This is a genomic window from Bradyrhizobium sp. SZCCHNRI3043 (genome assembly GCF_032377735.1).
In the GTDB taxonomy this organism is placed as follows: domain Bacteria; phylum Pseudomonadota; class Alphaproteobacteria; order Rhizobiales; family Xanthobacteraceae; genus Bradyrhizobium.
This window is the reverse complement of sequence record NZ_JAUHID010000001.1, coordinates 750020-865362: the sequence shown is the minus strand read 5'-3', so window position 1 is coordinate 865362 and position 115343 is coordinate 750020. Positions and strand designations below refer to the sequence as shown.

The 115343-nt window shown below is 66.3% G+C and carries 105 protein-coding genes, 1 other RNA gene, 1 pseudogene and 1 riboswitch (2 of these 108 running past the window's edge); of the genes and pseudogenes, 46 read left to right on the top strand and 61 right to left on the bottom strand.

What is annotated here, in order from left to right; translation table 11 throughout:
• Positions 1-1833 carry the 3' portion of an EAL domain-containing protein gene (locus tag QX124_RS04015; RefSeq protein ID WP_315736919.1) on the top strand. The gene continues 936 nt to the left of window position 1, outside the view, so the window shows 1833 of its 2769 coding nt (coding positions 937-2769); its start codon lies off the left edge, out of view; the stop codon is at positions 1831-1833.
• 36 nt (positions 1834-1869) lie between these two features.
• Here QX124_RS04015 and QX124_RS04010 read toward each other — a convergent pair whose 3' ends face one another.
• From QX124_RS04010 to QX124_RS03990, 5 genes are all read right to left on the bottom strand, one after another.
• Complete coding sequence (locus tag QX124_RS04010; protein ID WP_315796381.1) at positions 1870-2796, bottom strand: polyphosphate kinase 2 family protein; 927 nt, start codon at positions 2794-2796, stop codon at positions 1870-1872.
• Entirely contained in the window at positions 2793-3509 is a 717-nt protein-coding gene (locus QX124_RS04005) for an NUDIX hydrolase (protein WP_315796379.1), read from the bottom strand. Before QX124_RS04005 ends, QX124_RS04010 begins: the two co-directional genes overlap by 4 nt.
• 3 nt (positions 3510-3512) lie before the next feature.
• Positions 3513-4526, bottom strand: a complete 1014-nt coding sequence (locus QX124_RS04000) for an ABC transporter substrate-binding protein (RefSeq protein WP_315796377.1) — start codon at positions 4524-4526, stop codon at positions 3513-3515.
• Between the two features lie 223 nt (positions 4527-4749).
• Positions 4750-5535, bottom strand: coding sequence for an ABC transporter permease (locus QX124_RS03995; RefSeq protein ID WP_315756344.1), 786 nt, complete (start codon positions 5533-5535; stop codon positions 4750-4752).
• 217 nt (positions 5536-5752) lie between these two features.
• Complete coding sequence (locus tag QX124_RS03990; protein WP_409997663.1) at positions 5753-6559, bottom strand: ABC transporter ATP-binding protein; 807 nt, start codon at positions 6557-6559, stop codon at positions 5753-5755.
• A 130-nt stretch (positions 6560-6689) separates the two neighbouring features.
• Between QX124_RS03990 and QX124_RS03985 the strand changes: the two genes are divergently transcribed.
• Together QX124_RS03985 and QX124_RS03980 are read left to right on the top strand one after the other, a co-directional pair.
• Entirely contained in the window at positions 6690-7484 is a 795-nt protein-coding gene (locus QX124_RS03985; protein ID WP_315771665.1) for an ATP-binding cassette domain-containing protein, read from the top strand.
• A complete protein-coding gene (locus tag QX124_RS03980; protein WP_315796375.1) occupies positions 7481-9037 on the top strand; it encodes a glycine betaine ABC transporter substrate-binding protein in 1557 nt (518 codons plus the stop codon). Before QX124_RS03985 ends, QX124_RS03980 begins: the two co-directional genes overlap by 4 nt.
• Before the next feature lie 143 nt (positions 9038-9180).
• On the opposite strand, the gene QX124_RS03975 is transcribed toward QX124_RS03980, so the two are convergent.
• Complete coding sequence (locus tag QX124_RS03975; RefSeq protein ID WP_315796374.1) at positions 9181-9576, bottom strand: rhodanese-like domain-containing protein; 396 nt, start codon at positions 9574-9576, stop codon at positions 9181-9183.
• A 183-nt stretch (positions 9577-9759) separates the two neighbouring features.
• Between QX124_RS03975 and QX124_RS03970 the strand changes: the two genes are divergently transcribed.
• The 4 genes from QX124_RS03970 to QX124_RS03955 all read left to right on the top strand — a co-directional run bounded on the left by QX124_RS03970 (position 9760) and on the right by QX124_RS03955 (position 14193).
• Positions 9760-10650 carry an IclR family transcriptional regulator gene (locus QX124_RS03970; RefSeq protein WP_315778662.1) on the top strand — a complete coding sequence of 297 codons (891 nt, stop codon included), beginning with the start codon at positions 9760-9762 and terminating at the stop codon, positions 10648-10650.
• Positions 10651-10667: 17 nt separating this feature from the next.
• Positions 10668-11864, top strand: coding sequence for a CoA transferase (locus QX124_RS03965; RefSeq protein ID WP_315796373.1), 1197 nt, complete (start codon positions 10668-10670; stop codon positions 11862-11864).
• A gap of 86 nt (positions 11865-11950) precedes the next feature.
• Positions 11951-12937 carry a tripartite tricarboxylate transporter substrate binding protein gene (locus tag QX124_RS03960; RefSeq protein WP_315796372.1) on the top strand — a complete coding sequence of 329 codons (987 nt, stop codon included), beginning with the start codon at positions 11951-11953 and terminating at the stop codon, positions 12935-12937.
• 32 nt (positions 12938-12969) lie between these two features.
• Entirely contained in the window at positions 12970-14193 is a 1224-nt protein-coding gene (locus tag QX124_RS03955; protein WP_315796370.1) for an ABC transporter substrate-binding protein, read from the top strand.
• 48 nt (positions 14194-14241) lie between these two features.
• Here the strand turns inward: QX124_RS03955 and QX124_RS03950 are convergent, their stop codons facing one another.
• Together QX124_RS03950 and QX124_RS03945 are read right to left on the bottom strand one after the other, a co-directional pair.
• Positions 14242-15951 (bottom strand): sulfatase-like hydrolase/transferase, encoded by a 1710-nt coding sequence (locus QX124_RS03950; RefSeq protein WP_315796368.1) that lies wholly within the window; start codon positions 15949-15951, stop codon positions 14242-14244.
• Between the two features lie 192 nt (positions 15952-16143).
• A complete protein-coding gene (locus QX124_RS03945; protein ID WP_315796366.1) occupies positions 16144-17076 on the bottom strand; it encodes a DUF2380 domain-containing protein in 933 nt (310 codons plus the stop codon).
• A gap of 174 nt (positions 17077-17250) precedes the next feature.
• Between QX124_RS03945 and QX124_RS03940 the strand changes: the two genes are divergently transcribed.
• On the top strand, positions 17251-18675 hold the full coding sequence (locus tag QX124_RS03940; RefSeq protein WP_315796364.1) for a HAMP domain-containing sensor histidine kinase: 1425 nt from the start codon (positions 17251-17253) through the stop codon (positions 18673-18675).
• Positions 18672-19313 (top strand): response regulator transcription factor, encoded by a 642-nt coding sequence (locus tag QX124_RS03935; protein ID WP_315736899.1) that lies wholly within the window; start codon positions 18672-18674, stop codon positions 19311-19313. The genes QX124_RS03940 and QX124_RS03935 overlap by 4 nt, the downstream gene beginning before the upstream one ends.
• 31 nt (positions 19314-19344) lie before the next feature.
• Here QX124_RS03935 and QX124_RS03930 read toward each other — a convergent pair whose 3' ends face one another.
• Together QX124_RS03930 and QX124_RS03925 are read right to left on the bottom strand one after the other, a co-directional pair.
• Positions 19345-19653, bottom strand: a complete 309-nt coding sequence (locus QX124_RS03930) for a hypothetical protein (protein ID WP_315796362.1) — start codon at positions 19651-19653, stop codon at positions 19345-19347.
• Complete coding sequence (locus QX124_RS03925; RefSeq protein WP_315796361.1) at positions 19653-20510, bottom strand: SDR family oxidoreductase; 858 nt, start codon at positions 20508-20510, stop codon at positions 19653-19655. The genes QX124_RS03930 and QX124_RS03925 overlap by 1 nt, the downstream gene beginning before the upstream one ends.
• A 536-nt stretch (positions 20511-21046) precedes the next feature.
• Here QX124_RS03925 and QX124_RS03920 point away from each other — a divergent pair.
• The 3 genes from QX124_RS03920 (at position 21047) to QX124_RS03910 (ending at position 25393) form a co-directional block, all read left to right on the top strand.
• Complete coding sequence (locus QX124_RS03920; protein WP_315796360.1) at positions 21047-22159, top strand: DUF2336 domain-containing protein; 1113 nt, start codon at positions 21047-21049, stop codon at positions 22157-22159.
• Between the two features lie 188 nt (positions 22160-22347).
• A riboswitch (cobalamin riboswitch) is annotated at positions 22348-22566 on the top strand.
• A 110-nt stretch (positions 22567-22676) separates the two neighbouring features.
• The gene (locus QX124_RS03915) at positions 22677-24743 is read left to right on the top strand and encodes a TonB-dependent receptor plug domain-containing protein (RefSeq protein WP_315796358.1); all 2067 of its coding nucleotides are present in this window, start codon (positions 22677-22679) and stop codon (positions 24741-24743) included.
• A 71-nt stretch (positions 24744-24814) separates the two neighbouring features.
• Entirely contained in the window at positions 24815-25393 is a 579-nt protein-coding gene (locus QX124_RS03910; protein WP_315796357.1) for a hypothetical protein, read from the top strand.
• Positions 25394-25475: 82 nt separating this feature from the next.
• Here QX124_RS03910 and ilvC read toward each other — a convergent pair whose 3' ends face one another.
• From ilvC to miaA, 9 genes are all read right to left on the bottom strand, one after another.
• Complete coding sequence (gene ilvC, locus QX124_RS03905; RefSeq protein WP_315736892.1) at positions 25476-26495, bottom strand: ketol-acid reductoisomerase; 1020 nt, start codon at positions 26493-26495, stop codon at positions 25476-25478.
• 150 nt (positions 26496-26645) lie between these two features.
• Positions 26646-27251: a LysE family translocator gene (locus QX124_RS03900; RefSeq protein ID WP_315796354.1), complete on the bottom strand. Its 606-nt coding sequence runs from the start codon at positions 27249-27251 to the stop codon at positions 26646-26648.
• Between the two features lie 229 nt (positions 27252-27480).
• Positions 27481-28170, bottom strand: a complete 690-nt coding sequence (locus QX124_RS03895; RefSeq protein WP_315796352.1) for a class I SAM-dependent methyltransferase — start codon at positions 28168-28170, stop codon at positions 27481-27483.
• Positions 28171-28173: 3 nt separating this feature from the next.
• A complete protein-coding gene (gene ilvN, locus QX124_RS03890; RefSeq protein WP_315756361.1) occupies positions 28174-28716 on the bottom strand; it encodes an acetolactate synthase small subunit in 543 nt (180 codons plus the stop codon).
• A 151-nt stretch (positions 28717-28867) separates the two neighbouring features.
• Complete coding sequence (locus QX124_RS03885; RefSeq protein ID WP_315796350.1) at positions 28868-29851, bottom strand: threonine dehydratase; 984 nt, start codon at positions 29849-29851, stop codon at positions 28868-28870.
• Between the two features lie 224 nt (positions 29852-30075).
• Positions 30076-31845: an acetolactate synthase 3 large subunit gene (locus QX124_RS03880; protein ID WP_315736887.1), complete on the bottom strand. Its 1770-nt coding sequence runs from the start codon at positions 31843-31845 to the stop codon at positions 30076-30078.
• Between the two features lie 392 nt (positions 31846-32237).
• Positions 32238-32663, bottom strand: a complete 426-nt coding sequence (locus tag QX124_RS03875) for a PIN domain-containing protein (RefSeq protein WP_315771689.1) — start codon at positions 32661-32663, stop codon at positions 32238-32240.
• Positions 32660-32917 carry a FitA-like ribbon-helix-helix domain-containing protein gene (locus QX124_RS03870; RefSeq protein WP_315771691.1) on the bottom strand — a complete coding sequence of 86 codons (258 nt, stop codon included), beginning with the start codon at positions 32915-32917 and terminating at the stop codon, positions 32660-32662. Before QX124_RS03870 ends, QX124_RS03875 begins: the two co-directional genes overlap by 4 nt.
• A gap of 30 nt (positions 32918-32947) precedes the next feature.
• On the bottom strand, positions 32948-33874 hold the full coding sequence (miaA, locus tag QX124_RS03865; protein ID WP_315796347.1) for a tRNA (adenosine(37)-N6)-dimethylallyltransferase MiaA: 927 nt from the start codon (positions 33872-33874) through the stop codon (positions 32948-32950).
• 3 nt (positions 33875-33877) lie between these two features.
• Between miaA and serB the strand changes: the two genes are divergently transcribed.
• The 3 genes from serB (at position 33878) to arsH (ending at position 36662) form a co-directional block, all read left to right on the top strand.
• The gene (gene serB / locus QX124_RS03860; RefSeq protein ID WP_315736884.1) at positions 33878-34768 is read left to right on the top strand and encodes a phosphoserine phosphatase SerB; all 891 of its coding nucleotides are present in this window, start codon (positions 33878-33880) and stop codon (positions 34766-34768) included.
• Positions 34769-35216: 448 nt separating this feature from the next.
• Positions 35217-35480, top strand: a complete 264-nt coding sequence (locus tag QX124_RS03855; RefSeq protein WP_315796345.1) for a hypothetical protein — start codon at positions 35217-35219, stop codon at positions 35478-35480.
• 480 nt (positions 35481-35960) lie between these two features.
• Complete coding sequence (arsH, locus tag QX124_RS03850) at positions 35961-36662, top strand: arsenical resistance protein ArsH (protein ID WP_315796614.1); 702 nt, start codon at positions 35961-35963, stop codon at positions 36660-36662.
• Positions 36663-37602: 940 nt separating this feature from the next.
• Here arsH and QX124_RS03845 read toward each other — a convergent pair.
• From QX124_RS03845 to QX124_RS03790, 12 genes and pseudogenes are all read right to left on the bottom strand, one after another.
• Positions 37603-39105 carry a Do family serine endopeptidase gene (locus QX124_RS03845; protein WP_315736881.1) on the bottom strand — a complete coding sequence of 501 codons (1503 nt, stop codon included), beginning with the start codon at positions 39103-39105 and terminating at the stop codon, positions 37603-37605.
• A 226-nt stretch (positions 39106-39331) separates the two neighbouring features.
• The gene (locus tag QX124_RS03840; protein ID WP_008960820.1) at positions 39332-39538 is read right to left on the bottom strand and encodes a DUF2065 domain-containing protein; all 207 of its coding nucleotides are present in this window, start codon (positions 39536-39538) and stop codon (positions 39332-39334) included.
• Between the two features lie 120 nt (positions 39539-39658).
• Positions 39659-40597, bottom strand: coding sequence for a protease modulator HflC (gene hflC / locus QX124_RS03835; protein WP_315736879.1), 939 nt, complete (start codon positions 40595-40597; stop codon positions 39659-39661).
• On the bottom strand, positions 40594-41721 hold the full coding sequence (gene hflK, locus QX124_RS03830; protein ID WP_315736878.1) for an FtsH protease activity modulator HflK: 1128 nt from the start codon (positions 41719-41721) through the stop codon (positions 40594-40596). Before hflK ends, hflC begins: the two co-directional genes overlap by 4 nt.
• 248 nt (positions 41722-41969) lie before the next feature.
• On the bottom strand, positions 41970-42482 hold the full coding sequence (locus QX124_RS03825) for a dihydrofolate reductase (protein ID WP_315736876.1): 513 nt from the start codon (positions 42480-42482) through the stop codon (positions 41970-41972).
• Positions 42479-42964, bottom strand: coding sequence for a GNAT family N-acetyltransferase (locus QX124_RS03820; protein WP_315736874.1), 486 nt, complete (start codon positions 42962-42964; stop codon positions 42479-42481). The genes QX124_RS03825 and QX124_RS03820 overlap by 4 nt, the downstream gene beginning before the upstream one ends.
• A 3-nt stretch (positions 42965-42967) precedes the next feature.
• Positions 42968-43762 carry a thymidylate synthase gene (locus QX124_RS03815; protein WP_315736873.1) on the bottom strand — a complete coding sequence of 265 codons (795 nt, stop codon included), beginning with the start codon at positions 43760-43762 and terminating at the stop codon, positions 42968-42970.
• Positions 43763-43951: 189 nt separating this feature from the next.
• Positions 43952-44130 (bottom strand): annotated as a pseudogene (locus QX124_RS03810) (tripartite tricarboxylate transporter substrate binding protein BugD); the annotation flags it as partial.
• 1 nt (position 44131) lies between these two features.
• Entirely contained in the window at positions 44132-45646 is a 1515-nt protein-coding gene (locus QX124_RS03805; protein ID WP_315755143.1) for a tripartite tricarboxylate transporter permease, read from the bottom strand.
• 7 nt (positions 45647-45653) lie between these two features.
• Positions 45654-46433, bottom strand: a complete 780-nt coding sequence (locus QX124_RS03800; RefSeq protein WP_315796341.1) for a tripartite tricarboxylate transporter TctB family protein — start codon at positions 46431-46433, stop codon at positions 45654-45656.
• Between the two features lie 97 nt (positions 46434-46530).
• Positions 46531-47064 carry a chromate transporter gene (locus tag QX124_RS03795; RefSeq protein WP_315713367.1) on the bottom strand — a complete coding sequence of 178 codons (534 nt, stop codon included), beginning with the start codon at positions 47062-47064 and terminating at the stop codon, positions 46531-46533.
• Positions 47061-47657, bottom strand: a complete 597-nt coding sequence (locus QX124_RS03790; RefSeq protein ID WP_315796339.1) for a chromate transporter — start codon at positions 47655-47657, stop codon at positions 47061-47063. The genes QX124_RS03795 and QX124_RS03790 overlap by 4 nt, the downstream gene beginning before the upstream one ends.
• Positions 47658-47752: 95 nt before the next feature.
• Here QX124_RS03790 and ssrA point away from each other — a divergent pair.
• The 7 genes from ssrA (at position 47753) to feoB (ending at position 53414) form a co-directional block, all read left to right on the top strand.
• Positions 47753-48107, top strand: a transfer-messenger RNA (tmRNA) gene (gene ssrA, locus QX124_RS03785).
• Positions 48108-48370: 263 nt separating this feature from the next.
• Complete coding sequence (locus QX124_RS03780; protein WP_315778714.1) at positions 48371-48901, top strand: SspB family protein; 531 nt, start codon at positions 48371-48373, stop codon at positions 48899-48901.
• 96 nt (positions 48902-48997) lie between these two features.
• The gene (gene fumC, locus QX124_RS03775; protein ID WP_315778716.1) at positions 48998-50422 is read left to right on the top strand and encodes a class II fumarate hydratase; all 1425 of its coding nucleotides are present in this window, start codon (positions 48998-49000) and stop codon (positions 50420-50422) included.
• 238 nt (positions 50423-50660) lie between these two features.
• Entirely contained in the window at positions 50661-50846 is a 186-nt protein-coding gene (locus tag QX124_RS03770) for a DUF4169 family protein (protein ID WP_315736863.1), read from the top strand.
• Positions 50846-51133: a ribbon-helix-helix domain-containing protein gene (locus QX124_RS03765; RefSeq protein WP_315755136.1), complete on the top strand. Its 288-nt coding sequence runs from the start codon at positions 50846-50848 to the stop codon at positions 51131-51133. The genes QX124_RS03770 and QX124_RS03765 overlap by 1 nt, the downstream gene beginning before the upstream one ends.
• A 107-nt stretch (positions 51134-51240) precedes the next feature.
• Complete coding sequence (locus QX124_RS03760; RefSeq protein ID WP_315713372.1) at positions 51241-51516, top strand: ferrous iron transport protein A; 276 nt, start codon at positions 51241-51243, stop codon at positions 51514-51516.
• A gap of 20 nt (positions 51517-51536) precedes the next feature.
• Entirely contained in the window at positions 51537-53414 is a 1878-nt protein-coding gene (gene feoB, locus QX124_RS03755) for a ferrous iron transport protein B (RefSeq protein ID WP_315736861.1), read from the top strand.
• Positions 53415-53430: 16 nt separating this feature from the next.
• Here feoB and QX124_RS03750 read toward each other — a convergent pair whose 3' ends face one another.
• Positions 53431-54219, bottom strand: a complete 789-nt coding sequence (locus QX124_RS03750; protein ID WP_315796337.1) for an NAD(P)H-dependent oxidoreductase — start codon at positions 54217-54219, stop codon at positions 53431-53433.
• A gap of 89 nt (positions 54220-54308) precedes the next feature.
• Between QX124_RS03750 and QX124_RS03745 the strand changes: the two genes are divergently transcribed.
• A complete protein-coding gene (locus QX124_RS03745; RefSeq protein WP_315796335.1) occupies positions 54309-55232 on the top strand; it encodes a LysR family transcriptional regulator in 924 nt (307 codons plus the stop codon).
• A 1-nt stretch (position 55233) separates the two neighbouring features.
• On the opposite strand, the gene QX124_RS03740 is transcribed toward QX124_RS03745, so the two are convergent.
• The 16 genes from QX124_RS03740 to QX124_RS03665 form a co-directional block, all read right to left on the bottom strand.
• Positions 55234-57105 (bottom strand): bifunctional sugar phosphate isomerase/epimerase/4-hydroxyphenylpyruvate dioxygenase family protein, encoded by a 1872-nt coding sequence (locus tag QX124_RS03740; protein ID WP_315778720.1) that lies wholly within the window; start codon positions 57103-57105, stop codon positions 55234-55236.
• Positions 57102-57839, bottom strand: a complete 738-nt coding sequence (locus QX124_RS03735) for an ABC transporter ATP-binding protein (protein ID WP_315778722.1) — start codon at positions 57837-57839, stop codon at positions 57102-57104. Before QX124_RS03735 ends, QX124_RS03740 begins: the two co-directional genes overlap by 4 nt.
• An 11-nt stretch (positions 57840-57850) precedes the next feature.
• On the bottom strand, positions 57851-58594 hold the full coding sequence (locus tag QX124_RS03730) for an ABC transporter ATP-binding protein (RefSeq protein WP_315736855.1): 744 nt from the start codon (positions 58592-58594) through the stop codon (positions 57851-57853).
• Positions 58591-59589, bottom strand: coding sequence for a branched-chain amino acid ABC transporter permease (locus QX124_RS03725; RefSeq protein ID WP_315796333.1), 999 nt, complete (start codon positions 59587-59589; stop codon positions 58591-58593). Before QX124_RS03725 ends, QX124_RS03730 begins: the two co-directional genes overlap by 4 nt.
• Positions 59586-60461: a branched-chain amino acid ABC transporter permease gene (locus QX124_RS03720; protein WP_315755128.1), complete on the bottom strand. Its 876-nt coding sequence runs from the start codon at positions 60459-60461 to the stop codon at positions 59586-59588. Before QX124_RS03720 ends, QX124_RS03725 begins: the two co-directional genes overlap by 4 nt.
• Before the next feature lie 71 nt (positions 60462-60532).
• A complete protein-coding gene (locus tag QX124_RS03715) occupies positions 60533-61672 on the bottom strand; it encodes an ABC transporter substrate-binding protein (protein ID WP_315736852.1) in 1140 nt (379 codons plus the stop codon).
• Between the two features lie 80 nt (positions 61673-61752).
• Entirely contained in the window at positions 61753-62634 is an 882-nt protein-coding gene (locus QX124_RS03710) for a shikimate dehydrogenase (protein WP_315796331.1), read from the bottom strand.
• Positions 62635-62755: 121 nt separating this feature from the next.
• Positions 62756-63697, bottom strand: coding sequence for a LysR family transcriptional regulator (locus QX124_RS03705; protein ID WP_315713383.1), 942 nt, complete (start codon positions 63695-63697; stop codon positions 62756-62758).
• Positions 63698-63728: 31 nt separating this feature from the next.
• Positions 63729-67496, bottom strand: coding sequence for an AsmA-like C-terminal region-containing protein (locus QX124_RS03700; protein WP_315796329.1), 3768 nt, complete (start codon positions 67494-67496; stop codon positions 63729-63731).
• Positions 67497-67665: 169 nt separating this feature from the next.
• A complete protein-coding gene (locus tag QX124_RS03695; RefSeq protein ID WP_315796327.1) occupies positions 67666-68898 on the bottom strand; it encodes a cytochrome P450 in 1233 nt (410 codons plus the stop codon).
• A gap of 70 nt (positions 68899-68968) precedes the next feature.
• The gene (locus QX124_RS03690) at positions 68969-70270 is read right to left on the bottom strand and encodes an MFS transporter (RefSeq protein ID WP_315796326.1); all 1302 of its coding nucleotides are present in this window, start codon (positions 70268-70270) and stop codon (positions 68969-68971) included.
• Between the two features lie 826 nt (positions 70271-71096).
• Positions 71097-71744 (bottom strand): Fic family protein, encoded by a 648-nt coding sequence (locus QX124_RS03685; RefSeq protein WP_315796324.1) that lies wholly within the window; start codon positions 71742-71744, stop codon positions 71097-71099.
• Positions 71745-71813: 69 nt separating this feature from the next.
• A complete protein-coding gene (locus QX124_RS03680; RefSeq protein WP_315796322.1) occupies positions 71814-72008 on the bottom strand; it encodes a hypothetical protein in 195 nt (64 codons plus the stop codon).
• A gap of 249 nt (positions 72009-72257) precedes the next feature.
• On the bottom strand, positions 72258-73058 hold the full coding sequence (locus QX124_RS03675) for a class III extradiol ring-cleavage dioxygenase (protein WP_315796320.1): 801 nt from the start codon (positions 73056-73058) through the stop codon (positions 72258-72260).
• A 214-nt stretch (positions 73059-73272) separates the two neighbouring features.
• Positions 73273-73707: a DoxX family protein gene (locus QX124_RS03670; protein ID WP_315796318.1), complete on the bottom strand. Its 435-nt coding sequence runs from the start codon at positions 73705-73707 to the stop codon at positions 73273-73275.
• Between the two features lie 232 nt (positions 73708-73939).
• A complete protein-coding gene (locus QX124_RS03665) occupies positions 73940-74638 on the bottom strand; it encodes an outer membrane protein (protein ID WP_315736843.1) in 699 nt (232 codons plus the stop codon).
• Positions 74639-74992: 354 nt separating this feature from the next.
• Here QX124_RS03665 and QX124_RS03660 point away from each other — a divergent pair, with 354 nt between their 5' ends.
• The 4 genes from QX124_RS03660 to QX124_RS03645 all read left to right on the top strand — a co-directional run bounded on the left by QX124_RS03660 (position 74993) and on the right by QX124_RS03645 (position 78626).
• Entirely contained in the window at positions 74993-75910 is a 918-nt protein-coding gene (locus QX124_RS03660) for a LysR family transcriptional regulator (protein WP_315796315.1), read from the top strand.
• A 42-nt stretch (positions 75911-75952) separates the two neighbouring features.
• On the top strand, positions 75953-77656 hold the full coding sequence (locus QX124_RS03655) for a SulP family inorganic anion transporter (RefSeq protein ID WP_315796313.1): 1704 nt from the start codon (positions 75953-75955) through the stop codon (positions 77654-77656).
• A 199-nt stretch (positions 77657-77855) separates the two neighbouring features.
• On the top strand, positions 77856-78086 hold the full coding sequence (locus QX124_RS03650; protein WP_315736839.1) for a hypothetical protein: 231 nt from the start codon (positions 77856-77858) through the stop codon (positions 78084-78086).
• Positions 78087-78353: 267 nt separating this feature from the next.
• Positions 78354-78626 (top strand): GCG_CRPN prefix-to-repeats domain-containing protein, encoded by a 273-nt coding sequence (locus tag QX124_RS03645; RefSeq protein WP_315736838.1) that lies wholly within the window; start codon positions 78354-78356, stop codon positions 78624-78626.
• 160 nt (positions 78627-78786) lie between these two features.
• Here QX124_RS03645 and QX124_RS03640 read toward each other — a convergent pair whose 3' ends face one another.
• Positions 78787-80208 (bottom strand): FAD-binding oxidoreductase, encoded by a 1422-nt coding sequence (locus QX124_RS03640; protein ID WP_315736837.1) that lies wholly within the window; start codon positions 80206-80208, stop codon positions 78787-78789.
• A 72-nt stretch (positions 80209-80280) separates the two neighbouring features.
• Here QX124_RS03640 and QX124_RS03635 point away from each other — a divergent pair, with 72 nt between their 5' ends.
• A complete protein-coding gene (locus QX124_RS03635) occupies positions 80281-80787 on the top strand; it encodes a thioesterase family protein (protein ID WP_315736836.1) in 507 nt (168 codons plus the stop codon).
• Positions 80788-80803: 16 nt separating this feature from the next.
• Here QX124_RS03635 and QX124_RS03630 read toward each other — a convergent pair whose 3' ends face one another.
• On the bottom strand, positions 80804-82342 hold the full coding sequence (locus QX124_RS03630; RefSeq protein WP_315796311.1) for a helix-turn-helix domain-containing protein: 1539 nt from the start codon (positions 82340-82342) through the stop codon (positions 80804-80806).
• A 159-nt stretch (positions 82343-82501) separates the two neighbouring features.
• On the opposite strand from QX124_RS03630, the gene QX124_RS03625 reads away from it, so the two are divergent.
• A complete protein-coding gene (locus tag QX124_RS03625; RefSeq protein WP_315736834.1) occupies positions 82502-83341 on the top strand; it encodes a class I SAM-dependent methyltransferase in 840 nt (279 codons plus the stop codon).
• Positions 83342-83346: 5 nt separating this feature from the next.
• Here QX124_RS03625 and QX124_RS03620 read toward each other — a convergent pair whose 3' ends face one another.
• Positions 83347-84846 (bottom strand): amidase, encoded by a 1500-nt coding sequence (locus tag QX124_RS03620; RefSeq protein ID WP_315796309.1) that lies wholly within the window; start codon positions 84844-84846, stop codon positions 83347-83349.
• A 262-nt stretch (positions 84847-85108) separates the two neighbouring features.
• On the opposite strand from QX124_RS03620, the gene QX124_RS03615 reads away from it, so the two are divergent.
• Genes QX124_RS03615 through QX124_RS03600 form a run of 4 tightly spaced genes read left to right on the top strand, consistent with a single transcriptional unit; the run spans position 85109 to position 88177 of the window.
• Positions 85109-85951, top strand: coding sequence for a roadblock/LC7 domain-containing protein (locus tag QX124_RS03615; RefSeq protein WP_315778750.1), 843 nt, complete (start codon positions 85109-85111; stop codon positions 85949-85951).
• Positions 85952-86011: 60 nt separating this feature from the next.
• Positions 86012-86773 (top strand): MBL fold metallo-hydrolase, encoded by a 762-nt coding sequence (locus QX124_RS03610; protein ID WP_315736828.1) that lies wholly within the window; start codon positions 86012-86014, stop codon positions 86771-86773.
• Between the two features lies 1 nt (position 86774).
• Positions 86775-87536 (top strand): OmpA family protein, encoded by a 762-nt coding sequence (locus QX124_RS03605; RefSeq protein WP_315796308.1) that lies wholly within the window; start codon positions 86775-86777, stop codon positions 87534-87536.
• Positions 87533-88177, top strand: a complete 645-nt coding sequence (locus QX124_RS03600) for a hypothetical protein (RefSeq protein ID WP_315736825.1) — start codon at positions 87533-87535, stop codon at positions 88175-88177. Before QX124_RS03605 ends, QX124_RS03600 begins: the two co-directional genes overlap by 4 nt.
• Positions 88178-88260: 83 nt before the next feature.
• Here the strand turns inward: QX124_RS03600 and QX124_RS03595 are convergent, their stop codons facing one another.
• Positions 88261-88434 carry a DUF1328 domain-containing protein gene (locus QX124_RS03595; RefSeq protein ID WP_006614063.1) on the bottom strand — a complete coding sequence of 58 codons (174 nt, stop codon included), beginning with the start codon at positions 88432-88434 and terminating at the stop codon, positions 88261-88263.
• A gap of 291 nt (positions 88435-88725) precedes the next feature.
• On the opposite strand from QX124_RS03595, the gene QX124_RS03590 reads away from it, so the two are divergent.
• From QX124_RS03590 to QX124_RS03565, 6 genes are all read left to right on the top strand, one after another.
• Entirely contained in the window at positions 88726-91296 is a 2571-nt protein-coding gene (locus tag QX124_RS03590; protein ID WP_315796307.1) for an ATP-dependent helicase, read from the top strand.
• A gap of 114 nt (positions 91297-91410) precedes the next feature.
• Positions 91411-91827: a hypothetical protein gene (locus QX124_RS03585; RefSeq protein ID WP_315736821.1), complete on the top strand. Its 417-nt coding sequence runs from the start codon at positions 91411-91413 to the stop codon at positions 91825-91827.
• A complete protein-coding gene (locus QX124_RS03580; protein WP_315796306.1) occupies positions 91827-92498 on the top strand; it encodes an OmpA family protein in 672 nt (223 codons plus the stop codon). The genes QX124_RS03585 and QX124_RS03580 overlap by 1 nt, the downstream gene beginning before the upstream one ends.
• A 244-nt stretch (positions 92499-92742) precedes the next feature.
• Complete coding sequence (locus QX124_RS03575; protein WP_315778758.1) at positions 92743-93294, top strand: Mpo1-like protein; 552 nt, start codon at positions 92743-92745, stop codon at positions 93292-93294.
• Positions 93295-94320 carry an NAD-dependent epimerase/dehydratase family protein gene (locus tag QX124_RS03570; protein ID WP_315796305.1) on the top strand — a complete coding sequence of 342 codons (1026 nt, stop codon included), beginning with the start codon at positions 93295-93297 and terminating at the stop codon, positions 94318-94320. It begins immediately after the preceding gene.
• 41 nt (positions 94321-94361) lie between these two features.
• Positions 94362-94985 (top strand): isoprenylcysteine carboxylmethyltransferase family protein, encoded by a 624-nt coding sequence (locus QX124_RS03565; protein WP_315796304.1) that lies wholly within the window; start codon positions 94362-94364, stop codon positions 94983-94985.
• 5 nt (positions 94986-94990) lie between these two features.
• On the opposite strand, the gene QX124_RS03560 is transcribed toward QX124_RS03565, so the two are convergent.
• Together QX124_RS03560 and QX124_RS03555 are read right to left on the bottom strand one after the other, a co-directional pair.
• Positions 94991-96037, bottom strand: coding sequence for an alpha/beta fold hydrolase (locus tag QX124_RS03560; RefSeq protein ID WP_315796302.1), 1047 nt, complete (start codon positions 96035-96037; stop codon positions 94991-94993).
• A gap of 121 nt (positions 96038-96158) precedes the next feature.
• Entirely contained in the window at positions 96159-96893 is a 735-nt protein-coding gene (locus QX124_RS03555; RefSeq protein ID WP_409997653.1) for a hypothetical protein, read from the bottom strand.
• A 290-nt stretch (positions 96894-97183) separates the two neighbouring features.
• Here QX124_RS03555 and QX124_RS03550 point away from each other — a divergent pair, with 290 nt between their 5' ends.
• Positions 97184-98104, top strand: coding sequence for an ABC transporter ATP-binding protein (locus tag QX124_RS03550; RefSeq protein ID WP_315736812.1), 921 nt, complete (start codon positions 97184-97186; stop codon positions 98102-98104).
• Positions 98101-98862, top strand: a complete 762-nt coding sequence (locus QX124_RS03545; RefSeq protein WP_315736810.1) for an ABC transporter permease — start codon at positions 98101-98103, stop codon at positions 98860-98862. The genes QX124_RS03550 and QX124_RS03545 overlap by 4 nt, the downstream gene beginning before the upstream one ends.
• Positions 98863-98888: 26 nt before the next feature.
• Here QX124_RS03545 and QX124_RS03540 read toward each other — a convergent pair whose 3' ends face one another.
• The gene (locus QX124_RS03540) at positions 98889-99239 is read right to left on the bottom strand and encodes a hypothetical protein (protein ID WP_315736808.1); all 351 of its coding nucleotides are present in this window, start codon (positions 99237-99239) and stop codon (positions 98889-98891) included.
• Positions 99240-99558: 319 nt separating this feature from the next.
• On the opposite strand from QX124_RS03540, the gene QX124_RS03535 reads away from it, so the two are divergent.
• Positions 99559-100347, top strand: coding sequence for a L,D-transpeptidase (locus QX124_RS03535; protein ID WP_315755100.1), 789 nt, complete (start codon positions 99559-99561; stop codon positions 100345-100347).
• A gap of 53 nt (positions 100348-100400) precedes the next feature.
• Here the strand turns inward: QX124_RS03535 and QX124_RS03530 are convergent, their stop codons facing one another.
• From QX124_RS03530 to QX124_RS03515, 4 genes are all read right to left on the bottom strand, one after another.
• A complete protein-coding gene (locus tag QX124_RS03530; protein ID WP_315755099.1) occupies positions 100401-101426 on the bottom strand; it encodes an ABC transporter permease in 1026 nt (341 codons plus the stop codon).
• Between the two features lie 12 nt (positions 101427-101438).
• Positions 101439-102941 carry a sugar ABC transporter ATP-binding protein gene (locus QX124_RS03525; protein ID WP_315771413.1) on the bottom strand — a complete coding sequence of 501 codons (1503 nt, stop codon included), beginning with the start codon at positions 102939-102941 and terminating at the stop codon, positions 101439-101441.
• Positions 102942-102954: 13 nt separating this feature from the next.
• Positions 102955-103908: a sugar-binding protein gene (locus tag QX124_RS03520; protein ID WP_316178606.1), complete on the bottom strand. Its 954-nt coding sequence runs from the start codon at positions 103906-103908 to the stop codon at positions 102955-102957.
• A gap of 497 nt (positions 103909-104405) precedes the next feature.
• On the bottom strand, positions 104406-106685 hold the full coding sequence (locus tag QX124_RS03515; protein ID WP_315796298.1) for a fused MFS/spermidine synthase: 2280 nt from the start codon (positions 106683-106685) through the stop codon (positions 104406-104408).
• Between the two features lie 200 nt (positions 106686-106885).
• On the opposite strand from QX124_RS03515, the gene QX124_RS03510 reads away from it, so the two are divergent.
• Entirely contained in the window at positions 106886-108487 is a 1602-nt protein-coding gene (locus tag QX124_RS03510; RefSeq protein ID WP_315796297.1) for an NAD(P)/FAD-dependent oxidoreductase, read from the top strand.
• Positions 108488-108676: 189 nt separating this feature from the next.
• Here the strand turns inward: QX124_RS03510 and QX124_RS03505 are convergent, their stop codons facing one another.
• Positions 108677-108841, bottom strand: coding sequence for a Flp family type IVb pilin (locus tag QX124_RS03505; RefSeq protein ID WP_315736801.1), 165 nt, complete (start codon positions 108839-108841; stop codon positions 108677-108679).
• Positions 108842-109109: 268 nt separating this feature from the next.
• On the opposite strand from QX124_RS03505, the gene QX124_RS03500 reads away from it, so the two are divergent.
• The 3 genes from QX124_RS03500 to QX124_RS03490 all read left to right on the top strand — a co-directional run bounded on the left by QX124_RS03500 (position 109110) and on the right by QX124_RS03490 (position 113706).
• Positions 109110-110006, top strand: coding sequence for a 50S ribosomal protein L11 methyltransferase (locus tag QX124_RS03500; protein ID WP_315796295.1), 897 nt, complete (start codon positions 109110-109112; stop codon positions 110004-110006).
• Positions 110007-110485: 479 nt separating this feature from the next.
• Positions 110486-112309: an aminopeptidase P family protein gene (locus tag QX124_RS03495; protein ID WP_315796293.1), complete on the top strand. Its 1824-nt coding sequence runs from the start codon at positions 110486-110488 to the stop codon at positions 112307-112309.
• Positions 112310-112428: 119 nt separating this feature from the next.
• Positions 112429-113706 carry a multidrug effflux MFS transporter gene (locus tag QX124_RS03490; RefSeq protein WP_315736796.1) on the top strand — a complete coding sequence of 426 codons (1278 nt, stop codon included), beginning with the start codon at positions 112429-112431 and terminating at the stop codon, positions 113704-113706.
• Between the two features lie 192 nt (positions 113707-113898).
• Here QX124_RS03490 and ligA read toward each other — a convergent pair whose 3' ends face one another.
• Positions 113899-115343, bottom strand: the 3' portion of a protein-coding gene (ligA, locus tag QX124_RS03485) for an NAD-dependent DNA ligase LigA (protein WP_315796291.1). Its footprint extends 703 nt past the window's final position; the window shows 1445 of its 2148 coding nt (coding positions 704-2148); its start codon lies off the right edge, out of view; its stop codon occupies positions 113899-113901.

The window sequence follows — 115343 nt, the reverse complement described above, 5'->3', positions numbered from 1 at the left end:
GAGGCCGCGGCGCTGCTGCTGCACGACCGCTATGCCCTGGTGCTCGACACCTCGCTGCTGCAGATCGCGCTGGTCGCCTATCTCGCGGCAACGGCCCTCGACGAGATCGGCTTCCGCGGCCTGCTACGGCACGTTGCCGAGAGCCGCTTCGAGCGAATCGCGATGTCGATCGGCGACGGGCTTGTCTGCACCGACCGGGACCGGCGGATCACGGTGTGGAATCCGGGCGCCGTCGCGATCTTCGGCTACGGTGCCGACGAGATCATCGGCCAGCCCTTCGCGCGCCTGCGCGCCGACGGCAGCGACACGCATGACCTGTTTCCGCAGCAGGAGGCGGCGCTGCCGGCGACGTTGATGCCCGGCGGATCCACGATCGAGTTCGACGGCCGCCGCAAGGACGGCGAGGTGTTTCCGGTCGAGGCGAGCTTCTCCGCCTGGCAGGGCGCCGACGGCCTGCAATACGGCGTGATCCTGCGCGACATTTCGGTGCGCAAGCGCGAGGCCGAGCGCATCCGCTACCTCGCCGAGCACGACACGCTGACCGCGCTGATCAACCGCAACACGCTGCAGAGCGAGCTCGCCGCCATGATCGAGACCGCGGATGCCGCGTCCGACCGCGTGGCGCTGCTGGTGATCGGGCTCGATGCGTTCCAGCGCATCAACGACATGCTCGGCCACGCCTTCGGCGACAGCGTCTTGCGCGCGGCGGCCGAGCGGCTCCGCACCGAGATCGGCAACATGGGCCGCGTCGCCCGGCTCAGCGGCGACGAGTTCGCCGTCGCCATTCCCTGCTCCGCCATCGGCGGTACCGTGGCCGAGCTCGCCGACCATCTGTCGCAGCTGTTCGAGGCGCCGCTGGACGCGGGCACGCGTCAGCAGCGCGTCAAGGTCACCCTCGGCGTCGCGGTGCATCCCGAGGGCGGGCACTCGGCAGACGAGTTGCTCAGCAACGCGCACCTCGCCCTCTGTCGCGCCAAGATGGACCGGCCGGGCAGCCATGTGCTCTTCGAGAGCGCCATCCGCCGCGAGCTCGAGCAGCGATTGACGCTGGAGGCCGAGCTTGCGCTCGCCGTCGAGCGGAACGAATTCGAGCTGTTCTACCAGCCGCAAGTGGAGCTGTTGAACGGCCGCGTGATCGGCGCCGAGGCGCTGATCCGTTGGCGTCATCCGACGCGCGGCCTCGTGCCTCCCGGTGATTTCATTCCGGTCGTCAACACCTCGCATCTGTCCGAGGCGGTTGCGACCTGGGTCATGGCCACCGCCTGCCGGCAGGCGCGGCAATGGCAGCTCGCCGGCCACGACATCCGCGTCGGCGTCAACCTGTCGCCGTCCCAGTTCCAGTCCGGCGACCTCGCCGCCTTCGTCAGCAAGCTGCTCACGTCGACCGGCCTGTCGCCGCGCCTGCTCGAGCTCGAAGTCACCGAGGACATCCTGCTGCACGACGAACCCGGCGTGCTGCAGACGTTCAACCGGCTGCAGGCGCTCGGCGTCAGCCTGGTGTTCGACGATTTCGGCACCGGCTATGCCAGCCTGAGCTACCTGAAGAAATTCCCGCTCGATGGCCTGAAGATCGACCGCTCCTTCGTGCGTGACGTGCTGACCCAGGCCGACGACGCGGCCATCGTCGGCTCGACGGTCAGCCTCAGCAAACAGCTCGGCCTGTCCGTGATCGCCGAGGGCATCGAGAACGAGGCGACGGCGGAGTTCCTGCTGCGGCTCGGCTGCGAGCAGGGACAGGGCTATCACTTCGGCAAGCCGATGCCGGCCACCGATTTCGAGCGTCGATTCCTGGTGGCGGGCGACGCCGACCGGCGGCAGGCCGGCGCGGCGTGAGGCAATGCCGGGTGATTGCGGCTTTGGCTTCGCGTCTCAGCCGCCGCCCTTCTTGCCGCCCTTGCCTTCGCTCTCCAGCGCCTTCCGCACCGCCTTGAACTCCTCGCGCGAGGCGGCATCGACGCGCGGAAAATGCAGATCCAGGCTTTCCAGCGCGGCGACGATGGTCGAGCCGATGACGACACGGGCGAACCATTTGTGGTCGGCCGGAACGACATGCCACGGCGCATAGGGCGTCGAGGTGTGGCGCACGATGTCCTGATAGACCGCCTGGTAGCGGGGCCACTTGGCGCGCTCGGTGATGTCCCCCATCGAGAACTTCCAGTTCTTCGCCGGCTCCTCCAGCCGGTCGAGAAAGCGCGCGCGCTGCTCCTCCTTGGAGATGTTGAGGAAGAACTTCAGGATCACGGTGCCGTTGCGCGACAAGTAACGCTCGAAAGCGGAGATGTCCTCGAAGCGCTCGCGCCAGATGTTCTTGGTGACGAGCCTCGGGGGCAGCTTCTCGGCCTTGAGGATCTCCGGATGCACGCGCGTGACCAGGCATTCCTCGTAGTAGGAACGGTTGAAGATGCCGATGCGGCCGCGCTCGGGGAGCGCGATGGCGCTGCGCCACATGAAATCGTGATCGAGCTCCTTCGAAGTCGGCTGCTTGAACGAGGTGACCTCGCAGCCCTGCGGATTGACGCCCTCGAAGATGCTCTTGATGGCGCTGTCCTTGCCCGATGCATCCATGCCCTGCAGCAGCACCAGCACCGACCAGCGGTCCTGTGCGTACAGTTTCTCCTGGAAATCGGAGAGGCGCTGGCGGTTCTGCTCGATGATCGCCTCGCCCTGCTCCTTATCGAGACCGCCTTTGACCTTGGTCTTGTGCGATTTGAGGTGAAATCTGTGCCCGCCATCGATCCGGAACGGCGAGATGAAACCATCGAGCTCATCGGCCAGCGTGCGCGGTTTCTTGCTCATGAGGACGGCTCTCCGGGGCTGAATTGCGTTTCGAGGAAGGCGGTCACGAAGCGCGGCATCGCCGCAGTCAGATCGCTCCTGCTTCGAACCAGCCGGATCGAGCAGAGTTCCGGCTCGTCCTGGGCCGCGAGATTGGCCTCGATGCGGCGCTGCAGAGCCTCGCCCATGTCGGAGGCGTCGAGCACGCGCATCAGCGCGATCGACGCGCCGGTCACGACACAGTCCCAATGCGCCGCGGCCTGATAGTCCGATGGCGCGAGCCCGGTCTCCTCCTCGACCTCCCGCGCGACGTTGGCGGCGAGATCGAGCACGCCGTTGTTGACGTCGGCGAGATCCGGCGTGCCGGCGGGAAAATACAGCCGGCCGGCATTGGCGGTATGCACGCCCATCTCGCCGAGCACGAAGGCGCCGTCGGCGGCACGCAGCGCGCCCATGCCGAAGCCGTTGAAGGCGGTGCGATCCGGAAAGCCCCAGTCGCGCCACGCCAGCAGGCTGGCGAAATCGGTCTCGAAATAGCTCGCTTCGAACAGGCCGTCCGCGAAGCGCGGGTTGCGCCCTAGCAGCACGCGGCCGTTCCACAGGCCCGGCTTGGCGCGCCGGCATTCGGCGAAATGCGCCGCGATGTCGTCGCGGCGCTGTTTCGCGAACGGCCACTCCCACGGCTCGACCTTGAGGTCGAGCGTGGTGACGCGGTGGATGACGACGTCCGTCATCCGCTATTTCGCCCCCTTCGCCTGTTCGACGAACTTGTTGGTGAAGGTCTTGCTGACGTCGACATTGGCCTTGGCAACGTCGGGCGAACCGGTGCTGAACACCGCGAGCACGGCGTCGGCGCCCTTCGGGTCCATCTTGCCGGTCTGCGAGTACATCGGGATGGTGTTCTTCAGCGCCGCGAGATAGAGCGCCTTGTCCTTGCCGACCAGCTCCTCCGGCATCTTCGCCATGATCTCCTCCGGCGTATGCGAATGGATCCAGCCCAGCGTCGCCACGATGGCGTTGGTCAGCGCCTGCGTCTCCTTGTCATGGCCGGCAATCCAGGCCGCCGTCGAGTACAGCGCGCCGCCGGGATATTCGCCGCCGAACACCTCCAGCGTATCGTGCTGGGTGCGGGTATCGCTGAGGATCTTGAGATACGGATGCTTGCCCTGCAGCACGGTGACCGAGGGATCGAGCATCACGGCCGCATCGATCTGGCCCTGCTCCATCGCGGCCACGGCGGTCGCGCCGAGACCGACGCCGATCACGGCCGTGCCCGACGGATCGAGGCCGTTCTTCTTCAGCATGTATTTCAGGAAGAAGTCGGTCGAGGAGCCCGGCGCGCTGACGCCGACCTTCTTGCCGGCGAGATCCTTGACCGAGCTGATCTCCTTGTTGTGCGACGGCGCCACCACCAGCACGAGGCCGGGATAGCGGTCGTAGACGACGAAGGACTGCATCTCCTGCTTCTTGGCCGCGAGATTGACGCAGTGATCGAAATAGCCGGAGACGACGTCGGCGCTGCCGCCGAGCACGGCCTTCAGCGCATCCGAGCCGCCCTTGAGGTCGACCAGCTCGACCTCGAGCCCGGCCTTCTCATATTCGCCGAGCTGCTTGGCCAGCACGGTCGGCAGATAGCACAGGCAGGCGCCGCCCCCGATTGCGATCGTGACCTTGGTGGCCGCCGCGGCCAGCCCCGTGCTCAGCGTCAGCGCGAGCAGCGCGCCGGTGACCTGGCCCAACATCTTTTTCATTGATTTCCTCCGTTCATGTTATCGGTCAGATTAGGCGTGTGTGCTGTGAATGAGAAGGCCGCCCCGAATTGCCGCTGTCGTCCCGGCGAACGCCGGGACCCATACCGCGTGATGTCGCGGTTGGAGAAGACTGGTCATCGCGCGTGCCACAAACGACGTCCTGTGGTTATGGGTCCCCGCATTCGCCGGGACGACAATGGTGGGTGGCGCGGCACCGCGCCCATCATCGCCCATCCGCCGCATCCGGGCGCCACACCAGCAGCCGACGCTCCACCAGCGTGACACAGATGTCGATCAGGATGACGAACGCCGACAGCACGAACATGCCGGCGAACACGCCGGCAACGTCGAAGATGCCCTCGGCCTGCTGGATCAGATAGCCGAGGCCGGCCGCGGAGCCGAGATATTCGCCGACGACAGCGCCGACGACGGCGAAGCCGACCGACGTGTGCAGCGACGAAAACATCCACGACAGCGCCGACGGCCAATAGACGTGGCGCATCAGCTGCCGCTCGCTCATGCCGAGCATGCGGGCATTGTCGCGCACGACGGTCGAGACCTCCTTGACGCCTTGGTAGACGTTGAAGAACACGATGAAGAACACCAGGGTCACGCCGAGCGCGACCTTGGACCAGATGCCGAGGCCGAGCCACAGCGTGAAGATCGGCGCCAACACGACACGCGGCAGCGCGTTGGCCATCTTGACGTAGGGGTCGAACACCGCGGCCACCAGCGGCTTGCGCGCGAACCAGAAGCCGACCAGCACGCCGCCGAGCGAGCCGATCGCGAACGCCAGGATCGACTCCCACAGCGTGATCGCGAGGTGCTTCCAGATCGCGCCGGTGGCGAACCATTTGACGACCTGCGCGAACACGTCGACCGGGTTGGAGAAGAAGAATGGCGGAAGCCAGATGCGTCCAAACACCGGCACGGTGGCGAGCAGTTGCCACAGCGCAATCGCGATGATCGCGACGAGCAATTGCAGCGCGAGCAGACCGAGACGCGACATCACGCTGCTCCATGCGGTGTGGTGGGTACGAAGGTGAAGCCTCTCACGCCGCTCTGCTCCCCTCCCCCTTGCGGGGAGGGGTTGGGGGTGGGGGTGCCACGAGCACCAATCTTTGCTGGGTACCCCCCACCCCAACCCTCCCCCGCAAGGGGGGAGGGAGCGCACCGCCGTGGCCGAGAAGGAAGCGCGCGACAACTCAAGCCCTGCAAACGCCCCGTCACACTGCCTCCGCCTGCTTGTAGGTCTTCTCGACCTCGGCCTTCAGCGTCTGCCAGATCTCGCGGTGCAGCTCGTGGAACTCGTGCTTCATGCGCACCTCGAAGATGTCGCGCGGGCGCGGCAGCGTGACGCGCCAGTCGCCGATGATGCGCGAGGCGGGGCCGGCCGACATGATGACGACGCGGTCGGCGAGCGCGATCGCCTCCTCCAGGTCATGGGTCACGAACAGCACCGCCTTGCGGTCGGCATTCCAGAGATCGAGCAGCAAATTGCCCATGATCTGCCGCGTCTGCGCGTCCAGCGGCCCGAACGGCTCGTCCATCAGGATGATACGCGGATTGCGGATCAGCACCTGGGCAAGGCCGACGCGCTTGCGCTGGCCGCCCGACAGCATGTGCGGATAGCGGTTGCCGAATGCGCCGAGGCCGACCGAGGTCAGCCATTGCTGCGCCTTGGCGGCCGCATCCTTCGACGGCGTGCCCGCGACCTCGAGCCCGATCGCGACGTTCTCCAGCGCGGTCTTCCATGGGAACAGCGCATCGGCCTGGAACAGGTAGCCGGCGTCGCGATTGAGGCCGGCCAGAGGCTGGCCGAAGATCCGCACGTGGCCGGCCGCCGGCTTCAGCAGGCCCGCCGCCACGTTGAGAAGGGTGGATTTGCCGCAGCCGGTCGGCCCGACGATGGCGACGAACTCGCCGTCGGCGACGCTGAGATCCGCCGTCTCGACGGCGGTGTAGGTGCGTCCGCCGGCGAGACGGAATGCCACCGTCGTTCGCTCCAGCGCGACCGCGGCGGCCGTGGGCATCGTCACGTCCAAGTTCCTCCCCCGAGAATGGCCGGGACGGCTTAGCCGCTCGCGGGGCGAAGTTCAACGCGGCGGCCGGACGTGCTAGGTGTTCTGCCTGAGCCCAAGGCCAACCGTTCCACAAGGCCGCATGCAGCGCACGCCGTTCATCGTCTATGCCAATGTCCGCAAGAGTTTCCCCGGCGCGGCAGGCGCCGTGACCGCGGTCGACGGCGTATCGCTGGAGATCGCCGAGGGTGAGTTCCTGGCAATCGTGGGCGGCTCCGGCTCGGGCAAGACCACGCTGCTGCGGCTGACCAACCGCCTGATCGAGCTGGACGGCGGCACAATCCGGATTGCCGGCGAGGATATCGCCGGCCTCGATCCTGTCAGCCTGCGTCGCCGGGTTGGCAATGTGTTCCAGAACGGGGCGCTGTTTCCGCACATGACGGTTGCCGCCAATATCGGCATCACCCCCAGGCTGCTGGGGACCCCGCCGGCCGAGATCGCCACGCGCGTCGACGAGCTGCTCGACCTCGTCCAGCTCGACCGCAAGGCGCATCGCGACCGGCTGCCGCACGCGCTATCCGGCGGCCAGCGCCAGCGTGTCGGCGTCGCCCGCGCGCTCGCGGCGCGGCCGCGCATCGTGCTGATGGACGAGCCGTTCGGCGCGCTCGATCCGCTGACGCGCGATGCGCTCGGCGGCGACTATCGCGCGCTGCACGACAAGCTCGCGCTGACCACGATCATGATCACGCATGACATCACCGAGGCGCTGCTGCTCGCCGACCGCATCGCGGTGATGCGCGGCGGACGCCTCGTCGAGGTCGGCACGCCGGCCGAGCTCGCGGCCAGCCGCGAACCCTACGTGACGGAGCTGATGACGACGCCGCGGCGGCAGGCGGCGCGGCTGGTGGCGCTGCTGCCCGACAGCGGGGCGGCATGAGCGTCCTGTCGGATCCACGCTTCGCCGAGGCGCTGTCGCATCTCGCCGACTATCTCGGCAGCCATCTGCGCGTCAGCATCGCGGCGCTCGCGCTCGGTCTCGCCATCAGCTTCCCGCTCGCGCTCGTCGCGCGCAATCGCCCTGCCCTGCGCAATCTGCTGCTCGGCGTCGCCAGCGTGGTGCAGACGGTGCCGGGACTGGCGCTGCTGGCGCTGTTCTATCCGCTGCTGCTGGCGCTGGCGGCACTGAGCTTGCGCTGGTTCGGCCTGTCGTTCTCGGCCTTCGGCTTCCTGCCGGCCATGCTGGCGCTGGCGCTGTATTCGATGTTGCCCGTGTTGCGCAACACCATCACCGGGCTGAACGGCGTCGACGCCAGCCTGATCGAGGCAGCCAAGGGCGTCGGCATGACCGAGCGCCAGGCGCTGACGATGGTGGAGCTGCCGCTGGCGCTGCCGGTCATCATGGCCGGCATCCGCACCGCGGCGGTGTGGGTGATCGGCACCGCGACCTTGTCGACGCCGATCGGCCAGACCTCGCTCGGCAACTACATCTTTGCCGGATTGCAGACCCAGAACTGGGTGCTGGTCGTGTTCGGCTGCGTCGCCGCCGCGGTGCTGGCGCTTGCGGTCGATCAGTTGCTAGCGCTGATCGAGCATGGCTTGCGCACGCGCAACCGCGCCCGCGTGGGCCTCGGCACCGCGACGATCGCGCTGATGGTCGGCGCCAGCCTGCTGCCCTCGCTCGCCGGCACGTCCGCGCGCTACGTGATCGGCGCCAAGACCTTCACCGAACAATATGTGCTGTCGGCGCTGCTCGGCGAGCGGCTGCAGGCGGCGGGCCTCACGGCCACATCCCGCGCCGGCCTCGGCTCCAGCGTCATCTATGGTGCGCTCAAGAGCGGCGATATCGATCTCTATGTCGAGTATTCCGGCACGCTGTGGGCGAACCAGTTCCACCACACGGAGCAGCTGCCGCGCGTCGCACTGCTCGATGCGTTGAAGCAGGATCTCGCCAAGGACAAGGTCACCCTGCTCGGCGAGCTCGGCTTCGAGAACGCCTATGCGCTGGTGATGCCGCGCAAGAAGGCGGAAGCCCTCGGCATCCGCTCGATCGCCGACCTCGCGCGACATGCCTCCGAGATGTCGATCGCCGGCGACTACGAGTTCTTCTCGCGCCCGGAATGGGCGGCCCTGCGCGACGCCTATGGTCTCGCCTTCCGCGCCCAGCGCCAGATGCAGCCGGACTTCATGTATGCGGCAGTCGCGTCCGGCGAGGTCGACGTCATCGCCGGCTACACCAGCGACGGGCTGATCGCGAAACACGACCTCGTCGTGCTCGACGATCCCAAGCAGGCGATCCCGCCTTACGACGCGATCCTGCTGCTGTCGCCGAAGCGCGCCGAGGACCACGCATTGCAGGATGCGTTACGGCCGCTGCTCGGCCGCATCGACATCGCGACCATGCAGCAGGCCAATCTGCGCGCTTCCGGTAGTGATGCACAGTCCTCGCCGCAGGCGGTGGCGCGCTGGCTGTGGAGCAAGATCGCGAAGTAAGCCCTGCCTTCGCAGCAGGTCATTGCGAGGCGCGTAGCGCCGAAGCAATCCAGAGTCCTTGCGTAGCCCTGGATTGCTTCGCTTCGCTCGCAATGACGGCGGTGGTTGGCGCTGCGACCGCCGCACCAATCAGCTGGGCACGCTCACATCCCCGGCTCGATCGGCTTCTCCACCCCGCCGCCATTCTCGGCCCAGTCCTTGAACGCGCCGACGTTGAACACCTTGTCGTAGCCGAGATCCTTCAGCGTCTTGCCCGACAGCGCCGAGCGGCCGCCCGAGGCGCAATACAGGATCACGCTCTTGTCCTTGGCGAAATTCTTGTCGTGATAGGGCGAGTCCGGATCGGCGCGGAATTCGAGCATGCCGCGCGAAACGTGCACGGCGCCGGCAATCTTGCCGCTCTTCTCGACCTCCGGCGCATCGCGCACGTCGACGATGAGGGTGTTGCCCTTGGCGATCATGGCCTGCGCCTCGGCCGGCGTGATCTTCGGAACCGCGGCGTTGGCGGCTTCCAGCATCTGCTTGACTGATGTCGACATCGATTGGCCTCCCGGACGTTGAGGCGGCACCGGTAGCGGGCCTCCACCCGCGTCACAAGCCACGATCGGGCGAGCATCGCGCGTGGCCACCGCACGTCCGACATTTGTCCACATAGTGGACGTGTAATCATTACATCTACAAATATATGGACTCTCCGAAATTCCTGGATCATTCTCCGCCGCATGCCCGCACCACCACGATCCGCCCTCGCCGTCCGCAATCGCGCCCTCGAAACGATGCTGGCCGACAGCGCCGGCGACGCCGCCTTTGCCACCACGCTGGCCAAGGGCCTCATCGTGCTGGAGGCGTTCGGGACGGAATCTCCCGTGCTCGGAAACATGGACATATCGGTGCGCACCGGAATTCCGCGGCCTACGGTCGCCCGGCTGACCCACACGCTCACCGAGCTCGGCTATCTCTCCTTCGACCAGGACCTCGCGAAATATCGCCTTGGTGTCCGCGCGCTGCGGATGGCGCATCCGCTGCTCGCCGACATGCCGTTCCGGCAGCTCGCACGGCCGTTGATGCAGGATTTTGCCGCCAGCGTGCGCGGCACCGTCTCGATCGGCCTGCTCGACGGCAACGCCGTGGTTTATGTCGAGACGGCGCGCTCCGGCGATGTCGGGCCGCACGTTCCCGACATCGGCATGCCGATCACCGTGGTCGCGACCGCGATGGGACGCGCGGCGGCCGCGATCCTGCCTCCAGCCGAAGCCGCGCGCTTCGACGCGCAGCTCGCCGCCGACGATGCCAAGCAATGGGCCAGCTTCCGCACGCTCTATTTCGACGGCATCACGCAATGTGCCGAGCGCGGCTTCTGCACCTGTGTCGGCGAATACATGCCCGCGATTCACGCCGTCGCTGCGCCGCTGCATTACGCGAACAGCTCCGGCCGCGCCTTCGCGATCAATTGCGGCATTCCCGCTTTCCGGCTGCAGCCGGGTCAGCTCGAGGCCGAGATCGGTCCGCGCATCACGGCGCTCGCCGCCAGCATCCGGGCGCTCATCAACGAAGCCGAGCCCGAGATCATCAGGCGCGCGCCGGAGCCGGCGCTTGCGGCCGAAGCCGGCTGAGACAGGTGCATCACGACATGGCCGGGCCACTCCAGGGTTTGCGCGTTCTGGACATCGCGACGATCATCGCCGCACCGTTCGCGGCGACGCTGCTCGCCGACTACGGCGCCGAGGTTCTGAAGATCGAGATACCGGGCCATGGCGACGCTGTCCGCACCTTTCCGCCGTTCAAGGACGGCAAGCCGCTGTGGTGGAAGACCGCCAACCGCAACAAGAGCCTCGCGACGCTCGACCTGCGCACGCCGGAGGGGCTCGCGCTGTTCAAGCGGCTGCTGCCGCGCTTCGACGTCCTGATCGAGAACTTCCGCCCGGGCACGCTCGACCGCTGGGGGCTGACGAAAGAGGTGCTGTGGTCGATCCAGCCGCGCCTCGTCATCCTGCGCGCCACCGCGTTCGGCCAGGACGGGCCTTACCGCGACCGTCCGGGCTTTGCCCGCATCTTCGAGGCGATGGGCGGGCTCACCTACATCACCGGCGAGGCCGAGGGCGAGCCGACCCATCCGGGCTATCCGATCGGCGATGCCATCGGCGGCACGTTCGGCGCACTCGGCGTGCTGGCAGCGTTGTGGAAGCGGGCTGTTGATCCCGAGGCGCCGGGCGAGGAGATCGACCTGGCGCTGACGGAGGCGGTGTTCCGGCTGCTCGACGTGCTGCCGGTCGAGCACGATCAGCTCGGCTTCAGCCGCAGCCGGATCGGCAATGCCAACGGCTACTCGGCGCCGGCCGCGGTCTATCGCACCCGCGACGATCGCTGGGTGACGCTCGCCGGCTCGACCAACGCGCTCTACGCCGCCAATTGTCGCGCGATCGATCGTCCCGACCTGATCGACGATCCACGCTTCGCCGACAACGCGTCGCGGGTGACGCATGCGGCCGAACTCAACGCGATCTTCGCCGCCTGGTGCGCCGCGCATGACCTGGATGATGTCGTCGCCCGCTTCACCGCGGCCAAGGGAACGATCGCGCCGATCTACGCGATCGACCAGATCGCGACTGATCCGCAGGCGATCGCGCGCGAGATGATCACGCGCGTGCCCGACCGCGATTTCGGCTCGGTGGCGATGTCGAACGTCGTGCCGCGCTTTGGCAACGATCCCGCCACGCTGCGCCATGCCGCCGGCGACGTCGGCCAGGACAACCGCGAGATCTACCAGGGCTGGCTCGGACTATCAGACCAGGAGATGGACGATCTCGCCCGCAGGAAGGTGATCTGACGCGGCGCGAGCAAAGACGACAAGGCGCGGCGAAGAACGCGTCGGAGCAGCCCGGACAAGGGATGCAGCAGACAGGGAGACGCGCGATGAGACAACCGACGATGACGCGCCGCGGCCTGCTCGGTGCAGGGGCCGCGCTGGCGCTGGGCTACGGCCATCGTGCACGAGCCGAGGCCGAGTGGCCGACCCGCATGGTGCGGCTGATCTGTCCCTATGGCGCCGGCGGCGCCAGCGACATCTCGCTGCGCCTTCTGGCGGCGGAGTTCGAACATCACCTCGGCCAGCAGTTCATCATCGAGAACAAGCCGGGCGCCGGCAGCCGCATCGCCAACGACCTCGTCGCCCGCGCCGCACCCGACGGCTACACCCTGCTCTACGCCGCCGCGCCCTACGTCACCGCCGAAGCGCTGTTCGGCAAGCTGACCTACGATCCGGTGAAGGACTTGCGCCCCGTGGCCGGCACGGTCGTTGCGCCGATCTTCCTGATGATCAGCGCCAACGCGCCGTTCAAGACGCTGGCCGAGCTCATCGCCTACGGCAGGTCCAAGCCCGAGGGCCTGACCTTCGCCTCGCCGGGTGCCGGCTCGCAGCCGCATCTCGCGGCCGAGCTGCTGTTCCGCGACGCCAAGGTGACCGGCCTCAACATTCCCTTCCGCGGCGACTCGATGGCCTACACCGAGCTGCTCGCCGGCCGCGTCGATGCAACGCTGACCGCGATCAGCACCGCGCTGCCCTACATCCAGGCCGGCCAGTTCCGCGTGCTCGGCGTCGCCGCCACCGAGCCCAGCGCGATCTATCCGCAGGCGCCGCCCCTGCGCGAGCAGGGCCTGCCGAACGTGGTCGCGTCGGGCTGGTACGGCTTCATGGCGCCGGGCGCGACGCCGCAGCCCATCGTCGACCGGCTGTCGAGCGAGATTCTCGCCGATCTCGCAGCCCCCGAGGTGAAGCAGAAGCTGCTCGCCCAGGGGCTCGATCCGCAGCCGCGCGACGCTGCAGCATTCGGCCAGTTCATCGCCGACGAAACCAAGAAGTGGAGCGCAGTCATCCGCGACGCCGCCATCAAGGCCGAGTGAGTTTCACAAAAGATATTCAGGGAGTGGATGTGATGAGGATTGGGACCACCGCGCTGGCCGCGCTTGCTCTGCTGTCGCTCGCGGCAACCGCGCCGGCGTTGGCCGCCGAGAAGAAGTACGATACCGGCGCCAGCGACAGCGAGATCAAGGTCGGGCAGACCGTGCCGCTGAGCGGCCCGGCGTCGGCCTATGCCACCATCGGCAAGGCGCAGGCCGCCTATATGAAGATGATCAACGACCAGGGCGGCGTGAACGGCCGCAAGATCAACCTGATCCAGTATGACGACGCCTACTCGCCGCCGAAGACGGTCGAGCAGGTGCGCAAGCTGGTCGAGAGCGACGAGGTGCTCTTGACGTTCCAGATCATCGGCACCGCGCCGAACGTCGCCGTGCAGAAATATCTCAACACGAAGAAGGTGCCGCAGCTGTTCGCGGCCACCGGCGCCTCGCGCTTCACCGACCCCAAGAACTTTCCTTGGACGATGGGCTTCAATCCGAGCTACGTCGTCGAAGGCCGCATCTACGGCCAGTACATCCTCAAGACCCATCCCGACGCCAAGATCGGCGTGCTCTACCAGAACGACGATCTCGGCCGCGACTATCTCGCCGGCCTGAAGGCCGGGCTCGGCGACAAGGCCGCCAAGATGATCGTGGCCGAATCGTCGTACGAGATCACCGAGCCGACGATCGATTCTCACATCCTGAAGCTGAAGGACGCCGGCGCCGATCTGCTGTTCAGTGCCTCGACGCCGAAGCAGGCGGCGCAGGCCATCAAGAAGGTCGCCGAGCTCGGCTGGAAGCCGGTCCACATCGTCGACATCAACGCCAATTCGATGGGCGCCACCCTGAAGCCCGCCGGGCTCGAGAATGCCAAGGGCCTTATCAGCGTCGGCTACGTCAAGGACCCGCTCGAGGAGGGCTTCAAGAACGACCCCGGCGTGCAGCGCTATCTCGCCTTCATGGAGAAATACTATCCCGACGGCGACAAGGGCTCGAACTTCAACGTCTATGGCTACATCACCGCTGAGCTCCTGGTCCAGGTGCTGAAGCAGTGCGGCGACGAGCTGACGCGAGAGAACGTGCTGAAGCAGGCCACTAACCTCAACCGTGTCGAGCTCGGCATGCTGCTGCCCGGCATCAGCATCACGACCTCGCCGACGGACTATCGCGTCAACAAGCAGTTGCAGATGATCCAGTTCGACGGCGCCCACTGGCAGAACATCGGCGGCATCGTCACCGACACGGCGGCGGAGTAGCAGCGGGCGTTGCAAACACGTTGCCCGGCCGACCTTGGCGTCGGCCGGTCACAGCCCCCGGATCAGCTCGGCGTCGATCAGCATGCGGTTGAAGCGGCGTGCCTCGGCGCCGTCGCCGCAGGCGTAGAACACGCCCTTGCAGCGGAGCATGATGTCCTTCTGCTCGGCAAAGGACGGATCGAGCGGAATGCCGGCCGCCTCCAAGGTGACCAGCGGCAGATAGGCGGCGTCGATCCGATCCATCACGACGGCGCTCTGGCGCGGCTCGAAATTGACGGCATCGACGGCGTAATAGGTCTGATAATAGCGCGGATCATAGCTCTCGAGCTTCTCGCCGATGCCGGCCTCGTCGAGCTTGGGATCGAGAATGTGCGGCGAGAACTCCGGCTGGTGATCGCCGTAGCGCACGATCAGGAACGGCTGGTCGCCGAAGCGCTTCTTCAGGCTGGCGAGGAAGCGCTGATAGTCCGTCGCGCTCATCGCCTGGCGGCGCAGATACTCATCGATCGAAGGCAGATTGCCGGGCGCGCGCCAGGATGGCGTCAGGTCGGGCCGGAACGTCGTCTCCCACGGGAAATGGTTGGCGGCGAGATAGACGAACATGAACAGCGGCTTTCCGCGCGGCCGGTGCTGCATCAGATCGAGCGCGGCATCGTAGAAGAAGCCGTCGGGCTCGACGCCCTTGGCGCCGAGATCGCGCGCGTCGAGGAAGCGGTCGACGCCGACCGTGGTCTGGAAGCTGCGCGCGCTCATGAAGGCGCCCTGCGCGGGATAGAGCGACACCGTATCGTAGCCGCAATTGCGCAGCGCCAGCGGCAGGCCGCGCTCGACCCGGCCGGACGCGATCCGGGTCACGAAATAGGCGAAGCGGCCGAACGAGCGCGACGACAGGCCGGCAAGCACGTTGTACTCGGTGAACCAGCTCGGTCCGCCATTGCTCTCGGCCATGAACTGCCGCGCCTTGCCGTCGAACGACTTGAAGTGGCTGCCATAGCCATCCGGCACCTTGATGCCTGGCGCCGAGCGGATGTCGAAGCTGGATTCGTCGTGGATCAGCACGATGTTCGGGCGCCGTCCGGCCGGATGACAGGAATCCGGGACGAAAGCAGCCAGACTTCGATCAGCCGTGGCGTCGGATTCCATGAAGCCGTTGGCGAGGAAGTCCGACACCGCCGTGACGCCGGAGCGGGCGAATTTCGACAGATAGCCGTCGTCATAATAGCCGCGCCAGGTCTCGTCGCGCCAGTTGAGCGAATACAGCGTGAGCGCGGCAAGGCAGGCGAGCTTGCCGGCCAGCGCCGGCAGCCGCGCGATCCGGAACGGATCCGCCCACCACAGCAGCCCCATCAGCGGCAGCACGACGGCGGCCGCCACCAGCACCGACAGCTTCAGGTTCGGGAAGATCGTGAACAGGAACGCCGCGCTGTCGTGATCGATCAGCATCACGTCGACGAAGTTCGCCGTCATCTGGACCACGGCGTGCTTGAGCTGCGACAGCAGCACCAGCACCACGACCATGGTCAACGCCAACGCGCCGGACACCGCGGGCCGCCGCAGCAGCACCAGCCAGAAGCAGTTCAGGATGCCCCAGGCCAGCACGAAGCCGAGCCGCGAGCCGAAATCGGTCTCGGTGTGCAGCATCAGGGCCAGCGCCGCGACATGCGGCGCGGCGACGGCGGACAGCCGGACGGCCGCGGAGCGTGTTGCGCTCGCCGCGGCGAGCGTGGTGATCGGTTGGTCGTTCGGGGTCAGTGACATCAGGCGGTCGAATGCAGGCGCCCTTCGCCGGCGCATGCCGACAGATCAAGGAAGCCTATCCTGTCATCCGACCGTAATGAAATCGTCACAAATCACAACAGCCCGGATTTACACGGAGGGCGGCGTGTCGTCTCGCGCCACGACGAGAGGTGGCATCACTGCCGTCCTCGCGTACCGATCCTCGCCCTTTTTTCAATTCTGGGTGCCGGTCTCGAGCAGCCGCTCGCGCACCAGACGCACCGCGCCGCGGCTCCATGAATAATTGGCGCCGAGGCGCAATCCGCTGTCACCGGCGGCGACGAGCGCGCCACTGTCGGCCTGGCGGACACGAAAGCCGATGATGTATTCAGTGCGGCCGATCCGCCTGATGATGCCGAGCAGCGATTGCTGGGCGCCGACGGCCCGGGCCGCCCGGGCCTCGCAATCGTCGCACTCACGCACGGGCTGCCCCGGCTTGATCTCGCCGGCCGCGTCCACCAGGCGATAGCGCCCGGACTGCGCCAGCAGCTGCCGCACCGCGTCGGTCGCCTCCTGCAGCCCCTTCTGGTCGGATTCGGTCTCGCCGAGCGCCGCGCCTGCGCTGGTGTCGTCGAGCTCGAACGGCAGCAGCGCCAGCCGGATCGGCTCCGGCGGCGCCAGTGCGTCACGGACCTGGCGCGAAACGAAGATCGCAGCGCGCTGCCAGGCCTCGTCGCTATCGCCGCGGAAGGTGAAGACCTTGTCGAAGACGACCCGATGGGAGGCGACGTCGATGGCCGCGGCGCGCGCCCACTGCACCAGCGTGGAGAGCTTCTGGACTCCGCCGGTGATCACGACGGTTGCGCCGGCCGCGGCCGCCATCTGCAGCCGGGCCTCCGGGGACGCATCGGTGGGACAGGACGGCGCGCAGGACGGGCTGACCGGCCGCAGCCGCGCGTCGGCGGCGACGTCGCTGCGGAGCGCGGCGATGAATGCATCCAGCCGCCGCTGATGCGCTGCGGTCTGATCGACCGGCTCGCCGGACGTGTCGAGATAGCTGAAATCGTCGACCAGCACAGCCGGGACATCGCCGGAGGCGGCGCGGACCGGGCCGGCCGCGAAAGCAAGCGCGAGAACGAGACAACGGACGACGCGACGGTTCGACATGGGATCCCCCTGCAGCGGTGTCTGGCGGTCCAAAGCTAGACGCAGCGGCGCTATGGCCGCAGCGGCCGCGGTCCCGGCGCGGCACGGGAAATTTTCACGACGGTGACGGCGACCAGGCCGCAGCGCTTTTGGCCCAGGCGGTTCTGCCGTTAAATGCCGGCGGGCAGGGCTACCATGGACGTGCCGAAGATGCGGACCCGCTACGACCTCAAATACCGTCTGACCCTGCGCATCTCGGTGGTCTCGGCGCTCTGCTTTGGGGCGATCTGCGCCTATGTGCTGTTCGACACCGACCGCTCGGTGCATGCGCGCAATGAGCGGATCGCCGAGATCACGGCCAGGACGCTGCAATTGCAGCAAAGCAAGATGCATTGGGTCAACAGCCCGCCGGCCGGCTTTCCCGACCTCGATGCGGTCGCTGCCGCCGCGATGCGACCGGGCCTGTGCATCGCCTATCGCGGCGTCGACGGCGCGATCGTGCAGCGCATCTGCGGCGGCGCCGAGGCGCAGACGGACGATCCGCCCCGCGCCTTCGCGATGCTGTATCGGCGGCTGTTCGATCCAGGCCGGGAAGCGGCACGGCCGGTCAGCTTTCGCGGCGAAACGACCGGCGATGCCGTCGTCTGGGCCGATGCCGGCGTCATGACCGCGGAGGCCTGGCGCGAGCTCAGCCGGCTGCTGCCCGTGCTCGGGACGGCGCTGGCGCTGCTGTGCATTCTGGCCTACGCCGCGCTGGCCCGCGCACTGCGCCCGACCCGGCTGATCCGCGCCGGGCTGGAGCGGATCGCGGCCCATGATCTGTCGGCACGGCTGCCGCCGTTCGACCTTGCCGAGCTGTCGGCGATCCGCGATGCCTTCAACCAGTTCGCCGAGGGGCTGGAGACAGCGCTGGCCCAGCGCGGCGAATTGACCCGGCGCCTGATCGCCCTGGAGGACGACGAGCGCCGCCACCTCGCGCGCGAGCTGCATGATGAATTCGGCCAGTCGCTGGCGGCGATCCGGGCGCTCGCGGCGTCGATCCGTCACAGCGCGGCGCAGGATTGCCCCGCTCTGGTGGGCGATTGCGACGGCATCGCGCGCACCGCGAGCGACATGATGGACCAGTTGCGCGGCGCGCTGATGCGGCTGCGCCCACCTGATGTCGACGAGCTCGGCCTCGCCGCCAGCCTCGAAGGCCTCGTCGCCGGATGGAACAGGCGGCAGCACGGCCGCACCGTTTTCGAGATCAGCCTGTCGGGCGGCATCGACCGACTGCCCGGCATCATCGCCACCAACCTCTACCGCATCGCCCAGGAGGCGCTCACCAATACCGTCAAGCACGCCGGAGCGACGCGCGTGCGGCTGCAGCTGACGCTTCAGGACGGGCCGGCGAGCGCGACCGTGCTCACCGTCGAAGACGACGGTCCCGCAGGTGAAGCTCCCGACAAGCCGGGCATGGGCCTGCTCGGCATGCGCGAGCGCGTCGCCTCCATGGGAGGCCAGATGAGCTTCGCGGCCACCTCCGGCGGTGGCGCGCGACTCCGCATCGAGATTCCGGTCCCGGCCTTGCCCGATCTCTCGCGTGCGCCGACCCAGCCGCAAGCGGCATGCGCGGCATGACCGCGCCCGCCGGCACCATCCTGCTGGTCGACGACCATGCCGTGGTCCGCGAGGGCTACAGGTCGATGCTGCAGAAGCAGCCGGGGCTGCGCGTGGTCGCCGAAGCCGCCGATGGCGCCGAAGCCTACCGGCTGTTCAAGGAGGTCAGGCCCGATCTCGTCATCATGGACCTGACCATGCCGGGCGTCGGCGGCATTGAGGGCATCCGCCGCATCCGGCAATGGGATCGTAGCGCGCGCATCCTCGTCTTCACGATGCATGAGAATGCGGGCTTCGCGGTGCAGGCGATCCGCGCCGGCGCCCGCGGCTATGTCACCAAGAGCAGCCCGCCGGAGACGCTCGTGCGCGCCGTCATGGACGTGCTCGCCGGCCGCATCGCGATCAGCCCCGACATCGATCACGAGCTCGCGCTCAGCCGGCTGTCCGGCGAGCGGGCGGCCGCCGACGTCCTGTCCGCGCGCGAGTTCGAGGTGATGCAGATGCTGCTGGCCGAACGGACCACCGACGAGATCGCGTCAGCGCTGCATCTCAGCCCGAAGACGGTTGCCAACCTGCACTCGCTGATCAAGGACAAGCTCGGCGTCGCCAGCGACATCGAGCTGGTACGGCTGGCGCTGCGGCAGGGCCTGCTGACCTGAGCCCGCAGGGCTCACGTCAGCGCAAGGAATGTCAGGAGTCGTTGGTGTCGATCTGCGGCGTCGCGGCGGCTTCCGACGCTGGCTCCGTGACGGGATCATCGATCAGGTGAAACTCGCGCCCGAGCCGGCGCTGCACGCTCATCACGGCGCGGTCGACGTCGCTGATCAGGCTGTCGCCGAGAACGACGTGCGGGATCTCCCAGTTGCGGCCGCTGCGCGCGTCGAGCGCATGAACGGCCGGCACGCGTGCCGTCTCGCACCCCGGCTGCGCGCGAATCTCCTCCTCGACCAGGCGGGTCAGCTCCGCCTGGGTCTTGCCGATGGTCGTCATCGCCGGCATCAGGCCCTGGTCACCGGCGTCAGACCGAGCCGCTTGGCAATGATGCGATCGACGGTCCGCTTCGGAAGCACCCGCACGATCCATTGCCTGATAGCATCGGGCGCGATCTCGTAGCGCACCCTGGGCGCCGGCAGGGTCAAGGCGTCGGCCACCCGCGCGGCGATGGTCTCGGCCGGCAGCCCGGTCTTGCCGAGATGCAGCATGAAGCCGCGAATCTTCTGCAGCGCCGGGAAGAACGGCGAGGCCTGGTACGCCGACAGGTCGACCTCCTCGGCCTTGGCCCAGATCGGCGTCTTCACCGCCCCCGGCGCGATGACGATGACATCGATGCCGAACAGCATCAGCTCGCGGCGCAGGCTCTCGGATAGCCCCTCGACCGCATGCTTCGAGGTCGAATACGGCGCCATCAGCGGGTTGCCGTTGCGGCCCGCGACCGAGCTGATCATCACGATCCGGCCGCGCTCTCCCTTCATGGCCGGATCGGCGCCGAGCAGCGGCGCGAACGCCTGGGTCGCAATGACCGGACCGATGACGTTCACTTCCATCTGATGGCGAAACTGCTCGATCGGCAGCTCCGTCACCGGCCCCGCGACGGCGATGCCGGCATTGTTGACGAGACCGGCGAGCGTCTCGCCCTTGAGCGCCGCTCGCACCTCGCCGGCGGTCGCCTTCACCGCCGCTTCGTCGGTCACATCGAACAGCAGCGGCGTGAAGTTGGCGCTGAGCTCGCTGCGCAGACGGTCTGCATCGGCCTGCTTGCGAACGCTGCCGAACACGTGGAAGCCACGCGCGAGCAGGAGCTTCGAACAGGCCAAGCCGATGCCGGTGGACGCGCCGGTGATGACGACGGATTTCATGGTGACCTCAACGATTTGCGCGGCGATTATCGCACGGGATGCGGCGCGATGCTGGCGCTGATTTTTCGCACGAGGTCATCCCCGCCGAGCCCGCCCCGGAACACCGGGAGACGGCACGCGGCGCATCAACAAGATGGCCGCGGCAAGATTGGGATTTAAGTTTCAATGCTTGGGAGGATGACAGCTGACGTGAGATCGAGGGCAGCGAGCAAACTGGATGAAGGAAGGTCTGTGACCTTATGAGATCATTAACCTTTCCGTTTCGCTGGCCTGTCGTCGCCGGGTCTGTGGGGAGGTGTTTGGGCCTCATTCCATCGCCTGTCCGGCGAATCTCCGGAAGACCGCGCTCCAGCTCGTCGTCCCCCTCTACGCGTATCGCCTTAATTTTCCGTATCCGTGTTTCTCCGGGGTACTACGTCCTCCGACCCTAACGCGTTGTTATCGCCCGTGCCGAAAACTGCTCCGGCCGAGAGCCTTGCAGCGGGATCACAAGCGCGTCGCTGTCGCTCCGGCCATCCGGACAAACGAGCGCGATCGTGTCACAGCCAGAACAGCTTCCGCCTTCAGAACACTCCATCATCACCGAGCTCGAAGAGGCCGTCCGCAGCGGCTCCTCGGCGAAGCGCGTCAACACGCTGCGCCAGGTCACCAATCTGTTCCTGCATGACGGCGAACGCCTCACCGAGGACCAGATCAAGGTGTTCGACAATGTGCTGTGCATGCTGGTCTCGCGAGTAGAGACCCGCGCGCGGGCCGAGCTCTCCAAGCATCTCGCGCCGGTCGACTACGCGCCCGTCGAATTGATCCAGCAGCTCGCCCGTGACGACGAAATCTCGGTGGCCGAGAGCGTGCTGATGCACTCGAGCCGGCTGACCGAGCATACGCTGGTCGAGGTCGCGGCGACCAAGGGCCAGGATCACCTGATGGCGATCTCCAGCCGTCCGCATCTGACCGAGGCGGTGACCGACATCATCGTCGACCGCGGCGAGCGCCGGGTCATCCGCAAGCTCGCCAACAACCAGACCGCGCGCTTCTCCGATACCGGCTATTCCGGGATGATGGCGCATGCCGCGGATGACGACGAGCTGTCCGAGATCATCGGGCTGCGCGTCGACCTGCCCACCAAGCACCTGCGCGACCTCTTGCGCCGCGCCACCGAAGCCGTGCGCGCCAAGCTGATGTCCTCGGCGCCGCCGGCGTTGCAGCAGGAGATCAAGAAGATCCTCAAGGCCATCGCGGACGTCGCGCGCAGCGACGGCGGCCTGGTCGGCCGCGACTTCACGCTCGCCGAAGACGCCGTCAAGCGCATGAAGGGGCTGAACGAGCTCAACGATGCCGCCATCGCCTTCTTCGCCGAGACCCGCCGCTTCGGCGAGGTTTCCGCCGCACTCGGCCTGCTCAACAACGTCCCGACCGAGATGATGGCCAAGGTGCTCGAGGGCCCGCGCACCGACATCGTGCTGATCCCCTGCCGTGCCGCCAGGCTGGCCTGGTCGGTGGTGGCGAAGATCCTGACCCACCGGCCGATCAAGCACGCCATCGACAGCGACACCCTGAAGCTCGCCGAGCGCGACTATGCCCGGCTGTCGCTCGACACCGCCCAGCGCACGCTGCGGTTCTGGATGGTGCATAACAAGGTCGAGAAGTGAGCGGGTGCTCACAAGACGCAATCCTCATCAGCAACGACTCGCGAGCCTCCTCATACTCCGCTGTCGTCCCTGCGAACGCGGGGACGACAGCTATGGTTGTCGCAGGCGGCCGGGCATCATCAAGCCGACCGGCCAGCGTTATCGCCAGGAGATCGCCGGGCGCCGGATTGACTTTGGTGCGCCCGCACTCCTACGGTGATCGTGACGGTGCCCCTCGACCGGGGCTCAAAAGGGAATGCGGTGCCGGATGCGTCTCGCAAGAGACGTGATCGAAGGCCGCAGCTGCCCCCGCAACTGTAAGCGGCGAATCTCGCGTCATAGGCCACTGGGAAATCTCGGTCCCGGGAAGGCGACGTGGAGGTGATGACCCGCGAGCCAGGAGACCTGCCGTCAGCCGTGGTCACACGCGAGGATGCCGGTCGGGGCGTTATTGGCATCGTTTTCAGGCAGGTCTGCAAAGGTCTGCGTGAGACCTCGTTCGCGGTGACGTGCCACTGACGTCATGCCGAGGTCACTCGTGTCTCCCGTTCCCCATGCCAGGCGGCATCGCGCCGTTCTGTCGTCGCTCTGCGTCCTCGCGTCGTTTGCGCTGCTCGGTGCTTTCCCGGCAGCCGCGCAGCAATCCGCCTCCCCCAACCTTTTGCCGCCGGTCGAGGTTGACGCGCCGCGCAAGCCGGTTGCCGCAGGGCCGGCGGTGTCCGGCGGTTCTCCAACCCGCAACGCCGCGCGACGGCAGACGCCGGCTGCAAAGCCGGCAGCGCCGGCCAGCGCCCCCGTCGCCGTCAGCCCGACCGGCGTTGTGACGCCGGTCGCCAACGTCGCGAATGCGATCACCGTGGTGACCGACAAGGATATCGCCGCGCAGCAGGCCCGCACCGTGCCGGACATCCTGAGCACGGTCCCCGGATTGAACATCGTGCAGGCCGGCGGCCCGGGCGGCCAGACCAACGTCTTCATGCGCGGCACCAATGCCAACCACACCAAGCTCATCATCGACGGCATCGACGCAGGCGACGTCACCAACGGCAACGGCGCGTTCGATTTCGCGCATGTGCTCGCCGCCGACATCCAGCAGCTCGAGGTGCTGCGCGGGCCGCAGAGCGGACTGTACGGCTCCGATGCCATCGGCGGCGTCATCTCGGTGATCACGCGCAAGGGCGACGGACCTGCGCGGGCGACCGCCTCGATCGAGAGCGGCTCGTTCAAGACCTTCAACCAGTCAGCCGGCGTCAGCGGCTCCCAGGACAATGTCAACTACGCAGTCAACGTCGCGCGTCTGCACGCCGGTGACGTTCCGGTGACCCCGTGGCAATTGCTGCCTGCGGGGCAGAAGGCCATCGGCAACGCCTACGACAACGTCACCGCCTCGTCCAAGCTCGGCGTCGATCTCAACGAGGCCTGGACGCTCAATTCGGTGGTCCGCTACACTGACGCCACCCTGCTGTTCACCGGCGACAGCGGCTTTCCCAGCTTTCCCGACGCCGCCCAGAGCAACCACACCATCCATCAACTGGCGACGCGCGAGGAAGCCGTATGGTCGCTGCTCGGCGGCCGCATCAGGAACTACTTCGGCGTCAACTATGTGAACAACTGGTCGTCCGATCTGACGGCCGGCAATCCCGTCGCCGCGGTCGCGACCGGCGAGCGCATCAAATATGACTGGCACGCGGTGACCGAGCTCGCCCCGCGCAACAACCTGATCGTCGGCCTGGAGCAGCAGACCGAACGGCTGAAGACCACCGACCTTTCGGCCGAGAACGGCAACAAGGCCGGCTTCGTCGAGCTGCAGACCGAGTTCGCGAAGCGCTGGTTCGTCGTGGCGAGCCTGCGCAACGACGTCAACGACCAGTTCGGCGGCCATGGCACCTACCGGATCGCGCCGGCGGTGATCCTGCCGGTCACCGAGACCAAGCTGAAGGCGAGCTACGGCACCGGCTTCAAGGCACCGACCTTGAGCCAGTTGCACCAGGATTTCCCGGCGTTCAACTTCTTCGCCAATCCCAACCTCCGGCCGGAGCAGAGCGCCGGCTACGATGCCGGTTTCGAGCAGCCGCTGTTCGACGATCGCGTCCGCTTCGGCACGACCTACTTCCACAACAGCATCACCAACCTGATCAATTTCAACGCGACCTTCACCTCCTACGCCAATGTCGGCCTCGCCACCACCGAAGGCACCGAGAGCTTCGTGACGGCGCGGCTCACCGATCGGATATCGCTGCGCGCGGACTACACCTTCACCCGCGCCGTCGACGCGGCCACCGGCCAGCAGTTGCTGCGCCGGCCGAAGGAGAAATGGAGCGCCACCGCCACCTGGCTGCCGATCGATGCGCTGAGCCTGTCGGCCACCTTGCTGCGGGTCGGCGACTGGCTCGATGTCAGCCGCGACGGCATGACCACCGGCCTCGTCGCACCCGGCTATGCGCTCGTGAACCTGCGCGGCGACTACGCGCTGTCCGACCAGGTCAAGGTGTTTGGCCGGATCGATAACCTGTTCAACCGTCACACCCAGAACCCGACCGGCTTCCTGGCGCCCGGCTTCGGCGTGTTCGGCGGCATCCGGCTCGCGAGCTTCGGCGTGCAGTGACGCAGACCTCCCGAAGCGGCTGACAGCCGCCTCAAAACTGGACTACAATTGCAACAACAGGAGATGGTTCCATGACTCTCGACGTCCTCGCCCCCTCTGGTTCCGAGGCTCGCCTCGCGCCCGTCCCGCCGCGGCATGCAGCCGCGTTTTGTTTCGCGCTGCTGACGACCGCCTGTGCGCTGGCGAGCTTCGTGTTCGCCTGCGCGACGCCGTTTGCGGCCTTCGCCGTGATTGCGGCCGCCATGCTTCCGCTGCGCACGGCGCTGCCGGTGATGCTCGGCGCCTGGCTGGTCAACCAGGGCATCGGCTTCGGCGCCCTGCACTATCCGGTCGATGCCAATACGCTGGCCTGGGGCGCGATGATCGGCGCCGCCGCGCTCAGCGCCACTGCCACGGCCCGGGGCGTGCTGCAGGCTCTGCACGCAAGCCCGGCTCCGCTCGCCTTTGCCGCCGCTCTGCTGGGCGCCTACACGGCGTATGAGCTGGTGCTGCTGGCCGCCACGCCCGCACTCGGCGGTGCCGCGAGCTTCACGCTCCCGATCGTCGCCCGCCTCGGCCTGACCAGCGCCGCCTGGCTCGTCGGCCTGGTCGCTGTCAGCGAGATCGTCCGCCTGCTCGCGCCGCTGGCCTCACGCCGCGCGACGTCCTGAAACAGCCTAAGGACTCACCGACCAAACAAAAACGGCGGGCCTCGGCCCGCCGTTCTCAATTCTCAGCAAGTCCTGCGCGAACTCAGTTCTTCGACTTGTCGACCAGCGCGCCCTTCTTGATCCAGGGCATCATGTCGCGCAGCCGGGCGCCGACCTCCTCGATCGGATGCTGGGCGAGCTTGGCGCGGGTCGCCTTGAACGAGGTCTGGTTGACCTTGTTCTCCAGCATCCAGTCGCGTGCGAAGCGGCCGGACTGGATGTCGCCGAGCACCTTCTTCATCTCCGCCTTGGTCTCGGCCGTGACGATGCGCGGGCCGGTGACGTATTCGCCATATTCGGCGGTGTTGGAGATCGAGTAGTTCATGTTGGCGATGCCGCCTTCATAGATCAGGTCGACGATCAGCTTCACCTCGTGGAGGCACTCGAAATAGGCCATCTCCGGCGCGTAGCCGGCCTCGGTCAGGGTCTCGTAGCCGGCCTTGATCAGCTCGACCAGGCCACCGCACAGCACCGCCTGCTCGCCGAACAGGTCGGTCTCGCACTCTTCCTTGAAGGTGGTCTCGATGATGCCGGCGCGGCCGCCGCCGATCGCCGAGGCGTAGGACAGGCCGAGGTCATGGGCGTTGCCCGAGGAATCCTTGGCGATCGCAATCAGGCACGGCACGCCGCCGCCGCGCTGGTATTCGGAGCGGACGGTGTGGCCGGGGCCCTTCGGGGCGATCATCAGCACGTCGAGATCGGGGCGCGGGTCGAGCAGGTTGAAATGCACGTTGAGGCCGTGGGCGAACACGAGCGCGGCGCCCTGCTTCATGTTGTCGTGCAGGTGCTCGCGATAGATGTCGCCCTGCAGCTCGTCCGGGGTCAGCATCATCACCAGGTCGGCCCATTTGGCGGCCTCGGCGACTTCCATCACCTTGAAGCCGGCGCCCTCGGCCTTCTTGGCCGAAGCCGAGCCCTTGCGCAGCGCGATCGCGACGTCCTTGACGCCGGAATCCTTCAGGTTGAGCGCGTGGGCGTGGCCCTGGCTGCCGTAGCCCACGATGACGACCTTCTTGCCCTTGATCAGGTTCAGATCGGCGTCGCGATCGTAGTAGACACGCATTGTCGTTTCCTCTTTGAGATGGCCGGAATTGGCTGAAAAGTCAGACGCTTGGGTGAGGCACGGGCGGCTGCGCCCGGACGAAATCCGGCCCGTGTCTAGAGCATTTTGGGCGTGGTTGGAAACCCCGATCTCGCATGGCGGCCGCCTCCCTCATGCGTCCATGAAGACGGGATAGAGCGAGGCGAGCAGCAGCACGGCCATCAGGATGTTGAAGCCGCGCACCGCGCGTTCGGAACTCAGCAGCGGCCGCAGTGCGGTGCCGAACAGGGTCCAGGGGATGGTCGAGCCGATCGCCATCACGAAGCTGATCCCGACCTGCAGCGCGACATTGGCAGGGAAGCTGGCGATCGCGGCATAGGCGGTGATGGTGCTGATCACCATCACCCAGCCCTTGGCGTTGACCCACTGGAACAGCGCCGCGCCCCAGAACGACATCGGGCCGCGCGGCGTCGTGTCGTCATCCGGCTTGGCCGATCCGGAGAACGCGATCACCACGGCGAGATAGATCAGGTAGGCGGCGCCGAGATATTTCAGCACCTCCTGCAGCACCGGATAGGAGATGAACACCGTAGCGAGGCCGAAGCCGACGGCCCCGACCATGAAGGCGAAGCCGAAGCTGACGCCCATCATGTGCGGCACCGTGCGGCGGAAGCCATGGGTCACGCCCGACGACAGCAGCATGATGTTGTTCGGCCCTGGCGTGAACGCCATCACGAAGGCGAAGGTGACGAAGGCGATGAGGAGCTGCTGGGACATTCTAATGAGTTCTCTCCGCACGACGACTCTTCACCCTCCCCTGGAGGGGGAGGGTTGATCGCGCATGCAATGCGCGATCGGGGTGGGGTGGGCCCCAGACATAGCTCCGGCGTGGAGGCATCACTCCACCCCGGCTCACATCGCAGCTTCGCGCGATGTGAGCCGACCCTCCCCCTCCAGGGGAGGGTGGCAGCGTGCCCACTTCACCGTCGTGCAAAAACATCAGCGCCTAGCCCTGCCCCGCCGGCTTCTGCAGCACGTAGGTGGCGTGCATCGGCGCGTGGTAGTCGGCGGAGACGGTCACGAATCCGACCTCGGCGAGCATGCGCTCCATCACCCAGGCGAAGGTCGAGTTCTCGTCACGCATGTGGGTGATGACGCTGTCGCGAGCGAGGTCGTGGTTCTTGATGTTGAAGTCCGCCCACTGCTCGACCGAGCGCTCGGCGCCGTCGGGCATGCTGACATAGACGATGTCGCGCAGGAAGAACTGCGCGCCGGGCTTCAGCGCCGCGAAGATCCGCGCCAGCGCCACCGCCTTCCAGAAATCCGGCAGATGGTGCAGCGTGAACTCGCTGGCGATGAGATCGTACGAGTTCGGCTCATAGGCGAACGACAGCAGGCCGGCCGAATGCATCCGCACCGCGGTACGGCGGTCGCGGCTGTAGATCCGGGTCAGCGCCAGCATCGCCGGCGAGATGTCGATGGCGTCGACCACCGCGCCCAGCAGCGCCGCTTCGGTCGCCAGCACGCCGTTGCCGCAGCCGATGTCGGCCACCCGCCAGCCCGGCTTGACGCCGAGCATCGTCAGAGCGGCGCGCGCGCGCTCGTCGGCATCATCGCCCGAGCCATAGATCGAGGCCACGGCATGGTCGAGCCCGATCCGGTTGCGTTCGTTGTAGTACCAGTCGCGCGCCAGCATGGCTCACATCCCTTCCGATCCCCGCCCGATCGCCGCAATGCCGGTCCTGGCGACTTCCACCAGGCCGAGCGGACGCATCAGATCGATGAACTGACTGATCTTGTCGGTATTGCCTGTGATCTCGAACACGAAGCTTTCCGTGGTGGCGTCGATCACCCGGGCGCGGAACGCATCCGCCAGCCGCAGCGCCTCGACGCGCGGCTCGCCGGTGCCGCGCACCTTGACCATCGCGAGCTCGCGCTCGATCGCGCGCTTGGTCAGCGTCATGTCGACGACGCGGTAGACCGGGATCATGCGGTCGAGCTGATGCTTGATCTGCTGGATCACCATCGGCGTGCCGGTCGTCACGATGGTGATGCGCGACAGATGCTTCTGGCTCTCGGTCTCGGAGACGGTGAGGCTCTCGATGTTGTAGCCGCGGCCCGAGAACAGGCCGATGACGCGCGCGAGCACGCCGGGCTCGTTCTGCACCAGCACCGCAAGCGTGTGCGTCTCGTTCGGATCGTGACGCTCTTCCATGAAATAGGCCGATGCTGGCTGGTTCATTGGTGTCCCCTTGTTCCCTCTGCCGTCATGCCCGCGCAGGCAGGCATCCGGTCGACGCCGGCCGTCGTGAGACTCACGATTGCCGCCGCGTACTGGATCGCCCGGTCGCGCCGGGCGATGACAGTGGTTTGTGTGGCAGGCCGGGTGCGCATCATGCGGCCCCCGCTTCGGCATGCGTGGCCGTCGGCAGCACCCAGCGCCTGAACAGGTCGAGATCGATGTTGCCGCCGGTCAGCACCAGGCCGACGCGCTTGCCGGCGAGCCTGCCCTTTTCCTGCAACGCACCTGCGAGCGGTGCCGCGCCGGCGCCTTCGGCGAGATTGTGGGTGTCGGTCCAGAGAATGCGCACGGCCTCGGCGATCTCGGCGTCGCTGACCTGCACGATGCGCGAGGCGCCTTTAAGAATGATCGCCAGCGCATCGGCATCGGGACTGCGGGTGGCAAGGCCGTCGGCGTGCGTATCGGCGCTGTTGGTCGTCACGACGGTGCGGGCCGCAAACGACAGCGCGTAGGACGGCGCCTCGGTCGATTGCACGCCGACGATCTCGGTCTTCAGGCCCAAGAGATCACGCGCCAGGATGCAGCCGCAGATGCCCGAGCCCTGCCCGATCGAGACGTAGAGCACGTCGAGATCGGGCGCGCTGCGGAACAGCTCCAGCGCGTAGGTGGCGACGCCGCGCACGAGATCGGGATGGAACGACGGCACCATGTGCAGGCCGTCGCGCGCGGCGTGGCGGCCAGCCTCCTCGCGCGCCTCCTGGAAGTCGCTGCCGTGCTCGATCAGCTCGGCGCCGAACGCCGCCATGGCGCGGTTCTTCTCGACCGAATTGCCACGCGGCACATAGATCGTCACCGGCAGGCCGTTGCGACGGCCGGCAAACGCGACGCTCTGGCCATGATTGCCGCGCGTCGCGGTGATCAGGCCGCGGACGTCCGGATGCGTGCGCTTGAGGTTGTCGACATAGACCAGCCCGCCGCGCACCTTGAAGGCGCCGGCCGGCGTGTGGTTCTCGTGCTTGACGACGACATGCGTCCCCAGCCGCTGCGCCAGCAGCGGCCACGCATGCGCCGGCGTCGCCGGCACCGCGGCCGCGACGATGGCGTGGGCGGCTTCGAGCTCGGCTAGTGTGAACACGGCCGCCTCCTCATAACGACTGTCATGCCCGCGAAAGTGGGCATCCAGTACCCACCAGCAGTCGTGAGAGCCACGGCTGCCGCGGCGTACTGGATCGCCCGGTCCCGTCTTCGCCAAGGCTTCGACGAGGCCGCGCGTTCAGGGCGCGCCGAAGCTCTAGCGAAGGCGGCAAGCCGGGCGATGACAGCGGAGTGTTGGGTTGGCATCGCCCTCACGATCAGTCCTCACACCAGCGCCTTGCCGCCGGCGAACGCCGCGGCCGGATCGCTCGCCTCGGCGGGCAGGATCATCTCGTTGTGCGCCTTGCCGGACGGAATCATCGGGAAGCAGTTCTCCAGCGCCGCGACGCGGCAGTCGAACAGCACCGGCTTCTTGACCGAGATCATCTCCTTGATCGCGCCGTCGAGATCGCCGGGTTTGCTCACCTGCAGGCCGACGCCGCCATAGGCTTCCGCCAGCTTGACGAAGTCCGGCAGCGCCTCCGAGTAGGAATGCGACAGCCGGTTGCCGTGCAGGAGCTGCTGCCACTGCCGCACCATGCCCATGTACTGGTTGTTGAGGATGAAGATCTTGACCGGCAGCTCGTACTGCACGGCCGTCGACATCTCCTGCATCGTCATCTGCACCGAGGCGTCGCCGCCGATGTCGATGACGAGGCTGTCGGGATGGGCGACCTGGACGCCGATCGCGGCCGGCAGGCCGTAGCCCATGGTGCCGAGACCGCCCGAGGTCATCCAGCGGTGCGGCTCCTCGAAGCCGTAGAACTGCGCCGCCCACATCTGATGCTGGCCGACCTCGGTGGTGATGTAGGTGTCGCGCCCGCGCGTCAGCTCGAACAGCCGCTGGATCGCATGTTGCGGCATGATGACGTCGCGGTTCGGCTTGAAGGCGAGCGAGTTGCGCGCGCGCCAGGTGGCGATCTGCTGCCACCACGCCTTGATGTCGGGCTTCTTCGCCTCGGCCCTGAACACCTGCAGGATGTCGGCGAGCACGTCGCCGCAATCGCCGATGATCGGCACGTCGACGCGGATGTTCTTGTTGATCGAGGACGGATCGATGTCGATGTGGATCTTCTTCGAGTTCGGCGAGAACGCGTCGGTGCGGCCGGTGATGCGGTCGTCGAAGCGCGCGCCGACGCACAGCATGACGTCGCAATCATGCATCGTCATGTTGGCCTCGTAGGTGCCGTGCATGCCGAGCATGCCGAGCCAGTTGGTGCCCGACGCCGGATAGGCGCCCAGCCCCATCAGGGTCGAGGTGATCGGGAAGCCCGTGACCTCGACCAGCTCGCGCAACAGCTTCGAGGCCTCGGTCCCCGCATTGATGACGCCGCCACCGGAATAGATCACCGGCCGCTTGGCGCCGGCCAGCAGCGCCACCGCCTTGCGGATCTGCGTCGCATCGCCCTTGACGCGCGGGGCGTAGGAGATGTGCACGTCGGACTTGCGCGGCGGATGATAGGTTCCGGTCGCGAACTGCACGTCCTTCGGCACGTCGACGACGACCGGACCCGGACGGCCGGTGGTCGCGACGTAGAATGCCTCGTGCAGCACCTTGGCGAGATCGTTGACGTTGCGGACCAGCCAATTGTGCTTGGTGCAGGGCCGGGTGATGCCGACCGTGTCGCACTCCTGGAACGCGTCGTTGCCGATCAGATGCGTCGGCACCTGGCCGGTGATGCAGACCAGGGGAATCGAATCCATCAGCGCATCCGCCAGCGGGGTCACCATGTTCGTGGCGCCTGGGCCCGAGGTCACCAGCACCACGCCGGGCTTGCCGGTCGAGCGGGCATAGCCCTCGGCAGCATGGCCGGCGCCCTGCTCGTGGCGGACCAGGATGTGCTCGACCTCGCTCTGCTGGAAGATCTCGTCATAGATCGGAAGCACCGCGCCGCCGGGATAGCCGAAGAGGTGCTGCACGCCGTGGTCGATGAGCGCGCGCACGATCATCGCGGCGCCGGTCATCTGGTTCGGATCGTGGCTCTTGTCGGTCATGGCAGGCTCCGGATCGCTTCTGTCAGCGGCTTGTCGTCTTGGTCGGTCGGGTCTAGCGGATGGTTTCGGTCAGTGGCTCGGCTGGTCGGTTCGATGGCTTCCGGGCAATAAAAAAGGGCCCTGGAAGGCCCTGCGCACCGCTCGGATCATGGATGGCCGCTAGCCATCCCCGGCGATGCGCCTGGGTACGACCACAATAAGGAGGGCGGTAATAATGTTGCGCATGGTGCCGATCGAACTTCCCAAAGGTTGCGCGAACATAGCCACGGATGCCCCGATGTCAAGGCAAAGCGAGCTCATGAGCGCGATTTTGTCAGATTAACGCGGAATTTGCCGTTCGGCGAGCGGTAATTTGGCCACCCCGATCGTTCCGCAGGAGTGCCCGCGACGGGTCACTCCCAAGGATCGATCAGCGTAAGTCCGAGCCCGGCGAAATCTCCGACGTTACGTGTTGCGAGATCGAGACCATAGGCCGACGCGATACCGGCGATCTGCAGGTCGGCAAGCTTGTTCGGGATCTGATGCAACGGCAGCCCTCGCGACCGCGCTTGTGCAAGCAGCAGTGCTGCCGATTGAGCGGCAGCAGCGTCGAACGCGTAGACCCGGCTTCCGAAGCGGCGGATCGTCCTGCTGACAGCCTTTTGAAGACTGTCTTTCCGCCGGCCGTCATTGAGCAACGCCAGCCCGGCCGCCAATTCGACAATCGTAATGCTCGAAATTGCGGTATTCGCAAAGTTTGCATCAAGCCAACCGATCACTTGCATGGCCGGCGCTAGTTTCTGCACCTCCGAGATAACGTTGGTATCAAGCAGGATCATTCGAACTCGACAGGCCGAATGGGTGCGGACCGAAGCAATTCAAGCTCCGCATCGAGGTCGACGCCCGGTCTCGTAATGTTAAAGAGCCAAGTGCCAAACGGCTCTGCATCATCAGGCGACGATGCTTCCTCACGCGCGAGCTTTTCGAGCGTCTCCCTCAGGTCGGCTTCCAAGCTCTTGCCACGCCGTTCAGCGCGAAGCCGCAACAGCTCCTTGGTCGCATCGTCCACTTTGCGGATCAGGATGTCAGCCATCTATGCCTCCGCCATTACGATATCACGATATCAAAGCTCGCTCAACGCTGCCACCCACGCCCGCGCCTGCTCCGGCGTCATCCACCCGAACTCCGGTAGCTGATGCCGGAACCAGGTGAACTGCCGCTTGGCATAATGGCGGGTGTCGGCCTTGCCGATGACGGCCGCCTCCTCCCGCGTGATCTCCCCGCGGAGATAACGGATCAGCGCCGGCACGCCGTGCGCCTTCATGGCCGGGAGCAGCGGATCGAGCCCGCGGGCCGCCAGCTGTTCAACCTCCTCCAGCGCGCCGCGATCCAGCATCAGATCGAACCTCGCGTCGATCCGCGCATAGAGCGTCTCGCGCTCCGGCGCGATGAACAGCGCCCGATAGCTGCCCTCCGGCAGCAGCGGCGGGGTGGTCTCGGCATGCCACTCGGCCAATGGCCGACCGGTGGCTTCGATCACCTCCAGCGCGCGGGCGACGCGGGTGCGGTCGCGCACGGTCAGCCGCGCGCCCGCCGCCGGATCGCGCCGCGCCAGCTCGGCATGCAGCGCCTCGACCCCGTCGCGGTCGAGCCGCAGGCGCACCGCGTCTCGGACCTCGTCAGGGACGGGCGGGACCGCCGCCAATCCCCGTGTCAGCGCTTTGAAGTACAGCCCGGTGCCGCCGATGAAAATCGGCAGCCGCCCGGCCGCGTGCACCTCGGCAAGAACGACCGCGGCATCCCGGACATAGTGGCCGGCCGAGTAGTTCACGGATGCATCGACATGGCCGTAGAGCCGGTGCGGCACAGCAGCCTCGTCGTCAGGTGTTGGCCGCGCCGTCAGGATTCTCAGGTCACGGTAAACCTGCATGGAATCGGTGTTGATGACGACCCCGCCCGCTTTTTGCGCAAGTTCCATCGCCAGCGCCGACTTGCCGCTGGCGGTCGGCCCTGCGATAAGCACGGCTTTGTTGATCCCTGGCAAAGTCACCTGATGTCTCTCGTCGCCACCTTCATCTGCAATCCCGCCGATCCCGCGCTTGATACCACGATCGTGGAGGCCTTCCTGGCCGTGCTGCCCTCGCCGGGCACGCCGCGCTGGCTGTTCGACGAGGTCGCGATCGACATCCCCTTCGCCCACGACGGCGAGGTCCACAAGCTCGAGGCGCGCCTGCGCGACCTGCGCGGCGACATGCCGATCGACATCGTCGTGCAGCCCGAAGCCGTCCGGCGCAAGAAGCTTTTTCTCGCCGACATGGATAGCACCATGATCGGCCAGGAATGCATCGACGAGCTCGCCGACTTCGCCGGGCTGAAGCCGCGTGTCGCCGCCATTACCGAGCGCGCCATGCGCGGCGAGATCGCGTTCGAGCCGGCGTTGCGCGAACGCGTCGCATTGCTGAAGGACCTGCCGGTGAGCGTCGTCGACGAGGTCCTGACCAAACGCATCAAGCTGACGCCGGGCGGCCGTCATCTGGTGATGACCATGCGCGCACACGGCGCCTATACCTGCCTGATCTCCGGCGGCTTCACGCTGTTCACCAGCGCCATCGCGGCCAAGATCGGCTTCCAGGAGAACCGCGCCAATGAGCTCGTCATCGATGGCGGCAAGCTCACCGGCGAGGTGCGCGAGCCGATCATCGGCCGCGACGCCAAGCTCGCCACCCTGATCGAGCTGCGCGAGTCGTTCGATCTCGACGAGATCGACACCCTGGCGGTCGGCGACGGCGCCAACGACCTCGGCATGATCGAGGCGGCCGGCCTCGGCGTCGCCTATCACGCCAAGCCCGCGGTCTCGGCCGCCGCCTCGGCCCGCATCGACCACGGCGACCTCACCGCCCTGCTCTATGCGCAAGGCTACACGCGCGATCAGTTCGTCGACTGACAGGGCCGCCGCCGTGGCGCGGATGTCAAACGACGCGTGCAAGCGAAGCGCAATACGGCGCCCTCTCCCCTTGTTGTGAGAGAGGACGCATTCATGGGCAGCCGCCAGGCCGTCATTGCGAGCGCAGCGGCGCAGCGAAGCAATCCAGAGTCGGACGCAAGGCAAGCAAAGCCGTTACGAAAAGCCTGATCAGCACATCATTAGGATTTTATTTCAATCCTATGCACTCGCACGTAACTTCATTCCAATCTCATCTCAGATCGCAGATCAGATCATTCGCCCTCCGCATCAAGGCGGGGCGCGCAGTGTCGTTTTAACCGCATCACCAATCGATGAATTGTCAAATCATGCTGCAGCGCATATAAAGCTGACAAGGCTAGGGAGTGTCCAAGGAAACGAAAGCGATTGCACGCGATGCAATCGATCATCGTCACAAAAGGACCTCCCGATGACCATCAAGCATATCATTCCCGGCTCTCTTCTTGCCCTCGCGCTGCTGACCGGCGCGGCTGTCGCCGGTGAGCTGCCGAGCTACGAAGTCGGCGCGCTGCCGGCCACCCCGCACCAGCTTTCTGTCGTCGGTGCATCCGCCGCGCAGCAGACCATCGCCGCGGCCAGCGCCGCCTCCCCGCACCAGCTCGCCGTGCTCGCCCAGCACCGTCGCAGCGCCGCTCTCGTCGCTCCGACCACCGTGGGCAGCGTTCGCAACTGAGCGACGCGAGCAACCCATCGTCACATAGGCAGCGCGCGTCTCGCTCGGCGAGGCCGCGCTCCCTATCCGAGAAAACGCGTGGCGTCGCGCGTGGTGAAGATCCTGGACATCCGCTCCGCGGACAGCCCAGACGCCCAGCCCGCTGCACCTTTGGGTCTTCGAGGCCAACATCTCCGCTTTCATGCCCCGCTCGGCGGCCGCGTCGTCGAGACCAGTCGCACGGACATTCCGGCCGCCGGCAGCAAGACCATCCTGCGCGTGCATTGGCCTGACATCGCGCAATTGGCCGGATCATCTTCGCGCGCGACAGGGCCTGCGGCCGAGAGCGCTCCATCGATCTATGCATGACCCCACCGTTGACCGGCATGATCCGGGCGGCCATTTTGCTTGAGCCGTTTGCATGGCGACCCGGTCAGGCCCTGCTCGCACAGGGAATGCCGGAAGCCGCTCGAGGCCGGAGATGCCGCAGTGCCCGATGAGATGTCGCAGCTGGACGAAGCCTCCTTCCATCCGATCGACCGCGCCAAACTGCTGGAGCCTACGCTCTCCTCCCACCCTCCGCGAATCCTGCTGCTCTACGGATCGCTCCGGCAACGCTCGTTCAGCCGGCTTCTCACCGAGGAAGCGGCGCGCATTCTCGCCCGCTATGGCGCGGAGACACGGACTTTCGATCCGCACGGCTTGCCGCTGGTCGACGACGCCGAGCCGGATCATCCGAAGGTCCGCGAGCTGCGCGACCTCGTGACCTGGTGCGAAGGCATGGTGTGGTGCTCGCCGGAGCGGCACGGCGCGATGACCGGCGTGATGAAGACGCAGATCGACTGGATCCCGCTGTCGCTCGGGGCCGTCAGGCCGACACAGGGCAAGACATTGGCCGTGATGCAGGTCAGCGGCGGCTCGCAGTCGTTCAACGCGGTCAATCAGCTTCGGGTGCTCGGCCGCTGGATGCGGCTGATCACCATCCCGAACCAGTCATCGGTGCCGAAGGCGTTCGCGGAGTTCGACGACACCGATCGCATGAAGCCGTCGTCCTACTACGATCGCGTCGTTGACGTCATGGAAGAGCTCGTCAAGTTCACACTGCTGACGCGCGACCGGGCGGACTATCTGGTCGACCGCTATTCCGAGCGCAAGGAAAGTGCCGAGGAGCTGTCGAAGCGGGTCAACCAGCGGTCGCTCTGAGCCGGCGCCTGCCGTGGAGCGGCTGCCGACGGCTTGCCGTCGGCTTCTGAAAAAAATAAATGACTTGCTATTTTACAGAATTAATGATTGTCTAGCGCCATCCCGCCTCACTGCGGAGGGGCGTAGCGCGCGATCGTCACGACACGCGAGGCGGGGAGCGGTGGCCGCGAGAGATCGCAGCATTCTCTTCAATGAGAGTGCGGACGAACGATCGCTCGCGGACGTGAAGTCGCAGCGTCCTGACACCCCGATGCTGGTGTCACGCTCGTGACAATGCTTCGCATTGCATGGGCAATGGTGGCCAACAAGCCCGGCGCACCAGGGAGACTGCGTATAAGCGTGAAGACCGCCGCGCAGGGAATGCCGGTTGAATCGGCTTTGCCTGTGGTACCTGCCGCCTGCATTTTTTCAGCAGGCGGGCCATGGGTGAGGCCTTCACCCGACATTCCCTGCGCCCTCTGCATTGTCGCGAGGGACGAACTGATTGCAGACCTCGGGCGCGATGCGCCGCGAGACTGCAAAGCTATGTCGATCGCTGTTTGAGCCGTGAATTCGCCTTGCGAACCGTCGTCGTCCCGGACAAGCCACGGCGCGCGCCAGCGCGTCGGGGCGCCGATCCGGGACCCATACGCCGCGGCCGTCGTGACGAGCAAACGGCCAATGATCAGCCCGCCCCAAACTGCTCCCTGGGGCTATGGGTCCCGGCTCAGGGCCGGGACGACAGCGGAGTGTGGAGCTGCCGTAGGGTGGGCAAAGCAGCCGTAGGGTGGGCAAAGCGGCCGTCCGCAGGGCGGCAGCGTGCCCACCGTCGTGCCGCGAACGCAGAGCCACATGGTGGGCACGGCGCGCGAGAGAGCGTCGTACCAAGCGTAGGTCACGGTGCGCTTTTGCCCCACCCTACGCACCGTGCCCCGCGATGTGGAGGCGTGGACTCCGTGCCCTATTGCAGGCTCAACGCCACGAAGCGCAGCTCGCCGTCGGCGTTGGAGACGAGCAGCAGCACCGACTTCTTGCCGTCCTTCTTGAGCTGGTCGACGCGCTTCTTGATGTCGACGCCCGAGGTCACCGCCTCCTGGGCGACCTCGACGATGACGTCGCCGGCCGACAGCCGCTTCTCGGCGGCATCGGAGGCCTGGTCAACGCCGGTGACGACGACGCCCTTGACGCTGTCCTTGATCTTGTAGCGGGCGCGCAGGTCCTTCGACAACGCGGCGAGATCGAGCCCGAGCGCCTTCTGGGTCACCGGCTTCTCGGCCGGCTCGTCCTTCTTGATCGCCGCCTGCTGCACCTTCTCGGTATCCTCGAGCCGACCGAGCTTGACCTTGAGCGTCTGCTCCTGGCCCTTGCGGATGACGATGACGTCGACCTCCTTGCCGACGGCGGTGTCGGCGACGATGCGCGACAGGTCCTTCGGCTCCTTGATGTCATGGCCGTCGAACTTGACGACGACGTCGCCCGGCTCGATGCCAGCCGGCTTGGCCGGTCCCTTGTCGTCGACGCCGGCGACCAGCGCGCCGCGCGCCGGCTTGATGTTGAGGCTCTCCGCGATCTCGTCGGTGACGCCCTGGATGCGCACGCCGAGCCAGCCGCGGCGCAGCTCGCCGAACTGGCGCAACTGGTCGACGACGCCGGCCACAGTCTTCGACGGCACCGCGAAGCCGATGCCGATCGAGCCGCCCGACGGCGAGATGATCAGCGTGTTGACGCCGATGACCTCGCCCTCAAGGTTGAACAGCGGGCCGCCGGAATTGCCGCGGTTGATGGCGGCGTCGGTCTGGATGTAGCTGTCATAGGGCCCCGACGAGATGTCGCGGTTCTTGGCCGAGACGATGCCGGCGGTGACGGTGCCACCGAGGCTGAACGGGTTGCCGATCGCGACCACCCAATCGCCGAGCCGGAGCTTGTCGGAGTCGCCGAACTTGACGACGGTCAACGGCCGCGGCGGCTTGAACTTGAGCACCGCAAGGTCGGTCTTCTTGTCGACGCCGACGAGCTCGGCCTTGATCTTGGTGCCGTCGTTGAGGATCACGTTGATCTCATCGGCATCGGCAATGACGTGGTTGTTGGTGACGACAACGCCCGAGTCGTCGACGATGAAGCCCGAGCCCAGCGAGTTGGTGCGGCGCGGCGAGTTGTCGGCACCGCCCCGGCCGCCCGGACCGCCGCGGCGGTTCTTGAAGAAGTCGTCGAAGAACTCCTCGAACGGCGAGCCCGGCGGCACCTGCGGATTGGCGTTCCGCCCCTCGGACGAGCCGCCCTTGGGCTCGACAGTCTGCGAGGTCGAGATGTTGACGACGGCGTCGATCACCTTTTCGGCGACATCGGCGATCCCCTCCGGCCCCCGCGCCGAGGCCGGGGCCGGCGCGAGCGCCCAGCCCGCGGCAAGAACCGCCGCGGTCAGGATCGGGCGCAGTCGACGGCTGAAAGCAAGGGTTGCGGTCATCGGGCGGATCTCCAGAAAAGTCGGCAAATTCAACCGTTACAGTGCGCCGGAACCGGCGGGGGACGCAAGCACGCCGGATCGGACCGCAGATTCATCATTGAGGGCGACCTAATACGGCAAAATGGCGCAGCCATCGCCTCACAATGGCGTTGGCCGGCCGGCGGACCGTCGTTTGCCGCGGCCGCCCCTCGTTCGGCGAACGCGCAAACGCACAACAATCCGCCACTCAGATCGGTCGCCGGATCACCCAGATCAGGACCAAACCGGCCACCGCGGAGCCGATGCCGACCGCGCGCAGCACGTTGTCGGGCGTGGTCATCGCGGTCTTCATGGCCCGCCGCATCCACTCCGGACTGGCCGCGAACATCAGGCCTTCGAGCACGAACAGGATACCTAATCCGATGAGGAAATCGGAAAACGCAATGGACCTCATCGGACCCGGACCTCCCGTTCGACCTTCTTGATATGTAACGGGGCGAAGCAACGGCTTCGCCCCGTCCATGTCAACTCCTATTCGCCCGGATCAACCGCCCTGGGCATCAGGCAGGTGCCATCAGGGCTTGGGCGCCGGCACCGCGACGGCCGCGGTCGAGCCGGCGGTGGACGACGTCTCCGCCGCCGGCTTCCCCGAGGGGTTGGCGAAGTAGCGGAAGAACTCCGAATCGGGCCGCAGCAGGAAGCGGGTGTCGCCGGATTTCAGGCCGTTCTCATACGCCGTCATCGAGCGATAGAAGGCGAAGAAGTCGCGGTCCTTGCTGTAGGCCTCGGCGAACAGCCGGTTGCGTTCGGCATCGCCGGCGCCGCGGGTCTGCTCCGCCTGCGAGTTGGCCTCGGCGACGATCACGGTGGCCTCGCGATCGGCCTTGGACCTGATCTCCTGGGCCTTCTGGCCGCCGAACGCCCGGAACTCCTCGGCCTCGCGCTGCCGCTCGGTCTTCATCCGGTTGTACACCGCTTGGCTGTTGGCCTCCGGCAGGTCGGCGCGGCGGATGCGGACGTCGACCACCTGGATGCCGTAGGCGTCGGCCTCCTTGTCGAGCTGATCGCGGATCTTGCGCATCAGGCCCTCGCGCTCGTCGCGCACGACTTGCGTGAAGGTGACCTCGCCGAGCACGCGGCGCAACGAAGCGTTGAGCAGCGTGCCGAGCTGGACGTTGGCGGTCTGGATCGAGCCGACGCTCTGGTAGAATTGCAGCGCGTTCTTGATCTTGTAGCGCGCGAAGGCGTCGACGACGAGCCGCTTCTGGTCGAAGGCGATCACTTCCTGCGAGGGGTTCTCGAGGTCGAGGATGCGCTTGTCGATCGAGATCACGTTGTCGATGAACGGCGCCTTGAAGTTCAGGCCAGGCTCGGTGACGACGTCGACCGGCTTGCCGAACCGCACGACCAGCGCCTGCTCGGTCTGCTGCACGGTGAACAGCGAGCTGTAGCCGATGACGACGAGCACGAGCACGGCGACGAGCGCGACGATGCCTGCAACGGGGGACCTCATCGGACGCCTCCCTGCTGAGCGGCCGGCGCCGTACGGCGCGGCAGGAGATCGCCGAGCGGCAGCAGCGGCACGGGGCCGCCGGAGGCACCGCTGTCGAGCACGAGCTTCTCCGAGCCGCCGAGCACGCGCTCCATGGTCTCGAGATAGATCCGTTCGCGGGTCACGTCGGGCGCCTTCTTGTACTCGTCATAGACCTTGAGGAAGCGCGCGCTCTGGCCCTTGGCCTCGGCGATCGCCTGCTCCTTGTAGCCTTCGGCGACCTGCAGGATCTGCGCGGCGCGACCGCGCGCATCCGGCACGACCTTGTTGGCGTAGGTCTGGGCTTCGTTCTGGAGACGCTCGAGGTCGGCACGCGCCGCCTGGACGTCGCGGAACGCCTCGATCACCTGGGCCGGCGGATCGACCTTCTGCATCTGCACCTGGGTGATCTGGATGCCGGAGCCGTAGTTGTCGAGCGTCTTCTGCATCAGCTCCTGCACGTTCTGCTCGATCACGGTGCGGGCGCCGGTGAGAATCGGCTGGATGTTCGACCGGCCGATCACCTCGCGCATCGCGCTCTCGGCCACCGCCTTCACGGTGCCCTCGGGGTTCTGGATGTTGAACAGGAAGTCGGCCGCGCCCTTCGGCTTGATGCGCCACAACACCGTGACGTCGACGTCGACGATGTTCTCGTCGCCGGTCAGCATCAGGCTTTCCTCGGGGACATCGCGACCGCCGCGGCCGCGCCGGCCGGGATCGTCATTGGCGGTGATGCCGATCGAGATCGAGTTGACGCGCAGCGCCTTGGGCAGCAGCACGGTCTCGATCGGATAAGGCAGGTGATAGCGCAGGCCCGGCTGCTCATCGCGGACATATTTGCCGAAGCGGAGCACAACGCCGAGCTCCTCGGACTGCACGCGGTAGATGCCGGAGGCGAGCCAGATGATGATGGCGCCGAGCACGATCAGCAGGACGCCGGCGGTGCCGAAGCCGCCACCGGGGATGAACTGCTGCAGCCGGTCCTGGCCGCGCCGCAGAAGATCTTCCAGGTCGGGCGGCCTTGGACCGACCGGTTGCGGTCCCGAGCCCCAGGGCCCCTTCGGACCCTGACCCCACGGGCCTCCGCCCTGATTCTTCCACGCCATCGATCGATCTCCTCCGAGAGGCTGAGTGTGCACCAACGCCGGCCCCGACGGTCGCCGGGTTATAAGGGACGGCCCCGCCCCTTACAACGTAGCGCTCCAGCTAAGCCCGAACCGGGTTTTGTCAATGTAAACAGGGCCGGAAGCGCCGGTTTGCCGCGGCCTCAAATCCGCCACGCGGCCAAACAGCGCGACTTCATCATTAACGGACGGTCTTGAACGGCCGTCGCGCCGGTCCCACCGGCAAACGCTCACCGCCGCCGGCGATAGGTGACATAGGAGAATTCGGCCTGATCGTCAGGCCCCGAGGCATGGCGCTCCCGCGCCACCTCCTCCCATTGCGCCGGGTCGATCGCCGGAAACACGGTATCGCCAAGCGGGCTCGCATGCACCTCGGTGATCTCCAGCCGGTCGGCGATCGGCATCGTCGCAGCAAAGAGCTCGGTGCCTCCGATGACCGCGATCTCCGCGGCTGAACGCCGCAGCGCATCACCACGCGCGATGCCGAGCGCTTCATCGACGGTATGGGTCACGATCGCGCCCGGCGCGCGAAACTCGGCATCGCGGGTGACGACGATGTTGGTGCGGCCCGGCAGCGGCCGGCGCGGAAACGAGATGAAGGTCTTGCGGCCCATCACGATCGGGCGGCCCATGGTCATCGCCTTGAAGCGCTGCATGTCGCTCTTCTGCCGCCACGGGATCGCACCGGCGGCGCCGATGATGCCGTTGTCGGCGACTGCGACGATCAGCACGATCTCGATCACGGCGCCCTCTCCGCGAGCTGAGCGAGCGCCTCGCCCATGACCTTGCAGAGCTTCCAGTCGTCCATCAGCTCGGCACCGAGCGACTTGTAGAAGGTGATCGACGGCGCGTTCCAGTCGAGCACCGACCATTGCAGCCGCGCCCAGTTGCGCTCGACACAGGTGCGAGCGAGATGGCCGAGCAGCGCCTGGCCGATGCCGTTGCGGCGGAACGCGGGGCGAACGAACAGGTCCTCGAGATAGATGCCGGGCTTTCCGGCGAAGGTGGAGAAATTGACGAACCAGACCGCAAAGCCCGCGACCTCGCCGTTCCACTCGGCGATGTCGCAGAACAGCGTGGGATGCGCGCAGAACAGCGCCGCGGCGATGTCCGCCTCGCTGGCTGAAACCTCGTGCGAGAGCTTCTCGTAGTCGGCGAGCTCCCGGATCAGCGCGAACACGCTTCCGATGTCGTCAGGCCGGGCGCTGCGGATCGACAGTGGCATGCGTCAGACCGCGACCTCGGCCTTGATATGCGGATGCGGATCGTAGCCGGCGAGCGCGAAGTCCTCGTAGCGGAAGCCGAAGATGTCCTTGACGTCCGGATTGAGCGTCATGGTCGGCAGCGGACGGGGCGCGCGGGTGAGTTGCAGCCGCGCCTGCTCGATGTGGTTGGAATAGAGATGCACGTCGCCGAAGGAGTGCACGAATTCGCCGGGCTTCAATCCCGTCACCTGCGCCACCATCATCGTCAGCAGCGCGTAGGAGGCGATGTTGAAGGGCACGCCGAGGAACACGTCGGCCGAGCGCTGATAGAGCTGGCACGACAATTTGCCGTTCACGACGTAGAACTGGAACAGGCAATGACACGGCGGCAGCGCCATCTTGTCGACGTCGGCTGGATTCCAGGCGGTCACGATCAGCCGGCGCGAATCCGGATTGCGCCTGATCATGTCGATCACGCCTCCGATCTGGTCGATATGGCCGCCGTCCGGCGTCGGCCACGAGCGCCACTGATAGCCGTAAACGGGGCCGAGATCGCCATTGGCATCGGCCCACTCGTCCCAGATGGTGACGCCGTTGTCGTGAAGGTATTTGATGTTGGTGTCGCCCTTCAGGAACCACAGCAGCTCGTGCACGATCGCCTTCAGCGGCAGCCGCTTGGTGGTCACCAGCGGAAAGCCGGCCGCAAGGTTGAAGCGCATCTGGTGGCCGAACACCGAGAGCGTGCCGGTGCCGGTGCGGTCATGCTTCTCCGCGCCGTCGGACAGGATGCGTTCGAGCAGGTCGTGATACTGGTGCATGGTGCGCGCTGGCGGCCTTTCGCAGAAGGCGGCGAATTTAACGGCAGGAATCGCCCGGCCCTAGCCTCGACTCGGCCCGGTCACCAATTATACCCTGAAAATTGTCGGCCGCCGCAGCAAATGACAAGGGCGGAACCGCGCGTTCCGCCCTGCCCCTTCTGCCCCTTCCGCCTCGATGGTCGTCTCGCGCTAGCTCACCGGCTTGAGCACCGCGGTCCATTTGATGATTTCCGCCTTCACCAGCGCCGCCAGCGCTTCCGGCGTGCGGTCCGCAGCACCGGGAATGACGCTATCGAACTCAAGCAGGGCTTGCGGACGCCCTCGTCGTCGAGCGCCTGGGCCGCGGCGGCGTTGAGCTGGCCCGCGAGGTCAGCCTTCGCTTTCCACGAAAACCTCGTCGCGCTTGCGGCGCAGCGTCGGCAGCACCGCCAGCACCAGCAGCCCCGCGGCAATCGCGAGCAGCACGGCGGACAGCGGCCGCGTCAGGAACACCGACCAGTCGCCGCGCGAGATCAACAGCGCGCGGCGCAGGTTCTCCTCCATCAGCGGCCCCAGCACCATGCCGAGCAGCAGCGGCGCCGGCTCGAAATCATGCTTGATCAGCCAGTAGCCGACGAGGCCGAACGCGCCCGCCAGGACGACGTCGACCGGCGCGTTGTTGACGGAGTAGATCCCGATCGCGCAGAAGATCACGATCGACGGGAACATCAGCCGGTACGGCACGCGCAAGAGCCGCACCCAGATGCCGACCAGCGGCAGGTTGATGATGATCAGCATGAGATTGCCGATCCACATCGAGGCGATCATGCCCCAGACTAGGTCGGGCTGCTTCTGCATCACCTGCGGGCCCGGCACGATGCCGTGGATGGTCATCGCGCCGACCATCAGCGCCATGACCGCATTCGGCGGAATGCCGAGCGTCAGCAGTGGAATGAAGGAGGTCTGGGCCGCCGCATTGTTGGCGCTCTCCGGCGCCGCGACGCCCTCGATCGCACCGCGACCGAACCGCGACGGATCTCGCGCGAGCTTCTTCTCCAGCGTATAGGCCGCGAACGAGGCGATCACCGCACCGCCGCCCGGCAGGATGCCGAGGATCGAGCCGAGCACCGTGCCGCGCAGGATCGCCGGCGTGGAGTCTTTCAGATCCTTCCGGGTCGGCATCAGGCCGGTGATCTTCTTCTGCACGAGGTCGCGGTCCATCTCCGCGCCGGCATCGAGATTGCGGATGATCTCGGCAAAGCCGAACACGCCCATCGCGACGGTGGCAAAGCCCAGGCCGTCGGCGAGCTCGGGAATATTGAAGGCCATGCGCGAGACGCCGGTCTCGATGTCCGAGCCGACCATCGACAGCAGCAGGCCGAGCACGATCATTGCGATCGCCTTCAGCACCGAGCCCTTCGCCAGCACGACTGCGAAGATCAGGCCCAGCACCATCAGCGAGAAATACTCGGCTGGGCCGAACGCCAGCGCGAGCTTGGTCAACGGCGCGCCGAGGATCGCAATCAGCACGGTGGCAACGCAGCCGGCGAAGAATGAGCCGATCGCGGCAATCGCCAGCGCCGGACCGGCACGGCCCTGCTTCGCCATCTGGAAGCCGTCGAGCGCGGTTACCACCGACGTCGCCTCGCCAGGAATGTTGACCAGGATCGACGTCGTCGAGCCGCCATACTGGGCGCCGTAGTAGATGCCGGCCAGCATGATCAGCGCGCCGACCGGCGGCAGGCCGAAGGTGATCGGCAGCAACATCGCGACGGTGGCGATGGTCCCGATGCCCGGGAGAACGCCGACCAGCGTGCCGACCAGCGCGCCGATCAGGCACATCAGCAGATTGATTGGCGACAACGCGACGGCGAAACCGTGGGCGAGATTTGCAAACAGATCCATCACGCCCTCACTGCAAAAGGAAACGCGGCAACAGCGGCATCGGCAACCCCAGCACGTAGGGGAACAGCAGCGCGCAGCCGCCGGTCAGGCAGATGCCGACGATCAGGGCCTCGCGCCAGCGCGTCTCGGGGCTGCCGATCGCCGCGATCAGGAAGCTTGCAAGCCCCGTGACCAATAGTCCGAGCGGGCGAATGGAGACGGCGAAGGTCAGGATCGCGAGCGAGACGAACAGCGGTCCGCGCCAGTGATAGGTCGCAAGCTGCGCGCCTTCACTCACGACGCCGATCACGGCCACGGCAGCTCCGAGCCCCAGCAGCAGCAGACCGAACATCCGCGGCGCAGTTCCGGCACCGAACGAGAAGCCGCGCATGCCCTGCAGGTCGCTGGAGGCCCACAACGCGAACAGCGCGATCGCCATCAGCACGACGCCGCCGAAATAGTCCTGCGGCGCGCGTGGACGTACCATGAATGTGAACACCGCGACCGCGATCAGCGGATAGGTGTAGATGAGAGCCAGCAGAACATCGGAAGACAGCGAGGTCTTGCCGCTTGCCGCATATTGCTGCGCCAGGCTCGGGATCGCCATTGACAAGGCCGAAGCATGGGCTCCAATGACCTGCAGCGGACCGCGTCCGGATAGTGGACCTACAAGACCGGCCAAGGCGATCAGCAGTTCGATGATCTGTGGCGCGAAGGCAAGGACCAGAATGATCGATGCGCCGGTCGCGCTGCGGGCAGCCGGCATGCCCGCCGTTTCGCCCGACAATTGGCCCGTGGTCTCGGCCATGCCTCGCCCTCCCCGATCGGCCTTGATGGCCGGCACTGTTTTCGTTCGGCGGCCCGGAGCAAACCGGTCGCGCTTCTATTTTGCCTAGCGACTTTCCCTAGAGAAGGCCAGCAAAACCAAGACAGCCGCCCGCGGCGAGCAGCCAGAGCGGATTGAGTCGCGTCATAGATGCAACGACTGCGGCAAGGACCGTCAGCGCGAACGCCCGCCACGTCTGGTCGGAAGCCTGACCGAGAATCCATGCGCTCGCCGCCATCAAGCCGATCGACAGCGGCACCAGCGTCGCCTGCAGCATGGCGGGCCAGCGCGCATCCCGCGCATTCGAGAGCCAGCGGCTGACAAAATAGGAGAGCACGGCGGTGGGACCGCACATCGCGATCGTCGCGACCGCCGCACCTGCCACTCCTGCAACCGAATAGCCGATCAGGGTGACGATCAGAACGTTGGGCCCGGGCGACAATTGCGAGAGTGCGAACAGATCGGCGAACTGTTTGTCCGTCATCCAGTGCCGGGCCTCGACTGCAACACGTTGCAGTTCGGGAATCGCCGCCACTGCGCCGCCAACCGCAAACAGCGAGATCAACGCAAAGGTCCAGAACAGCTGGAACAGCGGATTGTCGTCCCCGCTCATCGTGCCCGCCGCGTCTTGGCATAGGTGACGGCAAGGCTGAGCGGCACGGCCACCAGCAGAACCTCCTGAAGCGGCAGGCGCGCCAACCCGATCGCCACGAACACGCCGGCCACGACGACGAGGCCCGCCAGGTCGCTCTTCTTCAGGAGCGGCGAGATCATGCGAAACACCACCGACGCCAGCAGGCCCACGGCCACGCAGGACACGCCTGCAAGCGCCCGTCGCCACGTGTCGGCTTGTCCAAAATGACCGTAAATGGCGCCGAGAGAGGTGATCAGCAGCATCGGAGGCCCGAGCAGGCCGGCAAAGGCAGCGAGTGCGCCGGGGACACCGCGCAACCGCGCGCCGAACACCACGGAGAAATTCACGATGTTGGGTCCGGGCAGGAAATGGCAGAGCGCGAAGGTCGCGTTGAACTCCTCCGCCGTCATCCAGCGATGCTCATCGACGATTGCACGCCTGGCAAACACCAGCACGCCCCCGAAGCCCGACAGCGACATTTTCGCGAATGCGAAGAAGAGCGTGCGAAGGTTGGGCGGGTGTTTGGCGATGTCGGCCGCGGGAGAGGCAACCCGCGCAACTTCGGAAGGCATGCCGCACTGTAGGAGGACGAAAACCAGCCTGCCAAGGTCGAACCAGAGGGTTCCCGGCAGCCGCCCACATTTTTGTCGCGTGCCGCGGCGTTTCGGCCCTGTGCATCCGCCGGCCGGGGGCCTATATAGAACCTGCCGGCTTGCCGGCTATGGAAATAAATCGCCGTCGAAATAAACCATTCGGACCCGGGGGCGGTACCCGGCGCCTCCACCAAAGCCCATCGACAGATGGGTTTTGGCGGGGGCGAAATAGGATCGACGAGGGCGTAAAGGGCGAGCTTTTTCCCGGTATTGTTCCGCCGTTATCGGGCTACTGCAATAGTTGCCAACGACAACTTTGCTCCGGTTGCTCAGGCTGCGTAACGCAGTTTGAAAGACCACCTTAAAGTCCTAACGGGTTAAGCTCCGTTAGGCGGGGTTCGGAGGCACCTGGCAACAGAAGCCTCCACTTTCACGTTCCTCCGCTTTAACCCATCTCCGCTTCAGGGCCGTGCTGTCCCCAGCTTTTTGGCGCGGCTTCGATTCATTCCTTCGTTGACCGGACTTCCGCCAGCTTCTACCCGTTCCCATATCTGGCGATCGACCGGCATGGCTGCTGACCTCAGCGCCTATGCCGGGTACGATGTGATTGACGCGAGTCGGGAATGCTGCTGCCTTGCCGGGCGCGGCCGCCCGAAGCGTCGGGCGCAGCCCTACACGACACAGGACCGATCATGGCGACGGATCATATTCGATACGATGTGCTGGCGCGCGACGCGTTGCGCGGGGTGCTGCGCCGGGTGCTGAGCGACGCTGCCGCCCATGGACTCCCAGGCGAGCATCATTTCTTCATCACATTCGTGTCCAAGGCCGAGGGCGTGAAGCTGTCGCCGCGGCTGCTGGCGCAATATCCGGAGGAGATGACGATCATCCTGCAACACCAGTTCTGGGATCTGGTGGTTTCGGAGGATCGGTTCGAAGTCGGCCTGTCGTTCGGCGGCATCCCTGAGCGCCTCGTGGTGCCGTTCCACGCCATCAAGAGCTTCTTCGATCCGTCCGTACAATTCGGACTGCAGTTCGAGCCGTCGGAGGCGATTGCCGAGACGCCGGCCGCGCCGAAACTGCCGGCCGCGCCGGCGCCATCGGCCATTGCCGGTCCGTTGCCTGCGACGCCGGCCGAAGCCGGCGACGACAAGCCGCTGCCGCCGGCCACGCCAGGAGAAGGCGCCGAAGTCGTGCGTCTGGACCGTTTCCGCAAGAAGTAGGCGCATTCGCCCCGCGCGGAATGACGGTCGGATCACTAGATTGAAGCATGCTCGAACCGGTCGACGCCGGTTCGCAACCAATGACGGGCATGCTTCATGGCACATTCAGCTAGTTCATCATCGCACGGATCGACGCGCACGGAGACCGACAGCTTCGGCCCGATCGAGGTCGCCGCCGACCGCTATTGGGGCGCGCAGACCGAGCGCAGCCGGCAGAATTTCCGCATCGGCCACGACCGCATGCCGATCGGCATCGTGCGCGCGCTCGCGCTGGTGAAGATGGCCGCGGCCCAGACCAATCGCGAGCTCGGCCTGCTCGAGCCGCGCATGGCGGACGCCATTGTCCAAGCGGCGCAGGAGGTCATCGACGGCAAGCTCGACGACCACTTTCCGCTGGTCGTCTGGCAGACCGGCTCGGGCACCCAGAGCAACATGAACCTCAACGAGGTGATCGCCAATCGCGCCAGCGAACTGCTCGGGGGCGAACGCGGGACCAAGAAGCCCGTACATCCGAACGATCACGTCAACATGAGCCAGTCGTCCAACGACTCCTTCCCCACCGCGATGCACATCGCCGCGGCACGGGCGATCTCGGGCCATCTGGTGCCGGCGCTGTCGGAGCTGCTGGCGGCGTTGCGCGCCAAGCAGGACGCGTTCGCGGACATCGTCAAGATCGGCCGCACCCATACCCAGGACGCCACGCCGCTCACGCTCGGCCAGGAGTTCTCCGGCTACGCCGCACAGGTCGAGAGCGCGATCGCAAGAATCGAGACGGCGGCGCGAGATCTCCTGCCGCTGGCCCAAGGCGGCACCGCCGTGGGCACCGGCCTGAACGCGGATCCGAAATTCGCGAAGCTGTTCGCCAAGCATGTTGCCGACATCACCGGCTGGCCCTTCACCAGCGCCGCCAACAAATTCGAAGCGCTCGCGTCCAACGACGCCTATGTGTACGTACATGGCGCGCTCAACGCGGCGGCCACCGGCCTGTTCAAGATCGCGAACGACATCCGCTTTCTCGGATCGGGCCCCCGCTCGGGATTGGGGGAATTGATCCTGCCGGAGAACGAGCCCGGCTCCTCGATCATGCCGGGCAAGGTGAACCCGACGCAGTGCGAAGCACTCACGATGGTGTGCTGCCAGGTGTTCGGCAATCACACGGCGATCACCATGGCCGGCAGCCAGGGGCATTTCGAACTGAACGTCTACAAGCCATTGCTCGCACATTGCATGATGCAGTCCGTACAATTACTAGGTGATTCAGCGCGTTCATTCAGCGAACATTGCGTGACGGGAATTCGCGCCGACGAGAATCGGATTCGAGAGCTGATGCAGCGCTCGCTGATGCTGGTGACGGCGCTTGCGCCGAAGATCGGCTACGACAATGCGGCCAAGGTCGCCAAATCAGCGCATCAGCACGGCACGACGCTGAAAGAGGAAGCTTTAAGGCTCGGCTTCGTGTCTGAGGACGAATTCGACCGCCTCGTGCAGCCCGAGAAGATGACGCGGCCCGGACGACCCTGACGGTAGCCCCGTAGTACTACGGGGGGTGATGCAATTCTCGCCGTTAACCCCTAAAGGATACTCTCGACTACAAGTTCTGCTGCGTTTGGTGAGTAAACAAATCCCGCTCGCAACGACGCGACTGGCCCTCGAACTATCAGGGAGCGATGACGTGATTGTCTGGAGAACGCCTGGGCTCATCCGCGCAATGCGTATGCTCTCGTCACGACGTTCGATGGCTTAGATGATTGGAGCAAGCATGGGTGATGTCATCAACTTGAAACGTTTCAGAAAGCGCGTGGAGCGCGATGAAGCAGCGAAGGTCGCCGAAAGCAACCGCGCTCGCTTCGGCAGGACGAAGTCCGAACGCGCAAATGACGCGCAACGCGACAAGCGCGCGAACGAATTACTCGATCAACATCGTATCAATGGCGAGGACGCGTGATGAAGTCGCCCGTCGTAAAACGTTCAATCGTGGTTGCTGGCCACAAGACCAGCGTCAGCCTCGAAGAGGCCTTCTGGAACGGCATGAAGGAGATTTCGGGTCTCCGTAACATGACCCTGTCCGAGCTGGTCGGAGAGATCGACAACAATCGCCAGCAGGGCAACCTGTCCTCGGCGATCCGGCTGTTCGTGCTCGACCACTTCAAGAGCCGCGCCGCAGCTTCTTCCGGCCTCGAGCCGAAGGCGGCGGTGGACACCCGGCACACGGCAGCCGTCGCGGCTCCTTGAGGCAGATCAGACGGCGGTCCGCCCGGCCTGTTTAAAATCGCTCTAAGAAGCCGCTGCATTGCACATGCCGCGCTTGACCTCTTGGCACGCGATTGAAAATACAGGCTATGAGCGAAATCTGCGATACAAGGCCGCCTCAGCCGCTCGGTCTCGCCCGGCGAGGCTATACCGGAACAATCCAGCATCTGGCTGCGGGCGGCGCGAGCTCGTCCCTGCCGGACGTCGAATTGGAGAGCCGGCTGATCGAACTGGGCTTCGTCGAGGGCGCCCGGGTCGAAATTCTGCATGAGGGGATCGTCGGGCGCGATCCGATCGCCGTGCGTGTCGACAACATCACCGTCGCGGTCCGCCGGCGCGAGGCCATGGCCGTCATCGTGGCATAGGCCGCGCGGAAAGCGTCGTCATGGAAAGCCCTCTGCTGCATCTGGCCCTGGTGGGTACGCCCAACAGCGGCAAGACCTCGCTGTTCAACGCGCTGACGGGAAGCCGCCAGAAGGTCGCGAACTATCCTGGGGTCACGGTCGAGCGCAAAGAGGGCGCATTCGTCACCCCGCAGGGCCGCCAGGTCTCGCTGGTCGACCTGCCCGGCACCTATTCCTTGCGCGGTCGCAGCCCTGACGAGGAAATCACCAGGGATTTCGTGCTGGGACGTGCCACCGGCGAGGTCCTGCCCGATCTGGTGTTGTGCGTCGCCGACTCCACCAACCTCAGGTTGACGATCCGGCTGCTGCTCGAGCTCAAGAGCACCGGCCGGCCGCTGGCGCTCGTGCTCAACATGTTCGACATCGCCAAGCGGCGCGGCGTCACGGTCGACGTCCCCGCCCTGTCGCTAGCGCTGGGCGTGCCGGTGGTGACGTCGATCGCCGTGCGCAAGGGCGGCACCGACGACCTGCTGCGGCTGACCGACGAGCTCCTCGCCCGGGCGGCCGCGGCCACCGGAGAGCGCGCCAACACCTGGCGTCCTCTCACGGTCCCGGAGCTGCGCGCCACCCAGCGCGAGGCCGATCGTATCATCGCGGAGACGGTCAGCTTGCCCGAGCGGCCCGATACCTGGACCGCCCGGATCGATGCCATCGCGCTGCATCCGGTCGGCGGCCTGCTGATCCTGCTGGCGATCCTGTTCGTGATGTTTCAGGGGGTGTTCGCCTGGGCCCAGCCGCTGATGCAGGTGCTGTCGGCGGCTTTTGACGCGCTCGGCCAGCTCGTTCACGACGAGCTTCCCGAAGGCCTGCTGCAGAGCTTCCTGCAGAACGGCGTGATCTCCGGCGTCGGCAGCGTCATCGTGTTCCTGCCGCAGATCATCATCATCTTCCTGTTCATCCTGCTCTTGGAAGATTTCGGCTACATGGCGCGCGCGGCGTTCCTGATGGACCGCATCATGGGCGGCGCCGGGCTGCATGGCCGCGCCTTCATCCCGCTGCTCTCGAGCTTTGCCTGCGCCATTCCCGGCATCATGGCGACGCGCGTGATCGATAACCGCCGCGACCGGCTCACCACGATCCTGATCGCGCCGTTGATGACCTGCTCGGCGCGGATCCCGGTCTATACGCTGATCATCTCGGCCTTCATCCCGCCGACCAAGGTGTGGGGCCTGGTCAACCTGCAGGGCCTGGTGATGTTCGGGCTCTACGCCGCCGGGATCATCAGCGCGCTGCTGGTGTCGTTCCTGGTGAAGTTCTTCCTGATGCGCGACTACCAGCCGGCGCCGTTCATGCTGGAGCTGCCGGACTACAAGATGCCGCGGTTGCGCAGCATCGCGATCGGCGTCTACACCCGCGCCAAGATGTTCTTGCAGCGCGCCGGCACCACGATCTTCGCGATGATGGTGCTGATCTGGTTCCTGGCGTCGTTCCCGCAGCCGCCGGAGGGGGCGACCGAGCCCGCGATCAATTACAGCCTCGCGGCGATGATCGGCCAGGCGATCGCCCCCCTGCTCTCGCCGGTCGGCTTCAACTGGCAGATCGCGGTGGCGCTGGTGCCCGGCATGGCCGCCCGCGAAGTCGCAGTCGCCGCGCTCGGCACCGTCTATGCGATCGAAGGCGGCAAGGAGGCCGCCGAGCAGATCGGACAGGTGCTGGCCAGCAAATGGAGCCTCGCCACCGCGCTCGCGCTGCTCGCCTGGTACATTTTCGCCCCGCAATGCGCCTCGACGCTCGCCGTCATCCGCCGAGAAACCGGCAGCTGGCGCTGGATGGCCGTCACCTTCTTCTACATGTTCGCGCTCGCCTATGCGGCCGCGTTCGCGACCTACCACATTGCGGTCGCGATGGGCGCGGGCTGAGCCCGCGCCCTCCACGTCAGCGCGCGGCGTCGACATGCAGCGCGAAGCCGCGCGCGTCCGGCGCGCCGAGCTCGGGACGAAGCTGCATCGACGGGATCAGATAGTCGCCGTGGTTCTGCCGCCGGTACGGGGTCGGCTGATCCGTGAACAGCGTCCGCATGCGCTCGCGCAGTCGGTCAGCGATCTCAACAAATCCGGCCTCGTCGATCCGGCTCGCCTTGTGCGCCACGAAGGCCGGCAGCACGTCGAAGCCGGGATAGAACAGGATGCCATGGTTGATCGGAAACAGGAGATCGTCGATCGGCCCGTTGATGCCGCGCTCCGAATAATGCTCCTGCCAGCCGCCGGTGGTCACGACCAGCATCGCGCGCTTGCCGGCAAACACACCCTCGCCATAGCGGTTGCCCCAGCGCTTGTCGCTGTGCTCGCCGACGCCATAGGTGAAGCCGTAGGAATACACCCGGTCGACCCAGCCCTTGAGAATCGCGGGCATCGTGAACCACCACAGCGGGAACTGCAGGATGACCGCGTCGGCCCAGAGCAGCTTGTCCTGCTCGGCCCTGACGTCCTCGGTCAAGGTGTGGGTCTTGAAGGCCTCGCCAGACGCGGTGGCGACGTTGAGAGGCCCGTCCGGCGGCAAGAGCGGGAAGTCGGCGCGGTCGGTGGCCGACTTCCAGCCCATCGCGTAGAGATCTGAGACTCGGATCTCGTGGCCCTGGGCCTTGAGCTCGGCGACGGCGACCTCGCGCAGGGCGCCGTTCAGCGAGCGGGGTTCGGGATGGGCGAAGACGAGCAGCACGTTCATGGCTTGGATCCTTTGCTGGAACAGCCGGAACATAGACGCGCGCCAACTTATCCACTATATGGCATATATCGATAATATTATGCTGTTTTATGGATAAATCAGACATCAGCCTCATCAACATGCGCAGCTTCGTCCGGGTCGCCGAGCGCGGCAACCTGTCGGCCGTGGCGCGCGAGCTCGGGCTGGGCCAGTCCACCATCTCGCGTCACCTTCAGGAATTGGAGGATGCGATCGGCGTGCCGCTGCTCAGCCGCACCACCCGGCGCGTCACCCTGACCGACGAAGGCAGCCGCTACTACACGAACTGCGTCCAGATCCTGCGGCTTATCGAACAGGCCGGCGACGAGGCGCGCGGTGCGCGCGGCGCTGCCAGCGGCATCATCCGGATTTCCTGCACGGCGGCCTTCGGCATCCTGCATGTCGCGCGGCTGGTCTTCGCGTTTCAGGATCTCTATCCGGACATCGCGATCGATCTCAATTTGACCGACGAGCGCATCGACCTCGTGCGGGAGGGTGTCGACATCGCGCTGCGTCTCGCCCCGCTCACCGACAGTTCTCTGAAGCTGCGGTCGCTCGGCCACTCGCACCGGCTGCTGGTCGCTTCTCCCGACTACCTGGCGAGACGCGGCACGCCGCGCACGCCGCAGGAACTGATCGGGCATGACGGCATCCGCATGACCAACGTCGCGGGCAGCGAGTCGCTCGTCGTCATGGGACCCGATGAAGAACGCCATGAGGTGCCGTTCAAAGGCTGCTTTCGCACCAATCACGGACTCGCGGTTCGAGAGGCCGTGCTGTCCGGGCGCGGAATCGGCGGGAGCCATGCGTGGCTGGTCGACGACCTCATCGCGGCTGGCAGGCTGACGATCATCCTGCCCGACCACCGTCTGCCATCGACTCCCCTCAACATGCTGATCGTCCCGGAGCGCGCCGGCATCGCGCGCGTGCGGCTGCTGATCGACTATCTCGCCGAGGAGATCGTCCGCCTGCCCGGCATCCGGCCCGAGCCCTGAGCTACAGCCGCGGCATCGCGTCCGGCCGCACCTCGCGGGCCTGCGCCGCCAGCCGGATCGCGGCATTGGCCGCACCGAAGCCCTGATAGTTGCGCCGCTGCACGATCTCGAAGAAGAAGCGCTCCTCGAAGATATGGGTGTAGACTTGGAAGAACTCGGCGTCGCCGTCGCGGTCGTACAGGATCTCGTTGGCACGGAGCGCTGCGATCGTCTCGGGCGCAAGATCATACTTGGCTTCGAGATCGTCGTAGTAGTTATCGGGAATGTCGAGGAAGCCGGCGCCGCGGGCGCGCATCTCGGCCACGGCTGCAAAAATGTCGTCGCAGGAGAACGCGATGTGCTGGACGCCGGAACCGAAGAACTCGGAGATGAAACGCGAGGACAAGGTGCGCGTCGCCGAGGAGCCGTTGAGGATGAAGCGCAGGCTGCGATCGCCGTTGACGATCGCCTGGCTCTGCACGAGGCCTCGGGGGTCGGCGATCTCCATCTGCGGCAGCCGCGAGAAGTCAATGATCCCGGCATAGAACAGCAGCCAGGACAGCATCTCTTCATACGGCATCGACTGGGCGATGTGATCGACCGCGACGAGACGGTCGGTGCTCCTGTCGCTGGCGACAGCTTCGAAATCGACGTCCCAGTGCCGCCCGTGCGTATCCAGGAAGTACAACAGGCTGCCGCCGACGCCGTGGATCGCCGGAATTTCCAGTTCCCCCGGCCCGACCGGCTGCGTGAAGGTGCGCGTCTTCAAGGACTGCGCCCGCGCCATGGCACGAGCGGCGCTGTCGACGTCCAGCGCCAACGCGCAGACGCCTGCCCCATGCGTGACGTAATGCGAATGCGCAAAGCTGGCCGGCTCGCAGTTGATCACCAGCTCGATTGCGCCCTGGGACCAGCGCTGCACCGCCTTGCTGCGATGACGCCCCGTCTTGCGGAAGCCAAGCTGCCCGAACAGTCTCGCCAGAGACTCCGCTTTGTCCTCGCTGACCGCGAATTCCACGAAGCCGATGCCGTGGCTCCTGACCCGAGGCTCGAAGCGCGGCTCCGGCTGGGCGGGCATCTTCCCGGCGAGGTCATCCTGCAACAGCAGCAGCGAGCGCATGCCGTCGAGCGCGGTGCGCGGCGCCGAGCCGGCGCGGAACTGATCGTTGAAGATCTCCAGCGACAGCGGCCCCGTATAGCCGGTCGCGGCCACCGCCTCCATGAACGCCCCGACCGGCAGATCGCCTTGCCCGGGAAAGCTGCGGAAATGCCGGCTCCAGGACAGCACATCCAGTTCGAGCTTCGGCGCATCGGCGAGTTGCACCAGGAAGATCTTGTCGGCGGGAATGGAGCGAATCGCGTTGGTCGGCAGCGCCGGTGCGAGCGCATGGAAACTGTCGAGGATGACGCCGATGGCTTTGTGATCGGCGCGGCGCACGATCTCCCAGGCATCGCGATAGTCATGCACGTGACGGCCCCAGGCCAGCGCCTCGTAGCCGACGCGCAGGCCACGCTTCGCGGCGCGCTCGCCGAGCTCGTGGAAATCGGCGGCGGCGCGGTCGATGCCGCCGAGCGAGGCCGGCGACACGCTGCTGCAGATCAGCAGCAGATCCGTGCCCAGCTCCTGCATCAGGTCGAACTTGCGCTCGGCGCGGATGAAGTTGCGCGCGCGCTGCGGCTCCGGCATGCCCTCGAAATCGCGGAACGGCTGATAGGCGCAGATCGCAAGGCCGAGGTCGCGGCACATCTGCCCGATCTCGCGCGGCCGCATCCCGAACGCGACCAGATCGTTCTCGAAGATCTCGACCGTATCGAAGCCGGCGGCAGCGATCGCCTTGAGCTTCTCGTCGAGCGCGCCAGAGATGGAGACCGTTGCGATCGAGCGCTGGTTCATGCCGCCGTCTCCTCCATCGCGCCGCCCAGGAACAGTTGGCCGATGCGCGGATCGGCCAGCACGCGATCGGCCTTGTCGATGATGCGGGTACGGCCGAGCTCGAGCACGATGCCGTAGTCGGAGATCTCCAGCGCCGAGCGCGCATTCTGCTCGATCAGGAGCACCGAGACGCCGCGGTCGCGCAATTGTTTCAGCATGTCGAAGGTCTGCTGCACCATCAAGGGCGACAGGCCAATCGAGGGCTCGTCGATCAGCACCAGCTGCGGCTCGAGAAGCAGCCCGCGCGCGATCTCGAGCTGCTTCTGCTCGCCGCCCGACAGGGTCGAGGCCTGACGATCCGCCTTCTTGCGCAGCACCGGAAAGACGTCGAGCGCCGCCTCGACGCGGGCGGTCAGATCGAGATCGCGCGAAGCGGCGACGCCGCCAAGCTCGATGTTGTGACGCACCGACAGCTCACCGAAGATGTTGCGGCCCTGCGGGATGTAGCAGATGCCGGCGCCGAGCAGCGCGCGCTGGCTCAAGCCGGTGACGTCGCGGCCCTTGAAGACCACCTTGCCTTCGCGCAGCTTGAGCAGGCCGAAGATCGCCTTGAACACGGTCGACTTGCCGGCGCCGTTCGGACCGATGACGGTGGTGATCGAGCCCGCCGGCACCGAGAAGGTCGTGCCGTTGAGGATCGTCATCTTGCCGTAGCCGCCGACGAGGTTCTGGACATCGAGAATGGGATCGCTCATCGCCGGCTCCCTCAGTGTCCGAGATAGGCTTCGATCACGGCCGGGTTGGCCCTGATCTCGTCGGGTTTGCCGATCGCAAGCACCTTGCCTTCCGCCATCACCATCACGCGCGAGCACAGCGACATCACAAACTCCATGTTGTGCTCGATCACGACGAAGGTGGCGCGGCGCTCGCGATTGATCGCGATCAGCCGCTCCTTGAGGTCGCCCAGCATGGTCGGGTTGACGCCGCCTGCAGGCTCGTCGAGCAGCACCAGCCGCGGGCCGCCCATGAACGCCATGGCCGCATCGAGCAGCTTCTGCTGGCCATAGGACAAGCCACCGGCCGGCTCGTTGGCGAGGTGCTCCAGCTTGAAGAAGCCGATCATCTGATCGGCGGTCGTGGTCAGGCCGGCATCCGACGGACCGAACAGGCGCGACAGCATGCTGCCGCGATGCTCCTGTCCCGCAAGGATCAGATTGTCGCGCACCGACAGTTTCGGGAACACCTGCAGCAACTGAAACGTGCGGCTGACGCCGAGCCGGTTCAGCTCCGCCGGACGCTGTCCAGTGACGAGCTTGCCGTCGACCCTGACCTCGCCGGCACTCGGCACCAGCTGGCCGAGGATACAGTTGAACAGGGTCGACTTGCCGCAGCCGTTGGGGCCGATCAGGCCGAGGATCTCGCCCTCGTGCACGTCGAAGCTGACGCCGTTGACGGCGGTGATGCCGCCGAAGCTCTTCTTGACGTCGCGTACGTCGAGGACTGCGGTCATCGCGCGGCCTCCAGCTTGGATTGGGCCGCGGCCCGCAGCGCGGAGGCAGCCTGGGTTCGCCGTGAGCTGAGATAGCGATCGATAATGCCAAGGATGCCGGTGGGCGAGTAGATCAGCAGCAGGATGACCGCCACGGCATAGAGCATCAAATAGTAGCCCTCGGCGAAGCGCAGCCACTCCGGCAGCAGCACCGCGATCATGGCGCCCAGGAACGGCCCGAGCATGAAGCCAGCGCCGCCGACGATCACCATCATCAGGAGGTCGAGCGAAAGCTGCAGGTTGAACGGCACCGGGTCGACATATTGCGTCAGCGGCGCATAGAGCACGCCGGCAATGCCGCCGAGCACGGAGCCGATCGCGAACGCCATCAGCGTGTAGCGCCTGGTATCGATGCCGAGCGATTGCGCCCGGATCGGATTTTCGCGCAGCGCCATGAAGGCGCGGCCCCAGGGCGAGCGGATCAGCCACCACATCGCGAGCGTCACGAGGCCGAGGGAGCCGAGACAGAGATAGTAGAACGGCAGCGGCTTGCGGGTCGGGTAGCCGAAGATCTCGGGGCGCGGAATGTTGCTGATGCCGTAGATCCCGTTGGTGAGCCAGCTCTCGTTACGGAACACGAGGAACGCCAGCGTCGAAAACGCGAGCGTGACGAAGGCGAGGTAGTGATGCTGCACGCGCAGCGCCGGATAGCCGAGGAGCCAGCCGACGATGAAGCAGATCACGATGACGAGGCCGAGCGCGGCAATCAGCGGCCAGCCATGCGTGGTCAGGATCGCCGCCCCATAGGCGCCAATGCCGACGAAGGCGCCCTGCGCCAGCGACACCTGCCCGGCGTAGCCAAGCGTGAGGTTCAATCCCATCGCGGCGATGGTCATCACGGCCCACTGGCTCAGGATGTACAGGCCGTAGCGGTTGAAGTTCATCGGGATGATGATCAGACCCGCAATGACCACGACGGCCAGCGCGACGAGAAGCAGTTTGCTGTGCTTGCTCATACCGTACGCTCCTCGGCGCGTCCGAGCAGGCCCTGCGGCCGGAACAGGATGACAAGGATCAGCAGCACCATCGGAACGGCGGCGCGATACTGAGTGGAGACGTAGGCGGCAGCGAGGTTGTCGACGACGCCGATCAGGAGACCGCCGGCAATGGCGCCGCGCACCTGGTTGAAGCCGCCAACGATCGCGGCGATGAACGCCGCCTGCCCGAGCACCTCACCGCTGGAAAACTTCGCGAGATAGATCGGCGTGATCAGCAGCGAGGCCAGCGCGACCAGCACGGCATTGATCAGGAAGGTCAGGAGGATCATACGCTCGACGGGCACGCCGATGATGCGCGCCACTGTGGGATTCTGCGCGGCCGCCTGCATCTGATGGCCGAGCGAGGTGCGGTTCAACAGCGTGGTCAATCCGACGACCGCGAGGATCGCGACTGCGAGCACGCCGAGGCTCTGCAGCGAAATCGCCCGGCCCAGGACGGTGACGTCACCTACCGGCACGATCGAAGGGAAAGGCGAGGCCTCGGCGCTGAAGAACTGCTTCACCGCCTCCTTGATCCCGACCGCCAGCGCCATGGTGGCGATCGCCAGCGGCAGCACGCCATGCCGCAGCATCGGATCGACCAGCAGCATCTTGAAGGCGAGACCGAGCAGCAGTGCCGACAACAGGATGCCGACGAGAACCGCGAGCCAGAACGGCGCGCCGAGATGCATCACCGCGAGCATCAGGAAGGCCGGCAGCATCACGAACTCGCCCTGGGCGAAGTTGATGGTCTGCGAGGTCTGCCACAGCAAGGTGAAGCCGACGGCAACGAGCGCGTAGATGGCGCCGGTGGCGAGACCCGCCACGATCAGGTCGAGCAGATTGGACATCGTTTCCCCCTAAGCCTTTGGGTGACGGCGGCACTGGCGTCCCCTCCGGCGCCGCCGGTCGACCGTTGTCCTCAGTTGAGCTTCGGCAGCACCTGCTTCACGACCTGCTTGCCTTCGACCACCTCGACCAGGAAGCCCTGGCGATCGATGTCGCCGTTCTGGTCGAACGTGACATCCATCAGGATATTCGGCTCGGTCGAGGTCTTGATGGTCAGGCCGTGCAGCGTGTCGGCGAAGGCCTTGGAATCCACCTTGCCCATCTTCTCGGTCGTGGCCTTGACCATGTAGATCGCGAGATAGCCCTTGAGGCCGTTGTGATCCGGCACGTAGTTGTACTTCTTCACGAAGCGGTCGCGGAACGCCTTGATGGCCTCGATCGGTGCGTCGGTGGTGAGACCGACATGGCCGCGGGCGCCGTTGGCGGCATCGCCGGCGAGCTCGATCACCTTCTGGCCGACCAGCGTGGTCTCGCCGATCAGCGGCGCGGTCACGCCCTGGCGCTTGATCTCCTTGAGGATGCGCGCGCTCTCTTCCTCGTTGACATAGATGAAGACCGCATCCGGCGCCGCCGCCTTGATCTTGCTGACGTCGGCGGCGAAGTCGGCCTGGCCGGCTTCGGTCGAGAGGTCGGCCGCGACCTTGATGCCGAGACGGTTGAACTCCTTGGTGATGACGTCGCGACCGCCGCGGCCGAAATCATTGTTGACCCAGACCACCGCGACCGACTTCGCCTTCAGCTCATCGTTGATGTACTTCGCGACCTTCGGCATCGACGATTGCTGGCCGAACGAGGTGCGGAACAGGAACTTGTTGCCGGCCTGCGTGAGCTCGGCCGCTTCGCCGCCCATGATCTGGGTGATGCCGGCCTCGGCCGCCAGCGGCGCCGTCACCTTCACCGAGCCGGAATAGCCGGGCCCGAGCAGCACGTAGGGCTCGCCATCGAGCGCCTTCTGCACCTGCGCACGCGCAACGCCGGGGTTCGACTGCGAGTCGGCATGGCTGACCTCGATCTTGCGGCCGAGGATGCCGCCCTTGGCGTTGATTTCCTCGACGGCGAGATCGATGCCGTTCTTCCAGTTGTTGCCGACGGTAGCGCCACCGCCTGAGAGCTCGGCGACATTGGCGATCTTGATGGGGGCGCCGGATTGCGCGAAGGCGGCTCCGGACAGCAGCACGGCTGAGCACAGGCCAGCCAGGGTGATCGATCTCACGTTGTTTCCTCCTCTGTTTCCAAACGCTTGTTTGCGTTTCTTGCTTGAACGACTAGTCCGGCGCGTATTGGCCGGTTTGGTCAGGCGGCGTCAACCGCCGGATATCTCTCCGCCATATGGTTGTCGAACGCCGCGCCCATCGCCTCGGTCGAGGGCACGAGCCCCGTGAACAGCTCGAACGCGTCCGCCGCCTGATAGATCGCGAGCTCGCGCCCGAGCAGGACGTGGGCGCCCCGGGCCTTGGCGGCTTTCAGGAGTGGCGTCCACAGCGGCGAATAGACGGCGTCCGCGACCCAGAGATCGGCGCGCAGCAAGTGTTCCGGCACCGGCGTACCGCGGTTCGGCAGCATCCCGATCGGTGTGCCGTTGACGACGCCCACCACCCCCTGCAGCGCCTCTTCGACGCTATCGGCCACCGTGATGGATTTGCCGCCCGGAAGCAGGTTCGCCAGCTTCTCCGCACGCGCACGCTCGGTGTCGTAGATGTGCAAGCCTGCGACGTCGAGGTTCGCAAGCGCGAACGCAATCGCTTTACCAACCCCGCCGGCCCCAATCAGCGCCACGACGCCGCGACCGGTCCGGCTGACCAGCGGCGCCACTGCCCGCTCGAAGCCGGTGGTATCGGTATTGTGGCCGATCAGCCGGCCATCGCGCACGACGACGGTATTGACGGCGCCCATCGCCGCCGCCTTCGGCGCGAGTTCGTCGAGCAGTTCGACCACAGCTTCCTTGTAGGGATAGGTCACATTGACCCCGGCAAAGCCGAGCCGGCGCACGCCTTCAAGCAGCGTCGCCAGACCCGCGCGATCGGCACCGGCCACCTCGATCAGCTGGTAATGGCAGCGGACGCCGAGCGCCGCCGCAGCATATTCGTGCATCGCGGGAGACGCCGAATGCGCGATCGGCGCACCGATCAAGCCGGTTAGGAATTTGCGGGCTTTGAGCGCGGAAAGATCGGGCACGTTCGCTTTTGTCTCTTGCTGCTGTGACGTGCGAGCGTCGCACGCGCGGATTTCGATGCAGACGATAGCGCGTTCGCTCGCTAACACAATTACTCAAATATCGGCTGAACCTAACATCATGTTATTTTTTGCCGCCGCCGGATTTCGCCGGTTTGGCCACCTGACGTCGGCCGGGCTCCAGCGCGCGCATCTCCGCGCGCAGGCAGTCGATGAAGTGTTCGGCGTAGAGCGACAGCGGCGTGCCGCGCTTGACGGCGATGTAGGTGTCGAACCGCGTGGGCTCGGCAATCTTGATCAACTCGATGCCGGGATAGCCGCCATGCGCGACCGTGAACTGGTCGATCACCGCGATGCCGAGCCCGGCCTTCACCAGCGCGCAGACCGTGGTGCCGAAGCGCGCCTTGATCGAGATGTTGTAGCTGAGTTTGTTGCGCGCGAAGATCTCCGCCATGATCCGGCCGTAGGGGTCGTTGGGATCGATGCCGATCAGCGGATAGCGCGTCATCTCGGCAGCCGACACCTGCTTGCGGCCGGCGAGCTCGTGTCCCGGCGGCACGATGCAGAACAATTCGCCTGAGGCCAGCGGCAGGAATTCGAGCCCGGAATGATCGAGTCGGTAGCTCATCGCCACGCACTCGCCCTTGCCCAGCATCAGATAGTCGATCGCTTCCTCGATCTTGAGAATGTTGATGTCGATGCCGAGATCGGGATAGCGGCGGCGGACGCGCTCGATCGCGCGCGGCACCATCACCTGGGAAATGCTGGGCACCGAGCCGACGCGCAGTTCCGACAGCGCGCCGCGGCCGATGTTGGAGATGATGTAGCTGAGATCGTCGACCTTCTCGTAGACGCTGTTGATCTGCTCGAAGATGTTCTGCGCCTCGGGGGTCGGGAAATAGCGGCCGTTCTGGCGCTGGAAGAAACGGATGCCGAGCGAGCGCTCGGTGTATTTCACCAGACGGCTGACGCCCGGTGCCGACACCTTCAGCAGGCGCGCGGCGCCGTTGATGGTGCCCGTCACCATGACCGCGCGAATGACCTCGACCTGTCGCAACGTCATCATCGGCGCGGTCCCCGCACGCCGTCAGCCGGCATCATGGACTGCCCGGCGGCGTCAGCACGACCGGCGGACGCGGCACGGGCCTGGGGCGCGGCGGCAGCGCACCCGGCGCGGGCTTGATCTCGACCGGCGGCGGCAAGGGCGCGACCTGCGGCTGGCTCGATGCCACCGGTGCCGCCGGCTGAGGCGCGGGAGCGGAGAGCGGCGGGGTCAGCGGCGGCACGACGGCGCGGGGACCGCCGAGCTTGGCGCGCGGCTCACGCCGCGGATCACGCCCGGGCAGCGGCACGTCGGCCGCGCTCGGCGCGGCCGGGCCAGCCTCGGGTACACCGGGCAGCGACGCGGTGGACGACGGATAGGCCGGCGGCACCTCGCCGCGCGCGATCGCATCCAGACGCCGCGTTTCGCGATCGATCGCACGCACCGCGAGCCACGACGACAGCGAGGTGACGTCGACCGCGCGCGTCAGCGCCCCGGACGTGCCGATCACGAACAGCTGGATCTCGGGACGGCTGTTGGCGTTGCCGACGGTGTTCGCGCTCAGGCTGGCGCGAATGTCGGCCTGGTCGGCAGGAATGTCGAAGCCACCGGACACGACGGCGCGGGCGCCCTGCGCTTCGAGCGTGGTGGCGCCGACACGCAGCCGGCCATCGCGGATGATGAAGGGGATCTGAGCAGACGCGACCGGCAACGTCCCCGATGTCAGCACCGGCTCGATCACCTGCCGCAACTTGCCGTCGTCGCTCACCTGGCCTGCGTCGGCCGCGCGCAACGCCGCATCGAACGCCCGCGGGTCGAGATTGGGGAGCGCCGCATTGTCGAGCGTCACCGTGCCATTGCCCGAGAGCGCGTTGACCAGTGCCTGCACGCTGCGCCCTTCGGCGGCGAGCGTCATCTGCGCCGAAACCTTGCCGGCCGGCATCTTCAGGCTGTGATAGCGCAGCGCGTTGCCGTCGATGCCGGCGAGCTCGACGCGGCCGTTCAGGACGAGACCATTCGCGTTGGAGCGCGCATCGACGGTCGCGGTGACGTCGCCGCCGCCGAGCTTGCCCTTGACGTTCTCGATGGTCAGCGACTGGCCGTCGCTCTTGATGGCGCCACCCAGCGGACGCAGATCCGTGCCGTTCAGAATGGCGCCGCTGAGGGCCTGGAACGAGACCCGCCCGCGCCATCCCTTCAAGAGACCTGCGCCGAGAGGCTCGGCCTGCTCACGCCCGGCTGCGCCGACCAGCACCGAGAACACTTGCGGCACGTCGAGCGCGTCCAGCCCGAGCTCACCATCGATCTGCTTGTCCTCGTCGAGCACCAGGGCGAGCCGGCCGCGCAGCCGCGATCCACCGACCGTGCTGTCGATGTCGTCGAGCGTCACGCGATTGTTGGAAAGACCGAGACGGCAGAACAGGCGGATGTTCTGCGCCGCCGGATCCTGCGGCTTCAATCCGAACAACGGCGACAGATTGGCGCTGCGCAGGCGCAGATTGACGTTGGCCTTGGCGGTGTCCCCCCAGGGATCGACGGAGCCTTGCGCATCGCCATCGAGCCCGGCGCCGGACAGCTTCGCATTCACCCGCAGCGGCGTGCGCCAGCTGCCGGTCACGCTGGCGTCGAACTGGGCCGGACCGTTGCCGGCCGCCGCGACGCGATCGAGCCCGAGCAGCGCCAGCACGACATTGCCCTGCTCGGCCGCGACGCGGCTCTCGATCCCAAGCTCGGTTCGATCGATCGCGTCGACCTCGAAGCTGCGCAGCGCCGCCGCCGACGGTTTGGCCGTCAGCGTCGCCGAGCCCTTGAGTTGCGGCGCATCGAGATCGAGCACCGCCTTGGCCTGGCTGCGGTCGGCATTGGCAGGATCCTTGGCGAGATCGAGCGTGAGCTTCAACCGGGCAGCGCCGGCAGGCGTGCCGAGTGCATCGAAGCGCGCGGCGATCTGCGGCGCGAACGGCTGCACCAGCGCCGTGATCTCCTTGAGCGAGCCGGCCATCGAGGTCACGACCAGCCGCCCGGTCGCGTCGGCGCGATCGAAACGGCCGGAGCCCTCGCTCGTCACGCCGCCGCTCTGGCCAAACTTGATCTGGTCGATGGCGATGGTCTTGGGATCGTAGGAAAAGCGCGCGGTGAGCGGACGCAGCTCCTGGCCGCTGAGCTTGGCGCGGCCGACGTCGAGCGCCACGGTGGCCTCGGCGGGCCACTCGCCGGTGACGCCGACCAGCGACCGGGTCACGGCCATCGCCGCGTCGAGGTCGAGCCGGTCGCCCTTCAGCACCGCTTCGAAACGCGAGCCCGGCCCGGCCGACCGGTTGACGAGAGCGACGCGTCCATCGACGGAGCCGCCGTCGATATCGGCCTTGAGGCTGTCGATCGCGATCCGCTCCGGCGCCACGTTGAGGTCGCCGCGCAGCCGCAGCGGACGCTGGGTGCGGTAGCTGCTGTCGCTGCGGCCCTGCAGCCAGGCCACCAGCGTATCGGGCTCCGACGATTCGAGATCGAGCGCGCCGGTGAAGCCCGATGTCACCGAGGTCGAGATGCCGATGGTCCGGAAGGTCAGCCGCGTCGAACCGGGCGCGCGCAGATCGACCTTCTCGAGGCTCCATGCCGACGGCTCGTTGTGCAGGTCGGCGGTGAAGTTCTGCACCGGGCGGCCGGAGAGCATGATCTGCTCGGTCGCGAACTGCACGTTGGCCGGCATCGGCAAGGTCGGCAGTTGTGCAATCCAGTTGCGCAGCGCCGGCAGCACCAGCGCGGGCGCAATCGCCCGCCGGTCCTTGACGTCGTCACCGCCGGCCAGGAGCTTGTCGGCATCGAGCTGGCGTGCGGACAGTGAGGCTTTCAGCACGGGGGCGGCGCCGAAACGGACGTCGCCGCTGCCCGCGAATTTCAGTGAGCGATCCTCCTGGCCGAAGCTGACCTCGATCTGGTCGAGCTTGGCCGTCGCCTGGTCGCCGACGATCTTGGTGGCGATGCGCCAAGGCGTCGCGCCGGCCTGGTTCAGCGGACGGGTCTTGGCCTGTTGGACCTGCTTTGCGGACGGCTCCTTCGCAGACTGGGCGGGCTTGTCGTTGTCGGCGCCCTGCTCTTTCGGGGGCGACGACAGCGTCAGCGCGCCTTCGAACTTCGGCGAGCGGTTGGGAAAGCTGATGAGGCCTTCGATGTCGGCCATCACGGGACGCTCGCCCGGGTCGATGTTGAGGTGGACGCGCAGGCCGTTGGAGTCCTTGTCCTGGCTCGACGACACCCGGAACGGGTAGCGGCCGCCGCGGATCGACACGGCGCCGTCGCCGCGCAGGGAGCCAGCCAGCGAGCGCACGTCGCCGGAGAAGACGATGTCGGTCAGCTCCAGCGTCGAGCGGCTGGCTGCGTCGTGCAGGGCGACGCGGCCGGTGAGATTGAACCGGTCGATCGCGAGCGCGGCCAGATTGAAGCGGCCGGAGGCAGCCGGCAGGTCGACCAGGCCCTTGGCATCGAGGCCGAGATCGGCGGCCATGCCGCCGATGGTGAGTTCGTTCGCCCGCCATTCCCCGCGCATCAGATCGCCAAGGCTGAACTCGACGTCAAGCTTGTCGGCGCGCAGCTTGCCGAGGTGGTTGGCGCCGCCGAACGTGACCTGGCGCAGCCTTAAGGTCGGCGTCGGTAACAGCCGTGCATCCAGCGCACCGGCGACCCGCACGGGCACACCGATGACCTGGCTCGCCTCGGCCTCGAACTGCGGCCGGAACTGGTTCCAGTCGACGAAGTACGGGCCGATCAGCGCAGCAAGGAGCGCAAGGATGAAGGCAATCGCCAAGCCGAGCAGGGTCGTCTGCACGGGGTCTCCCTCGAAGGACAACGCTCCGGTGTCCCAACCTTAAAACCAATGCGGCCGCGGCCCACTGGCATCGATACCGGAGCGCTGCATCATATAGGATTAAGTATGGCGAAGTCACAGCGCTGTCGGTCTTTCCGGGGGCGTTGCACAACTCCGTTAACGAAGATGGTTACCAGTGGGCCGGCAGCCGCTTGAGGCCGCGCAGCACGAAGGTCGGCCGCCATTCCGGGTTGTCCGGATCGTCCAGCTTCAGCTCCGGCAGCCGCCGCAGCAGGGTTCCGATCGCGATCTCGGCCTCGATCCGGGCAAGCTGCGCGCCCAGGCAATGGTGGATGCCGCCGCCGAACGACAGCGGCTTCACGTTTGGCCTGGTGATATCGAGCTGTTCCGGATTGTCCGGATACACGGCGGGATCGCGGTTGGCCGAGCCGAGCAGGCACAGCACGCTCTCGCCCGCAGGAATCCGCCGGCCGCCGAGATCCTCGATATCCTCGAGCGCGACCCGCCCGGTGAGCTGCACCGAGGAATCGTAGCGCAGGAACTCCTCGATCGCGTTGGTGATCAGCTCCGGCCGCGCCTTCAAGAGCGCCAGCTGCTCCGGGTTGCGGTGCAGTGCCAGCAGGCCGTTGCCGATCAGGTTGACCGTGGTCTCGTGCCCCGCGCCGAACAGCAGGATGATGTTGGCGGTGAGCTCCTCATGGCTGAGCTTGGCGCCATCCTCCTCGGCCTGCAGCAGCTGCGTCGTCAGATCGTCGCCGGGATGTTTCCGGCGCAACTCGAACAGGTGCTGGAAATACGCCTTGGACACGGCGTTGCCGGCATTGCCCTCGGCGATCTCGGCCTTCGACAGCGGCACCGGCTCGAGTAGTCGGCCGCCCTCGCGCGAGCTCTTGTAGAACGCCTCGCGATGCTCCTCGGGAATGCCGAGCATGTCGCAGATCACGGTGACGGGCAGCTTGAACGCGAAGTCCTCGATCAGGTCCATCCGGCCCTGCGGGATCACCTGATCGAGCGTGCGGTCGACGATCTCCTGGATGCGCGGCCGCATGTCCTCGACGCGCCGCGCGGTGAACGCCTTCACGACCAGGCCGCGCAACCGGGTGTGGTCCGGCGGGTCCTGCTGCAGCATCCAATGCCGCATGCTCTGGAACACCGGCTCCTGCATGATGTCGGGACCGTAGCGCCGGATCGAACGCGCGACGAAGTCCTTGCCGAAGCGCTTGTCGCGCAGCACCAGGCTCGATTCCGCGTGCCGGCTGGCGAGGAACGCGCCGAACGGCGTCACATGCATCGGATCGTTGTCGCGCAGTTGCGCATAGAAGGGATAGGGGTCGCGGATGAACTCCGGCGACAGCGGATTGAACAGCGGCGCAGCCTTGGCGGCCTGGACATGCTCGTTCATGTGGTCCCTCCCTTGGATTGGCCGATTAGCTCACGGCCGCGCGGCGATGGCAAGTCGGCCGGATCACACATCACGCCGTGGCCCCTGCCGTCCTTAACCTGTGCAATTGGCCGGCGACGAGGCGGACCCTGCGGGGTGCCGCGATCCAGATCGCCGCCGCCGAGACGAAGGCGCCGAGGAAGGCGATCACGAAGCCCGGCGTGTAGCTCAGGGTGTAGTCATAGAGCACGCCGGTCACCCACGGCCCTGCTGCGCCGCCGCACAGCCCGATCAGCATCAGCGTTCCGAAGATGCTGCCGAAATGCGCGCCCTGGAATATTTCCAGCGCGACCGCGCCCATCACCGAGGTCAGGCCGTAACCAAGCGCGCCCTGCGTCGCCACCATGACGTAGATCAGCACCAGCGACGGCGCGGCCTTGAGCGCGATCAGCGCGGCGAAGCAGATCGCGAAGCCGAGACAGCCTAATCCCCACACCGCCTCGCGCCCCAGACGATCCGACAAATGGCCGAGCGCGATCTGGCCGGGAATCCCGAGCAGGCTGACGGCCCCGAGCGCCCACACCGCGACGCTCGAGCTGAAGCCGATCTCGAGCAGGTATTTCGTCTGGTGCACCTGCACCGCGTACCAGACGTAGAGCCCGAAGAAATAGCCGAGCGCGAGCCACCAGAACCGGCCCGTGCGCAGCGCGCGCGACAATGTCCAGTCGGTGCCGGCCCAGGCGGCATCGACGATGTTGGAGACCGGTTTGACCGCATGGGCGAGCGGCGCGACGTCGCCGTCGGGACGCAGGCCGATCTCCTCCGGCTTCTTGCGCAGCAGCAGATTGATCGGCGCCAGCACGACCAGCACGACGATGCCCATCGCGGTGCAGGCCGTGCGCCAGTTGGTCTGCGCGATCATGTGCTGCACCCACGGCAACAGCGTCATCGAGCCGACGCCGACGCCGGCGAAGGCGATGCCGATCGCCAGCCCGCGGCGGCGAATGAACCAGTTCGGCAGGAACAAGGACTGGCCGGAATAGCCAAGGCAGACGCTGCCGGCGCCGACCATCACGCCGATGGTCAGGTACAGATGCCAGGGCTGCGTGGTCAGCGGCGCGAGCAGGAGACCGCCGGCCATCAGCGCGACGCCGAGTTCCATGACGGCCCGCGGGCCGGTGCGATCCATCAGCCGTCCGATCAGCGGACTGACGATGCCGGAGGCAACGAAGCCGAACGAGAACGCCCCGGCGGTGACGCCGCGGTCCCAGCCGAATTCGGCGAGGATCGGCGGATAGAACAGCGAGAACGCGGTGCGCGCATTGACCCCGATCGCCATCGTCACGAAGGTCACGGCGACGATGACCCAGCCATAATAGAACGGCAGGCGCATTGTTGTTTCACTCCCTGGTGCATCCTTCGCATCATCTGCATGCGGAGGGGTCAAGGATTTTCTACGCGGGCGACGGCGGTGTCAGTTACCTGCGAGGTCATGTGTGCGGTGCACCTTTGGGAACGCTGGCCTCTCCTCCGTCATTGCGAGCGCAGCGAAGCAATCCAGGGCTGTGGACGGGACTCTGGACTGCTTCGCTGTGCTCGCAATGACGACGCTGAGATATCTCGCGGTCATCGACCGGACCGACGCGCGTCTACAATTCCGCGGCATGACATGCCCGGGCTATGCAAGGTCCGCTCACCCTCATCGAACAGGAGGGCGCAGGGAAGGCCGGGCGCTGGCCGCGCCCGTGGCCCGCCTGCTCAAAAAAATGCAGGCGGCAGGTACCACAGGTTCAGCCGAGATCACCCGGCCCTCCCTGCGCGATGGGCTTCACGCTTATATGCAGGCTTCCTGGCGCTCGGCTTGTTGGCCGCCATGCGCGACAACGCGTTTCTCGCGTTGCGCGGTGATACCAGCGTCGAGGTATCAGAACCCTGCAACTTCACGTCCGCGAGAGCTTCGTTCGTCCGCACATCGAAAAAGGACATGCTGCGAGTTCTCGCGGCCACCGCTCCCCGCCTCGCGTGTCGTGACGATCGCGCGCAACGCCCCTCCGCAAGTGAGGCGGGATGCGCGGAAGGATCGCGGTGATTTGCCCGACGACACAAGCGAAATCGTCTGCGACATAGTAACCCGTCGGGCAAAAAACTCTACTGCCCCTACGGATCGAGGTCGCTGAAGCATCGAGCGCCGCTTCATCGTCAACGGAAGGTGCATAATCTTAGTCTGGAATACTAGCAATCTGAACCTGCAGCAGCCGATTCAAGTAATCTTTCATGTTAGCTAATTCTCTTGAAGCCGGGTCGGCAGCAGCGGCTTGGTCTGCAATACGGATGGCTGCTTCATACTCCGTTCGGGTGAGCATGATTTGATCTATTACGGTGGTCGTGCCAGGCAAGATAACGCCTAATCGCGCGTTCAAACACGCATAGCTAAAAGCGCGCGCCGTACGCCCATTTCCGTTTCTGAACGGATGGACCCAGTTTATGCGCCAAAGAGCAAAAGCAGCGGCGTCAAGAGCGTCTCCGTCGCGCCAAATTCTTTGAAGCTCTTCAAAAAACTCCGTCATCAGTTGCGGGACTTGCTCCCAAGGTGGAGCTTGGTAGATCACTTCACCCGTCTGCAAATTTGCCACCTGGACTGCCACGTCCCGGTATTCGCCAGGCCGATTCAGTAGGAACAACGTTCCACACCTATGTAGCTCTCGGAGAGCCATCTCGCTGGGTGCCCATGGCAGTCTATCCGGTTGATTGAAGTGGATAAGGAAGGTCACCAGTGCCTCAAGCAAGTTGATGCTGTTGGCGGCGTTAAGTTGTTCAATGTGATGGGCCGAAGGGCCGTTTATCAGTTCCCAATTACTATCGAGCATTGTTCCGCCCAAATAAAAAAGCCCAGCTACAGCTGGGCAGTTCTATTAGCGGTTGTCTGTCGCCTAGTGTCAACCAGCTTTCTTTTCGACCGTTTCGCGTCCCTCGTTTTGGTCGAGAAAGCTCGAGACCTCATCCCGGGTCAATGTTGAATTCTTCGAACGAAGACCCATGATCAAGCTGACCCTCTGGGCTTTACGCTCAGCGGGGCTAACACGATGATTCTTCGCTTTTTCAGCAATCTGTTCCAGTGTCAAAGTGGCCATGGCAACTCCCCGTGGGGCGGCCCCAGCATGATGCTGTTGAATTTCCAACATTTTATTACGAATATGGTTCCAGGGCCGCCTGAGTTCCGCATCATATGCATATTCGGGGTTGTGCGGACAAGTCCGTACCTAGCCCGTACTTTGCTTTTAAGCTTTGGGCGTGGCCAAAATACAGCGGCGGCGCTTGGCATTCGGTCGAATCGACAGATCCCGCTGGTTCGGGCGATTTCGATAGACGCGTGGGTGTCCCTACTGGCTGAGAATGCCATGAAAAGCATACACGTCCATGCGCAGCACGCCGTAGTTCGCGCTGTTGTGCAGGCGCTCCACGCGGGCGCCCTCGCCGGCGGCGCCGAGCGCGGCGAACAGCGGCAGGAAGTGCTCGTCGGTCGGATGGTTGTCGCGCGCATGCGGGGCGAGACGGCGGTAGTCGACGAGATCGTCGACGCGGCCCTCGATCGCGGCCTGGTGCACCCAGTCGGCGAAGTCGACCACCCAGGACGGCGCGGGATCGTCGATGTCGAGCCGGCGCTTGCGGAACTCGCCGAGATTGTGGGTGAAGCTGCCGCTGCCGATGATCAGCACGCCCTCCTCGCACAGCGGCGCCAGCGCACGGCCGAGCGCGAGATGATGCGCAGGGCCCCGCTCGGTCTGGATCGAGAGCTGCAGCACCGGAATATCGGCCTGCGGATACATCAGGAGCAGCGGCACCCAGGCGCCGTGATCGAGGCCGCGCGCGCGGTCGATGCCGACCGGCAGGCCGGCCGCCTGCAACCGCGCCGCCACGGCGTGCGCGAGATCGGGCGCGCCCGGCGCGGGATAGCGCAACTGATAGAGCTCGCGCGGAAAGCCGTAGAAGTCGTAGATGGTCTCGTTGACGGCGACCGCATTGACGGCGGGGATGTCGGTCTCCCAATGCGCCGAGATCACCAGGATCGCCTTCGGCCGCGGCAGACTGCCGCCGAGGCCGACGAGGAAGTCGCGGGCGGCCGAATCCGTGAGCGGCAGCATCGGCGAGCCGTGCGACAGGAAGATGCTGGGCAGGGTCATGTCATGGCTCCTCGTTCTCTAGACGGATGTTCAGCTGCCAACCCAACCCACAGCTGTCGTCCCTGCGAAAGCAGGGACCCATACCGCGTGATCGGCATTTGAGGCAGGCTGCGCGTCGACCAGCGTGCTCAACCCAAGTCCGCTTGTGGTTATGGGTCCCCGCGTTCGCGGGGACGACACTGAGATTGTCGCGGCAGTCAACCAACCATGACGATCAATGCGCGTTGCGCAACTGCCCGCCGGCAAGACCGCTGCGAAGGCTGCCCAGCGCATAGGCGCCGTCGCCGAGCAGGGCCTGGATCACCAGCGTGACGGCCCAGAACGCCGGATACTCCCAGCCGCCCTTCGGATTGTTGAAGAAGAACCCCGCGGAGCCATGGACGGTGAAGATGGCGCCGAGCAGGATCGGCACGGCGGCGAGCGCCACCCAGCGGGTGTAGACGCCGAGGATCAGCGCGATGCCGGCGAGGATCTCGGCCGTGATGACGAGGTAGGCGAGCTCGGGCGGCAGGCCGATGCTGCCGAAGAATTTTGCAGTGCCGGCTGGGCTGAACACGAACAGCTTGAGGCTGGCATGGGCCAGGAACAAGCCACCCAGCGTCAGGCGAAGCAGCAGGGCGGCGTAGGCTGCAGTGCGCGAATCGATCATCTCGGGCTCCCAATGGATAGTGCCGAGACATAGATCATTCCCTGGGAGACGATAATCTGGCCGCCAGGAAAGACAGCTCAAACCATTGAGGTGAGGTGGCAGGCGGTTCGTCGTGGACGTACCGCCTTACGCACCGACGCCACGGCGCCTCGAATGCCGACGCCCCGTTCGTCCACCGTTGCATGACGCCGACATGCCTCCGGAAACCGGGGGCACATGCCGCCGCTCCCGATCAGAACCGGTAGCTCGCGCCAACGCGGATCAGGTGGAGTTCGTTCTTGAAGTCGGCACGGTTGCCGTCGCGATTGAACAGCGTCACGTTGCCGTAGTCGGTGTAGACATATTCACCGCGTCCGACCCAGTTGCTGGTGAAGGCGTATTCGACACCGACGCCTGTCGTGAGGCCGGCCTTCACCTGATCCTCCCACACCACCTGCTCGCCGGCGTTGCGGCCCTTTTGGATATTGTTGGTCAAGTTGGCGATGCCGACACCGAGCGTGCCGAAGACCAGCAAGCGGTCGAACGCATAGCCGGCGCGCGCGCGGACCGAGCCGAACATGCCGTATTTGGCGTAGGACGAATCGTTGTCGAAGATGTCGTTGCTCTGCGACGCGGTGGACCGGCCGAGATCGACCTCGGCGCCGACCACGAAGCGATTGGCGAACTGATAATTGTAGCCGCCATAGAGGCCGAAGGCCACGCCATCAGCGCCCTCCTCGGCATGGCCGTGATTGTTGTTGCGATAGAAGTCGATGGTCCACAGCCCGTGCGCGCCCCCGGCGAATGCGCCGGCATAGAAGCCGGTCCAATTGTAGTACGGGGCATCGTAGACTGCTACGGGCCGCTGGACCCTGAAATCTCCTGCCTGCGCGACCGTGCCGGCAAGCAGGACGCCACAGGCGGCAACAGCAAGAGTGTACACTGCTTTCATCAACCCATCCTCACAAACTCAATACATGTGCAAGCGAGTGCATCCCCAGAAGGCGCTCGCGCGGGGCGGAAACTGAAAACGAAGTCGGGCACCAAGTTGACCCGCTTTGGGTCAGGAAGTGATCAAATGCGGCATTGTTCGGGACTGCACTGTGGCGCGGCAACTGATACCGGCGAGAACCCGAATTTGTTGCGACATCTTTTCACTTGCAGTGCGATGACGCGAAGGCAGCGCGACTGATTCGCGCCATCGTTATGACGGACGCCCACCCCCGCCCCCGTCCGCAAGAGTGATGATTCCCCGCACCTCACGAGTCTGCTAGCGAGACACCTCACACCCGGCGAGTGAGGCTGAATGCTGGACCGTCTGACTGGACTGGAAGTGATGTCGCGGATCGCCAGTTCTGGCAGCCTGTCGGCGGCCGCGCGTGCGCTTGGCATGTCGCCAACGATGGTCACGAAACATCTGGCAGCGCTGGAGACGCGACTCGGCACCAAGCTGTTTCACCGCACCACGCGCCGGCTGACCATCACCGAGGCCGGACGCCGCTATCTCGACCTTGCCGAGCGGGTGCTCGGCGATTTCGAGGCGGCCGAGAGCGCGATCGCGGCCGACCGGGTCGAGCCGCGCGGCCTGTTGCGGCTCAATGTCCCGCTCGCCTTCGGCACGCGCCAGATCGCGCCGCTGCTTGCAAGCTTCGCCGCGCTCTATCCCGGCGTCAGCGTCGAGCTTGGCCTCAACGACCGGCTCGTCGACCTGATCGAGGAAGGCTGGGATCTCGCGATCCGCATCGGTACGCTCAAGGACTCCAGCCTGGTGGCGCGGCGGCTCGCGCCGTGCCGGATGGCGGTCTGCGCGGCGCCGTCCTATCTCGCGGCGCATGGGACACCGCGCACCACGGCCGATCTCGCCGGTCACAACTGCCTCGGCTACACGCTGGCGGCGGCCGGCCCGTCGCGCTGGCGCATGGGCGGCAAAGCCGCGGTCGATGTCACGGTGAGCGGCAATCTGCGCGCCAACAATGGCGATGCGCTGCTCGCCGCGGCGTTGGCCGGACAGGGCGTGATCTACCAGCCGACCTTCATCGTCGGCGACGACATCCGCGCGGGCCGGCTGGTACCGCTGACGCTCGACGCGCCGCCGTCGGACCTGCTGGCGGTACACGCCGTCTATCTGCCGGATCGCACGCCATCGGCCAAGGTGCGCGCCTTCATCGACCACCTCGCCGCGGCGTTCGCGCCCGAGCCACCTTGGGATCGCGATCTTGCGTGAGCGGACGAACAGCTCGGCCGCGATGCACTCGGAGACATCGACATGAGCGAGCAACCACGCCACGACGGCAATCATCATTGGCCGATGCTCCGCTCCCTGCGAGGCTGGCGGATCAGCGCCCTGCCCGCCGATCTCGCCGCCGGGCTGACGCTGGCGGCGATCGCGATTCCCGAGCAGATGGCGACCGCCAAGCTCGGCGGCTTCACGCCCGAGACCGGCTTCTTCGCCTTCATGGCGGGATCCCTGGGGTTCGCGCTGTTCGGCGCCAACCGCTTCCTGTCCTGCGGCGCCGATTCCACGATCACGCCGATCTTCGCCGGCGGCCTGGCGCTGCTCGCGACCAGCGGCACGCCCGAATACGGCAGCCTGGCCGCGGCGCTGGCGCTGCTGGTCGGGGTCATGCTGGTGCTGGCCGGCGGCTTCAGGCTCGGCGGCATCGCCAACGTGCTGTCGGTGCCGGTCACCGTGGGCTTCCTGGCCGGCATTGCCGTGCACATCATCGTCTCGCAATTGCCGGGCGTGCTCGGCCTGCCGTCACCGAGCGGGCCAACGCTGGCGCGGATCGCCACCTTGGCGGGCGAACTCGGCAAGGCCAACGCGTACACGATGCTCATCGGCTTCGGCGTGCTCGCGACCATCACGGTCTGCGAGCGGATCAGCGCCCGCATACCCGGCGCGCTGATCGCGCTCGCGGCCTCGACCTTGTTCGTGGTGTCGGCCGGGCTGAAGGGGGGCGGCGTGCCCGTCATCGGCGAGATCGCCGGCACGGTGCCGATGCCGTCCGTGCCGCTGATCGGACCGGAACAATGGGCGAAGCTGATCCCGCTCGCCTTCCTGATCGCGGTTGTGGTGATGGTGCAGACGTCGGCGACGACGCGCTCGTTCCCTTCCGATCCCGATGGTTCCGCCGATGTCGACCGCGACTTCCTCGGCGCCGGTGCCGGCAGCCTGCTCGCCGGATTGTTCGGCGCGTTTCCGGTCAATGCCAGTCCGCCGCGCACCGGCATCGTGGTCGAGACCGGCGGCCGGTCGCAGGTCGCGGGCCTGCTCGCCGCCGCGATCGTGCTGCTGCTCGTGCTGTTCGGAGCTCGGCTGCTTGCGAATGTGCCGGAAGCGGCGCTCGGCGGCGTGCTGCTGTTCGTCGCGCTACGCATCATCCGCGTCGCGCAGATCACAAGCGTTTATCGCGCGTCCAAGGGCGAGTTCCTGCTCATCCTGGCGACCGCGGTGGCGATCGTCGCGCTGCCGATCGAGCAGGGCGTCGCGCTCGGCATTGCGCTGTCGCTGCTGCACGGCATCTGGAGCACGACACGCGCCCACCTCATCGCCTTCGAGCGCGTGCCGGACACGACGATCTGGTGGCCGGCGCATCCGCAGATCAAGGGCGAGGAGCTGTCCGACATCGCCGTGGTCGGCTTCCAGGCACCGCTCAGCTTCCTCAATGCGGCGACGTTCCGCGCCGACATGCGGCGCATGCTGCGCAGCCGCAAGCCGCGGCTGGTGGTGTTCGAGGCCAGCGCCATCGTCGAGATCGATTTCACCGCCGCGCAGACCCTGCGCGACGTGATCCACACCTGCAGCGAGACCGGCGTCGTGTTCGCGGTGGCGCGGCTGGAATCGCTGCGGGCCCAGGAGGCCTTCGAACGATTCGGCCTGTACGACGTGCTGCCGCGGGATCGCGTGTTCCACAGCGTCGATCACGCGCTGCAGAAGCTGCGGGCCGTTGCGTCGGATGTGCACGTTTGAGGGAAGGGTGTCCGAGAGCGCCGTGGTCAACGACGACCTCGGCGGCAGGTCGACGCTTGCGTTCCAAGCGGTGACCTCGTGATACAAACGGTTACACGTCGCGGCGACGGTCGACATACCCGCGCTAAACTCATCGGCGAGACATCCACCTCACGATGCCCGGCCCGTCGGCCGCGGCAAAAGCAAGGGATCACCGATCATGCACAAGCTGCTTCCGCTGCTGTTGATAGTCATCTCCAGCACCGCCGCCCAGGCTCAGGACAGGAGCGCCATGCGCCAGGCCTGCGGCGACGATGTGCGTACGCTCTGTACTGGAATCATGCCGGGCGGCGGCCGCATCAAGCAATGCATGATCGAGAAGTTCGACAAGCTTTCCGACGGCTGCAGGACGGCGCTGAAGGACGCAAAGGCGCAGCAAGGCGGCAAATGATGCCGCCTGCGACGAAAGCCAGCAGGACGCGTCGCTGATCGTTCATGTTCCTTGCAGCGAATGTCTGCTAGAACACCGCACGACGGCGACCAAACTGCAGCGATGCGCCACATGATCAGCAGAGCTGCATCGCGCGATCGGTGTCATGGAGATCTCTGTGGTACCAGGAAGAGGTTTCGCGGCGTCGAGAAAATTGCGAAACCAAAACCTGTCCGACGACGTCTAAGGACTACACTGCTTCGAAACCAACGAGAGGACCGCACTGCAATGCGCAATCTGTTCACCTCCGCCCTGCTCGCCGCGACCGTCATGTTGGGCGCGTCGGCCGCGCAGGCCTTCACGCTGCCGGCTCAGCCGGCTGCTCCGGACAGCAATGTCGAGCGCGTCGCCGGCGGCTGCGGTCCCGGCTGGTTCCCGGACCGCTGGGGCCGTTGCCGGCCCGCCCCGCGCGTCTACCGCCCCTATGGCTACGGCGGCTTCGGCCCGCGCACCTGCTGGGTGCGGCCGACCCCGTGGGGACCGCGCCGCGTCTGCCGTTGATCTGAACGGAAACAAAATGCCGCCGCGTGTCGAACGCGGCGGCATTTTCTATTTGGCGAATCGTCACGCGATCCGACATCTCCCCGCAAGGAGGGAGATGTGAGCAGCGGCCCTGCACGCCGAACCAAAATCCGAAACTCAGCTCGGCTCGGATTGCCAATCAGCGCGCCGGGATGATCTTGCCGGGATTGAAGATGTTCTGCGGATCGAGCGCCTGCTTCACCGCGCGCATCGCATCGAGCGCTTCCGGGCCGAGCTCGGACTCGAGATATTTCTGCTTGCCCTGGCCGATGCCATGCTCGCCGGTGCAGGTGCCGTCCATGGCCTGCGCGCGCTCGACGAGGCGATGCATGAACTCGTCGCCGCGCGCCATCTCATCGGCATCGTCGACATCGCACATCAAGGAGCAGTGGAAATTGCCGTCGCCGACATGGCCGACGATCGGCGAGGTCAGCTTGAGACGCGCGAGATCCTCCTCGGTCTCGGTGACGCAATCGGCGAGCCGCGAGATCGGCACGCAGACATCGGTCGCGACCACGCCGACGCCGGGCCGGATCGCCTTCACCGACCAATAGGCGTCGTGACGCGCCTGCCAGAGCTTGGTGCGGTCCTCGGGCTTGGTGGTCCAGGCGAAGTCGCCGCCGCCGCACTCGCGCGCGATCTCGGCGAAGTTCTTCGACTGCTCGGCGACCTCGGCCGCGCTGCCGTGGAATTCGAGCAGCAGCAGCGGCGTCTCCGGCAAGGTCAGCTTGGAATAGGCGTTGCACGCCCTGACCTGCGCTGCATTGAGCAGCTCGATGCGCGCCATCGGAATGCCGGTCTGGATCGCGAGGATCGTCGCCTGGCAGGCGCCGCGCACGGTCTCGAACGAGCACGACGCCGCGGCGATGGTCTCGGGAATGCCGCGCAGGCGGATGGTCATCTCGCAGATGATGCCGAGCGTGCCCTCGGCGCCGATGAACAGGTGCGTCAAATCGTAGCCGGCGGCGGACTTCTTGGCACGGGTGCCGGTCTTGATGATCTCGCCATCGCCGCGCACGACCTTCAGCGCCAGCACGTTCTCGCGGATGGTGCCGTAGCGCACGGCATTGGTGCCGGAGGCCCGCGTCGACGCCATGCCGCCGAGCGACGCGTCGGCGCCGGGATCGATCGGAAAGAACAGGCCCTGATCGCGAAGATATTCGTTCAAGGTCTTGCGGGTGATGCCGGGCTGGATCACGCAGTCGAGGTCCTCGGCATGCACCTCCAGCACCTTGTTCATGTCGCGCATGTCGATGCAGATGCCACCCGCCGGCGCATTGACCTGGCCCTCCAGCGAGGTGCCGGTGCCGAACGGAATGATCGGCACGCCCAATGGCGCGCAGATCCGGACGACGTCCTGGATGTCGGCCGTCTCCTGCGCCAGCACCACGCCATCCGGCGGCTGCGTCGGCAGCCAGGTCGTGGTATGGCCATGCTGCTCGCGCACGGCCTGCGAGGTGATAAGCCTGTTGCCGAAGCGGGCCGCGAGCGCGTCGAGCGCACTTTTCAGCGCCTCCGGCGCGGGCCGCTTCAAATCGTGATGGGGGATCGTCGTCGCCACTGCTTCCTCCGAAAGTTGGGCGGACCGTGACAAAGGACGATCAAGGGGTCAAGGGAGCAAACGGAAGAGCCGATGAGCGATAATGCAGTGCCCGCAGCGCAAGGCGCCGGACCGTTTCTGTCACAGGTCATGCAGATCGAGCCGCAATGGATCGACTACAACGGCCACCTCAACATGGCCTATTACAACGTGATGTTCGACCGCGCGATCGACCAGATCTGGGCCGAGCTCGGCATTGGACCTGCCTACATGACGGAGCGCCAGGGCTCGACCTTCACCGCCGAATGCCACGTGCGCTATTTGCGCGAGATTCATCTCGGCGATCCCGTTGTGGTCGCGGTCTGGCTGATCGCCGCCGACGAGAAGCGGCTGCACACGTTCGAGGAGCTGCGCCATGCCGAGGAAGGCTGGGTCTCCGCCACCTCGGAGAACATGTCGGTGCACATCGACATGACCAAGCGCAAGGTCGCGCCGTTTCCGCCGGACATCCAGGCCAACATCGCCCGCGTGCTGCAGGCGCATGCCACGCTGCCGCGGCCCGACGGGCTCGGCCGCGCCATCGGCATGCCGAAGAGATGACGGTGACCGGCCGCCGCTACGCCGGCAGGCCGGCGTCGGACAATCCCTCGAATACCCGGGCCGAATAGGCGTCCGGCAGCGGCGGCATGCCGCGCTGGACCTCGGCCAGGGTCAGGTCCGGATAGCCGGCACGCAGCGCCTGCAGACTGCGCAGGGCTTCCGGCCGCTCACCCGCCAGCACGTGGGACGGGCACATGGTCCGGTGCACCCACAGCGACGACGGGTGCTCGCGCAGGCCGCGCTGCTGCCAGCGCGCCGCCTCCGCGTAGGTCCCGGCGGCGAAATGCGCGCAGCCGATTCCAATGAGGGCGTTGAAGGCGAGCGGGTCCTGCGGCGCGAGATCCAGCGCAATCCGAAAGCGCTCGATCGCCGACGCGGCATCGCCGCGATAGACATCGAGCCAGCCGCTGCGGCTCCAGGCCCAGGCGGCACCGCCATCCAGCGCGAGCGCCCGGCCCACCACCTGCTCGGCCTCGGCGAGCTCATCCAGCAAGGTGAGCGCATTGCCGAGCACGCACAGCACGGTCGCATCCGCAAGCTCAGTCGGCACGCGCTGCGCCAGGGCGCGACCAAGCTGCCGATCCTGCCCGGGCGCGGTGCCGAAATGATAGACCGCGCGCTGGCCGTAGGCCCAGGCCGCGAGCGCCGTGGCCAGGGCATGACGGGGATCGCGGGCGATGGCCTGATGCAGCAGCTCGAGCGCACTGCGGTTGCCGTCGGCGTCGAGCGACAGCACGCCGGGCATGGCGCGCAGCGCGAGATCCTGCGCGGTCAGATCCTCATCCGGTTTGCGCAGCGCCCGATCGATCTCGGCGCGGCGCAGGCTTTGCAGCAGCGATGCCGCCACGCGGGCGGCCAACCGTTCGTGACTGTCGGCCTCCCACCGCAGCATGACCTCGCCGCGATGCGCCCATATCAGCCCGCCGCTGTCCTGGTCGATCAGCTGCAGCAGCAGCCGGGACGCGCCACCCCGACCGTGGAGCGACGCGTTCATGCGGTAGCGCGCCGCGCGCGGCTGGGTCGTCACGGCAAATCCGGCGCGGGTCAGCGCCAGCGTGAGCTCGGCCGCGAGGTCGTCCGCCAGCTCGCGCACGCTCGGATCGGTGGCGATCATGGCGAAGGCGATGGTCGGCCGGTCGCGTACCGGCGCAATGGTGGTGCGCGACGCGGCGAGCTGCGCCATCAAGACCGCCTGCCGCCTCAGGGTTTCCGACGGCGTCTCGCCGTGGCAGCGACGATAGCCGGCGGCGAAGCGGCCGTAATGCGGGAAGCCGCAGCGCAGAGCGACGTCCATCACCTTCTCGCCGGCGCGCCCCTGCAGAAACTCGACACGGGCGCGCGCGTAGCCGAGCTCCTGCCGGACCATTTGCGGCGACCGGCCGATCGACCTGACGAACTGGCGCTGCAAGGTCCGTCCGGAAACGCCGGCAATCTTCGCCAGATCGGCCAGCGTCCAGCGCCGCCCGAGGTCGTCATGCATCGCTTCGAGCGCGCGGCGTACGCTGCGTGGCAAAGGCTGCCGCGCCGCCAGGGGAACCTGATCTCCGTCCATCATGCGACGACGTCCAATTGCCTATGGGTCATCGGCGGCGCTCGAAAAGTTCACGATCCGGATGGCCGTGTCGCGATCTGGATAGCGCTGCCCGAGGCCTGCCGCGTACGTCTCCACACATCAGCGCGCGCAACAGCGCTGCATTCTCCGGAGGAGACCATCATGACCGCATCAGCTGCAATTCAGGCCGGCGTGACCGCAGAGCCGGATTTCACCGCGCTCAAGGCACGCCAGCACAGCGCGTGGTCGTCCGGCGACTACGCCATCGTCGGCAACACGCTGCAGATCGTCGGCGAGGAACTCTGCGAGGCGCTTGACATCCGCGCCGGCCAGAAGGTGCTCGACGTGGCCGCCGGCAACGGCAACGTCACATTGGCTGCGGCGCGGCGCTGGTGCAACGTCGTCTCGACCGACTACGTGCCTGCCCTGCTCGACCGCGGTCGCCAGCGTGCCGCCGCCGACGGCCTGTCCGTGCAGTTCCAGGAGGCCGATGCCGAGGCGCTTCCGTTCGGCGATGGCACGTTCGACGTGGTGGTCTCGACATTCGGCGTGATGTTCACGCCCCGGCAGGAGCGCGCCGCCGCCGAGCTCACCCGGGTATGCCGCAGCGGCGGCAAGATCGGCCTGGCCAATTGGACCCCCGACGGCTTCATCGGCCAGTTGTTCAAGACGCTCGGCAAATATCTGCCACCGCCCGCCGGCGCCAAATCGCCGGCGCTGTGGGGCACCGAGGCACGCATCCGAGAGATGTTCGCCGATGCCGCCGACATTCGCTGCCATCGGCGTCATTTCGCGATGCGCTACCGCTCGCCTGAGCATTTCGTCGACGTGTTCAAGACCTACTATGGTCCGGTGCTCAAGGCCTTCGCTGCGCTTGATGGCGACCGCCAGGCCGATCTCAAGCGCGACATGCTGGCGCTGATCGGGACGCTCAATCGCGCCGAGGACGGCACGATGGTGGTGCCGTCGGAGTATCTCGAAGTGGTCATCATCAAGCGCTGAGATCGTCAGCTCTGCACCACCCAGTCGGGCAAGCGGTCGAACCAGGGCTGCACCTGCTCGAGCTGGCGGGCGAGCTGCAACAGCCGTGTCTCGTCGCCGAGCCGGCCCGTGAACTGCACGCCGAGCGGCAGGCCGTCGGCGGTCCAGTGCAGCGGCACGCTCATCGCCGGCGTGCCCGTGAGATTGGCGAGCTGCGTGAACGGGACGTATTGCAGGCTGTCGCGGGCGATCTTGTCGATCATGCCGTCGAGCACGCCCGAGCGCGTCAACAGCCCGAGCAGGCCGATGCGGTCGAGCATGTCGAGCAGGGTCTGCTCGGCGGTCGAGGGATCGCCCTGGCCGTGCCGGATCGGCGGATGCGCGAGCGTCGGCGTCAGCAGCAGATCGTAGCGCAGATGGAAGCGGGCAAGCGCGCGCGCGAAGCCGTTCCATTTCAGCAGCTGCGCGGTCAGCGCGCCCGCCGAGATCGCGCCGCCCAGCGTCGACAGCACCCGCGTCAGCAGCTCGAACTCCTCGCGCTTCGCGCCCTTGCCGCGCGCATCGGCCACCAGCGCCGCGACCTGGCCGAAATAGATGTGCAGGAACGAGGTCGCGAGCGCGGCGCCGTCGATGTCGGGGGTGGCCTCCTCGACCTCGTGACCGAGGCCCTGCAGCAGCTTCACCGCGTTGTCGACCGCGAGCTTCGCTTCGGCATGCACCTCCGTCCCGATCGGCGACGCCGTCGTGTAGCCGATGCGCAGGCGGCCGGGATCGTGGGCAACCGCATTGGCGTAGACCACGCCGGGCTCGGCGGTGAGAAAAGGATCGCCCGGCTCACTGCCCGCGATGACGTCGAGCGCGAGCGCGGTGTCGCGCACGCTGCGCGAGAGCACGCCCTCACAGGAGGCCCCGAACCAGTACTCGCCGAAGCCCGGGCCCGACGAGACCAGGCCGCGCGACGGCTTCAGCCCGAACAGACCACAGCAGGCGGCGGGAATGCGGATCGAACCGCCGCCATCATTGCCGGCGGCCATCGGCACGACGCCCGAAGCGACGGCCGCGGCGGCGCCGCCGCTGGAGCCGCCCGGCGTGTGTGCGGGATTCCAGGGGTTGCTGACGCGGCCGAAGGCGCGGGAGTCGCTGACGCCCTTCAGCGCGAGCTCCGGCAGGTTGGTCTTGCCGAAGATCACGAGGCCGGCTTCGAGATACCGCCTGACGACCGAGGCATGCTCGCCGGCGACGAAATCGGACAGCGCCTTGCTGCCATAGGCCGTCGGAAGGCCCGCATAATCCTGGGCGCAGTCCTTGATCAGGAACGGCACGCCGGTGAGCGGGCCGTTGGCAGGCTTGGCGAGCTGCGCACGGGCCTCGCGCTCCATCAGCCTGCAGACGGCGTTGGTCCTCGGCTGGGCCAGCTCGTGCTGCGCCAGCGCGAGCTGCAGCAGCTCCGCCGTATTGGTCTCGCCGCCCTTCACCGCGGCGGCAAGCGCCGTCGCATCGCGCCGCACATAGTCCCGGACGTTCACATTGCCCTCCCCCGTACTGCAATTCGCCGCCGTCATCGTAGCTGATTCTGGTTGCAACAGAGGCGCAGTTGCGCCGAACGCGGCATCAATCGGGCGCAACGATGGCAATCGTGGCGGCACGATGGTCGACCCTGGTCGACCTGACGGCCGGATTGCGCAGCTTGGTCCCGAATCTAGTTAATTTGATTCAGATCATTCGTCGCGTCTCTTGTGCCGACCTAACCTTACGCATCGTTAGTTGCGTAGAGTTGACGAGAGAGCGATGGGACGCCTCGCAAGCCTGCTGAGCCGAGCGCACGGTCCGCATGAGGATGCGGCAGCCGTTCCTGTGACCACCGCCGACTACTTCATCCTGCTGTCGCGCGCGATGGAGAATCTGCCGGATTCCTCCCCCGAGCGCCGCGCCGAAGTCTACCAGTCGGCACGCCAGGCGCTGGTGACCCAGTTGCAGGCGATGGATCCGCCGGTCTCGCGCTCACGCATCAAGGCCGAGCAGCGCGCGCTCGACGATGCGGTTGATACGATCGAAACGCGCGCGCTGACGGCGCCGGACGGCAGTCCGGAACAAACGACGACGCTGGTCCCGGACGACGCGCTGCATCCCTCCTCCTCCATTGCTGCACACCCCGACATTCCGACCGCTTCCGTTTCAACAGCTCAAGATGACACCCAGGATCCCGCCATGGCTCAAAGTCAGTTTCATTCCAAGTTTGCCCCGCGCGCCGTCGAGGAGAAGCCGATGTCACGACTCGATGAAATCAACCGGGTGCTGCGCAAGCTGCAGAGCGACTCGTTCGGGGTCGAGGCCTGCGCGCTGATCTCGGAGGACGGGCTGATGATCGCGAGCGTGCTCGCGGCCGACATGGAGGAGACGCGGGTCGCCGGCATGACCGCGACCTTGCTGTCGCTCGGCGGCCGCGCCGCCATGGAGCTCGGCCGCAGCCATCTGCAGGAGGTCATCATCCGCGGCGAGTCCGGCTATGCCGTGCTGGTCAGCGCCGGCCGCGGCGCGCTGCTGCTCGCGCTCACCAACGAGAACAGTAAGCTCGGGCTCACCTTCTTCGACATGCGCGAAGCCGTCCGGTCGCTGCAGAAGGTGCTGTAGCGCACCGTCGTCCAATGAGCCGGCGCGCGGCGACGACGCGGCGTCGGCGGGAGTAGTTTCATGGCCAATACCGTCCTCTATGACGACGGCGTTCACAAGAACATCCTGCTGGAGGATTTCGGCGCCGGCGATCTCGCGGTGCAGGCGAACCAGCATCTCATCATCCACGACCGCGTCGGCATGCTGCTCGATCCTGGCGGCCACAAGGTCTATTCCAGGGTGCTCAGCGAGACCTTCAGCCAGCTCTCGGGCGGGCGGCTGAAATATCTGTTTCTGTCGCACCAGGACCCCGACATCGTCGCGGCGATCAACGGCTGGCTGATGACGACCGATGCCGACGCCTACATCTCCGAGCTATGGACCCGCTTCGTGCCGCATTTCGGCTTCGACCACATCGTCGCCCACCGGCTGAAGCCGATTCCCGACGAGGGCATGGTATTCGACCTCGCAGGCAGCAGGCTCTACGCGCTGCCGGCGCACTTCCTGCACAGCGAGGGCAATTTCCAGCTCTACGATCCGATCTCGAAGATCCTCTACAGCGGCGACCTCGGCGCCTCGATCGGCGTCGACTACACCGTCGTGCGTGACTTCAAGGCGCATACGCGCTTCATGGAAGGCTTTCACCGGCGCTACATGGTCTCCAACCGCGTCATGAAGGCGTGGGCGCAGATGGTCAGCACGCTCGACATCGAGATCATCGCCCCGCAGCACGGCGCGCTGTTTCCGGATGCGACGATGTCGCGCCAGTTCATCGCGTGGTGCGCAGGGCTCGAATGCGGCATCGACCTGATCACGCCGAAATTCAAGGTGCCCGTGGGCTGACATGCTGGCGCCTTCCCCGAACTCCGTTCCGCCGTCGCCCGCAATGCGCGTCGATGCGTGCGCCGTGGCCGGCGAGGAGGCGCCGATCTGGCTCGCCGCGGCCTTCGCCGTCGCCGGCACCCTGATCGCCGTCATGTCCGCAGCGCTCTGGCAGCAAGGCACCGCCACGCCGCCGACCGCGACGGCCGCAATGCCGGTGACGGCCGTGCCGCAGCGCGACGACGGCGTTGCCGACGCGGCGCCCAAGCGACGGGAGGCGCGGATCGTCGAACCGGCGCCGATCATCGCGCCGCCGACGCCGCCCGCAATCGCTCCCGTCGTGATCGCGCCAACTCCGCCAGTCGCCCCGGCAGCGCCCCCGGAGCCCCAGAGCACAGCAAAGCCCCCCGCCGAGTGCTTCGCCCCGCTGGCGATCGGCTTCGAGCGCGGCAGCGCGCGACCGAACCCTGCCGACATGAAGCGGTCGCTGGCGATCCTGCAACGCGCGCTCGCGCGCCACGGTGAGGCGACCATCATCATCGAGGGCCATACCGACGCCAGCGGCACCGAGGATCTGAACGTGCTGCTGAGCTATTCGCGCGCCAAGGAGATCGCGGCCCAGTTGAAGCGCGAGGGGCTCTCCGCGCAGCGGATGTCGGTGCGCGCGGCCGGCGCCGGCGAGGCGCGCGGCGATGCCCAGGCGGTCGCGGGCGACCGCAAGGCCGTGCTGCGCATTGCGGGCGTCGACGATTGCAGTCAACTCACAGCGACGAAGCGACCATGACGATCTATGCCATCGTGAGCGGCCTCGGCGCCGCCATTCTGCTGCTCACCTCGGGCTATTTGTTCGGCGCCCGCCAGGGCGCGCTGTCCCGCGAGCTGTTGCGGCGGCAGGTGCAAATACAGGCGGCCAGCCTCGACCAGTTGCAAGAGCAGAGCAGCCACGACGCCATCGAGCGGGAGACCAGCCTGCGCAGCGCGATCGAGGATGTGCTGGCGCCGCTGGTCGAGCGTGAGCGTATCTCGCTGGATCTGGCGCAGCTCGCGAGCCGGCCGGGCCGGCGCCGCGAGCTGGTGCCGCTGCTCGACCGCATCGCCGAAGTCGGCCGCTTCCAGACCGTGCTGCTCACCAACGAGGAAGGCCTGCCGCTTGCGGCCAATACGACTGCCCACCGCACCGAGCAGCTTGCGGCAGCGGCGACGCGGCTTGCGCTGGTGGCGGAGAAGATCGCCGACGAGACCCACATCGCGCCGTTGTCGGTGATGCTGCGCGACGCCTCCGAGGCGACGACGCTGTGCCGGATCTTCCGCGTGCAGGACCAGACGCTCACTCTGACCGCGCTCTCCAACGATGCGCGCCTCGCCTCCGTTGCGCTCGATCCCGCGCTCGCCAAGGTGCAGGTCGCGCTGACTGCGCCGGCCTGACACCTCCCCAGAACGCAAAGGGCGCAGCACCTCTTGCGAGGCACTGCGCCCTTCGCCGACCTCATTGTCAGGGATGAGGCCGACTACACGCGGCTGCGGCCGCGGGCGAGGCCCACGACGGCCGAAACCAGAAACAGCACGATGGCGATGAAGAAGATGATCTTGGCGATCTCGATCGACGCACCAGCGATGCCGCCGAAGCCGAGGATGCCGGCGATCAATGCGATAACCAGGAAGGTGACAACCCAGCCTAACATGACACGACCTCTGTCTCTCGATTGCGGTTCAAAGCGACGCGGAGCTTGCGCCGTTGCCAGGACAATCGTGGCTCGGAACAAAGGTTCCGGGCGCGCGGGCCGCTAAAAATTCGCGATTTGCCGGAACAAACGCCCATCGAAGCTGGAGCGGCGTCCGTCTGCCCCGATTTAGGGCTGTAAAACGCCTCCGCCGGCCCCATATAGCCGTCAATCCCTGCTATGAGGGCTCCTTCCTGCAGACCTCCTGATGTCGTCGTATGATGCCATCAGAGGGACGAGACTGATTCGCTGATGACCGAGCCCAACCGCCTGAGCCCTTTTCCTGCGCCCGACCACCAGCCCGTCGCCGGCGGCATTGCCGCGCGCGCCCGCGCCGCCGCGTCCGGTGGCGCGCGCTATCTGGCGGGCCTCAATCCGGAGCAGCGCGAGGCGGTCGAAACGCTCGATGGTCCGGTGCTGGTGCTCGCCGGCGCAGGCACCGGCAAGACCCGGGTGCTGACCACGCGCATCGCGCATATCCTGAGCCAGGGGCGCGCACGGCCGAGTGAGATTTTGTCGGTGACCTTCACCAACAAGGCGGCGCGCGAGATGAAGACGCGGCTTGCCGAGATGCTGGGACAGGCGGTCGAGGGCATGCCGTGGCTCGGCACCTTCCACTCGATCTCCGGCCGCATCCTGCGCAGCCATGCCGAGCTGGTGCAGCTCAAGTCGAACTTCACCGTGCTCGACGTCGACGACCAGATCCGCCTGCTCAAGCAGTTGCTGCAGGCCGAGAACGTCGACGACAAGCGCTGGCCGGCGCGCATGCTGGCCGGCCTGATCGACGGCTGGAAGAACCGCGGCCTGGCGCCATCCCAGGTGCCCTCGGGCGAGGCCGCCGTGTTCGCCAACGGCAAGGGCGGCAAGCTCTATGCGAGCTATCAGGAACGGCTGAAGATCCTCAACGCCGCCGATTTCGGCGACCTGCTGCTGGAGAGCATCCGGCTGTTCCGCGAGAACCCGGACGTGCTGCGGCAGTACCAGAGCCGGTTCAAGTTCATCTTGGTCGACGAGTATCAGGACACCAACGTCGCGCAATATCTGTGGCTGCGGCTGCTGTCGCAGGCGCCGTCGTCCTCTGGTTCGTCATTGCCGGGCTCGACCCGGCAATCCATCGCGTCTTCGGAAGAAGATGGATCACCGGGTCACGACGCTGCGCGTCGGCCCGGTGATGACGAGACGGGTGTTGCTGCGCCCAGCCCCGCGTCTCCTCCCAAAAACATTTGCTGCGTCGGCGACGACGATCAGTCGATCTATGGCTGGCGCGGCGCCGAGGTCGACAACATCCTGCGCTTCGAGCACGACTTCCCCGGCGCCAAGGTCATTCGCCTGGAGCGCAACTACCGCTCCACGGGGCACATCCTCGCCGCCGCCTCGCACCTGATCACGCACAACGAAGGCCGGCTCGGCAAGACCTTGCACACCGAGGACGTCGAGGGCGAGAAGGTCACCGTCACTGGCGCCTGGGATTCCGAGGAGGAAGCGCGCGGCATCGGCGAGGAGATCGAGGAGCTGCAGCGCCGGGGCGAGCATCTCAACGATATCGCGATCCTGGTGCGCGCCTCCTACCAGATGCGCGAGTTCGAGGACCGCTTCGTCACGCTCGGCCTGCCCTATCGCGTCATCGGCGGCCCGCGCTTCTACGAGCGCGCCGAGATCCGCGATGCGCTGGCTTACTTGCGTGTCATCAACTCGCCGGCCGACGATCTCGCCTTCGAGCGCATCGTCAACGTGCCCAAGCGCGGGCTCGGCGACGCCACCGTGCAGATGCTGCACGACCACGCGCGCAAGCGCCGCATCCCGCTGTTCGAGGCGGCGCGCGCGGTGGTCGAGACCGACGAGCTGAAGCCGAAGGCACGCGGCTCGCTGCGCGGGCTGATCCTGCAGTTCGAGCGCTGGCGCGCCCAGCGCGAGGTCACGTCGCACACCGAGCTCGCCGAGATCGTGCTCGACGAGAGCGGCTACACCGAGATGTGGCAGAAGGACCGCTCGGCCGATGCGGCCGGGCGACTGGACAACCTCAAGGAGCTCGTCCGCTCGATGGAGGAGTTCGAGAACCTGCACGGTTTCCTCGAGCACATCTCGCTGGTGATGGACCGCGAGGGCGCCGCCGACGAGGAGGCGGTGTCGCTGATGACCTTGCACTCGGCAAAGGGGCTGGAATTCGACAACGTGTTCCTGCCGGGCTGGGAGGAAGGGCTGTTCCCGAGCCAGCGTACGCTCGACGAGCAGGGCCGCGCCGGGCTGGAAGAGGAGCGCCGCCTCGCCCATGTCGGCCTGACCCGCGCGCGGCGTCGGGCAAAAATCTATTTCGCCACCAACCGCCGCATCCACGGCACCTGGACCACCACGATCCCGTCGCGCTTTCTCGACGAGCTGCCCGCGGCGAGCGTCGAGATCACCGAATCGAAGGGGGGCTCGGGCTGGGGCGGTGCGGGCGGCTACGGCCCGTCGCGCTTCGACAACGTGGAATCGTTCGGATCGAGCTATTCCACGCCGGGCTGGCAGCGCGCGCAGGCACGTCGGCCGGGCGCAGCGCGCGGTTCGTCGGAGGGCGGCTTCAAGGAAGAACCATCGCCGTTCTCAGGCCGTGATCCGTTCGGCGGTAATTTCGGCCGTGGCAAGCGCGGACCGATGACCATCGAGGGCGAGCTGGTGGCGAAATCCACCGGCACGACGTCGGAATTCACGCTCGACGACCGCGTCTTCCATCAGAAGTTCGGCTATGGCCGCGTCGTCAAGATCGACGGCAACAAGCTGACCATCGCCTTCGACAAGGCCGGCGAGAAGCACGTCGTCGACAGCTTCGTCCAGCGGGCGTGATCTGGCGCGACGGCCGCGCCGCCGGGCGGCCGTTGCCGCGCGTCGCAATCGAGCTTCACACTTCGCCGTTGTTTGGCCTTGACCATGGCAGCGTGCATCGTATGAGATGCAATCATGGTCCGAGGATACATTCTGTTGAGTGTTGCGGTCGCGCTGTGTGTGCCCTCGCTGGCGGCGGCGCAGACGATGAGCTTTGGCGACTCCGCGGGGCTGATCGCGTCCAGTTGCGGCGCTGACATCACCGCCAATTGCCGCGGCGTCAACCTCGACTCCAACCGCCTCAAGGAATGCCTCTCGCGCAACCAGGACGTGGTCTCCGCGCAGTGCAAGGCAACCTATTTCAAGGCGTTCGAGGCGATCCAGAAGCGCATCGCCGCGCGGGTCACGGTCGCCAATGCCTGCCAGCGCGAGATCGTCAAGCTGTGCGGCGGCTCCACGAAGGAGACCAGCAAATCGATCCCGTGCCTGATGACGACCAACGGTGTGAGCGCGCGGTGTCAGCAGGCGATGGGCGAAGCGGGGTATCGCTGATGCGGCGGGCAGCGAGATCACTGCTGTCAGGGCTGATCGCGGCTTCGCTGGCGGCCGCGAGCGCGCCCGTATGGTCGCAGGAGGTGAGTCGCGAGGACATCGTGCGCCAGCTCGGCCGCTTCGAAACCGCGCCCGCGCTGGATCTGCCGGCGCTGAAGCAGCAGACCCAGGAGCGCTCCAGGATGCGCGGGCGCAACGAGCCACCGCCGCAGAAGCGTCCGCCGATCGCGCCGGAGCTGATGAATCTGCCGGCCTTGAACGTCGACATCCAATTCGACGTGGACACGCCGATCGTGCGTCCGGAATCATACCAAGCCGTCGGGCGGATCGCCGATGCGATGGTGTATTCCGACCTCCTGCCCTACACGTTCCTGATCGTCGGCCATGTCGAAGCCAACGGCAAGCGTGAGTCGAATGTCATCCTGAGCCAGCGCCGCGCCGACGCGATCCGCGACATCCTGGCGAACACCTTCAAGATCTCGGTCAAGCGGCTGCAGTCGATCGGACTTGGCGAGGAGCAGTTGCTCGACCCGTCCAAGCCGACCGCCGCCGTCAATCAGCAGATCCAGATCATTCCGATCGCAAAAACCGTCGAAGAGGCCGCAGCGCCGCCTCCGCCCACTGCTCCGGCGACGCCCAGCAAGCAGGGCCCCCGCAAGCATCGCAATTGAAGCAATTGGGATCTGCGCGGAAGCCATGAACCCGGAGCGCTGCCGGTGCGACTGTTGTTTCAGCAGGTTGCCGGTGCGCTCTCCGGCCGGCGCGAATGGAACCCGTTTTCAAGTCGGCGCTCTGCCCGGCGATGCGGCCGGGCCGCGATTGCCGGGTTTGTCGATGCAGCCGCTTGATGGTATAGCCCCCTCTTTGCGGCCGTCGATTGAGCGGCGGTCGATCTCATTGACGAGCGAGCCAGCCATGAACGCCATGTTCCGACGCCAGATGGTCGACTACGTCGAATATCATCGCGATCCGCGCAACGGCCTAATGCATGTGTTCGGGATCATCCTGTTGTTCCTGGGCGCCGTGCTGCCCCTGAGCTTGTGGCATTTCGACGCGCTCGGTATCCGGATCGGCCTCGGCGCCGTGCTGGCGCTGCCCGTCCTGCTCTACTGGCTGCTGCTCGATGCCGCACTCGGGGCCGGCATCCTCGCCTTCGCCGTGCTGTTCCTTGCTGCGGCCATGATGATCGCCGATCACGTCCATGGTGTCGCCTTCTGGGCGCTGTTTGCCGCGCTCATCATCTTCGGTTTCGTCTCGCAGGCCGTGGGCCACAAGGTGTTCGAGCGCAACAATCCATCTCTGCTGGATCATCCGGCGCATCTCTTTCTCGGTCCGATGTTCGTGATGGCGAAATTGTACATGGCGTTGGGTCTGCGGCCTTCGGTGGCCGACCTCATCGCGCCGAACTGGTCGCCGGATCGGCTCGCATCGGACCGGCTTCAAGGCGATCAGCACTCGCGTCCCTAAATGAAAGTCCTCGTCACCGGCGGCAGCGGTTTCATCGGCCATCACCTCGTCTCTGCGCTGACGACGCGGGGCGCCGAGGTGCGTGTGCTCGACATTCGCTGCCCCAGCCACATGATCGCTGACGTCGAGTACATCGAAGGCTCGGTGCTCGATGCGGGCCTGGTGAAGCAGGCGGTCGCCGGCGCGGATCAGGTCTATCATCTGGCCGGACTGCCCGGCATGTGGATGCCGGACCGCGAGGACTTCTTTCGCGTCAACTGCGTCGGCACCGAGACCGTGCTGGCGGCGGCGCGTGCCGGCCGGGTGCGCCGGTTCCTGCACTGCTCGACGGAATCGATCCTGTTCGACTATCCGGGCTCGACCGGCGCCGCCTCGGCGCCGACCGCACCTCCGGCCGACGCGATGCCGGGCGCCTATACGCGCTCGAAGGCGCTCGCCGAGGCTCGCGCCATGGCAGCCGCCGCGGACGGCTTCCCCGTCGTCGTGGGCACGCCGACGATGCCGATCGGCCCGCATGACAGCAACCTGACACCACCGTCGCAGATGCTGCGCCTCTTCCTGGACAGCCGGGTCCAGCTCTACCTCGACTTCATCGTCAACCTGGTCGACGTCCGCGACGTCGCGGCGGGCCTGATCCTGGCGATGGAGCGCGGCAGGGTCGGCGGCCGCTACGTGTTCGGCGGCGAGAGCCTGCGCCTCAGCCGCATCCTCGATCTGATGGCGACGATCAGCGGCCGCAAGCATGTCGCGGTCGCCGTGCCCGGCCGGCTGGCCGAGCTGTCGGCGGGCATGCTCGAGTTCGTTTCCGATCACCTCACCAAGCGCTGCCCGTCCGGCACCGCCGAGGGGGTGCGGATCGCCCGCGCGGCCTCGGATCTGTCGATCGACAGGGCCAAGCGCGAGCTCGGCTACGCCCCGCGCCCGATCGAGCCGAGCTTGCGCGAGACGATCGCCTTTCTGCTCGATTCCGAGCCGCGAAGGCGGCTCGACGACAAACAACACCCTTTTCGCACCGCGGCCGAATAGCTAAGAGCAGCCGGTCCCAGGTCTCACAACGGTTCCAAGACATGTCCGGCGATGCCAGCCCCATCTCGTCGTTTGCGTTCAGCGGATGGACCACCACTTGGCCCACCTCGCTGCTCGCCATCATCTGGCTGATCTGGCTCGCGAGCTGGGTCGGCGCCTCGTTCTGGTCGGGGCAGACCCGCAAGCATGTGACGGTGATCAAGACCAGCCGCTATCACGCGCTGATCGTGCTCGGCGGCATCCTGTTCACGCCGTGGACCTCGCGCCTGCTCGGCGAGAAGCCGTTCTGGAATCCCGGCGAGACCGGCGTCTACCTGCTGACCGTCGTGACCCTGGCCGGCATCGCCTTCACCTGGTGGGCGCGCATCCATCTCGGCCGCTTCTGGTCCAACGCGATCACCCACAAGGAAGGCCACAAGGTGATCGATACCGGCCCCTACGGCATGGTCCGTCACCCCATCTATACCGGGCTGATCCTCGGCATGATCGCCACCGGCATCGCGGTGGGCACGGTGACCGCCGTGCTGGGCGCCGTCCTGATCTCGCTCGGGATGGCCTGGAAGGCGAAGATGGAAGAGGTCTTCCTCGGTCAGGAGCTCGGGCCGGATTACGTCACCTACCGGCAGCGCGTGCCGATGATCATTCCGTTCCTGCCGCCGGGCTGAAGCGCTCAGCGCCTGACCTGGGCTTCTGACGGTAGCTGCGGCGGCTGGCTTGCCACCTGCGGCAGCAGATGGCGCGGCAGGATGATGCGCTGGCCGGGGACCAGCGGCTGGGCGGCGAGGCCGCGATTGGACTGCTGCAGAGCCCAGAGCGGAACGCGATAATTGGTGGCGATCTGGTCCAAGGTCTCGCCCGGCCGCACCGCCAGTGCAGTGCCGCTGTCCCACAACTCCACGGAGGCTTTCGGCGGCACCAAGTAGCGCAGCGGCACCGGGTCGGCCTCGGCAGTGGCCGAGGTCTGCGACAATTGGCTGATCATGGTGACCAATTGGGCGTGCACATCCTCCATCTTGTCGATGTTGATGTGCGTGACCTCGTCATGATCCTTCATGTCGAAGCTCGCATAATGACCGCGAAAGCCGGGCTCGGGCTTGACGTCGCCGCCGCCGAGAATGTTGTCGGACAGGAACAGGTTGATGAAGCGCTGCACGTTGGGCGGCACGCTCTTGGTCGCATGCGCCGGATCGACGGTGACGACGAGGGCAACCGGGATGTTCTGCTCCTGCAGTGTGATCGCGATGCGGACGCTGCACAGCCCGCCCATCGAATGGCCGATCAGCACGATCGGGCCCGGCTCCTGGCGGTAGTTCTTGGCCACCTGGAGCGCGATCAGGTCGCACAGCGTGAATTCATAGACACTGGCCCGGTAGCCGGCCTGCTCGATCTTTTCGGCCAGACGGTCCATCCCGGTCGAGAACAGCGGCCCGAGCGCGCCGCGGAAGAGGTACACCCGCGGCGGCGGCAGCGGCTGGCTGATCTCGGGCGGCGCGGGGGGTACGGCGCGGATCGCCGCGGGGGTTGCTGCCGGGGATGCCTTGGCTGATCTGGTCGGCGCAGGGGCGGAAGCAGCGCCGGGCTGGGCGGCCTGCGAGATGCTCGGGGCGGCAAGTCCGGCGAGGAAAGGTGCGGTGACGAGGATCGCGAGCAGTCTCCTGCCGGCAGCCGCCTTGGCTGGGCCGAGCCACCGCCTCGCGATTCGCGCCACGCTGGTCATTCGCGCTCCCGGGAAAGCTCTCAAGCTCAGATCAAGCAGGGTCATCTCCCCCCCTGCCATACCGCTTGTCGCCGCCGAATGGGAGCATTTTGGGGCGCGCGCCCGGTGGCGCGGCCGCCTATTACCGGTAACCGGTGACGTTGGCAGCCCGCTGCGGGGCGGCCATGCGGGTCGGCGGCGCCGCCGCCGGGCGGCCCCGACCGCCGAACACCACGCCGTCGATGGCACCGATCACCTTCTGCTGCATGATCTGGTTCTTTTCGATCGTGACGTGGCCGACACCGGGAACCGACTGAACGTCGACATTCTCGAGCTTGCCGCGGAAGCCGTCGTCGCGGCGGACCGGCTCACCGGCGCCGCTGGCGATGTAGAAATTGATGTAGCGCTCGGCGTTGCCGCCGACGAGCTTGGTCTTGAACACCGAGTCGAGCCCGATCGCGAGCTTCACGGGCACGCCGAGCTGGCCGAGCTTGTTGATCATGTCAGGCAGCGCCGTCGCGCCCGAGGAATGGCCCACCAGGATGATGGTCTTGATCCGGCCGGCGCGATAGGCGGCCGCCGCCTCGTCGGCGAGCGACGACCACGACACGAAATTGGCGACCGTGTTCGGAATGCCCTGCGAATCCAGCTTGGCGGCGATGTCGTCGAGCCCGAGCGAGAAGATGTTGAGCACGCCGCGCAGCAGATAGACATGCGTGGTGCTGGCGGCACTCGCGGCCGCCGGGCTCGGCGCCGCCCGGACCGATCCGGTGCCGAGCGGCAGAGCCAGCGCAACGGCCAGCGCCACCATGCCAAAGCAGCGCGCCGAGAGGCTGCGCTTGCAGGTGGGTCGAACGGTGCTGGCGCGTGACGTCATCGGTCCTTCTCCGCGGCGGAAATGTCGAGACGGCGCGACCGTACCCAAGATGCTCGCGGACGCAACATCGTCGGACATTGCGGGGCGCGTTCCTCCCCCGGACGTGGCTGCGCAGCAACACTCACCGGCGCCAGCCACGGAAAAACCCAACAAGCGACACGATCGAGAGCGGCGCGCGCGATTGCGGTAACGCACCGCCGTTCCTATCTGAGCGCTTCGCCCGCGCCTGCGCCCCCTCCTTCGCGCAGCTCCCTGCCCTTTTCGAATCCCTCGGATCGAATTCCCTCGTGATGCCTCCCGTCATTTCCGTTACCGGCCTGTCGAAGACCTATTCCTCGGGCTTCACCTCACTCAACAATGTCGATCTCGCGATCGAGCGGGGCGAGATCTTCGCGCTGCTCGGGCCCAACGGCGCCGGCAAGACGACGCTGATCAGCATCATCTGCGGCATCGTCAATGCGTCTACGGGCAAGGTCGCGGTCGGCGGCCACGATATCAACCGCGACTATCGCGCCGCGCGGGCGCTGATCGGGCTGGTGCCGCAGGAGCTGCACACCGATTCGTTCGAGACCGTATGGGCCACGGTCAGCTTCAGCCGGGGACTGTTCGGCAAGCCCAACAACCCCGCCCTGATCGAGAAGATCCTCAAGGACCTCTCGCTCTGGGACAAGAAGGACGCCAAGATCATCACGCTGTCCGGCGGCATGAAGCGCCGCGTGATGATTGCGAAAGCGCTGTCGCATGAGCCGCAGGTGCTGTTCCTGGACGAGCCGACCGCCGGCGTCGATGTCGAGCTGCGCAAGGGCATGTGGGACGTCGTGCGCGAGCTCAAGGCCGCCGGCGTCACCATCATTCTCACCACGCACTACATCGAGGAAGCCGAGGAAATGGCCGATCGCGTCGGCGTCATCAACAAGGGCGAGATCGTCCTGGTCGAGGACAAGGCCAAGCTGATGGCAAAGCTCGGCCGGAAGCGGCTGAGCCTGCATCTGCAGCACCGGATCGAAGCCGTCCCCGAGGCGCTCGCGCCCTATCATCTCGCGCTGTCGGACGACGGCTGGCGGCTCGCCTATGACTACGATACCAAGGGCGAGCGCACCGGCATCACCAGCCTGCTCGGCGATCTCAGGACCGCCGGCATCCGCTTCGTCGATCTCGAGACCAAGCAATCATCCCTGGAAGACATCTTCGTGAGCCTGGTGCGGCAATGAATTTTCGCGCGGTCGCCGCAATCTACAAGTTCGAAATGGCACGCACCTGGCGCACGCTGCTGCAGAGCATCGTGTCGCCCGTCGTGTCGACCTCGCTCTACTTCGTCGTGTTCGGGGCCGCGATCGGCTCGCGCATCAGCCAGGTCGAGGGCGTCAGCTACGGCACCTTCATCGTGCCCGGCCTCGTGATGCTGTCGGTGCTGACCCAGAGCATCTCCAACGCCTCGTTCGGAATCTACTTCCCGAAATTCATCGGCACGATCTACGAGATCCTTTCGGCGCCAATCTCGCATTTCGAGATCGTGCTCGGCTATGTCGGCGCGGCCGCGACGAAATCCATCATTCTCGGGCTGATCATCCTCGCCACCGCCGGCCTGTTCGTGCCGCTGCACATCCAGCACCCGGTGTGGATGCTGGCGTTCCTGGTGCTGACGGCCGTGACCTTCAGCCTGTTCGGGTTCATCATCGGCATCTGGGCCGACGGCTTCGAGAAGCTGCAGATGGTCCCGATGCTGGTGGTGACGCCGCTGACCTTCCTCGGCGGCAGCTTCTACTCGGTGAACATGCTGCCGCCGACATGGCATTCGATCGCGCTGCTCAACCCGGTGGTCTACCTGATCTCTGGCTTTCGCTGGAGCTTCTACGAGATCGCCGACGTCAGGGTGGAAATCAGCGTCGGCGTGACGCTGCTGTTCCTGGCGATCTGCATGGCGATCATCTGGTGGATCTTCAAGACCGGATACCGGCTCAAGCATTGAGCCGGCATCGGGGGCGGCGTTCCAGCTCAGCGGTAGCAGTGGAAGCGGCCGTAGCCATCGCGGTATCCCCGGCAGTGATAGTGCCGGTGGTAATAGGAGCGGTGTGGAATGCCGAGCACGCCCTCGACGGCGCCCACGGCTCCGCCGACACCCGCACCGACCGCGCCTCCGACGACGCCGCCGACCGGGCCGGCGATGCGGTTGCCTTCGTGGGCCCCTTCATGGGCGCCACGGATGATGCCCTGGGCATGGGCGAATTGCGGCAGCGCCAGCCAGGCCAGCGCCAGGATGACCAGCGCGAGCGCGGCGAGCAGATAGGTCAGCTTCTGCGGCGCGCGATCGTCGAGCACCGCCGTCTTGGCCTTCATCGTCAGCATTTTGAATCCTGGAAACCGCATGGAGGAATCCTTGAAACGCGGATGCGGCCAAAAAGTTGCGCGGTCGCGACGAATTGGACCGATTAGAGAGGTCCTAAGCGCCGGAATGAAAGGCCATCCGCGGGTCGCGAAAATGTCAGCGCCGATGAACGCGGGGAGCCTTTGTCCGGTCCCTGCCCGCCATTAAGGTTGAGGGTGCCCTCGGCTGGAACAAAGCCCGCAATTCCGACATAGTGCAGGCCGAGGCGATGACCTGGGCGTTGTCGAAGTCCCGTTTGAGGTCTCTCCACAGTCGAGGGCCCTGGAGGCCAGAGGTTAGATGCGTACCATCCTTTTTGCAGTTGCCGGCTTCGCCTTTCTGTCGGCCACGCCAGCTCTGGCCAAGATCGACATCACCGTCGACAAGAACAACCAGATCATGACGGTCGCCGTCGATGGCGTCGAGCGCTACCGGTGGCCGGTCTCGACCGGCATTCCCTCGCGCGAAACGCCCAATGGCTCGTTCCGCGCCTTCCGCATGGAAGCTGATCATTTTTCCAAAGAGTTCGACGACGCGCCGATGCCGCACTCGATCTTCTTCACCAAGGTCGGCCACGCCATTCACGGCACCGATTCGGAGGGCCGGCTCGGCACCCCCGCGTCTCACGGCTGCGTCCGGCTGTCGAAGGCGAATGCCACGACGCTCTACGACCTGGTGCAAAAGGACGGCGTGCTCAACACCACGGTGACCCTGACCGGCTCGGCCGAGGTGGCGCTGGCGCGCAATCCACGCCGCGGCACCGCTGTTGCCCGCCGCGACGTGCCGCAGCAGTATGACGACAGTGGCGAGCCGGTCGTGCTGACGCCGCAGCCACAGATGCTGCCGGGACGCCAGGTCGTTCCGCAGCAGCGGCCCGATGACGGCTACATCTATCCCGCCGACGGCAGCGACAACGGCGTGCGCTATCCGGCGCCGCGCGGCACGGCCCGGCGCGTCTACGACGCGCAGGCCTATCCGCAGCAGCAGCAGTACGATTACCAAAACGGCAATCCGAGCTATGCGCAGCCGCGCTATTACCAGCCGCGCTCTTATTATCAGCCGCGCGGCTACTACACCTATCAGGACTGATTGCGCATTGATCCTCGCGGCCGGGCGCTGTTACGCAGCGCATCGGCGCCTCCTCACTCGGCGTTGACCCGCTCGAGCGAGGCGGACGCGCGATCGGCGCTGGCCTGCCCGCGGGCCGTCGGCATGCGCGTGCGCCGCTGCACGAAATACTGATCGGCCAGCACGCCGATCAGGATCACCGTGCCCATCACGGCGAAATTGAGCGAGCTCGGGATGCCCAGCAGATTGACCAGGTTCTGCAGCATCTGCAGCAGGATCGTGCCGAGCACGACGCCGATGACCGAGCCTTCGCCGCCGCGCAGCGAACAGCCCCCGAGCACCGCCGCGGCGATCGCATAGAGCTCGTAGAACGAGCCGTGCACCGCCGGCGAGATCGAGCGGGTGTACATCGCGAGCAGGACCGCGGCCAGCGCTGTCAGCCCGCCGCAGATCACATAGGCCGCGATCGTGACCCGATCGGACCGGATGCCGGAGTAGCGCGCCGCCTCCTCGTTCTTGCCGACCGCGTAGAAATAACGGCCGTACACCGAGCGGTGCAGCACCAGCCAGGCGATGCCGGCCACGATGACGAGCGCCACGACGCTATGCGGCAGCGGAAAGCCGAGGACATCGGTGCGGCCCGCGGCCAGCCATTCCAGCGCCGGGAAGCTTGCGCCGTAGCCGAAGCCGGCGGTGGCATCCTCGGTGTAGTAGCGCGCCGCGCCGCGATAGATCAGCAGCCCGCACAGGGTCACCACGAAGGGCTGGATGCGCATCTTGGTGACCAGCGTGCCATGGACCAAGCCGATGGCGATGCCGCCGGCGAGGATGAGGAACAAGGCGGCGATCCAGTCGACGTCCCGGTTGACGATGAGGTCGATGAACAGCACGCCGAGCAACGCGATCACCGAGCCGACGGCGAGCTCGATGCCGCCGACGATGATCACGAAGGCCTCCGCGATCGAGAAGATCCCGAACATGCCGACCTGGTTGGCGGTATTGGAGAGGTTGCCGACCAGCAGGAAGCGCGGGTTGATGAAGGCCACGACGGCGCCGACCACCAGGATCAGGATCAGCAGGCTGAGATCTTTCTTCTGCACGGGCGCCCTCGCTCAGACGGTATGGCCGACGGCGAGCTGAAGCACGTTGTGCTCGCTGAACTCGTTGCGGGCCAGGAAGCCCGAAATCATGCCTTCGTGCATTACGGCGATCCGGTCGCTCACCCCGATCACCTCCTCCATGTCACTCGAGATCATCAGGATCGCGACTCCGGAATCCGCCAGCCGCCGCAGCATGTCGTAGATCTCCTGCTTGGCGCCGACATCGATGCCCCGGGTCGGCTCGTCGAAGATCAGAACCTTTGGCCGCATCGACAGCCATTTGGCGAGCACGACCTTCTGCTGGTTGCCGCCGGACAAGGTGCCGACCGAGACCTTGACGTCGGACGCCCGGATCTTGAGCCGTTCGCGCTGCCGATCGGCATTCTCGGTCTCACGCCTGATGTCGACAAGTCCAAAGCTGAGATAGGAGGCGAGATCCGGCAGCGAGATGTTCTCGGCGATCGACAGGTCGAGCAGCAGGCCGCAGGCCTTGCGGTCTTCCGGAATGAGATAGATGCCGCGATCGATCGCCGCGCGCGGCGTCGAGATGCGGATCGGCTCGCCCTCCAGGCTCATGCCCCCGGCCAGCAGCGGCTCGACGCCGAAGATGCCGCGCGCGAGCTCGGTGCGGCCGGAGCCAACGAGACCTGCAAGCCCGAGGATCTCGCCGCGCCGGAGCTGCAGGCTGACGGCCTGGTTGGGATAGGTCGCGGTCACGGCCTCCACCACGTCGAGCACGGCTTCGCCGGGCGGCGCGGCCGGCGGCACGTAGAGCGACCGCAGGTCCCGGCCGATCATCAGCCTGATCATCGCGGCAGGACTGAGCTCGTCTCGCGTCAGCGCGCCGACCATGCGGCCGTCGCGCAGCACAATGGCGCGATCGGCGCATTGCATGACTTCGTTCAGGCGATGCGTGATGAAGATGACGCTGACCCCGTCCGCCTTCAGGCCGGCGATGACCTGCATCAGCCGCTCGGTTTCCGACAGCGTCAGGCTGGAGGTCGGCTCGTCCATGATGACGCAGCGCGCGTCGAGCGACAAAGCCTTGATGATCTCGACCAGCTGGCGCTGCGCCAAGGACAGCTCGGCGAGCGGCGTATCCGGCTCGAAATCAGCGGCGAGGCGCGCGATCAGCGGACGCACCTTGGCCCGCAGCGTCTTGCGGTCGATCAGCCGCAGCGGGCCGCCATAGACCGGCTCGCGGCCGATGAAGACGTTGCCTGCGACATCGAGATTGTCGAACAGGTTCAGCTCCTGGTGGACGAAGGCGATGCCGGACGCGATCGCGTCCGCCACCGTGTAGCTGGTCCGCGCCACGCCATCGATCCGGATCGTGCCGCTGCTCGGCTCCACCACGCCGCCGAGCACGCGCATCAAGGTCGACTTGCCGGCGCCGTTCTCGCCGACCAGGGCGATCACCTCGCCGGGCGCGACCGACAGGCTGGCGTGGTCGAGCGCGACCACGCCAGGATAGGTCTTGCCGATGTCGATCAGCTCAAGGAAGGGCTCGCGCACGCCGGCCGTCGCGTCACTTCTTCAGCATCTGCTTCATCTGCGCCATGAAGTCGTCGACGTTGGACTTCTCGATCACCTTGCCGGGCACGATGATGATGCCGTTGGCCGGAACGCCGGACTTGTCGCCCTGCACGACCTTCGCCATCAGCTTCATGCCCTGATAGCCCCACTCGAACGGCTGCTGCACTACCGTGCCCTCGATCGCGCCGTCCTTCACGCCGCCGAGCGTGATCGGATCCTCGTCGAAGCCGATGACCTTGATCTTGCCGAGCTTGCCGGCCTCCTTCAGCACCTCGTAGATGCGCGGCGTGTTGTAAGAATAGAAGCCGACCAGACAACTGACGTCCGGCATCGCCGCCAGGATGTCCTCGACATTGCGCTTGGCCCGGGTCTGGTCGATCTCGTCGCCGCGTACGTCGACCAGCTCGACCTTCGATCCCTTGATGGTCGCCTTCACGCCTTCGATGCGCTCGCGGGCGTTGTCAGCCCCGAGCAGGCCGACGAAACCGACGCACTTGCCGCCATTCGGCAGCGCCTTCAGCATCAGCTTGCCGGCATCCTTGCCGAGCTCGGTATTGGAGGAGCCGATATAGGCGATGCGCTTCGATTGCGGAGCGTCGCTGTCGGTGGTGAAGAGCACCGTCTGTGCGGCAATCTTGTTGAGGTGCTCAGTCTGGTTCTTCGGATCGACGGCGCTCACCATGATTCCGGCAGCCCCGGCCGCGACGAGGTCATCCAGCATCCGCTGCTGCACGGCGGCTGCCGCCTGCTCGGGATATTTGAGCTGCAGGTTGTAGTTGGGCAGCTCGCCTTGCGCCTTCTTGACGCCAGCTTCGGCGATCTTCCAGAAGTCGGACGCGCCGTTGACGACGAAGGCGAGGACCTTCTTGTCCGCGGCTCCCGCGGAGCCGAGACCGAGCGCCATCGACAACAAGGCAGACGCACCGGCAATCCAAAGACGCTTCATTGAACCCCTCCCATGTGAAGCCGGCCTGCTTTGATGCGGCCGGCATTTTGTAGTCGAACGATATCTAGTCGCGAACTCGTCCGAACCGCTGGCTCCGCCCGGACGAACAGCACCTCGATCTGGACAGCGTCCGCGCGATCGTTCGCTCAGGGCGAGACGACCAGACCGGTCCCTCACCGCTCAGTTTGCGATCCAGCTCGACTGCGCGTGCGTGCCCCAACCCACCCATTCGAAGACGTGCAAAGTACCGACTTCAAATGAGGGGCGTACCTCAAGGTAGCATGGTCATGACGGGCACGCAACAGAGGCCCACGCAGAAAGCGCGTAACCACTGCGTTTTGCGATGCGGTACAGCAAAGTCGGCGATCAGACGCTCGAGAAATCGATGCGGCAATGCAACCGAGGCCCGCCACTGACGAGGCGCGCACCTCTTTGGGCGCAGACGCCATCATCGCGGCGATCCGGGCCCGGCGACGTCGAACGGCGGCAGTGCCCTGTTACTCGCCGTCGCGCAGCCGCCGATACACGGCGCCGAGAATGTTCGAATAATCGTCGGTCCAGACCCGCTCGCCGTCGGTCGGCTCGGTTTCGGTCCACTTGTCCGAGGAGGCCAGCGTGCCGACGTCGGCGTCCTCGCGCGCGCTGATGACGACGTCGGTGGAGAAGATGTACTCGTCGTCGCGCCCGGAGTCCTCGTTGTAGACCCAGCTCTTCAGGTCGTTGGCGTCGGCGATGCCGACGACGACGCTCTCCAGCTCCAGATGCCGATTGGAGACATGCATCACGACGGCGCCCTGCGGCGCCAGCTTCGCCTTGTAGATCGCCATCGCCTCCTCCGTCGCCAGATGGATCGGAATCGCATCCGAGGAATAGGCATCGACGATGATGAGATCGTAGGCGCCGTCCGGCTCCTTGGCGAAGGTCAGCCTGGCATCGCCGATGACAGGCTTGAAGTCCGGCGCGCAGTTCCTGATGTAGCTGAAATATTTCGGATCGCTGGCCGTATCGATCATGGTCTGGTCGATCTCGAAGAATTTCCAGATCTCGCCGGGCTCGGCTGCGCAAGTGAGCGTGCCGGCGCCAACGCCGATCACGGCGACCTTGAGCGGCGCGCCCTTGCGCTCCCGGATCGCGGTGATGGCGCGGCCGATGCCGCCGTCCTTGTGATAGTAGGTGATCGGCTCGGGCCGCCCCGTCACCTTGGAGCCGTCGGCGTTGAGATATTTCTGCGCGCCGTGGATGGTCGTGCCATGCATCAGCACGTGATAGTGCCCGTCGGAGGTCACCACGATCTTGTGCACGCCGAAGAAGCTGCGCACCGTCTCGACGCGGCCGTCATCGGCCGGATAGGCGCGGATCAGGACGAGCGCGAGCGCGGCCGTCGCGAACACTTTCCAGCGGCCACCGTTCAGCAGCAGAGCGAGCAGCACGGCGAGCACGCCCACGGCGCCCGCGACATAGACGCGGTGGTCCTCGAGATAGGTCGTGAGCTTGCCGGTCATTCCGGCGGGCACCAGCAGCGCGGGGGCAATGACCGCGAGCAGGAGCCAGTACCAGCGCGTGATCCGTGGCAAGCGCTCATTGGCCGCCGGCCGGCACAGCGCCGCCAGCGCCAGCAGGATCGGATATTCGGCAACCCATGAGAAGGTGAAGGGGGCGATCAGGCCGGCGAACAGGCCGCCGACCATGCCGCCGAACGACAGCGCGACATAGAAGCCGGTGAGATATTTGGCCGGCGGGCGCGTGCGCGCGAGCTCGCCATGGCAGGCCATGGCGATGATGAAGAAGCAGAGCTGGTGACCGCCGAGCGTGAGCGCGAGATTCTGCTCGCCGCCGAAGGCGAGCAGGACGACGACGCCGGCGATCGCAAGCGGCTGCAGCGCCAGCATCCATTTGTGCGGCAGCAGCGGCCGCGACTGGAACACCAGCACCCAGGTCAACAGATAGAGCGACAGCGGCAGCACCCATAGCAAGGGCGCGGCCGCGACATCGGTGGAGATATGCGCCGTCACCGCAATCAGCAGGCCGGAGGGCACCGCGGCCAGGAAGATCCAGCGCAGACGCAGCAGCCAGCGTGGCGCCGGGGCATTGCTGTCCCCGGTGTGCAGCAGGCTCGTGACGATCACCGGCGACCGCAGCAGCAGGACGCCGCAGCCGGCGATCAGCGCGATCAGGAGGCCATAGCCGCCGGTCCAGATCAGGTTCTGCACGCGCAGGCTGAAGATCGGCTCGATCAGCAGAGGATAGGACAACAGCGCCAGGAAGCTGCCGATGTTCGACGATGCATAGAGGAAATACGGGTCGGGTGCGGCCGGATGACCTGAGCGCACGAACCACGCCTGCAGCAGCGGATTGTTGGCAGCGAGCGCGAAGAACGGCAGACCGATCGACACGGTGAACAGGCCGAGCAGCCAAAGCCCGTAACCGGAGCTGGGCGGGTCGCCCCAGCTGCTCGCGATCGACAGCGGCAACGTCAGGATGGCGAAACCGAGCAGCAGCAGATGAATCGCGATCGGGAGCACCCGGCTGGGCAGCTGGGTGAGAAAATGCGCATAGGCATAACCCGCGAGCAGCAAGGTCTGGAAGAACACCATTGCCACCGACCACACCGCCGGCGAGCCGCCGAGCCGCGGCAGCACCATCTTGGTGAACAGTGGCTGCACCGAGAACAGCAGCAGCGCGCTGACGAAAATTGCGGCGGTATAGACGACGAGCACCAGCCGGTTGCGTGCGGCAGAGGGCTGAGCGACGGCGGCGGGCGAGGCGATTGAGGTCATGACAACTCCGGCAGCGGCGCGGCCGGCATCAGATGCCAAGACCGGACCGCGATGAGCAGACGAGACATAGCGGATCGCAGGGCGGTATGGCGAGGAGCTGAGGCAAAATGGAGTTTCCCTTGACGTCGCAGCCGTCCGGCGCGACAGCACCAGCCGAGGTTCCCGGTGCGGGTCATTAAACAGGGCTTTTTGAAGCTGACATGAATGAAACCGAGGTCATCATCATCGGTGCCGGCCATAATGGCCTGACCTGTGCGGCCTACCTCGCGATGGCGGGCCTGCGCGTGCATGTGGTCGAGCGCCGCAAGGTGGTCGGCGGCGCCGCGGTCACCGAGGAGTTTCATCCGGGCTTCCGCAACTCCGTCGCGTCCTACACCGTGAGCCTGCTCAATTCGCGCGTCATCTCCGACCTGAAGCTGCACGAGCACGGGCTGGAGATCGTCGAGCGCCGGGCGCAGAACTTCCTGCCCTCGCCCGACGGCCGCTATCTGCTGACGGGCGAGGGTCGCACGCTGGCTTCGGTTGCGCGGCTGAGCCAGCGCGACGCCGACGCGATCGGCCCGTTCTCGGCACGGCTCGAGGCCATCGCGGACGTGCTGCGCAGCCTCGTGCTGCGGGCGCCACCGAACCTGGTCGCCCAGTTCGGGCTGTCGGCGATCCGCGAGGCCTTCAACGCGCTCGGCACCGCCAACACCCTGCGCGCGCTGTCGCTGGAGCAGCAGCGCGACCTGCTCGACCTTTTCACGCGCTCGGCCGGCGAGATGCTTGACGAGATATTCGAGACCGACCTGGTGAAGGCGCTGTTCGGCTTCGATGCCATCGTCGGCAACTATGCCAGCCCCTACGCCGCCGGCTCGGCCTATGTGATGCTGCATCACGCCTTCGGCGAGGTGAACGGCAAGAAGGGCGTCTGGGGCCATGCGATCGGCGGCATGGGGGCGATCACGCAGGCGATGGCCGGGTACCTGAAGGAGCTGGGAACGCTGGTCGAGGTCGAGGCCGGCGTGCGCGAGGTGATCGTCGAGCGCGACCGCGCGGTCGGCGTCGTGCTCGAGGATGGCCGCACCATCCGCGCCCGCCATGTCGTCGCCAACGTGAACCCGAAGCTGCTCTATACGCGCCTGGTGCCGGCTGGCGCCGTGCCCGCGCCGTTCCTGAGCCGCATCAGGAACTGGCGGTGCGGTTCGGGCACGTTCCGCATGAACGTGGCGCTCGACCGGCTGCCCTCGTTCAGCGCGCTGCCGGGCGACGGCGACCATCTGTCCGCCGGGATCATCCTCGGCCCGAGCCTCGGCTACATGGACCAGGCCTATCTCGACGCGCGGGCGCATGGCTGGAGCCGCGATCCCGTGGTCGAGCTGCTGATTCCCTCCACCCTCGACCCGACGCTGGCGCCCGCAGGGCAGCACGTCGCCAGCCTGTTCTGCCAGCATGTCGCGCCCGAGCTGCCGGACGGCCGTTCCTGGGACAATCATCGCGACGAGGTCGCCGACCTCATGATCGCGACCGTGGACCGTTATGCACCGGGCTTTGCGGCCAGCGTGCTCGGCCGGCAGGTGCTGTCGCCGCTCGACCTCGAACGCGAGTTCGGGCTGATCGGGGGCGACATCTTCCACGGCGCGCTGACCCTGAACCAGTTGTTCTCGGCCCGCCCCATGCTCGGTCACGCCGATTATCGCTCGCCGCTGAAAGGGCTCTACCATTGCGGCTCGGGCAGCCACCCCGGCGGCGGCGTCACCGGCGCACCGGGCCACAATGCGGCCCAGGCGATCCTGGCCGACTATCGCGCCCTGTTCGGTTGAGGATAAGGGGTGGAAAGGCGGGTGGGCGTCCGTGTGGACAAGCTGTGGACGCGCAGTGGATCAACGGCCCAATAAGCAGTGCACGGCCGTGTGGGTATGCTGTGGACCTGCTTTCGAGATTCCCCCACCCCAAAAGCAGAAAAACCGGGCGCTGAGGCCCGGTTCTTCGAGAACGCCGTGTCAGGCGGATTACTTCAGCGACGTGTTGATCGACTCGAACTTGCTGCTGAGCGAGCTGCCCAGGCCGTTGACTGCGGCAATGATGGCCAGCGAGATGCCGGCTGCGATCAGGCCGTATTCGATGGCGGTGGCGCCAGATTCATCACGCAAGAACTTCAGCAGAGTGGTCTTCATCTGAACCTCGTTTCCCAACCCAGGAACCGAGGATCATCCGGTTCCCATGACGAGAAAATTAGGCGGCCAGAACCTAAAGTTGAGATAAGGCGCTCTGTTCAAGTTGCAGAGATTCTTTGCGGGAATTGAATCACAACTTTTACGCCGCCCCGCCAGCGGCAAGATACAACCGTTGAATGTTCCAACCTGGCAGATTTCCGGTCCTATCGCTTGCGTTGGCAGACAAATCCCTTAACCACGCCGTCAAATCTCGCCAGGATCCACCTTGATGACCTCAACGACCACGCCCGCCACCCACAAGGCCAGCTTCACCGTTGCCGATGAAGCGACCGCGCGCCCGGCCGTCGACGTCCTGACCGAGGTGTTCTTCGAAGGTGATGCCGCGGTCGCGGCCTTCGAGCGGCCGGACGGCCGCTGGGACGTCACGGTTCATTTCGCCGATCCGCCGGATCAGGCGCTGGTGCGGGAGCTCGTCGGCGGGGCGGCGGGCTCCGACGTAGCCCAGACCCTGGCATTCGAAGTCGTCGAGGCCAAGGACTGGGTCAAGGCCAGCCTGGACGACCTCGTCCCGGTGCCGGCCGGCCGCTTCATGGTCCATGGCAGCCATGACCGGCAGCGGGTGCCCGGCAACAAGCTCGGGATCGAGATCGAGGCGGCGCTCGCCTTCGGCACCGGTCACCACGGCACCACGCGCGGCTGCCTGCTGCTGCTCGATCACGTGCTCAAGACCCGCGCGCCGCGACGGGTGCTCGACCTCGGCACCGGCACCGGCGTGCTCGCGATTGCCGCCGCCAAGGCGACGCACCGGTCCGTGCTGGCGAGCGACATCGATGCGCCCTCGGTCATGGTGGCGCGGGAGAACGCCCGGCTCAACGGCGCAGGCCCCCTGGTCCGGGTCATCCGTGCTACCGGCTTCGCCGCCGCGGACTTTGCCCGGTGCGGCCCTTTCGACCTGGTGCTGGCGAATATCCTGGCCAACCCGCTGCGCCAGCTGGCCGCGCCGATGCAGCGCCACCTCGCGCCCGGAGCCTTCGTGATCCTCTCGGGCCTGTTGACCCCGCAGGCACGCGCCGTCTGCGCCGCCTATCGTGCCCGCGGCCTGGTTCCGGTCCGGCATTTGAGAATCGAGGGGTGGAGCAGCCTGTTGCTGCAAAAGCAGCAGTGAGGCGGATCAGCTCATGGCATGGATCGAACCTGCACGCTGGGTGCGGCAAGCTCGCGATTACGTCTTCGGCTGGCTCTGCTGGGAGGTGGAGTCGGACTGACTGCGAGAGGCACGTCGAACGCGCGGCGCGACGAGACGATTGACGAGATCCGCCAGCGCGCTGCGCGGCTTCTCGGCCGGTGCGGGCGCCGGTCCACTTGGCGCGGGCGCCGATAGCTTTTCGAAGGTAAAAGCAGGCATCGTGCATCCCCTCGCCGTTGAGTTGAGGCACTCCCCGGATCATGCGACCGTGGATGATCTTTACGATCGTGGTCGTCACGTCCATACGTTTCCTCGCCGCATCTCTTTCGGATGACCGGCATGCGACAGCAAATCTTTTTGCACAGGCGAATGCAAGGAGATTCTTCGTGCACTGCACTGTCTGCTGGAGGAGTATTCGTCGCCGACGCGGCAAGATCCACTTCTAAAGTATGAGACCGATGTTCGAAGCTCTGTTCCAGACGTTCGAAGAACCCGAAACCGGCGTGGCGCTGACCGCGCGGCTGGCTGCTCTCCGCGAGGAGCTGGCACGGCGCAAGCTGACCGGCTTCATCGTGCCGCGCGCCGACCAGCAGCAGAACGAGTATGTGCCACCGTCGGAGGAAAGGCTGGCGTGGCTCACCGGCTTCACCGGATCGGCCGGCCTTGCAATCGTGCTGCCGCAGGCCGCCGCGATCTTCGTCGACGGCCGCTATACGCTGCAGGCCGGCAAGCAGGTCGACGGCAAGGCCTGGACCGTGGAATCGCTGATCGAGCCGCCGCCCGAGAGTTGGTTGACGCGACACCTGCAGAGCGGTGACCGCGTCGGCTTCGATCCGTGGCTGCATACGACGGCCGCGGCCGAACGACTGGCCGCCGCCTGTGCCAAGGCCGGCGCGGAGCTGGTGCCGGTCGAGAGCAACCCGGTCGACAGCATCTGGACCGAACGCCCGCTGCCGCCGCTCGGCGCCGTATCCATCCACGGCGCCGAATTATCCGGCGAGAGCGAGGCGGACAAGCTCGGCCGGATCCGCCAGGAGATCGAGCGGCTCGGCGTCGAGGCGCTGGTGCTGTCCGATTCCCACAACGTCGCCTGGACCTTCAACATCCGCGGCGCCGACGTCTCGCACACGCCGCTGCCGCTGTCCTATGCGCTGGTGCCGAAGACCGGACGTCCGACCATCTTCATCGATTCCCGCAAGCTCTCGAACCTGACACGCGATCATCTCGAGCAGAGCGCCGAGGTGGCGGAGCCGGACGTGCTGACACCGCGCCTGACCGAGCTCGCGCAATCCGGCGCAGCCATCGCGCTCGACAGCGCCACGGCAGCCGATGCCCTGACGCGCCTGATCCAGGGCGCCGGCGGCAAGGCGGTGCGCGGCGCCGATCCGGTCAGCCTGCTCAAGGCCGCCAAGAACGCGGTGGAGATCGACGGTACGCGGCGCGCCCATCAGCGCGATGCGGTCGCGCTGGTGCGCTTTCTGGCCTTCATCGATCGCGAGGCGCCGAAGGGCACGTTGACGGAGATCGATGCGGTCGAGGCGCTGGAGAGCTTTCGCCGCGACACCGGCGCGCTCAAGGACGTGTCGTTCCCGACCATCTCGGGTACCGGTCCGAACGGCGCGATCGTGCATTATCGCGTCACCCGCAAGAGCAACCGCCGCATCATGCCGGGCGATCTGCTGCTGATCGATTCCGGCGCGCAATATCAGGACGGCACCACTGACGTCACCCGCACGATCGCCGTGGGCGTGCCGACTGAGGAAATGCGCGACCGCTTCACCCGCGTGCTGCGCGGCCACCTCGCGATCGCACGTGCGATCTTCCCCGATGGCACCACCGGCGCCCAGCTCGACACCATGGCGCGACAGTTCCTGTGGCAGGCCGGCATCGATTTCGAGCACGGCACCGGTCACGGCGTCGGCAGTTATCTGTCGGTGCACGAGGGACCCGCGCGCATCTCGAAGCTCGGCACGACACCGCTGAAGCGCGGCATGATCCTGTCCAACGAGCCCGGCTACTACAAGACCGACGCGTTCGGCATCCGCATCGAGAACCTCGAGCTCGTGGTGGCGAAGGACGTCGCGGACGCGGAGAAGCCGATGAACGGCTTCGAGGCGCTGACCCTGGCGCCGATCGACCGCCGCCTGATCGACGTCGCCATGCTGACCGCCGAGGAACGGGCGTGGCTCGACGCCTATCATGGCCGGGTCAGGGAAACCGTCCGTGCAGCGCTCGACGAGAACGACCAGCGCTGGCTCGATCAGGCGACTGCGCCACTGTAGCGATCCGCGCGCCCTGCTACCAACTGTCCCGCTGCCCGCATGGGCGCATGCCGAAACAGGCATTTCCGCGAAGCGGAAGGCCGCTACAGTCAGGGCGTTCACCTGATTTGAGCGGCACCATGCATGGAATGATCAGCAGACCGCCCGGGGCGGCGCCACCGCGCGCCGTCCCCTCGCGCACCGTGCTGGTCCTCCTGGTCGTCATGACCGGGCTGGCGCCGATCTCGCTTTACCTGCTGGTGCCGGCCCTGCCGCTGCTCGCGACCACGTTCGGGCGCGACGCCTCCGTCGTGCAGATGACGGTGTCGTTCTACATGGCCGGCATCGCGATCTCGCAGCTGCTGCTCGGGCCGCTCTCCGACCGCTTCGGCCGCCGCCCCGTGATGCTTGCAGGGCTCGCGCTGTCGATCGTCGCGAGCGTCAGTTGCATCTTCGCCGACACTCTGCCCCAGCTGATCGCGGCGCGCTTCTTCCAGGCGCTCGGCGGCGCCAGCGGCATGGTGATCAGCCGCGCCATCATCCGCGATCTCTATCCGCGCGAGCGCATCGGCGCGATGATCAGCCTCGTCGTCGCGGTGATGATGATCGCGCAGATGCTGTCGCCGCTGACCGGCGGCTTGATCGAGATCGCGTTCGGCTGGCACGCCATCTTCTACGTCGTCGCCGCGCTGTCGATCGTGATCGCGATCGCCGTGACCTTGACCCTGCCGGAAACGCGCCCTGCCCGCATCGAAGGCGCGAGCTTCCGCCGCGACGTCGCCATGCTCGTCAGGAGCCGCGCCTTCCTCGGCTACATGCTGTGCCAGGTGCTGGCGTCGCAGATCATCTTCGCCTTCGCCGGCGGCGGGCCGTATATCGTCGAGGTGCAGATGGGCCGCTCCTCGGCGGAGTATGGCGCGTGGTTTGCGACCACGGGCTTCGCCTATTTCGTCGGCAACCTGTTCTGCGTGCGCTACGCGCCGCGCCATTCGCTCGATCGGCTGATCTGGTTCGGATTGGGACTGCAGCTCACCAGTGCCGCGCTGAACTTCACGTGGAGCCTGTTCGGTTTCAACCAGGTGCCATCAGTGCTGTTCGGCACGCAGATGCTGCTGATGTTCGCCAATGCCGCCGTGATGGCGAATTCCGCAGCCGGTGCCATCAGCGTCCGGCCGGGCGCAGCCGGCACCGCTTCCGGCGCGATGGGATTCCTGCAAATGGGCGTGGGCGCGCTGACGTCGCAGCTCGGCGCCTGGCTCGGCGGCCATTTCAGCAGCACGCTGCCGCTGACATCAGCGATGCTCACCCTGTCCCTCGCCTGCGCCTGCAGCATGATCTTCCTGGTTCCGCGCACGCAGATGAAGGTGACGAAGGAGCTGATCGAGACGGCGGAAGAGGACGAAGCCGGGGTAATGTGAGGGAGGTGCGTGAGCGACTGCACGACCGCGCGTCACTCTCGGCGTCATACCCGCGCAGGCGGGTATCCAGTAGGCCGAGGCGTCTCGGCCCTATGACAAATGCCTCTGGAATACTGGATCATCCGCTTTCGCGGATGATGACAACTGTTGGTGTCGCATCCAGCGTCTGTCGCAACCAACATTGCGGAGCTGCTACTCCCCGATCAGCTGCAGCCACTCGTCCTCGGTGAGCACCTGCACGCCGTGCTTTTGCGCGTCCTTCAACTTTGAGCCTGCCCCCGGACCGGCGACGACGTAGTCCGTCTTCTTCGACACCGATCCCGACACTTTCGCACCGAGCCGCTCGGCAGTCGCCTTGGCCTCATCGCGCGTCATCTTTTCCAGCGTGCCTGTGAACACGACAGTCTTGGCGGCGATCGGCGAATTGCGCTTCGGCCTCTCTGCGTCGAGGATCTTGACCTCCTTAGTCAGCCGCTCGACGATGCCGCGGTTGTGGTCCTCGCCGAAATAGGCGGCGACGCTCTTGATCACGGTGTCGCCGATCTGGTCGAGCGCATCCATCTCCGCGATCGCCTCCTCGTCGCCGTTGGCGACCTTGAGACAGGCTTCGTGGAACGCATCCCAGGAGCCGTAGCCGCGCGCCAACGCCAGCGCCGTGGTCTCGCCGACATGGCGCATGCCGAGCGCAAAGATGAAGCGCTCCAGCGCGATCTCGCGCCGGGCGTCGATGGCATTGAAGAGATTGCGCACCGAGGTCTCGCCATAGCCCTCAATCTCCTCGAGCTTCAGCTTGCTGTTGCGTGCGGCCAGCGTGAAGATGTCGGCGGGCTCCTTGACCCAGCCCTGGTCGAAGAAGAATTGGATCTGCTTCTCGCCGAGACCATCGATGTCGAAAGCGCGGCGCGAGGCGAACAGCTTGAGGTGCTCGATCTTCTGGAATGGACAGGCGAACTCGCCGGTGCAGCGGGCGCGCGAGCCCTCCTCGCCGGTCGCAATCTCCTCACGCACGACGTCGGTATGCAGCGGACAAGGGCACGTCTTCGGGAAGTGGAATTCCTTGGCGTGCTCCGGCCGTTTGTCGATGAGGACGTCGACCACTTGGGGGATGACGTCGCCGGCGCGCTGGATCACGACGGTGTCGCCGATCCGGATGTCACGGCCCTCGCGCAGCACCTCGCCCTTGTTGCCGATCCCCTTGATGTAGTCCTCATTGTGCAGCGTCACGTTCTGCACGATGACGCCGCCGACACCGACCGGCTCAAGCTTGCCGACCGGCGTGAACGAGCCGGTGCGGCCGACCTGGATCTCGATGTCCTTGAGCACGGTCATGGCGCGCTCGGCCGGAAACTTGTGCGCGATGCCCCAGCGCGGCGTGCGCGACACGAATCCGAGCCGCTCCTGCCAGTCGATGCGGTCGACCTTGTAGACGACGCCGTCGATATCGTAGTCGAGCTCGGCGCGCTGCTCCTCGATGTGATGATGGAACGCGATCAGCTCCTCCACCGAGTGGCAGAGCCTCGTGAGCGGATTGGTCGTGAAGCCGCAACGCTCGAACCATTTGATCATGCCGCTCTGCGTCTCCGCCGGCATCGCGCTCATTTCGCCCCAGGCATAGGCGAAGAAGCCGAGGGGACGCG

Coding starts and splice junctions, on each gene's coding strand:
- QX124_RS04010 (WP_315796381.1), bottom strand. CDS start 2,796: ATGAGCAAGAAACCGCGCACGCTGGCCGATGAGCTCGATGGTTTCATC.
- QX124_RS04005 (WP_315796379.1), bottom strand. CDS start 3,509: ATGACGGACGTCGTCATCCACCGCGTCACCACGCTCGACCTCAAGGTC.
- QX124_RS04000 (WP_315796377.1), bottom strand. CDS start 4,526: ATGAAAAAGATGTTGGGCCAGGTCACCGGCGCGCTGCTCGCGCTGACG.
- QX124_RS03995 (WP_315756344.1), bottom strand. CDS start 5,535: ATGTCGCGTCTCGGTCTGCTCGCGCTGCAATTGCTCGTCGCGATCATC.
- QX124_RS03990 (WP_409997663.1), bottom strand. CDS start 6,559: ATGCCCACGGCCGCCGCGGTCGCGCTGGAGCGAACGACGGTGGCATTC.
- QX124_RS03985 (WP_315771665.1), top strand. CDS start 6,690: ATGCAGCGCACGCCGTTCATCGTCTATGCCAATGTCCGCAAGAGTTTC.
- QX124_RS03980 (WP_315796375.1), top strand. CDS start 7,481: ATGAGCGTCCTGTCGGATCCACGCTTCGCCGAGGCGCTGTCGCATCTC.
- QX124_RS03975 (WP_315796374.1), bottom strand. CDS start 9,576: ATGTCGACATCAGTCAAGCAGATGCTGGAAGCCGCCAACGCCGCGGTT.
- QX124_RS03970 (WP_315778662.1), top strand. CDS start 9,760: ATGCCCGCACCACCACGATCCGCCCTCGCCGTCCGCAATCGCGCCCTC.
- QX124_RS03965 (WP_315796373.1), top strand. CDS start 10,668: ATGGCCGGGCCACTCCAGGGTTTGCGCGTTCTGGACATCGCGACGATC.
- QX124_RS03960 (WP_315796372.1), top strand. CDS start 11,951: ATGAGACAACCGACGATGACGCGCCGCGGCCTGCTCGGTGCAGGGGCC.
- QX124_RS03955 (WP_315796370.1), top strand. CDS start 12,970: ATGAGGATTGGGACCACCGCGCTGGCCGCGCTTGCTCTGCTGTCGCTC.
- QX124_RS03950 (WP_315796368.1), bottom strand. CDS start 15,951: ATGTCACTGACCCCGAACGACCAACCGATCACCACGCTCGCCGCGGCG.
- QX124_RS03945 (WP_315796366.1), bottom strand. CDS start 17,076: ATGTCGAACCGTCGCGTCGTCCGTTGTCTCGTTCTCGCGCTTGCTTTC.
- QX124_RS03940 (WP_315796364.1), top strand. CDS start 17,251: ATGGACGTGCCGAAGATGCGGACCCGCTACGACCTCAAATACCGTCTG.
- QX124_RS03935 (WP_315736899.1), top strand. CDS start 18,672: ATGACCGCGCCCGCCGGCACCATCCTGCTGGTCGACGACCATGCCGTG.
- QX124_RS03930 (WP_315796362.1), bottom strand. CDS start 19,653: ATGCCGGCGATGACGACCATCGGCAAGACCCAGGCGGAGCTGACCCGC.
- QX124_RS03925 (WP_315796361.1), bottom strand. CDS start 20,510: ATGAAATCCGTCGTCATCACCGGCGCGTCCACCGGCATCGGCTTGGCC.
- QX124_RS03910 (WP_315796357.1), top strand. CDS start 24,815: ATGACTCTCGACGTCCTCGCCCCCTCTGGTTCCGAGGCTCGCCTCGCG.
- ilvC (WP_315736892.1), bottom strand. CDS start 26,495: ATGCGTGTCTACTACGATCGCGACGCCGATCTGAACCTGATCAAGGGC.
- QX124_RS03900 (WP_315796354.1), bottom strand. CDS start 27,251: ATGTCCCAGCAGCTCCTCATCGCCTTCGTCACCTTCGCCTTCGTGATG.
- QX124_RS03895 (WP_315796352.1), bottom strand. CDS start 28,170: ATGCTGGCGCGCGACTGGTACTACAACGAACGCAACCGGATCGGGCTC.
- ilvN (WP_315756361.1), bottom strand. CDS start 28,716: ATGAACCAGCCAGCATCGGCCTATTTCATGGAAGAGCGTCACGATCCG.
- QX124_RS03880 (WP_315736887.1), bottom strand. CDS start 31,845: ATGACCGACAAGAGCCACGATCCGAACCAGATGACCGGCGCCGCGATG.
- QX124_RS03875 (WP_315771689.1), bottom strand. CDS start 32,663: ATGATCCTGCTTGATACCAACGTTATCTCGGAGGTGCAGAAACTAGCG.
- QX124_RS03870 (WP_315771691.1), bottom strand. CDS start 32,917: ATGGCTGACATCCTGATCCGCAAAGTGGACGATGCGACCAAGGAGCTG.
- serB (WP_315736884.1), top strand. CDS start 33,878: ATGTCTCTCGTCGCCACCTTCATCTGCAATCCCGCCGATCCCGCGCTT.
- QX124_RS03855 (WP_315796345.1), top strand. CDS start 35,217: ATGACCATCAAGCATATCATTCCCGGCTCTCTTCTTGCCCTCGCGCTG.
- arsH (WP_315796614.1), top strand. CDS start 35,961: ATGTCGCAGCTGGACGAAGCCTCCTTCCATCCGATCGACCGCGCCAAA.
- QX124_RS03845 (WP_315736881.1), bottom strand. CDS start 39,105: ATGACCGCAACCCTTGCTTTCAGCCGTCGACTGCGCCCGATCCTGACC.
- QX124_RS03840 (WP_008960820.1), bottom strand. CDS start 39,538: ATGAGGTCCATTGCGTTTTCCGATTTCCTCATCGGATTAGGTATCCTG.
- hflC (WP_315736879.1), bottom strand. CDS start 40,597: ATGAGGTCCCCCGTTGCAGGCATCGTCGCGCTCGTCGCCGTGCTCGTG.
- hflK (WP_315736878.1), bottom strand. CDS start 41,721: ATGGCGTGGAAGAATCAGGGCGGAGGCCCGTGGGGTCAGGGTCCGAAG.
- QX124_RS03820 (WP_315736874.1), bottom strand. CDS start 42,964: ATGCCACTGTCGATCCGCAGCGCCCGGCCTGACGACATCGGAAGCGTG.
- QX124_RS03815 (WP_315736873.1), bottom strand. CDS start 43,762: ATGCACCAGTATCACGACCTGCTCGAACGCATCCTGTCCGACGGCGCG.
- QX124_RS03805 (WP_315755143.1), bottom strand. CDS start 45,646: ATGGATCTGTTTGCAAATCTCGCCCACGGTTTCGCCGTCGCGTTGTCG.
- QX124_RS03800 (WP_315796341.1), bottom strand. CDS start 46,433: ATGGCCGAGACCACGGGCCAATTGTCGGGCGAAACGGCGGGCATGCCG.
- QX124_RS03795 (WP_315713367.1), bottom strand. CDS start 47,064: ATGAGCGGGGACGACAATCCGCTGTTCCAGCTGTTCTGGACCTTTGCG.
- QX124_RS03790 (WP_315796339.1), bottom strand. CDS start 47,657: ATGCCTTCCGAAGTTGCGCGGGTTGCCTCTCCCGCGGCCGACATCGCC.
- QX124_RS03780 (WP_315778714.1), top strand. CDS start 48,371: ATGGCGACGGATCATATTCGATACGATGTGCTGGCGCGCGACGCGTTG.
- fumC (WP_315778716.1), top strand. CDS start 48,998: ATGGCACATTCAGCTAGTTCATCATCGCACGGATCGACGCGCACGGAG.
- QX124_RS03770 (WP_315736863.1), top strand. CDS start 50,661: ATGGGTGATGTCATCAACTTGAAACGTTTCAGAAAGCGCGTGGAGCGC.
- QX124_RS03765 (WP_315755136.1), top strand. CDS start 50,846: ATGAAGTCGCCCGTCGTAAAACGTTCAATCGTGGTTGCTGGCCACAAG.
- QX124_RS03760 (WP_315713372.1), top strand. CDS start 51,241: ATGAGCGAAATCTGCGATACAAGGCCGCCTCAGCCGCTCGGTCTCGCC.
- feoB (WP_315736861.1), top strand. CDS start 51,537: ATGGAAAGCCCTCTGCTGCATCTGGCCCTGGTGGGTACGCCCAACAGC.
- QX124_RS03750 (WP_315796337.1), bottom strand. CDS start 54,219: ATGAACGTGCTGCTCGTCTTCGCCCATCCCGAACCCCGCTCGCTGAAC.
- QX124_RS03745 (WP_315796335.1), top strand. CDS start 54,309: ATGGATAAATCAGACATCAGCCTCATCAACATGCGCAGCTTCGTCCGG.
- QX124_RS03740 (WP_315778720.1), bottom strand. CDS start 57,105: ATGAACCAGCGCTCGATCGCAACGGTCTCCATCTCTGGCGCGCTCGAC.
- QX124_RS03735 (WP_315778722.1), bottom strand. CDS start 57,839: ATGAGCGATCCCATTCTCGATGTCCAGAACCTCGTCGGCGGCTACGGC.
- QX124_RS03730 (WP_315736855.1), bottom strand. CDS start 58,594: ATGACCGCAGTCCTCGACGTACGCGACGTCAAGAAGAGCTTCGGCGGC.
- QX124_RS03725 (WP_315796333.1), bottom strand. CDS start 59,589: ATGAGCAAGCACAGCAAACTGCTTCTCGTCGCGCTGGCCGTCGTGGTC.
- QX124_RS03720 (WP_315755128.1), bottom strand. CDS start 60,461: ATGTCCAATCTGCTCGACCTGATCGTGGCGGGTCTCGCCACCGGCGCC.
- QX124_RS03705 (WP_315713383.1), bottom strand. CDS start 63,697: ATGATGACGTTGCGACAGGTCGAGGTCATTCGCGCGGTCATGGTGACG.
- QX124_RS03695 (WP_315796327.1), bottom strand. CDS start 68,898: ATGAACGAGCATGTCCAGGCCGCCAAGGCTGCGCCGCTGTTCAATCCG.
- QX124_RS03690 (WP_315796326.1), bottom strand. CDS start 70,270: ATGCGCCTGCCGTTCTATTATGGCTGGGTCATCGTCGCCGTGACCTTC.
- QX124_RS03685 (WP_315796324.1), bottom strand. CDS start 71,744: ATGCTCGATAGTAATTGGGAACTGATAAACGGCCCTTCGGCCCATCAC.
- QX124_RS03680 (WP_315796322.1), bottom strand. CDS start 72,008: ATGGCCACTTTGACACTGGAACAGATTGCTGAAAAAGCGAAGAATCAT.
- QX124_RS03675 (WP_315796320.1), bottom strand. CDS start 73,058: ATGACCCTGCCCAGCATCTTCCTGTCGCACGGCTCGCCGATGCTGCCG.
- QX124_RS03670 (WP_315796318.1), bottom strand. CDS start 73,707: ATGATCGATTCGCGCACTGCAGCCTACGCCGCCCTGCTGCTTCGCCTG.
- QX124_RS03665 (WP_315736843.1), bottom strand. CDS start 74,638: ATGAAAGCAGTGTACACTCTTGCTGTTGCCGCCTGTGGCGTCCTGCTT.
- QX124_RS03660 (WP_315796315.1), top strand. CDS start 74,993: ATGCTGGACCGTCTGACTGGACTGGAAGTGATGTCGCGGATCGCCAGT.
- QX124_RS03655 (WP_315796313.1), top strand. CDS start 75,953: ATGAGCGAGCAACCACGCCACGACGGCAATCATCATTGGCCGATGCTC.
- QX124_RS03650 (WP_315736839.1), top strand. CDS start 77,856: ATGCACAAGCTGCTTCCGCTGCTGTTGATAGTCATCTCCAGCACCGCC.
- QX124_RS03645 (WP_315736838.1), top strand. CDS start 78,354: ATGCGCAATCTGTTCACCTCCGCCCTGCTCGCCGCGACCGTCATGTTG.
- QX124_RS03635 (WP_315736836.1), top strand. CDS start 80,281: ATGAGCGATAATGCAGTGCCCGCAGCGCAAGGCGCCGGACCGTTTCTG.
- QX124_RS03630 (WP_315796311.1), bottom strand. CDS start 82,342: ATGATGGACGGAGATCAGGTTCCCCTGGCGGCGCGGCAGCCTTTGCCA.
- QX124_RS03625 (WP_315736834.1), top strand. CDS start 82,502: ATGACCGCATCAGCTGCAATTCAGGCCGGCGTGACCGCAGAGCCGGAT.
- QX124_RS03615 (WP_315778750.1), top strand. CDS start 85,109: ATGGGACGCCTCGCAAGCCTGCTGAGCCGAGCGCACGGTCCGCATGAG.
- QX124_RS03610 (WP_315736828.1), top strand. CDS start 86,012: ATGGCCAATACCGTCCTCTATGACGACGGCGTTCACAAGAACATCCTG.
- QX124_RS03605 (WP_315796308.1), top strand. CDS start 86,775: ATGCTGGCGCCTTCCCCGAACTCCGTTCCGCCGTCGCCCGCAATGCGC.
- QX124_RS03600 (WP_315736825.1), top strand. CDS start 87,533: ATGACGATCTATGCCATCGTGAGCGGCCTCGGCGCCGCCATTCTGCTG.
- QX124_RS03595 (WP_006614063.1), bottom strand. CDS start 88,434: ATGTTAGGCTGGGTTGTCACCTTCCTGGTTATCGCATTGATCGCCGGC.
- QX124_RS03590 (WP_315796307.1), top strand. CDS start 88,726: ATGACCGAGCCCAACCGCCTGAGCCCTTTTCCTGCGCCCGACCACCAG.
- QX124_RS03585 (WP_315736821.1), top strand. CDS start 91,411: ATGGTCCGAGGATACATTCTGTTGAGTGTTGCGGTCGCGCTGTGTGTG.
- QX124_RS03580 (WP_315796306.1), top strand. CDS start 91,827: ATGCGGCGGGCAGCGAGATCACTGCTGTCAGGGCTGATCGCGGCTTCG.
- QX124_RS03575 (WP_315778758.1), top strand. CDS start 92,743: ATGAACGCCATGTTCCGACGCCAGATGGTCGACTACGTCGAATATCAT.
- QX124_RS03570 (WP_315796305.1), top strand. CDS start 93,295: ATGAAAGTCCTCGTCACCGGCGGCAGCGGTTTCATCGGCCATCACCTC.
- QX124_RS03565 (WP_315796304.1), top strand. CDS start 94,362: ATGTCCGGCGATGCCAGCCCCATCTCGTCGTTTGCGTTCAGCGGATGG.
- QX124_RS03560 (WP_315796302.1), bottom strand. CDS start 96,037: ATGACCAGCGTGGCGCGAATCGCGAGGCGGTGGCTCGGCCCAGCCAAG.
- QX124_RS03555 (WP_409997653.1), bottom strand. CDS start 96,893: ATGACGTCACGCGCCAGCACCGTTCGACCCACCTGCAAGCGCAGCCTC.
- QX124_RS03550 (WP_315736812.1), top strand. CDS start 97,184: ATGCCTCCCGTCATTTCCGTTACCGGCCTGTCGAAGACCTATTCCTCG.
- QX124_RS03545 (WP_315736810.1), top strand. CDS start 98,101: ATGAATTTTCGCGCGGTCGCCGCAATCTACAAGTTCGAAATGGCACGC.
- QX124_RS03540 (WP_315736808.1), bottom strand. CDS start 99,239: ATGCTGACGATGAAGGCCAAGACGGCGGTGCTCGACGATCGCGCGCCG.
- QX124_RS03535 (WP_315755100.1), top strand. CDS start 99,559: ATGCGTACCATCCTTTTTGCAGTTGCCGGCTTCGCCTTTCTGTCGGCC.
- QX124_RS03520 (WP_316178606.1), bottom strand. CDS start 103,908: ATGAAGCGTCTTTGGATTGCCGGTGCGTCTGCCTTGTTGTCGATGGCG.
- QX124_RS03515 (WP_315796298.1), bottom strand. CDS start 106,685: ATGACCTCAATCGCCTCGCCCGCCGCCGTCGCTCAGCCCTCTGCCGCA.
- QX124_RS03510 (WP_315796297.1), top strand. CDS start 106,886: ATGAATGAAACCGAGGTCATCATCATCGGTGCCGGCCATAATGGCCTG.
- QX124_RS03505 (WP_315736801.1), bottom strand. CDS start 108,841: ATGAAGACCACTCTGCTGAAGTTCTTGCGTGATGAATCTGGCGCCACC.
- QX124_RS03500 (WP_315796295.1), top strand. CDS start 109,110: ATGACCTCAACGACCACGCCCGCCACCCACAAGGCCAGCTTCACCGTT.
- QX124_RS03495 (WP_315796293.1), top strand. CDS start 110,486: ATGTTCGAAGCTCTGTTCCAGACGTTCGAAGAACCCGAAACCGGCGTG.
- QX124_RS03490 (WP_315736796.1), top strand. CDS start 112,429: ATGCATGGAATGATCAGCAGACCGCCCGGGGCGGCGCCACCGCGCGCC.